This is a genomic window from Bacillus yapensis (assembly GCF_005280205.1).
GTDB classification, from domain to species: Bacteria; Bacillota; Bacilli; order Bacillales; family Cytobacillaceae; genus Robertmurraya; species Robertmurraya yapensis.
In genome coordinates this window covers 57,672-166,630 of sequence record NZ_SUND01000011.1, presented here as the reverse complement: position 1 = coordinate 166,630, position 108,959 = coordinate 57,672, and the positions used below count along the sequence as shown (strand labels likewise).

Genomic DNA, 108,959 nt, shown 5'->3' with positions numbered 1-108,959 from the left:
ACTGAAACTGAGTCATAATTAATTCCCTCCACAATGTTTTTCGTCGTTGATAACCATTGTGACCAAAAGGAATTAATTTGACTCTTTTTGTTTTTACACAATTATATGGACTTAATCCTAGATTGGGAGAATTGTGTCAATCAAACAGGTAATGAATGACAACTATTAGCTAGATTGAGTGAAATGTGTCAATCAAACAGGAGATGAATGACAGCTATTAGCTAGATTGGGAGAATTGTGTCAATCAAACAGGAAATGAATGACAACTATTAGCTAGATTGAGTGAATTGTGTCAATCAAACAGGAGATGAATGACAACTATCGGCTGGTTTGGGTGAATTCTGTCAATGAAATGGACTATGTTTACCGATTTTCTAAAAATGCATGAACAAATCATGACTATCCTCCTTAAAAATTCACTAGATTCAAAAAATGGGTCATAGCTTATGCCCGAATTTAACGATAAAATAATAACTAGATATATAGTTTCCTAACTTTGAAAATGAAGTCAGCAGGGGAAAAGGGGATAAAAGGAATGTTGTACCGAGTGTTAGTCGTGCTTGTTTTAATGGTTGGAACATATCCAGGGGCAAGCATCGTTTTTGCTAAAGAGCATGAATACAAAACATCAGGGGTCATGTCGGGGCGTGAGCATGAATCTCTTTTAAGAGAGTTACCGGAGCAGATGAAACGGTTCAAGTTTGAAAGTGGCTACTCCTTTCAATATCCTGATGCAGTACGAGGTGTCTATGTAACCGGACATTCAGCAGGTGGTGCAAAATTTGCTCAATTGGTCAAATTAATGGACGAGACTGACTTGAATGCGATGGTTATAGATTTGAAGGATGATTGGGGAAATTTAACCTATGTTCCAGAAGAGACATCACCATATAAACAAATAGGAAAACCCTATATAAAAAATCCCGCTGAAATGATAAAGACATTGGAGCAGAAACAAGTTTATCCGATAGCACGAGTTGTTGTGTTTAAGGATTCTATTCTTGCTAAAAGTAAGCCTGAATTATCCTTCAAAGAGGGCTCAAGTGTTTGGGAAAACGGGAGAGGCGAATCCTTTGTTAATCCATTTCTAAAGGAAGTCTGGGATTATAATATCGGAATCGCGATAGAAGCGGCAAAGCTAGGATTTCAAGAAATCCAATTTGATTATGTTCGCTTTCCAGAGGGCTTTGAAACAAGGGATAAGTCATTGAGCTATTCGATGGGTGACTACGAGCAATTAGACATGGAGAATGTGCAGAAACGTGTTCAAGCAGTAACTGATTTTGTTGCATATGCAAAAGAGCAGCTAAAACCTTACGATGTAAAGGTGTCAGTAGACATATTTGGCTATACCGCAACCCTTTCAGAAGCACCAGGGATTGGGCAAAACTTCTCAAAAATTAGTAATCAGATAGATGTTATTTCATCGATGATCTATCCAAGTCATTGGACGTCTTATTTTGGTATCGCCAAGCCAGACTTAGAGCCTTATAGACTAGTGAGTGAGTATACCAAGGTGGAAAAAAGTATTCTTTCTAAATTAGAAAATCCCCCAATCTCTAGGCCATGGCTGCAAGATTTTACAGCTTCATGGTTAGGGGAAGGAAATTATAAACAGTATGGAAAACAAGAAGTAGAAGAACAAATCAAAGCGTTAAATGATCAAGGCGTTAAGGAATTCTTGATTTGGAATGCCGGTAATAGTTATACGAAAAATGTGGATTATACTCCATAAAAAAACTGAGACAATTTCGTCTCAGTTTATTTTTTGAATCCGCCTACATTTTTCCAACCAGTTTGCATTCTCATAGATTTATCTACGAACTCTGAGCGGTTTTTCCCACCAAAAATCTTGGTGCCAATTCCATGTAACATAACACCCATTAAAGCTGTTATTCCGATAATTAGAATTGCGACAATAGCTAAATCAAATATGTACTCAGCCATGACAAACCCCCTGCTTTTATTTTACGAAAGCATTCTTCTAAAAATTTTGAATCCCCTACCTCCATTTTAAAAGAACTTCAACCGTATTTAAAGAGGAAAATTCGTTTAAAAAAGTTTTATTCAATGAATAATAGGGAAAGGTAACAATTGAATGAGCGAAGGACGTGATCGTCGATGCACTGGTATGAAAAATTAAATCAATATTTTCCTGTCGAAGAAATGAAATCACAGGACCATATGGAGACATTATTGAGGGAGCGATCTGATATATACTATAAGGATGAGAGTCCTTTGCATGTTCTTATGTATGCTGAATTTGACTATTTTGTGTTCATTGATTATTTGTTTGTCTCAAAGGATGCGCGTGGTCAAGGTCTGGGGCATAAGCTTATTGAAAAATTAAAAGACAAAGAGAAGCCCATCATTTTGGAAGTTGAGCCGGTTAATTATAAGGATAGTGATACAGAGAAACGTTTGAAATTTTATAAAAGAGAAGGATTTGAACATGCTAAATCCATTGGTTATAGAAGGCGTTCCCTTGCAACAAAAGAAGTAAATGAAATGGAAATTTTGTATTGGGCTCCTAATAATGAAAGTGAAGATGTCATTTATGATGCTATGAAGAAAACTTATGAGTCCATCCATACTTATAAAGACAAACAAATTTATGGGAAAAATTATCAACCGGTGGAAGAGGTTCTCACCTTTGAAGAGGACGGAAACAAGGCGGATGTATTAAAGGATGTATAACCAAAATTTTCTTACATTTTTTCATTTTCATTTTTCAATTGAGAATAATATCCCTTGAATTCGAGATTTATAGAGGGTTACGATACTTAAAAAATATTTTCATGGAAATAGTAAAAAAATGAAACTTTTTCGCGTATGATACGTCTTATATAGAGAGTGTAGAAATTTATGTACAAGCAAGTAAGACAATCGCGTGATTCCTCAAAAAACTATACCTTTTTAAATAGAAAAGGTGTATAATGTTTTATATAATTTCTACTTTAAAGTTATTTTAATTTAGAGTATAGATCTAATATAGATTTTCTATATATGTCGACATTAAAGGAGTGTGAGTAAAAATGGTTACATTATACACTTCACCTAGTTGCACATCTTGCCGTAAAGCAAAAGCTTGGCTTGAAGAGCATGAAATACCTTATAGTGAGCGGAATGTATTTTCTGAACCACTCTCCATTGAAGAAATTAAAGAAATTCTTCGTATGACAGAGGACGGTACAGATGAAATCATTTCAACTAGATCTAAAACATTTCAAAAGTTAAATGTGAATTTGGAAACAATGCCACTTCCGCATTTACTTGAGCTCATTAAGGACAATCCAGGATTGCTTCGTCGCCCAATTATCATTGATGAAAAGCGACTTCAAGTTGGCTACAACGAAGATGAAATTCGTCGTTTTCTTCCGAGAAAAGTACGTACATTTCAACTTCAAGAAGCTAGGCGTCTTGTTAACTAAATCTTAACCTTCGATCATTTGTATCGAGGGTTTTTTGTTTAATTCGAAATAATTGTAGGATAGAGTAATATCTGATAAGATACTACAAATAGGTTTCAACTTGGTTTATTTTATGAGGTCATAATTCAAGAAAAGCTGTGTATGCGGTAGAAACGTTCTATTTAAGACGACCTTGAAATTGATTAAGTTGTAGCTTATTTGACCACAATTAGGCATATAATGGTTTTTATAAATAGGTTACATTTTATTTCCCTTTATCTTCTTTTTATCATAAAATATAAGTACAAGGTAACAATACAATTTACTTGCACGTGTGCGATTGAGATTAGTGAGTAAAGGGTAACATGTATTCTGCATGGGGGTATTTATTCCCTTCCAATAATGCAAGAAGGGAGAGGTTACTGGATGGAAATCGAACGTATTAATGATAATACTGTTAAGTTTTACATTTCTTACGGTGATATAGAAGAACGCGGGTTTGATCGTGAAGAAATTTGGTACAATCGGGAACGCAGTGAAGAATTGTTTTGGGAAATGATGGATGAAGTTCATCAAGAGGAAGAATTCATGATTGAAGGCCCCCTTTGGATACAAGTCCAAGCTTTGGATAAAGGACTAGAAGTACTTGTAACAAAAGCGCAAGTTTCGAAGGATGGACAGAAGTTCGAGCTTCCGATTCCTGAGGATAAGCTGAAGGATTTCTCAGCAGAGGAACGAATTGAAGAGCTGCTTGATCAGCATTTTCAAACAAAGAATCCTGATCTTGAAGGTCCCTACGATGGTTCATTGGAATTCCTGCTTGCTTTCAATGATTTCGAGGATTTAATTGCTCTTTCAAATCGAAATATTTTAGATTCTTTAATAACTAAGTTATATTCTTTCGATGGAAAATACTATTTGTATGTTGAATTTCTTGAGGAAGACTTCGATGAAGATGATATAGATGATAGCTTAAGTATGCTTCTCGAGTATGGTGTGGAGACCCAGGTAACCTTTCATCGAGTAGAAGAGTACGGGAAGGTCATTATTTCTGAAGATGTTTTTGCAGAAGTAAGAAAATACTTCCAATAATAAATGCCGATTTCAGAGATGAAATCGGTTTTTTAGTGTAATGTGAGGTAGGTGAGGCTACTTGAAAAATACTGTCAGATTGATTATATATATTGGGGTTTTGACTGGACTTTATTTTCTTTTAAAAGGGTATATTGAAGGTGGTGTATTAGGCTACCTAAGCATCATTACAACGCTCTCTGTTATCTTTATCGGTTTTGTCATCTTCCTAGAAAATCGTCATCCGACTCAAACCCTGACATGGTTAATTGTCCTTGGCAGCTTTCCCCTTGTAGGATTTATCTTTTATTTGTTATTCGGTCGAAGTTTTCGAAAGGAAAAGATGTTCCGAAAAAAGTATTTATTTGATAAACAAACCTTTATGAAAGTTGAAGGGGACGTTGAATACCACAGCATTGAAAGAATTGAAGAAATGGATGCTGATCAACGGAAGCTTTTTGCCCTAGCCCATAAAGTCGGGAATAGCCCGATTACCTTCCGCACGGAAACAAAAGTATTACTCAATGGGGAAGAGACATTTAGAGAAGTCATTCATGCTTTGAAAGAGGCAAACGACCATATTCATCTGGAATATTATATTGTTCGCGATGATAGCCTTGGGGAAAAAATCAAGAATATTTTAATTACGAAAGCACTAGAAGGGGTAAAGGTTCGTTTTTTATATGATGCTGTAGGTTCTTGGAAGCTTTCGAGAAGATACATAAAGCAATTAAAGGCAGCAGGTGTGGAGGTTGTTCCTTTTGGCCCTGTTAAAATCCCAATTCTAAACAATAAGTTCAATTTCCGTAATCATCGTAAAATTATTGTTATCGACGGCAGTATCGGCTTTGTGGGAGGTATCAATATTGGCGATGAGTATTTGGGGAGAAATAAGTATTTCGGACATTGGCGCGATACTCATTTATGGCTAAGGGGAGAAGCTGTTCGTTCTCTTCAGCTGATATTCTTGCAGGATTGGTTCTATATGACGAATGAGAGTCTTTTAACCGTGGAATATCTATCACCAGTCTTGATCGAAAACAATCATGGAGGCGTTCAATTAATCGCAGGTGGGCCGGATAATGAGTGGAGTGTTATTAAGAATATTTTCTTCGCGATGATTACTTCTGCGAAAAAATCAGTCTGGATTGCTTCGCCATATTTTATTCCGGATGAGGATATTCTTAGTGCGATAAGGATAGCGAGCTTAAGCGGGATTGATGTAAAGCTACTTGTACCGAATAAACCAGACAAGCGGATTGTTTTTCATGCTTCCCGCTCGTATTTTCCTGATCTTCTTGAAGCTGGTGTGAACATTTATCAATACGAAAAAGGATTTATGCATAGTAAAATGATTATCGTAGATGACACGTTAGCTTCGATTGGAACTTCCAATATGGATATGCGGAGCTTTCACTTGAATTTTGAGGTCAATGCCTTTTTATATAATACAAAAAGCACGAAGAAACTTGTGGAAGGTTATTTGCAGGATATTGAGGATTCGACCTTACTTCAAGTGGAGGATTTCAATAAACGTCATTTAGGGTATCGATTGTTGGAATCGTTGTCGAGATTGCTATCGCCTTTTTTATAGAATCCTGGTCAGTGGCCCAGGGTTTTTTTTGCAAGAAAAAAGGAATTAGCCAATCCGAAGAGAATAGATCTCAGAGAAAGGAGAGGTTGCCTTGCTGACAGCAAAATTGAATTCTGGTGAAACGATCACATTGGCTGAAAAGTATAGTCGGAATCAGTTGGAGGCGATTCGAAAAAAGGAAGAGTTCTATTGTCGGAGTTGCTCGGAAAAATTGATCTTGAAAATAGGGACGCAGCGAATTCCTCACTTTGCTCATGAAAAAGGAAGTGAATGCACAGAATACGACCGGGAATCAGAATATCACATGTCTGGTAAGATTAAACTGTTTGAATGGTTGGAAACACAAGGATTGTCCCCGGAAATGGAATGTTATTATCCAGTGATTAAACAACGTGCAGATATTGCTTTTACTTATGAAGAAAAGACTTTTTGCATCGAATTTCAGTGCTCGACAATCTCAGCAGAGGTTTTTCGAAAGCGAACAGAAGGCTATCGGAAATTATCACTACACCCGATTTGGATTTTGGGTGGGAAAAATATTAACCGCAAACAAACTCACAAACTATCCTTAACCAGCTTCCACTATCTATTTTTAAAAGAAACGGCTAACCGCGAAGTGTATCTCCCAGCTTATTGTCCTCAAACGAATCAATTCATCCGCTTAGAAAATCTGATTTCCCTAACGACAAGAACGGCTTATGCTAGCATTTTTTGCAAGCCTCTAGAAAAATGGACTGTGCAAGACCTGATCGAACCAAAGATTACTTTTTCCCCATCACTAAAATATTGGAGCAGTGATCTGCTTCTGTATAAGAATACTCTCATTACCAATGGACAGGCCTTACAGGACCTATTCTTATTCGAACTTTATTCCCACACACTACATCCGTATACTCTTCCATCTTACGTTGGACTTCCATTGAAGCAAAATTACGCGATTGAAACAGCTCCCTTTATTTGGCAGACTTATCTATTTTTAGAGCATCTTTTTGGCCGAGAGCCTGGTACGATCGTCCGTTTTCAGGATGCGTACAAGACGATTCTAAAAAGGTTAAAGGAAAAGCAATTGGTAGTAAGAGATTTACCTTGTATGCATCGAAATCCACTTCCTTTTGTGATTCAAGATTATTTAGTAGCATTGACACAAATCGGTGTGCTAAAAAAGAAGGAAAACAACATATATTTGATTGATAAAGAAATCAAGATAGCAAACAATATGGAAGAGCGGCTAAAGGAGGAAGTGAAGTTCTATCAAGAATATTATGAAAATTGATAGGTCCACAATTGTTAAAACAACCCCCTTGAGCTAAAATAATGTAGAGATGATAATTTTTCGAATTTCGAAACAATTGAATGGAGGTAATGGAATGGGAACAGAAACTGCTGTAAAGAAACTCCCAACAAGAAGTGAAATTAAAGTAGAAGATACATGGAGATTAGAAGATATTTTTGCTACTGATGATGAATGGGAAAAGGAATTTAAAGCAGTCGCGGAATTAATTCCCGGCGTTGCTGCATATCAAGGTAAGTTGGCTGAAAGTGCCGATGTACTATACGAAGCGTTGCAAAAGCAGGATCAAATTTTAGAGCGCATTAGTAAGCTGTATACATATGCTCATATGCGTTATGACCAAGATACGACAAATTCCTTCTATCAAGGCATGGATGGCCGTATCAAGGGATTATATTCCCAAGTAGCAAGTGCTCTTGCGTACGTCGTTCCTGAAATCCTTTCAATTGATGAGGGGAAAATTAATGGTTTCTTAGAAGAAAAAGAAGAGCTGAAATTATATAAGCATGCTTTAGAAGAAATCAATTTGCAACGTCCACATGTTTTAACAGCTGAACAAGAGGCTCTATTAGCGGAAGCTTCTGAAGTAATGGATGCTTCAAGCAATACATTTGGAATGTTAAACAATGCTGATTTAGAATTCCCAAGTATCAAGGATGAAAATGGGGAAGAAGTAGAAGTTACGCACGGGCGTTATATTCGCTTCCTTGAAAGCACAGATGTCCGAGTTCGTAAGGATGCATTTAAAGCAGTGTATGACACGTATGGAAAGTTTAAAAATACATTCTCTAGTACTTTAAGCGGTCAGGTGAAGAAAGATAATTTTAACGCGAAGATTCGCAATTACAGTTCTGCGAGACATGCGGCATTATCAGCTAATAATATCCCTGAGACTGTTTATGAAAACTTAGTGAATACGGTTAACAAGTATTTGCCGTTATTACATCGCTATGTGAACCTAAGAAAGAAGGTCTTAGGAGTCGACGAGCTTCATATGTATGACTTATTTACTCCGCTCGTGAAGGATGTAAAAATGGAGATTCCTTATGACGAAGCGAAGGAAATGATTCTGAAGGGACTTGCTCCACTTGGAGAAGATTATTTGAATGTCCTGAAGGAAGGCTTTGAAAATCGTTGGGTCGATGTTCATGAAAACAAGGGAAAACGTTCAGGTGCGTATTCTTCTGGTACGTACGGAACAAATCCATACATTCTTATGAACTGGCAGGACAATGTGAATAACCTTTTCACCCTTGCTCATGAGTTTGGTCATTCTGTTCATAGCTATTACACAAGAAAGACACAGCCTTACGCATATGGAGATTATTCAATTTTTGTGGCAGAAGTAGCGTCTACTTGTAACGAAAATCTTCTGAATGATTACTTATTAAAGACAATAGATGATGAGCAAAAGAGATTATACTTGTTAAATCATTATTTAGAAGGCTTCAGAGGAACAGTCTTCCGTCAAACCATGTTTGCTGAATTTGAGCATCTCATTCACCAAAAAGCTCAAAATCATGAAGCTTTAACTGCGGAGTTGTTGACAAAAGAGTACTACGACTTAAATGTGAAATACTTCGGTGGAGAAAACATGGTGATCGATGAGGAAATTGGTCTTGAATGGTCTAGAATTCCTCACTTCTACTACAATTATTATGTGTACCAATATGCGACTGGTTTTAGTGCAGCAACTGCCTTAAGCCAGCAAATTATTGATGAGGGTCAGCCAGCAGTTGACCGCTATCTTGAATTCTTAAAATCAGGTAGCTCAGACTATCCGATTGAAGTATTGAAGAAGGCTGGGGTAGATATGACAAGCTCTGAGCCAATTGAAGCAGCATTAAAGGTGTTTGAAGAAAGACTCAACGAGATGGAAAGCTTGTTGTCATAAAAGGGAAGGTGGTCTTGTTTGCGGGACCGCCTTTTTATGTGTTGATTTGGGGTCTAGACTGATATAATTTTTTGAAGACCGAAATATTCAAATAAAGACCGATATCCGCCGACATACCAAAAAAATCCTCATCAAAACCCTTTAAATCGATTCCGATCATTCAAATAAACGATGAAAATCAATAAAGCGATAAATAATATGGGTGACGTGATAAAAATTGAAACTAAATGCATGAGTCCTAACAAGTTAAAGAGAAAAGCAAATATAATAAACAGCAGCATGAGAATCAACGGTATATTTTTCATGAAAACAGCCCCTTTGCCCAAAAGACTCCTTGTCTCGATTATATTCACAAAAGGGATAATCATGTATACTTTGCTTCATCTGTATGGCTCTAGTATATGTTTTTGACAATATTGTGAAAGAAAGCACAAATTTATTGTCGAATATTGAAATGCGTGTTATATTTATATCGTGAAGTTAATCACAAACAAACATACCCCTTTGTTTGACCGTGAAAAATTTCTCCCATCCCCTTTGTTCGTATTTAAATAGGAAAAGGCCGTGCAATCAGAATGGTTTGCACGGCCTTTTCATGTTTACAGGCAATTGGCAAACGTTCGCTTTCTTCGTTGCTTCGCCTTGTCCGGTGCTCATTACCTACAATGGTAACTCCGCTCCTCCCAAGGCTTCGCGCCTTGAAAGACAAACGTTTTCAATAAGCCTGTAAGTAACTGCATCTTCTTATATTTACATATTCAATTATGAATTCACATATCTCCAAAACACACCGTATTTCGCTGGCAGCTGTTCTACTATTTGTTTTAATTGGAGCTTCTTCATTTCTTTTTCGACTTCCCCTACAGACATGTTATACACGACTGCAATCTCCTTGGATGCGACCAATTGAAAGTGCTTCAAGAACGCTTCGATTGGAGGGGGATTGGAACGTTCAGGTGTGTTCGGTAGCATTTCGAATAAGATTTGCTCATACACTTGATATGGATACTCGCCGGTAATCTTGATCCCTTCATCTTCAATGTTTTCGTTAAAAAAGACGAGAGTAGGAATTTCCTGAACTTCCATTTCAGAGGTGATTTTTAAATCGCATTGGAATGCTTTTGCTGCACTATCCGAATGCAGATCAGATATGAACTCATCTACATCTAATCCAGCCGCCTGAGCACAACCTTTTAAAATTTCCTGATTGGAAATGTTTTGCTTCCCAAAGAAAAGCTCTTCTTGAAGCTTTCTCAAAAAGCGGTTTCCAGCTCTTCTTCCTTGTAGTTCCGCTGCCTTTATAGCAACCGATACAATATGAGGGGAAGAAACTGGGTTCTCAAACCATAGCGAACCATCACAGGACATACCTGTACGAGAGGCTGTTTTTTCCCAAAGATCGGCTATGTTCTCGAAATGCTGCTTTGTTGATATATTTAACATCGCCAATTTCCCGCTGATCACATGCTTGATGGAAAAATAACGACCATATTCAATCTGTAGTTTTTTCAACACAGGTTCTAGGGCCCAGCACTCTGGACATAACGGGTCTATGAACATATAAATTTCAAGTGGTTTTTTCTCTGAGCCGTGACAATGATGAGAAGAGGACGTTTTATAACTTTTTTCGCTCACAAGCCTTCACCTTTCATGTCTTCCTTTTCAGATGTGTTAATCATATGCTCGGCAGTCAATACGAGTCTTGAGTAAAAATACTCTCTAAGCATTCCGTCAAGTCCGACTTCATCCATGGCTTCTTCCATACAAGATAGCCATGCCTTTGCCCGGGTTTCTGTGATTTCAAAAGGCATGTGTCGTGCCCGTAGCATTGGGTGTCCATGCTCCTCCGTATATAAAGAAGGGCCACCTAAAAATTGTGTCATAAATTGCTTTTGTTTTCGTGCTGTTTCAGAAAGGTCATTTGGGAAAATAGGAACCAAATCTGGATGCTGGCCAACTTTGCTGTAAAAAGCATCGATTAACTGATGTAATTTTTCTTCACCAATTACTTCAAATGGTGTGGACATATTCTCCATAAATGAAAACTCCTTTGTGATGGCTCCTATCCATAAAAATTGGGACATTAGGTGCCAAATGTACTATCCGTCTTGCGAGTTTCCTTTATTTTATCAATGAGAAAGCAATATCTCAAACAATTGGCTCGTAGATAGAAGAATAGGAAAAATTATCTAAATTAAAACCCTGTCGATTTAGACAGGGTTTCTCATTATGCCATTAGATTACTAGTGATTTTCTTTACATAGTTTTGCGTTTCTTTGAAAGGAGGGATTCCTCCGAATTTGTCCACGTTTCCTGGACCTGCGTTATAAGCAGCTAATGCAAGCTCCACATTATTATCATATTTATCAAGCATTTGTCTTAAATATTTGCTTCCGCCAAAGATGTTTTCCTTCGGGTCAAATACATTGGAAACACCTAAATGCTTTGCTGTTCCTGGCATAAGCTGCATAAGCCCAGAGGCACCAGCAGAGCTAATAGCATTTGCATTAAAATTAGACTCTTGCTTAATAACGGATTTAATTAACGATACAGGCAGGTTGTATTTACTTGCTGCCTCTTCAATCAACGCATCAAAATTAGACTTCTCACCTGAAGAAGCTGATAGCTTTGTTAAGCTAAGTGGTGGAAGTGAAGTTGACATTGGGAACGAGGTAAGTGTTTCCGTGTTTTCTTCTGTTTCCGACCCTGTCAATAAAGACTCCTGACTGCTAACAAGGATTTCATTAATCATTTCTTGAAAAAGAGAACTTCCTGTACCAGTCGAAGAGCTATTAAAATTTTGTAAAGCTTGTAGCTGTAGCATTACTTTTAATTGTTCAACATTCATAATAAATTCTCCTTGATGAGCCTATTTCTGATTGAACTTTGCTTGATAAAACCTGCGAATTTTATTTTTAGTCGTTCTTATTGGTATATTTAATTGGCTTAATAGATTTTCAAATATCTCTTTGCCTTTTTGATAGTCATGTACTTCATATTCTAACTCATAATCAAAATGATTTAAATAGGTACTATAATCTAAAACGATTAAGCCACCTTGAAAGTCTTGTTCAGCCCGCTCTGTCGATAAGGTGCCAAATAGAACCAACTCTTCAAGAGGAATATGGTGCTCTACTAATCGTTCCTTAACAGGACCTTCGATGATTACATTGTTTTCTAGCATTTCGGTTGCTGCCTGTTCAGAAATTGTCTGGTTCGTTTCAAGAAGTCCTTCTGGATGAGGTTCTTTCAAAGTTAATTCATAGTGTCCATTTTTAAAACGGATTCTTAACGCACAACCAAGTTCCTTTAATGCAAAATTGGCTGTATCGAAATAATGGTTATCCTGTTTAATGAACTTGGAGTTGTCTATGTCTAAAAAGCTTTTTAATTGCATAAACTCTGATTCTGTTAAAAGGTTTTTAAATTCTATTTCGATATTCTGAGACATCTATTTCAATCCTCTCTATAACAATGGCTCTCTTCTCAAACTTAACAATAATCAAATTGTACCTTATTTATGAAGCTGGGGCTACTTCCTAGAAGTGTGAATAAATGAGTGGTTTATGGTAAAATGGTGAAGTATGGGAGTTGAAATTATGAGAGAAAAATTATTAGTCATAAAAACAAATACAACAGATAAAAATGAAATAGCACTTCTAGTCGAACCTGAAACAAATTTGAGTGAGGTTAAAGCAACTGGGCAAATGCTCGTTGATTCTGACGGTTTGTCCTTTGTTTATGTTCTAGAAATAAATGATGAATATACATATCTTGCGATCAAAGAGGACTTTTGGCCAGAATTAAAGCGAGGAATGGATTCACAGGCAAATGTTTACTTAAGTAATAGTACAGAACAGCTTGAACTTGAGAATTTTTTCGAAGAGCTGGAGTATCTCGTAGAAAACATAAAAGGAAATGGCAATTATGGCGAGGAAATGGTTGCAAAAGTAGAAGCTTGTTTTTAACTTCTGCTGATCATCCGTCAAAGAGAGAAAAGATCAGCTTGTTCTAGGAACATGCTAGAAAACTTCGGATGAGGTGAAACGAACGTTGAAAAATTGGGACCAGTTTTTAGCACCATATAAGCAAGCGGTTGATGAATTAAAGATTAAATTAAAAGGGATGAGGGGACAATTTGAGTTAGCCTCGAATCCATCACCAATAGAATTTGTCACAGGTCGCGTAAAGCCGATTGCAAGTATTCTCGACAAAGCAAAGCAAAAGGGAATCCCTTTAAATAAATTGGAAACAGAAATGCAGGACATTGCAGGACTTCGAATGATGTGTCAGTTTGTCGATGATATTGGCCCAGTAGTTGAGCTTCTCAGGAAACGAAACGACTTTGAAATCGTCGAAGAACGAAATTATATTTCTAATAAAAAGGAAAGCGGATATCGTTCTTACCATGTAGTCATTCGCTATCCTGTCCAAATGATATCAGGAGAAAAGAAAATCCTTGTGGAAATTCAGATTCGCACTTTAGCAATGAATTTTTGGGCAACGATTGAGCATTCTTTGAATTATAAATATAAAGGACAGTTTCCAGAGGCTATCCAACTTCGACTACAAAGGGCAGCTGAAGCAGCGTTCCGTCTAGATGAGGAAATGTCATTGATTAGGGGCGAAATACAAGAAGCGCAAGCCTTTTTTACAAGAAAAAAAGAACTACATCAAGATGAGAACAGCGAACTCACCAATTTAAATGGACAATCAGAATAAATAAAATAGCCGATTAAATAGAGGAGTCAGAATGATGAATTTTGCGATTACTTCAAAAGGGGATTCAAAATCAAATACACTAATGCATAAAATGAGGTCTTATTTACAGGATTTCAATCTTGTTTATGATGAGGATAAGCCTGACATTGTCATTTCTGTTGGAGGAGATGGAACGCTTCTTTACGCCTTTCATCGATATAAAAATAGACTAGATAAGACGGCTTTTGTCGGTGTTCATACGGGACATTTAGGGTTTTATGCCGATTGGACTCCTGAGGAGATTGAAAAGCTCGTAATTGCGATTGCTAAGACTCCGTTTCAGGTCGTGGAATACCCGCTTCTTGAAGTAATTGTGCGCTATTCTCATGGGGGAAAGGAAAGCCGTTATTTAGCATTAAATGAATCCACGGTAAAAAGTGTCGATGCGACCCTTGTAATGGATGTTGAAATAAGAGGACAGCTGTTCGAACGTTTTCGTGGGGATGGCTTATGCTTATCTACTCCATCAGGAAGTACGGCTTATAATAAAGCGTTGGGCGGAGCAATTCTGCACCCATCGATCCCAGCTATTCAGTTAGCTGAGATGGCTTCAATTAATAATCGTGTATTTCGTACAGTTGGTTCGCCATTGGTTTTACCAGCTCATCACACTTGTATGCTTAAGCCTGTAAACAATCCAGATTTTCAGATGACGGTTGACCATTTAACCTTACTTCATAAGGATGTAAAGTCGATTCAATTTCGCGTGGCAGACGAGAAAATTCGTTTTGCCCGTTTCAGACCATTTCCGTTTTGGAAAAGGGTTCGTGATTCATTTATTTCTGACTAACACTAGCAAGGGAGTATGTAGATTGTCTAAATATACATTAGAGTGGAAGATTCAAAGGGCTGATGAAGGTAAGCTCATTCGAGGATTTTTGAAGGAGCAGGAAATTTCGAAGACAGCCCTGACGGATATTAAATTTTCTGGTGGTAGTATTAAGCTTAATGGAGAAGAAGTTACGGTCCGAAAACCATTGAGTGAAGGGGACTTACTTCTCGTTGAGTTCCCACCAGAGTCCATAAGTGAATCGATGGAGGGGGAAAATATCCCCCTTCATATTTTGTATGAGGATGATTATGTTCTTGTTGTTAATAAGCCGGCTGGAATGAGCACAATTCCATCTCGTGAACATCCAAGCGGAAGCTTAGCGAATGCCATTATTGGGTACTACAAAAAAATAGAATTAGCAACTACCGTTCATATTGTCACGAGATTAGATCGAGACACATCAGGACTTGTACTGATCGCGAAGCATCGTCATATCCATCATTTAATGAGCAAACAGCAAAAAGAAGGTACTTTAAAACGGAATTATGAGGCCTTTGCTGAAGGGATTTTTTCCGAAACTAAAGGTACAATTGAAAAACCAATTGGGAGAAAAAGCGATAGCATCATTGAAAGAGAAGTCCAGGATGGAGGGCAATATGCTTGTACGCACTTTGAGGTCCTCAAGCAATACTCCACATTTGCCCATGTGAAGCTTCAATTAGAAACGGGTAGAACGCATCAAATACGTGTACACCTTTCTCATATTGGCCATCCATTATTAGGGGACGACCTTTATGGAGGGGAGACTTCACGTATAAAAAGGCAAGCTCTTCACTGCGCGAAGCTTACCTTTATCCATCCGATAGAAAAAAATGAGTTGCGTTTTGCGTGTGACTTGGCCGATGACATGAAAGAGTTACTATAAAATCTCTTTGAATTTTTCCGCCACAAAAGGCATGGTTGATGGAACAGAGACCAATGTCATTTCTGGATACTGTAGAGCTGTCAATTTGCCACCAAAGACAGCTCCAGTGTCGATATTGTATGTATTGTTAAGAATTCTTGGTTCTTTTACAGGCGTATGACCGTAAACGATGGTTCTATTCCCTTTGTAATGTTTCGCCCAGTCGCGTCGAATAGGAGAGCCATCAGGGTGTTTTTCTCCTGTAATGTCTCCATACAAGACAAATGTTTTTACCTTTGAATTTTCCTTTCCGATATAATCCTCACGAATCCCTGCATGAGCAATCACAAGCTGGCCATCATCGAGCACCTGGTGTAAAGGGTTTTGCTCGTATAGCTCGATAAACATTTTCTTTATTCTGGATTGATTTTTTGAATCGAGCGCTTCATACTCAGCCACAGTCGTTTCTAATCCGTGTGTTACCTGTACTTTGTTTCCTATGAAATAGCGATACAGCTTATTGCAATGGTTGCCAGGCGTATAAAAAGCCAGTTTTTCTTTAATCACGAGCTTCCAAACGACTTCAATTACCTTAAGTGACTGGGGACCGCGATCGGTTAAATCACCGACAAAAGCAAGCCGTCGACCTTGAGGATGAATCGGGAACCCACTTGTCCAATCATAATTTAGCTGTTTCGTTAATTCATGAAATTCATGAAAACAGCCATGAATATCTCCAATAATATCAAGTTTCATGAGAGACTCCTTTGTTTTTATTTGATATTATACCCAACCTTATTGTTTGCATCATGACTAGGAGCTTTAGTAGGATAAATAATTATAAACTGCCAAAAAAATATCATTTCAGTTTTGAAATCATACATAAAGGAGGAGTTGTAAATGGAAGAACATGGTGCCTCCGTTGCATCCTTGGTTATTGTGATCATCATCGCATTTTTAACACCCATCTTACTTCATCGTTTCAAACTTAATTTTATTCCCGTTGTCGTAGCAGAAATATTAATGGGTCTCATCATTGGAAAAAGTGGTTTCGATCTCGTTCATGAGGATATGTGGCTAGAGACACTTTCTACTTTAGGCTTTATCTTCTTGATGTTCTTGAGTGGTCTCGAGATCGATTTTTCAGCTTTTACGAGTAATAAGAATAAGAAAAAGGAAAAGTTACCAAATGGAAAAGATGAACCGAATGGCTTTTTTGTCGCATCTGTTGTCTTTATTGGCATTTTTATCGTTTCCTATGGTTTATCTTATTTATTTGTCCTTGCAGGCTTTATTGATAATGCATTTTTAATGACATTAATCATTTCTACCATTTCATTAGGAGTAGTCGTTCCAACTCTAAAAGAAGCACATTTAATGAAAACAAATATTGGACAAATCATCCTGCTTGTCGCAGTTATTGCCGATTTAGTAACGATGATCCTGCTCGCTGTTTTCGTATCGCTTTACGATGGTGGACAAGGAAATACTTGGCTTTTACTGATTCTTTTTGGAGCAGGACTGATTTTATACTTTGTAGGTCGTAGATTTAAAGGGAATAAGCTCATTCAAAACATGTCGACCGGAACCATTCAAATCGGAACACGTGCTGTATTTACCTTAATTATTTTGTTAGTAGGTATTTCCGAAACTGTTGGTGCAGAGAATATCCTCGGGGCATTTTTAGCAGGGGTATTGGTATCCCTCTTGGCACCTGATCAGGAGCTTGTTCATAAGCTTGATTCCTTTGGCTATGGCTTCTTAATTCCGATTTTCTTCGTCATGGTCGGTGTTGATTTAGATATTTGGCAATTATTTGGTGACCCGAAAATGTTAATGTTAATTCCGTTGCTTTTAATTGCCTTACTTGTTTCGAAGCTTATTCCAATTGCTGTTTTAAAAGCTTGGTATGATACAAAAACCGTGGTAGCTTCAGGTTTTCTTTTAACATCAACGTTATCACTTGTTATTGCCGCTGCCACAATTGGAGAGCGGATGGGAGTTCTCACTGCAGAAATGAGCGGGACTCTAATTCTTGTAGCAGTTATAACTTGTGTAATTACACCAATTGTCTTTAAAAATCTTTTACCACGAGAAAGAGTGGAATCAAAACAGCTAAAAGTGGCTTTTATAGGTGCAAACCAGCTAACTTTACCGATTTCACGTGAATTAAAATCTTCCTTGTATGAAACCACTTTGTATCATACAAAACAATCGAAGGAAGAGGGAGCACAAATCGCCGATTCCTTATTCGAGATTCAGGAGATAGATCAATTTTCGATAGAAGCGTTGGAAAATACGGATGTATTCTCCGCAGATGTGGTTGTTGTTACGACAGGTGATGATGAAATCAATGCGACACTTGCGATCGCGATCAAGGAAAAAGGTGTCGAGCGCGTTATTGTCCGGATTGAAAGTCCTGACTTAGAGGAAGGATTAAGAGAAGAAGGCGTCGAGGTGTATTCGGTCTACAATTCATCGAAAGCACTTCTACGGGCTCTAATCGAGTCTCCTCGCGTGATGAGTATTCTGACGAACCAAGAAACAGCACTTTATGAAATCCGTCTGTTGAATGACCAATTTGAGGGCATGACAATTAGAAGATTTCCTTTTACAGGGGATATCATCTTTGTTCGGATTTTCCGTGGCAAGGATTCGATCGTCCCACATGGTGACACAGAACTACAGCTGAATGACCGATTAATTGTGACCGGTACAAAAGAGTATGTGGATGAACTAAAACGTGAACTAGAGTTTTGTGAATGGTGCTAGAACAGTTCTAGTAAAAAGGCTCTTTTCGCATAGATTGTTACTTGTAGATAAAAATTCATTAAATGACAAAGCGATAGTACCTCTTAAAGACAATAAAAGTTTGCGAAAAGTGCCGTGCAAAAATAATCTGTAGCACTAATCCACATAGGAGGTGTAAATGTCGGCTTTAGATTTTTTTCGAAGAAAAAAATTAGGACTTTTACGAAAAAATAACAATCAATAAGAAAACAGCGTAAAAATGATAAAAGAGCGGCAGTACGTGAGTCATTTCATAATGTATCGACCATGCATTTTGAAATTTGATAGATTCAAACGTATTGCCGCTTTTCTTTTTGGAGAAAATAAGATAAAATTAGTAGTAGGTACTAATAACTTGTTATAAAGAGGCTCTTTTCGCGGACAATTTGTCTTTTGATAGTACATGGTCAAATGTATAGTAATATTTCCTCTTAAAAACCGTAAATGGTGGCGAAAAGTGCCGTGCAGAAAAAATTTGTAGCAATAAACCACATAGGTGGTGTAAATGTCGGGTTTAGGACATTTACGAAAAAAACAATATTCAATAAAAAAAATGTGTAAAAAGCGGAGGTAATTTTAAATGACTCTTTCTTTAGAAGGAAAAAATATAGTCGTAATGGGAGTTGCAAATAAACGTAGTATTGCATGGGGAATTGCTCGTTCTCTTCATAATGCAGGAGCTCGTTTGATTTTTACTTATGTAGGGGAAAGATTAGAAAAAAGCGTAAGAGAACTTGTTGATTCATTAGAAGACAATAACTGTCTTGTCTTACCATGTGATGTCACAGTGGACGAAGACATTGCGAAATGCTTTGCAACAATTAAGAATGAAGTAGGAACGATCCACGGAGTTGCACATTGTATCGCTTTTGCTAATAAAGAAGAGCTTCAAGGTGAGTATATGAACACTACTCGTGATGGGTTCTTGTTAGCACACAATATCAGCGCTTATTCTTTAACAGCTGTTGCCAAAGAAGCAAGAGGTTTAATGACAGAAGGTGGAAGCATCGTAACGCTTACGTACTTAGGTGGTGAGCGTGTCGTACAAAACTACAATGTTATGGGTGTAGCGAAGGCTTCTCTAGATGCAAGTGTAAGATACTTAGCAAATGATTTAGGACCACAAGCTATCCGTGTAAACTCTATTTCTGCTGGTCCAATTCGTACATTATCAGCAAAAGGAATTAGTGATTTCAATTCAATCCTGAAAGAGATCGAGGAGAAAGCTCCTTTAAGAAAAACAACAACACCTGAAGAGGTTGGAGATACAGCACTTTTCCTATTCAGCGACTTATCTCGCGGGATGACAGGAGAAAATCTTCACGTCGATTCTGGGTACCATATTCTTTAATGGCTCTTTTCTCGAACTTTATGCTATCTGACACATATTTAGTTAGTAGACAAGGTAATTGATGCAAGAAATGTATTGTATGTGAGAAAAGTGCCTTCACCATTAATATGGGTACCGCCATTTAGTATAAAAGAAGTAAAAACCGGTCCTTGGGTTTTTACGAAATCACATCTATACGAAACTAGACTTTATAATTTGAACAAGCTCACCTTTTTGCGGGGTGGGCTTTTTTGATCCGAAAAATAAGGCTCACTTGGAAACGAAATAAACCCTTCGGCATACATATAGAAAGAATCAATTGTATGGGGAGGTGCAAGCAATTTGAATAAGGAACAGAAGAAAAGGGAGCCCCTACTATATATTCATCAGCCAGGATTTAAATTTCCGGAAGGTATCATGCAGAAATCCTTTTCAGCTAAAAAAGTTGACAGTTTTAAAGAAGAAACCAAAATGGATGATGGAATTGATCGAAAAAGTAGAGGATCATTAGAACAAGAAGTTAAGAAGAGAGAAACGACCTTAACGTCTAAGGAGATTCAACAAACGATAGAAGATTATGAGCAGGCACAAACGGTGCAGGAGCCGAATCGAGGGGGATTTGGTCTTAGAAGACTCAAGTCATTTAAAGAAATGGACTTAGTGGAAAAGCTTGACTACTTAGAAAGGTTTCCTCCTCAATTACCTCCGATTCCATGTATATTCACAACAGAAAATGGGTCGCTACGAGGAACCTTGGTTGAGAAAAATTTGCATGATGTGGTCGTTCGACTTTTTGATAAAAAGGTAGTAACCATTGCAATCAAAGATCTCGCCGAAGTAAAAATGATCGGATTTCGTTGAAAAATGCTCGATCAGAAAGAGCCAGTCGAAACAGACTGGCTCTTTGACTAAAGAATGATTCTTTTCTTAGTCTTCACAAATGTCTAAATCTACATCGGCGATACATTGAATTGCACAGAAGCAGCTTAAGTCAACTGTTACACAATCGTCAGTTCTTTCGAAACGATCTACTTCGCATACAGCGCCTAAATCGATTTTGCCGCCTTTAGTTAAATCAACTGCTTCACCATCGTGTTTCACTGGCTTGATGACACGTAAAGTTGCGCAGCAATTATCAAAGACTTCTTCTACGCGGAAGAAGATAGACACGCACGCACATTTATCATCTCTAAAGAATGCATGGAAAGGAGAACCATCTGCAGTTTTTAATGTGAACACGCGAGTATCTACACGATTTCTTTTTGTTGGATTAACTAAAGAACCAAGTGGTTCCTGGAAGCAGTTAGTAGGACATTCACAAACATCTTCAGCTGCATCTTGGATGTCTTTGATAGCACGAACAACTTCACATACACAGTTGTCGCGACTAACGCCTAATACATCGTCTTTTTTTCCACAACCCATTTGTTTTTCCTCCTTATTCTTAGATGTAATATTACATTAATAACATATTGCTATAAGGGCGTTTGGGTAACGGACAAACGCCTTGTTTCCTAAAAATGGGCAAAATTATTAATTGATAAGGGATGACTAGAATGACAATTTCTTGGATGGAAATAGTGATTATCTCTTTAGCCAGTTTTCGATTAACGAGATTGATTGTTTTTGATAAAATTACTGAATTTTTAAGAGCACCATTTTTTGAGGAAGAAATTGAAGTGAACCTAGATGGACAAGAGGAAGTCTATTTTGTTCCGAAAAAGGGCTTATTCACGAACTTTATGGGTGAATTGCTGAGCTGTTATTGGTGTACTGGAATATGGTCTACACTTGCAATCTGTATATTTTATTTTTACTGGCCGGCCTACGCTACACCCATTTTGATCATTTTGGCCGTTGCGGGGATTGCCGCGATAATTGAGACGGTTGTGCAAAGATTACTTTAATGAATGTGGGTATTTAAAAAAAACTGGGTAAAGGACATATACATGCTTTAATCAAATTGCATAATGTATCATATCGGTACTGATTTCAACTGTGTTTAGGGAAAATTTAATTAGGATGGGAGAGAAGATTCGTGAGATTACAAAATGCAGCAAATAAAAACAGACCGCTTCAACCGCTTCCGGCAAATAAAACGCTTAATACAACTACTAAGAAAAAAGGTTGTGGATGTGGGAAGAAGAGCTCTCGTTAGTTAAAGAAGTTGTAAGGCTTGATTACTTAATATAGGGGAGGCTGTCTAAAAGGCGTTTACTTTTGGATGGCCTTTTTGTTTTTCCAGTTTGGTGACATCTGTGAAAGATATGAAGAAAATATTGGTAGTGGATATTTAATGGTAAAAGTTCATATTTTTTGAAAAGGACGAGGAAAATAATAAAGGAATATACAGATGTAGTAGAGGAAGGGAATCCTAAATGAGAAAGTGTTTAATTCTATTTATCGTGATGGGTACAGTCCTTGTAGGTGGATGTAACAATGACGGCCCAAAAGAGAGCGGAATTTCGCTAATCAAAACAACCAATCCAACTCCGGTTACCATTGGCAAAGACACAAAGAAAGACCAAGAGCTTGTTCGATCCGTTGAAAAGGATATTGAAGACTTTGATGAACTCTATGATGTGGCTGTTATAAAAGGTAAGGAGGATATTCTCGTTGCCTACAAGGTGAAGCATATGCAAAGGTTTCACATGAAGAGAATTGAAAAAGATATTAACAAGCGTTTAGAAGATAAATACCCGGAAGAGAATTTTATTGTATCAAGCGATTATAAAATTTTCCTTGAGGCAGTTGAGCTAGAAGAAAATATGAAGGATTCAAACTATTCTCAAAAGGAAGCAGAGAAAAAGCTGCAGGAAATTATCAAGCTGAAGAAAGAACTGACATGAAAGGAGCTTGGCGATGGGGAATAAGGATAGTAAATCAAAAAAACAACAGCAATATCAATCTCTGGAAAAAAAGTATGAAGCGAAAAGACCTGTTTTTAAGAACTGCATTAAGGCTTTCTTTGTAGGTGGCCTCTTCTGTTTGCTCGGACAAGCTGTGAGTTATTTCTACATATACTTTTTTAATTTTACCGAACAGACATCAGGGAATCCAACTGTTGCCACAATGGTCTTTTTCTCAATGCTTTTAACGGGATTTGGCGTCTACGATCATATTGGACAATTTGCTGGTGCAGGTAGTGCGGTACCTGTTACGGGTTTTGGGAATGCGGTCATTTCTGCAGCGATTGAACATCGGACGGAAGGCTTTGTTCTTGGTGTAGGTGGGAATATGTTTAAATTAGCAGGTTCTGTTATTTTATTTGGTGTATTTTCCGCGTTTATTGTAGCTTTAATTAAGACACTTCTCATTAAGTGGGGGGTTATATAATGCGTAAAGGACAGCAAACATGGGTCTTTGCGAATAAACCAGTGATTGTTTCGACCGGTGTGTCTGGTGGACCTTTTGAAGCCAATGGAAGGCTTGCAGCTGATTTTGATATTCTCCATGATGATTTATGGATGGGAGAGGACTCCTATGAGAAAGCACAGCGTGTGTTAATGGAGGAAGCATCCAAAACCGCTCTGGAAAAAGCCAACAAGAAAAAAGATGATGTACAATTTTTTATTGCAGGTGATTTAATCAATCAGATTACTCCTTCTAGCCTAGCCGCTCGAACTATTGAGGTGCCCTATTTAGGTATTTTCGGTGCCTGCTCGACTTCCATGGAGGGACTCGCACTTGCCTCGTTTCTGATCAATTATGAGGGAGCTGACTATATTTTAACAGGTGCTTCGAGTCATAATGCGGCAACGGAAAAGCAATTTCGCTATCCAACGGAGTATGGCGGACAAAAACCACCAACTGCCCAATGGACTGTGACGGGGGCTGGTGCTGCCCTTGTTAAAAAACATGAAAATGAAAAGGGGCTGCCAGTCGTCACCTCTGCAACAATTGGGAAAGTGGTCGACCTTGGGATGACTGATCCTTTTAACATGGGAGGTGCTATGGCACCAGCTGCTGCAGATACGATTACAGCTCACTTTAAGGATATGAATTTAGATCCGGACTATTACGATTTAATTTTGACAGGGGATTTGGCACGGATTGGTCAGAATGTCACATATGAACTCTTGCAAAAAAATGGGATTAAGTTTGAACGAGAGAAATTTCAGGATTGTGGGCTCCTGATCTATAAAGACGACCAGCCCGTTCAGGCTGGGGCAAGCGGGGCAGGGTGCTCAGCTGCAGTGTTGTACGGACATATCATGAAGGAAATGATGAAGGGGACGTACAAAAAAATTCTCGTTGTCGCGACAGGTGCTTTGTTATCGCCGCTTACTTACCAACAGAGTGAAAGTATTCCGTGTATTGCTCATGCCGTAGCGATTGAGATGGATATTTAAAAGGAGGAAGAAGCATGCTACCAATGTTTTTCTGGGCATTTGTGATTGGTGGGCTCATTTGCGTAATCGGGCAGATAATGTTTGATGTGGCCAAGTTAACTCCAGGACATACGTTGAGCCTGCTTGTTGTGATGGGCGCGATTCTCGATGGACTTGGTTTATATGAACCATTAGCTGACTTTGCTGGAGCAGGGGCGACGGTTCCGATTACGAATTTTGGTAATACCCTTGTACATGGTGCGTTACAGGAAGCGGAACAACATGGTTTGGTAGGAGTCTTGACAGGGATGTTTGAGGTAACAAGCTCCGGAATTTCTGCTGCGATCGTATTTGCTTTTCTCGGAGCGCTTTTGTTTAAGCCAAAAGGGTAATTACACTCCAAAGACAAGCCAATTCTAGTACAAAGCCTATACACTTTTTTCATGTCCCACATATGTTACTTGTGACACCATTAAAGCGAGGTGACATATATGGGCTTCGGATATGGAGGCTGTGGCTATGGTGGCTACGGTTATGGCGGCGGTGGCTATGGAGGTTCAACCTTCGTATTAATCGTTGTATTGTTTATTTTGTTAATTATTGTTGGAGCTAGCTTCTACAACTAATAATTAGCAAACAAGTCAGGAGGAATGCCGTTAAATAAGCGGCATTTCTTTTTTTGTTGACATGAATTGGTAAAGACGAGAGTAAATTTTAGTAAGGAAGTAAGGAGGACAACTAAAGGGGTGTGAGAGATGAGGTTTTCACAAACAATTGCGCTGATTACTGGGGCAGGAAGTGGAATTGGCAAGGAAGTAGCCATCCGTTTGGCTGGAGAAGGAGCTAGAGTTGTCCTTGTGGGAAGAACAAAATCCAAATTAGAGGCTGTGGCAAATGAGATTAATAGAACAAAGAGAATTCCTATGGCTGAAATTTTTCCAGCTGACGTAACGGATGAAGAGGACGTAAAAGAGCTGTCAGACTACATCAATGTTCATTTTGGAGACCTTCATATTTTAATCAATAATGCAGGAGGGGCCAAGAATTCAAAAATACTAGATACAACTGAGGAAGATTGGGATGACGTGCAGAAAACGAATTTACGAAGTGTCTTTCTAGTATCTAAAATGCTAGGAAATCTCATGGTAACGAAAGCGAAAGAAGAAAGTGGATTACAGGGAAGAGCGATCGTAAATGTCGCCTCATTATCTGGTCATCAAGCTGGTCAATTTCTTCCCCATTACAGTGCTGCCAAAGCTGGTGTCATTAATTTTACTCGAGCTCTTGCACTCGAACTAGCTCCATACGGGATTCGGGTCAATTCTGTTTCACCTGGATTCATCGAAACGCCATTGACAGAACAGGGACTCCAAAATGACAAATTTGTGAAAGCGATTGAACGAAATACAGCTTTAAAAAGAATTGGAAAGGCAACTGAAATTGCCAACGTGATCGCGTTTGTTGCCTCTGAAGAAGCATCGTATATGACGGGATCTGATGTACTTGTCGATGGAGGCTGGTTAATCAAATAAAGCTCTTTTCTCAAACTTAGTTACTTATCTAGAATAAGAAATACCTTATGGGATGAGAAAAGAGCATGCAAATTTAGTAAGTGAGCACAAAATAGCTATTTCTACGTTAAAATCGGTTTTAGGATTTTAACATCAGGTTTTTTTCGAAGAAAATAAACAATCTATACAAAACGATGTTGAATAAATTAAAACGCTTTCTTTTCTGTGGCGTTTTCCATATGTCGTAAGCCTTTCCTTTCAATACGATATCACCTTTTTAAGCTCTATTCATAAAATAGAATTAGCTTAAGAAGGAGGCGTAATTTAACAGAATGGATAATAATTTCTTTAAAAATATCGAGAAGAAAACTGGCGTCAACATGAAGGATGTTTTTGAACTGGCAAATTCACTACAAAACGCAAATTTCAAGGATGAAAAGACGGTTCGAAATGTGATTAGACGCGTATCGCAAATTGCTCATAAACCGGTCAATAAGGAAATGGAAGATAAGATTGTTAAATCCATTGTGAATGATGGCAAACAGCTCGATTTTAATACCATCTCTAAAATGCTTAATAAGAAATAAAGAAAAAGTCGCTCGAAATCAGAGCGACTTTTTCTTTATTTTATAGGAGCTAAAAACCTCGAAGGATGAGCTTTTTTTCCTCGCCTCTTATCGGGTACAGAAATATATAGCTGCTCCATCGCTCTTGTAATGGCTACATAGAGAAGACGTCTTTCTTCTTCTAGCGGTGCTAAATCACCGTTGCGATAAGAGTCGAGAGCATAGTCATGTGGAAGACTTCCGTCAACCGTACTGATGATATAGACAACCTTATACTCTAATCCTTTGGAACGATGAATCGTGCTTAGCGTAATAGCATTCACAAGATTCTTGCTTAGGTTTTTCATTTCTTTATTCATTGCCGTCATATGATGGACATGCTCTAAGAAATCAAAAAGTGTTTGAAAACCACGGGCAGCGACCTTTAGATCACGAACGTCATCCGAGCCTTTATCAAGCTTGTTTCCTTCATTTCCTCTTTTCTTAATAAAATCGCCGTAACCGAGCTCTTTTTCAACGGTTTCAATTGCGGTAAGAGGTGTCAGCCCTCGAATGGAACGAATGACGGACACAAGCTTCTTCAGTTTTCTCTCTTGAAAAGCAAACCCAGTCTTAACCTCGCTTAAACACTCCAACAAACTGCAGTCTTTTAGAATACTTTCCGCTTTTAAATCTTGAAGGACATTATTTTTCACAAACAAGACAGGGAGTACGTTACGAATAGCGTCCTGATCATCCTCGTTTAACGCAAGGCGAAGGAAGGAGACCATTCCTTTGACGATAAATCTCTCATAAAAAGGCTCTACATCTTGGTCAATTCGAAATGGAAGACTAGAATTAGCTAATCGTTCAAAGACGGCCCGGCTCCCAGTGTTTGTCCGAAAAAGAATGGCGAAATTCTGAGGCTCAAATCCTGCTGCAATCTTTTCCTGAATGTCTTGGATGATCATCGTCGCTTCTTCTTCCTCATCAAAAGGATAGAAGAGAGTTGGTACAGCTGGAGATGTAAATTGGGCCTTCATTTCCTTCGGTCTACGTTCCTTATTTTTCTTAATGACCGCATTGGCAGTCGCAACAATTTCATGGCTAGAACGATAATTTTCATTGAGTACAACGATCTTCGCATTTGGATAATCTTTTTCAAATTCTAGCAGGTAATGAGGGTCACTTCCTCGAAATGAATAAATAGATTGATCATCATCGCCGACGGCACAAATATTCTTGGACGTACAGAGCAAACGAATCAGCTCATATTGAACTTTATTAATGTCTTGGAACTCATCTATAAGAAAGTATTGAAAGCGATTTTGATAGGCTGCTAGAATACTAGGATTCTCTTGAAAGAGCTGATAGCAGCCAACAAGCATGTCATCAAAATCGAAGAGATCTTTTTCTTGCTTCGTTTTCTCATAATGGTTGTACAAAAATGCAACCTTTTCTTCCCATGGAGATTCTGGCCGCACCTGAGAAGGGAGGATTAAAGAATTTTTCCAAAAACCAATTTGTTGAATGGCTAAATCGTAGGCAAATTCCTTTTCATCTAGCTCTAATTCTCTTCCTCCATCCTTAATAATTTGTTCCTTTTGCCACTCTTTCTTTAAAAGCTTGTCCGAGCTCCATCGATTTCGATCATGGAATGATAAGATGCGATAAAAAATACTATGGAAGGTACCGGCTAGTAGCTTTCCGATATTGTAGTTCTCCATTTTTGGATATGTTTGTAGACGGTGTTTCATTTCCGCTGCTGCTTTCGCCGTAAACGTGACAAGCATAATCGATTGAGGATCGATTTTTTTCTCGTGAATCATATAGGCTGTTCGAGCAGTCAGTACTCGAGTTTTACCACTGCCTGCACCGGCGATGACGAGAAGAGGTCCTTCAGTATGAAGTAACGCTTCCGATTGATTGGCATCTAAAGCAAATTGGTGCTTTCGTAAATCTTCTATATATGGACTTGTGACCGCTGATTGGCTCTTAGTGGATTCAGTAAATACCGGAACCTTTTTAACGGGTTGGGGATTTTTAAATTCGGTGCGTTGCTCAACTGTAGTAATAGAGCGGGAGACAGGAATCTTAAAACCATTTCGCTCCACATATTCGGTCTTTTCACTAACCTGCTCTTCATTTGTTTGTATTGGGTCCTGACAAGAGGCACCCTTACTCAGATGAAAGAAGTGAGGCTCGTTTTCAATCCCTAAATAAAACCGAACAGGTTCTTCACAAACAGGACAAAACAGTTTTCCTTTTTTTCCTGCATCATGAATCATTTGATAATGCTCTCTATGTAATTGGTTTATGTAAATCATTTTTTTGTCAAACAGAGCTGTATTCATAAAATTCCCCTCAATTAAATCAAAATCACGCAAACTCTATCATATCAAATCATATAAATAATCTAAAGGTACTGTCTGAATTTGTTTTATATTTCCTAAAGGAGTAGGAGGGAGAAACATGGGTTACATCGCGCCAATCCCAAATTTTCAATACAGTCAGTATGCAGAACGAGAGCTTGATAATGGCTATGACCCTTTTCAAATTATTCCTGTTGGAAGAACGAAGCCGGCTACTAATGCTAAATTAAATCATGCAAGGGAACAGGATATGGTTCAGATGAAACAAATCAAGAAAAAGAGCTCCGATCTGCCTAAAACGAGCAGTCGGAGCAAAGTGGAAGAACTATATAGTGAATTAACTGGTAAGGGAAGATACATCAATGAATGTATTTAGAGAGATTCAATACCTTTGAACGTGTAAGGGCTCTCCTTCTTTCCATTCTGCATAGAGGACTTCCTTTTCCGAGTGAATTCCATGTTTTCTTATTTCGTCAAATAATTTATCCCGATCCCATTCAATCATTTGTAGATTATCGACTTCAACCTGTCCATCCATAATTAAGGTTACCGGAAGTGTAACACGGGAGGGGGGCATGTTCAGATCCTTTAGAGTAGGAGAGGAATAACTGGATTTTCTCAACACACTGATCGCTCCATCTGTTTCTAAAATAGCGTATTGACATTCACGGATCGAGAAGATGCCCTTTGCTCTCAGAAGATGTTGTAACTGATTAATATCAAGATGAGCTTTTTTAAGGACTTTGTAATCGATTTTTCCTTGGCGAATGACGATGGAAGGTTCACCCTCTAATAGTTTGCGAAGACCCTTTTTTTTCTGGGTGAGAATCTCAGTTACAAAAATGAGTAGTCCCCAAACGACGACTGCAAAGATAACTTTGGAAATTGTGATTTCTTTATCATAAACGGCATTTCCCACTAATTCACCTAAAATGAGTGCAGAAACGAAATCGAATGGTGTAATTTGAGTGATTTGCGTTTTCCCCATTACTTTCGTTAAAACAAATAGAGCAATATAGCCAAAAATAAGCTCCAAAAAAATCTGAACAAATTCCACAGTATTTTCCCTCGTTCTCTTAAATAGTTAGTCTCTAGTAGTATGAGGTAAATTAGTGAAATTATGAAAAGCTATTTCTTTGAAACAGTCGGATTAAGCATAAAAAATGAGAGCCTCTTTGTTCGAAAGCTCTCATTTTTTTATATTAAATTTCCTTTACCATCGTTTTATGGGGAATTCCAGCATCGAGAAATTCTTCAGAAACGACTTCATAACCTAATTTGCTATAAAAAGGAATGGCATGAGTTTGAGCGTTGAGTTTTAGCTTTTTGAGTCCTTGGCTCTTGGCGTATTCCTCGATTCCATCCATAATTACTTTTCCAGCGCCACCTTTGCGCTTCTCTTGTAAGACGCAAATTCTTTCCACTTTTCCATAGCCGTCGACCATACGAAAGCGACCTGCACCGATTGATTCATGATCATCCCATAAAACAAAGTGAGTTGATTCTGCTTCAAGGTGATCAATTTCTTCTTCCTCAGGAACCTTTTGTTCGTCGACGAAGACGATTTTTCGTACTCGATAAGCTTCCGTTAATTCTTGTTCATCAGTAACTAATTTAAGCTTCACTTTTCATTTATTCCTTTCCTAGACGAAATGTTTCATATACTGTCCATGAGCCATTTTCAAGCTGATAGAGAAGGTGGAAACGATCGACTGTATCTTCGTTATTAATCGTCTGTAATCTTAAGGAACTATACACATCAGAATGCTCGTCGTTTGATAGTTTCTGCCCAACCGTGATGTGAGGGACGAAGGCATATTCTTGTGGATGATTCGCTAAGAGAGAACTGAGGCCCTCATGTAGATCGACGATTTCATGAGAAGGCTCGACTTTCATGTAAATAACATTATTGACGGGCTGAAAAGAACTAAATTTTGTGACATTGATTTGAAAAGGTGAGAAACGTTTCGCTGCTTCTCTTAACTTTTCAGCTATTTCCTTGATTTGTTCATCACTTTCTTCAAATGTATGAATGAGCGTGATGTGTGGAGGAATAAGTGCGTAATGCGGGTCGTATCTTTTTCGATAAGAATTTGCTTTGTCTTGCAGACTTTTTGATGGAAAAATAACAATTCCGTATTTCATAGCAAAACCCCCAAGTTAATAGTATGTAAACGATTGTAACTATTATATCAAATTTTCAGAGTTTGTTCTCAAATAGAGAACATCCTTTTTAGAGCAAGTTTGATATCTGGCTGCCAGTAGGTCCAAGTATGGTTACCTTCAAATTCCTCATAGAAGTATGGGAATGCCTTACTTTCGATCACAATATTTAATTCGCGGTTCGGAGTCAAAAAGTCCTCAATTTTATTGGCGGTCGTTTTTACCTCCGTTTCTTCTTTCCCGATAATGTGGTACAGGGATAATAAATGTGGCTGAGAGAAATCCGCGACAGCTTCTATTATTTCCTCATTTACATAAGGTGACTGTAGGATTACTTTTCCAAATGTATGCGGAAATTGCAGGGCAGCCTTGAGGGAAACAGTTGCTCCTAAAGAATCCCCAATAAGTGCACGGCCCATGCCCATTTGATAACTTGGAAATTTCTCATCTAAAAATGGCACAAGCTCCTTCGCTAAAAATCGAATATAAGCAGCGTTTTGTTCGCCTTCTGGATGATATTTTTTTCGACGATCTTCTACGTCCTTGTACGGAATTCCGATAATGATAAGGTTTTCAATTTCGCCATTTTTCATAAGCTCATCGGCTACACGACCAATTCGTCCAAGCTGAAAATAGTCACGTCCATCTTGGGCAATCAATAAAGAATATTTGTATAATGGTGAAAATGATTCTGGTAAATAAAAGAGGAGTTGAATAGTCTCTCCTAGTTCCTTGCTTTCAAAAAAATGTTCAGTAATCTTTCCTTTGGTTCCAATCAATGTTCATTCCTCCTGCTCTCTCAGGATCGAGGTATTTCATAGGTTATTCAAGATTGTATCATAGGAATAGGGGAAATACATTCTCAGGTTGTAAAAAAATCACAATTAAATTTTTGTTGAAAAAGATTGGAGTAATAGTTTATTATATTCGAAATAGCTTTAAATCTGGAATGCTATCGAACCGTGTAAGGTTAGTTGACAAATATCCATAATATTGTGATAAAATAGAAAACGATGAACTTACAAAAGGGGGAAATTAAATGAAGAAAAAAAGTTTTCTTTTAATAACGATGCTAATGTTGGCGCTATCAATGGTATTAGCGGCTTGTGGCGGCGATACTAAAGAAGAAGGTGGAGAATCAGGTGAAAAATCTGCGGACCTACCAAAATTCATCAGCATTCTTACTGGAGGAACTGGTGGTACATACTACCCTTTAGGTGGATCATTTGCTGATATTGTTACAGATGAGACAGGTATTCAAGCAACTGCTCAAACTACTGGGGCTTCTGCTGAAAACATGACAACTTTAAAAGCTGGGGATGCAGAGGTTGCTTTCTCACAAACAGATATTGCTTCTTATGCAAAAGAAGGCACAGCAATGTTTGAAGGAAATGCAGTAGAAAATGTTCAAGCGATTGGAACTTTATATCCTGAGACAATTCAGATTGTAACTACTGCCAAGACTGGCATTAAATCTGTTGAAGATTTAAAAGGTAAAAAGGTTTCTATTGGTGCTCCAGGTTCTGGTACTGCTCTAAATGCAGAACAAATTTTAGAGGCATACGGAATAGCTTTAACTGATATTCAAAAGCAAGATTTAGACTTTGCTGAATCTACTGAAGGCATTCAAGATGGAACAATCGATGCAGCATTTATTACGGCTGGTACACCAGCAGGTGCAGTTGAAAGTTTATCAGCAACAGCAGACGTTGTAATTGTTCCACTAGATCAAGATAAGATTGATGCGTTAATGGAAAAATATCCGTACTATATCCAAGACGAAGTTACTGCTGGTACTTACGGTTTAGAAGAAGCTGTTCCAACTGTTGCAGTTTCTGCAATGCTAGTTGTAACGAGTGATCTATCAGAAGACGCTGTCTATGAAATCACAAAAGCGATTTTTGAAAATCTAGATAAAGTAACACATGCAAAAGCTAAGGTAATTGATCCAGCGAAAGCTAAAGAAGGTGCTGGGATTGACATTCATCCAGGCGCTCAAAAATACTTCGACGAAAAAGGATATTAATTTTTCGAGTAGAATTGCATAGCAATCCATAGGATTTAAAATGACCGGCAGTAAAACCTAAGTCATGGTTTTGACGCCGGTCAAATTATGTTTTATACAGAAGTAAAATTGAGACACCATTTTAGGTGGGGTTAATGTGAAACAATGGAGAAAAGGAATCATCTTTTTAGTACCCCTCATTCTATGTATGACTACTCTTGTATTCATTCCAATCAAGGAAGCGCTTGTGTTCGAGTTTCAGAATACGGAAAAAGTGCTAGCCTACCTCCCTTTAAAAAAGGAACAAGCTTTTAAAATTAAATATACACACTCTATCCATTTATCTGATGTCGTAGAAAGCTATCAAATTACATCAGATGGGCAAATTAAGCAATATGAGCTTATGTTTGAAGATTTTGCCGTAGGTATGCCATCTGAAGCAGCGGAGGGAGAACTTTTTGAAGAGAAGGATGGAGTTTATTACATAAGAAATATGAATCGAGTCTTTCCTCATTTTGATCTTCGCACTGGAAAGGTACGAGCTAATCATACGGTTATATTCAATGGTACTGAGTATCCTTTATCGAACGACATTGAACCTGGTACTTGGGTAAGAATCAAGTTCGAAAAAATAAATCTTTTACAACAACTGAAAGGAGCGAACATCCTTGACAAATAAAGAAGAGTTTTTAACGTTAGAAGAGCAGCAAGAATTAATGGAGAAGTATGATCCAGAAGCAGGCACTAGAAAGCTGACTGGGATCTTACGATGGGTTACAATCATCGGTCTCTTAGCGTTTTCTTCATTCCAGCTTTATACATCCATTTTTGGGGTATTTACAGCCCAAATACAGCGTACGATTCATCTTGGTTTTGCATTAGCACTTGTTTTTCTATTATTTCCTGCGAGAAGGAAGAGTAAGAAGGGGAAACATAAGGTTGCATGGTATGACATGATCCTTGCAGGGTTATCAGTCATTATTGGTGCCTATTGGCCGATAAAAATTGACGAACTCGTCATGAGAGTTGGCCAATTAACAGATATTGATTTTTATATAGGCTTACTTGCCATTCTCTTAGTATTAGAAGCTACTAGACGTGCTGTAGGTCTACCAATTACGATCATTGCCGTTGTATTCATGGCATACGCGTTATTTGGCCCATATATGCCGGGATTTTTCGCGCATCGTGGACTAGAACTAGATCGACTTGTACAAACGATGTTTTATACAACTGAGGGAATTCTGGGGACACCACTTGCGGTTTCTTCAACCTACATTTTTCTATTCTTGCTCTTTGGTTCCTTCCTGATTAAAACAGGAGTTGGAGAGTACTTTAATGACTTATCGATTGTTGTAGCAGGTAGAAGTGTCGGGGGACCAGCGAAGGTTGCTGTTTTCTCAAGTGCGCTTCAAGGGACAATTAGTGGAAGCTCTGTTGCGAACGTAGTAACATCTGGTGCATTCACCATCCCAATGATGAAAAATTTAGGCTACAAAAAAGAGTTTGCAGGCGCTGTTGAGGCTGCTTCTTCTACAGGTGGTCAATTAATGCCACCAATTATGGGTGCTGCGGCATTCTTAATGGTTGAATTTATCGGTGGCGGTATTACGTATTGGGATATTGCCAAAGCTGCTGCTATCCCAGCTGTTCTGTATTTTGCAGGAATCTGGATTATGACTCATTTTGAAGCAAAACGGATTGGGCTTCGCGGTTTAACAAAAGAGGAAATGCCTGATCGTAAGGAAGTATTGAAAAACTTGTACTTATTGATTCCTATTATTGCCGTCATTATTTTGATGATGTCTGGAATGAGTATTACTCGAGCGGCGTTATGGTCTATTGTCGTTTGTATCGCCGTTAGTGCTTTCAAAAAGGCAACGCGCATGGGTGTGAAAGACTTTATTGATGCCCTTGTGGATGGAGCTCGTTCTGCATTAGGCGTTGCTGTTGCCTGTGCTGCTGCAGGGATTATCGTTGGGGTTGTTACAAAAACCGGCCTAGGGTTAAAAATGGCTAATGGACTACTTGATCTTTCAGGTGGATACTTAATTCCTACCTTATTCTTAACAATGATTACATCATTGATTATTGGAATGGGCTCACCAACGACAGCAAACTATGTTATTACGTCAACGATTGCTGCACCAGCCATTATTCTATTAGGTGTACCTGATTTATCTGCACACTTATTTGTATTCTATTTCGGTATTATTGCCGACATTACGCCTCCTGTTGCTTTAGCAGCCTTTGCAGCAGCTGGTGTATCTGGTGGAGAACCAATAAAAACAGGAATAGAGTCATCGAAACTGGCTATAGCAGCATTTATTATTCCATACATTTTTGTCCTATCACCAGAGATTTTGATGATTGATACGACTTGGACATATGTCGTTTGGATTGTTTGTACGGCATTTGCAGGAATGATGTGTATTGGTGCCGGGGCCGTAGGATATTGGTTACGGAAATTAAATTGGATCGAAAGAATCATTGGATTTGTCGGTGGTATTTGCTTGATTTATCCAGAAACAATTTCAGATATCATTGGAATTGTAGCCTTTGTATTACTGATTGCTCTTCAGTATCTTTACAAGCGCGAGGAAATGGGTAAGCCGGTAATTGCAAGACTTAAATAAAAAGAAAGTCAGGATTTTCGAATCCTGACTTTCTTTTTTGCGTATTAAGAAGCTTTTTCAACTAATTCATCGTTTTTAGGATTAAATTGCCCTTCCCATTTTGAGATAACAATCGCTGCAAGTGAGTTTCCGATAACATTGACAACCGTACGTCCCATATCAAGGATACGGTCAATACCAGCGATAAACGCTAAACCTTCGATTGGCAATCCCACAGTACCTAATGTTGCAAGTAGCACGACAAAGGATACTCCTGGGACACCAGCAATTCCTTTAGAAGTAACCATTAGTACAAGCATTAAGGAAATTTGGTCTGCAATACTCATGTCAATTCCGTACATTTGCGCAATAAAAATGGCAGCTAAGGCCTGATACAAGGTCGAACCATCAAGGTTAAAGGAATAACCTGTTGGAATAACAAAGGAAGAAATATGCTTCGGACATCCAATTGTTTCAACTTTTTTCATGATTCTTGGAAGAACCGATTCAGAGCTTGCCGTTGAAAAGGCTAGGATTAATTCGTCTTTCAAAAGCTTAATTAACTTAAAGATGCTATATCCTGCCATTTTGGCAACAAGTCCTAAAATAACGATAATAAAGAAAATCATCGTCCCGTATACCGTAAGGACAAGCTTACCAAGTGGAACAAGGGAAGAGAGTCCAAATTTAGATACTGTAACACCAATTAAAGCAAAAACCCCGAAAGGAGCAAATCTCATGATTTGATTTGTAGCCCAAAACATCGCATCGGCTACGCCTTGGAAGAATGCAAGAACGGGCTTTCCTTTTTCTCCGATTGCAGAAATTCCTAAGCCAAGAATTACTGAGAAGAATATAACCGCTAACATATCACCTTCTGCAATAGCAGCGATAGGATTCGTCGGTACAATTTCTACAATTGTATGGATGAGTGATGAATGGCTATCTTCTTGGGTTTCAGCTGTTTCAACATAACTGTTAATATCTGTTTGTTGTAAGTGATTCATGTCGACGCCTGTACCCGGATGGAAGATATTTGCGGCTGCAATCCCAACGATAATGGCAATCGTCGTAATTATCTCAAAATAAAGGATTGATTTTCCACCTATTTTGCCTAATTGCTTAAAATCACCAACTCCAGCTACTGCAACAATAATACTTGATAAGACAATTGGAATAACAATCATTTTGATTAAGCGGAGAAAGATATCTCCAATAGGTTGTAGATAAGAGGCTGCTGTTGGGTTTCCAAAGAATATGGCCCCAACGATAATTCCGAGGACAAGACCAATAAAGATTTGTGTTGCTAAACTAATTCTTTTCATAAAACATCTCCTTACCTTATTTTTATATGAAAATAATAAAAATGTCTTGGTAAGGGAAACGAGCATCCCATTTTCTGTATGAAAAATAGACACATGAAGTGTCTGATGTACAGAAAAGATATTTTGTTCTGTTCCCTTAAAGCCGCTTACGGGGTTAGCTGACGGGTTAGGACTGGAAACTGAGCCCTTTCTGTTAAGAATTCACCCCAATAGATTTAAAGCCTATGGTTCGTTCGGGTCCCCCGCTCTTTTCGATAAAGATTAAGCGAAAAAAGACATAAAATGATATTATCTTAAAATAGTATAAAAGTAAATGAAAGTTATTGGAAGTCCCATACGGCGTATGAGAAAAGGCTCAGTTAGAAACATCGTTCATGTTTTTAACTGAGCCATCTAATTAACCTAAATTACGAAATTGTTTTAGTACCATAACTGACAATATATTTTCAATCTTAAACAACCTTGATTGTTTCCGTAAATAGCAATAAGCACGAATGGTTGTATCATTGATATGAGACACAACGATTTTTCTTTTCGTGAATTGATTGGTGGAGGAGAGATAAATCATCTCAACCGGAATTTGTTCGTTCAATGATCGTAAAAGCAGCCTATCCATGAAGTATCACCACTTTCATATTCATATCATTATTATATACAAACGTACGTTCTTTATACAATAAAATACGAACTTTTGTTCTTGGTTGATTGTAGAAAATCTATTGACAAATTCACCTGTCCAAGTATAATAATATCTATACTTCACAAAACGATCTGTTAGCTCAGCTGGGAGAGCATCACCTTGACAGGGTGGGGGTCGGGGGTTCAAGTCCCTCACAGGTCATCAAATTAAAAAGGCTCAAATCCTTGTGTATAAAGGGTTTGTGCCTTTTTGTGTATTGTATATTTGATAAGGTCGATCGACTTGATAACATTTCTTGAATTACACAATCAATATTTCAGCCACTACACTTAGAACATTGCGCGTTTATCAAAAGAAAACGCTATTTTATGTTTGGCGATATAATCGAATATGTCTTATCCACAATTAATTATCATCTTTCATTTTTCGGAAAACCAACCAATTGACTATTCCAAAGAGTGCTAGGGGCAAAATAATAGCCAGAACAAGAAAGGTTGGATTTTTACCTCCTTGGAACAATTCATTCGTTTGTGGAATCCTTAATAATAAACCAAAGAAACCTAAAATGACAATATAAACGAGGGCTCCATAGAATTCTCGTTTCTTCTTGAATAAAACATAAACAGTTGCCAAGATGAGAATAATTACAATGGCTATCCAATCAAATGGAGGATCTATTTTCACAATGCCTCGTTTTGGTGCATACAAATTAATCAGGACAAATAATCCAATTGGAATCATGGTTAAGATCCATACAAATAAAAATTTAATTATCTTTGGAATTTGTTTTTTTATATAAATACTCCAATGTAATAACTTAAAGGCTCCATAAACCAATGCAATGGATAATAGCCCATTCATTAATAGAACAAGAACATTAATTTGTAAGGTTGGTGCAATAAAGACCCCGCAAATAGTGTAGAATGAGCTAATCAAAAAAATTAAACCACCTATTTTAAAAATAGATTTCCATGAGGGTTTTTCAAATTGCTTTGTTAGTTGATCGATAATTTCTTTTGGATTTTTACCAAAATACTCTTCTGCCGATTCCCCATGTTTCTGAGCTTCTAAAATATCTTGTAAGATCGTCATTAAATGTCGTTCTGTATCCAATTCTTCGTGGAATATCCCGAATGTTCTCATATATACAAGAACATCCTCGTAGTACTTTTTATTTTCAGGGGTTAGTTGTTCTCGAGCCTTATTATTTTGTTCTACTAATTGTTGGGCCGTATTATTTTTCAAATCCACTCACTCTCCGTTCTTTTCTAAAATTCGATTCACTTTTACAATCAACGAACCCCATTGTTCTTTAAAATTTTCTAATTGTTGTTCTCCTTCAGGAGTAATGAAGAAGTATTTTCGATTGGGTCCATCGGGTGAAGCTAGCTCCGTGCTTTTAATTAGCCCTTGTTTTTCCAACTTTTGCATGAGAGGATAAATCGTTCCACCTACGATTGTTGTAAACCCATAATTACGCATCATTTGAACTAGCTCATAACCGTAAATACGTTGTTCTTTAATGATAGATAGCACACAACCTTCAAGTACGCCTTTTAATAATTGCGTTTCTTTCATTTACTCACCTCACTAGTTTGCAAAACATAATAGTTAAGAATATTTTATCGTGTATCAACTAGTTTGTAAAGCATACTAGTTGAATAATAGGTTTTTGGAATAAAACAAATAATATATTTTTAGCTAATGGGAGCTTTATCAATATGCGGAGAGGTCTTGTTATTACTTTTTTACATCATTCACATTCAATAATTGGGGGCTTATTAAACGAAATAGACTTTTTGTAGATGCTTCATTCTTTTTGAGGTGATCAGAATATTACAGTCAATTCTTTTTAAAGAGTAAAGCAAAAGGCACAACTAGATATCAATCTCACTAGTAGTGCCTTCTTGCGCACGTCCTATGCTTTTAATGAATGTCTTGAATAACCTTTTCTAGGAAATCACCCATGCGTTTAACGGCTGGCTCCGAAAAATCAAAACTGACTCCAGTTTCTTCATAAATAGCTGCGATGGATTGATTGTAGTCCGCACTTGCACCTTTTTTAAAGGATTCGACCGCTTGCTTTGGATTGTTCTGATAATTTTCAAGTAATTGTAGCGCCCCAAGCATCGAGATGGAGTATTCAATATTGTAGAAAGGCACTTGGAAATAATGAAGGGTGCCTGCCCAGCTCATGCCAATTTCGGCCTCAAGCCCTGAAGTATCGACCGGGTTTAACCCATAGCGTTTTGAGATTTCAAAGTATTTTTCATCACGCTCTTTGGCAGTGTGCTGAGGATTCGTATACATCCAATGCTGGAAGAGATCCCCTGACAATGGACCGATTAACATGGTAAATGCTCTTCTTAGCTCTTCACGCTGTGCGCTCTTAAAATCTTCCTCATCTGGATAAAAACGATCCAGCTTATCCAATAAGAGCAACTCCATCCCATGTGAATACAGTTCAGCAACTTCCATTCGGTGTTGGTATTCTTCTATAGGACCGTGTTCGGAAAACTCGAGGTATCCATTCACTGCATGGCCCATTTCATGAATCAATGCGATTAGAGAGAAAAAGGATGGACTAAAGTTCGCAAAAACAAAGGTATCTCCTGAAACAGGTAGGGAGGTACAGAAACCACCTGGGCTTTTTCCTTTCCGATCTCCAAGATCTAGTAAACCGTGCTCTCTCATATAATCGAAACGGTCTGCAAAGTATGGGTCGGTTTTCCCTAACATCTCAGAAACTCCATCCATAAGAGTGGACACCTCGGAATATGGTGGGTTTTTCATCAATTTAGCCGTGTTATCCCAAGGGCGATATGTATCTACACCAAGCTTTGATTTAAAAACATCTGCGAGTCGATTCCAAGCTGGGATAATATGTTTCTCTACATTTTCATGAAAGTCATAACAATCTTGGACACTATACTCACGATTTTTGACCACAAACATATAATCACGATAATTTTCAAAGCCTGCATTTAAAGCAATTTGATGGCGTAGTTGAACGAGTTCGTCCATGATGGCATCCATTTCGGGTTTAATTTTGCGATGGGCAGAGATCATCGCGTGATAAGCTTTTTCCCGAACGCTTCTATCTAGATGATCGAGTTGAGATTGGATAAATGGAAAAGGTTTTTCCTCTCCGTCCCAATCAACTGTTAACCCACCCATAATTTCACTATACTTAGTATTGAGCTCTTGTTCTTTTACCATTAATGGAATGTTTTCTTCTCTAAACAGTTTAACTTTGGACTCGCGAACGCGTCGCATTAGGCCGTACCGTTTTTCATCTAATTGATGAAAATAAGGAGATTGACAGCATTTCTCATCCAGTTTTGCTTCATATTTCATTAAAAGTGGCTGGATGACCTGCTGATCGTGAAGATAAGTCGACTTGACGAGAGCATCCTCTGTGTTCCGGTAGAAGTCTACTTGGTGACCGGTCATCGCCTCCGCGATTTTAATCATTAAATTCTTTTCATCTTTTAACCACTTTTCTAGGTCAGAAACAGATTCAATCGGAACATCAAGTAAGCTTTGAATATGAGTTTCTACCCCTTCTACATCTTGTAAATCAATTAATTCTTGATAATAATTATGACTTACATTTTGTGTCATGAATGACTCCCCTTCCTTTTTTAAAAATTTTCCCAATATTTATAATATCATATTTCGAATCGATTCAGAGGCAGATGGAAGAAGATACTTTTGAAAAAGAAAAAACACCTCAATTGTAGGTGCTTTATACTTAAAAGCTTAGGATTGATTTAATTCTGCTACTCCAAGGGCAAGTTTGTTCCAGAGAATTCTTTCTACTTGTTGCTTTTGTTGTTCTCCACATTCAACAATGAGAACAACCTCTGAATTTTTGCCCCTTAATAACTTTTGTTTTCTTTTACTAATCTTTTTTATAAACAAATCAATGATAAAACCTAGTATGAATCCGCTCCCTGCTCCGATTAATCCCCAAATTATGGGTCCCCATTCCATTACAAACCCTCTGCTAGCTCCGATTGTTGAAAAAAGAAAAGCTAGTATCATTCCTTTAGAAATGAGGGAAACTCCATCAGATTGATGAAGGTTATCGAAAAGTTTTCTTTCCTCTGTTCTATTGTTTAAAGGAACGGCTAAAATATTCTGAATGCCATGTTCCTCTAATTCCGTTATAGCTAATTCTAAATAGGTTGAATGCTCGAAGGTAGCAAAAATATGCATGGTATCCACCTTGTTTAATTTCATTAAATTAAAAATATAACTTTGATAATGATTTTTTAAATATTTTCCTTGCTCATCTTCAAATAATTTATTGTTCTCAACAGCACTTACGTAAGAATCAAAAATCGTAAAAAAGTAAAAGGATGGTACGTATAAAAGCCATTGTGCATCTAATACCGCAATTGATTTATTAAGATTCCCATTTATTAAGTAGATGAATGCTTCAAGAAAATGTGAATTGTACATAAAAACAGCAGTCCATATGAGTGTAAACCCAGCAAGGATAATCCTATGAACATAAAGCTGACCTACGCTCGGAATAGTCATAGCCCAAAGGACAGCCATTATGGGATTTCTCTTATCCAGATAATTGATTTCAAAAGCTCCTAATGAAAATGAATTAAATTGAGCATCCTCCCTTTTGGCAAGGGTATAAATGTTGTTCAAATCCACCGTAGTACGATAACTATCCCATATTGCAAAAAGATAAACAGGTATATACATTATCACCATTCTTAAATCTAATACTTCCTTTGCAGCTTCAAAGTTACCTGTAAATGAATAAACCATAGCTAGATTAAGCTTTGTTACTTGATTAATAATAACTTCCCATAGAAATAAAGAAAAAGCTCTAAAATATTTATTTAAGAGGAAGTGGCCAAATCCTGGAAATGCAACAGACCACATTGCGACAGTCCATGGGTTTCTTAAATGAATCTGAGTTGTTCCAAAAATACTTACATGAGCCTTGTAGCGTCTTGCCTTGTTTGTATTTTGGAAATTATCCATGGTGCTCCTCCAATAAACATTATATATCGGTATTATTTGCCTATTATCTGTAGTTATTCTAAAAGAGTAGTATTTCTTATTCGGACTAAGGGGTAACTTTAGTTCAATAAGCTCGATGATTACATACATACTTATTTTCCAGAGCTTAGCTTATCTAACTGCAATATTTTTAACTCATATAATTGCATACAACTACAGTCAATAGTCAGATTATACTCTGCTAAACCATCTTTTTATATCTGATTAAGATTTACAGGGCGGGGGTTAAAGGCATTCAGAGATATCAATTAAAAAAGCTCAAATTCTTGTGTTTCAAGAATTTGAGCTTTTTCTACGAGTATTATTGTTAAACTATTTTAATTTAGCCATGTTTTGTTGATGTTTCTCATAAATTGAAAGAATAGGATTTTATGATAATTAATAGTTACATCTATCATGATGTTCAATAAAAAATTACATTTTTTCCAAAAAGATTTAACAAAATTTCATTTTGTATGCCTTTTTTGATAGAATATAGTAAAAGTCACTTCTAACACGAAGATTTTTTCGATTTATCCAAATGGACAAGGTACGATTAATAAAAGATTATAGGGGATCACTATGGAACACGAAAAACTTAACAAGGTTATCGAAGTAGCAAAACTTTATTATCTTCTTGATTACACTCAAAATGATATTGCTAAAAAACTAGGCATTTCAAGACCTACTGTGTCACGTTTGCTGCAGTTGGCAAAAAGTGAAGGAATTGTTCAAATAAAAGTTAAGGATCAGTCTGAAAATATAGAAATATTGTCAAGTAAGATTGAACAAAAATTCAATCTAAAAAAAGCCATTGTTGTCCCAATACCTCAATATGAAGACCATGTCATCAAGAGCCATTTAGGTGAAAAAACAGCACGATATCTAGAAGAAATAGTCAAGGATGGCGATGTTATAGGGGTAACTTGGGGAACTACGATTTATAACGTAGCCGTTGAATTAAGGGAAAAGTCTTTGAAAGATGTAAAAGTAGTGCAATTAAAGGGTGGCGTCAGTCATTCTGCAAAACATACATATGCATCTGAAATTCTTTATTTATTTGGAAGGGCATTCAACACAGCACCAATAAATCTCCCGCTTCCAGCCATAGTAGATCATGTTGTTGTGAAACAAGCTATGGAGGCTGATCGGCATATTAAAAAAGTGCTAGAGGTTGGCAAAAAATCAAGTATTGCGGTGTTTACTTGTGGACCTGTAGAACAAAATTCATTGCTCTTCCAATTAGGTTATTTTACGGATGAGGAGTTACAGATGATCTATTCAAAGGCTGTCGGAGACATATGTTCACGTTTCTTTGATGAAAACGGAGACGTGTGTATCGATAGTTTAAATGAACGAACATTGGGGCTTCCTTTATCTAATTTTAAGGAGAAAGAATTCTCTATTTTGGTCGCTGGGGGGCCGAAAAAAATAAATGCCATCCATGGAGCTTTAACAGGAAAGTACGCTAATGTTTTGGTGACGGACGAATATACAGCACAGTTCCTGTTGGATTTAGAAAAATAGCACTATCAATATAGATACAAAAAGGGCTAACTTACAATTTAAGAAATAGAGTTAGCCCTTTTTGTGTATAAAATTTGGAAAAGGTAAGGACTATTAGACTCAAAAAATCGAATTTTTTTAAAAGAGAGAATTATAGAACTTTACATTTGTTCAAATCTTTTTTTACATTTGTAAAAAATATATGGTATAGTTGTCTTGTGAAGAAAACGCTTTAATGAATGTCTTAAATATTTAATATAATCTTTCCACATATAGGGGGAAATCACATGAGAATGGTAGATGTTATCGCAAAAAAAAGGGATGGACAAGAACTGACTAAAGAGGAAATCCAATTTGTGATTGATGGATATACGAAAGAGGATATTCCTGACTACCAAATGTCTGCATTTTCCATGGCAGTCTTCTTTCAAGGAATGACAAAGGAAGAAAGAGTTTATTTGACAGAAGCAATGGTCAAATCTGGAGAACAAATTGACTTAAGTGCAATTGAGGGAATCAAAGTAGATAAGCATAGTACTGGCGGAGTAGGTGATACAACCACTCTCGTTTTAGGCCCATTAGTTGCATCAGTCGGGGCTCCTGTTGCAAAAATGTCTGGTAGAGGCCTTGGTCATACTGGAGGTACCATTGATAAATTAGAATCTGTAAAGGGATTTCACGTTGAAATTACGAACGACGAATTTATTCATTTAATGAATACGAATAAGATAGCTGTTATCGGTCAAAGTGATAATCTGACTCCTGCAGATAAAAAATTATATGCACTTCGTGATGTAACCTCAACGGTTGACTCTATACCGTTAATTGCGAGCTCTATTATGAGTAAAAAAATAGCAGCAGGTGCTGATGCAATTGTCCTGGATGTTAAAACAGGCAGTGGTGCATTTATGAAAAGCCTTGAAGATGCGAAAGAATTAGCTCAAGCGATGGTTGAAATCGGAAATGGCGTGGGACGTAAAACAAAGGCTATTATTTCTGATATGAGCCAGCCACTAGGGTTTGCAGTTGGTAATGCTCTAGAGGTAAAAGAGGCAATCGATACATTGAGTGGACAAGGACCAAAGGATTTACACGAATTATGCCTAACACTTGGTAGTCACATGGTTGTTCTTGCAAATAAAGCTTCTAATTTGGAACAAGCTCGTGAAATGTTAGAAGAAGCCATTCAAAGTGGTAAAGCTCTTGAAAGCTTTAAAACATTTTTACAAGCTCAAGGTGGAGACGCTTCAGTTGTGGATGACCCTACTAAATTACCAACTGCACAGTACAAGATTGAAGTTCCTGCAAATGAATCTGGTTATGTAGCTGAGATTACAGCAGAAATGATTGGGGTTGCCGCAATGATGTTAGGTGCCGGAAGAATTACAAAAGATTCCGAAATTGATTTGGCAGTCGGCATCGTTCTTCATAAAAAAGTTGGCGATTTTGTAAATGAAGGAGAATCTATTGTCACAATCCACAGCAATAAAGAGAATGTTTCTGATGTAACTGAGAAAATCCGTGCAGCTTATAAATTTTCAAGTGAAAACATTTCTGCACCAACTCTTATTTACACTGAAATTCAATAGTTTGAAAGGGAGAATGAAAAAATGACTCAAAACCTAGCAAAATTTATCGATCATACCTTGTTAAAGGCAGACGCAACGAAGGAACAAATTTTAACCTTAGTAAAAGAAGCAAAAGAATATAACTTCGCTTCAGTTTGTGTTAATCCTACATGGGTTAAACTAGCCGCGGCAGAATTAAAAGATACTTCTGTAGACGTTTGTACAGTAATTGGTTTTCCACTCGGTGCAACGACGTCAGAAGTCAAAGCTTTTGAAACGAAAAATGCGATTGAAAATGGAGCAACTGAGGTTGATATGGTTATTAACATCGGTGCTTTAAAAGATAAAAACTTTGCTCTAGTAGAAGAAGACATCAAAGCAGTTGTCAATGAAGCAAAAGGAAAAGCTCTTACAAAAGTTATTATTGAAACATCATTATTAACAAATGAAGAGAAAGAAAAAGCTTGTGAATTAGCAGTTTCTGCAGGCGCAGATTTCGTTAAGACATCAACTGGGTTCTCAACAGGTGGAGCAACTGTAGAAGACATCGCATTAATGAGAAAGACTGTTGGACCAGATCTTGGTGTTAAAGCTTCAGGTGGTGTTAGAAGTCTGGCAGATACAGAAGCCATGATCAATGCTGGAGCAACGAGAATTGGTGCAAGTTCAGGTAAAGAAATCATTAATGGTCAGGTATCTAATTCTTCTTACTAATTTTTAAACATCTTCTCTTGAGGTTGACTCAAAGAGCATCTCAAGAGAAGTTTTTAAACAAAAGGAAATCCAGAAGAACGGAGATTGGAAAAATGGATATTAAACAGTTAATTGATCAAGCGGTGGAAGCAAGGAATAAAGCTTATACACCTTATTCCAAATTTAATGTCGGTGCATCTGTTCTAACAAAAAATAATAATGTGTTTCAAGGATGTAATATCGAAAATGCCTCATATGGACTAACGAATTGCGCAGAAAGAACAGCTATTTTTAAAGCGGTTTCTGAAGGTGAAAATGCGTTTGAAGCAATTGCAATCGTAGGAGATACAGAGGGTCCTATTTCACCTTGTGGTGCTTGCCGCCAAGTCATGGCAGAGTTCTGTGATGAAAACACGAAAATTATCTTAGCAAATCTAAAAGGGGAATATGTCGAAACCTCTATTACAGAATTGTTACCAGGATTTTTTTCATCCAAAGACCTAAATAAATGATTATTTATGCTTTTGTTGAAAGCGAATACAGCTGAGAGAAATTAATAACATGTTGGAGGAAATTATGAATTACGTTATTTCAATTATAGGATTGTTAGTCGTATTTGGTCTAGCTTTTATTGCGAGCAGTAACCGTAAAAATATAAAATATAAGCCAATATTAATCATGATCATTGTTCAAATCGCTTTTGCTGCTTTACTATTGAACACAAAATTTGGCTTAATTGTTATTACAGGTATTTCAAACGTCTTTACGAAATTACTAGAATATGCTGCAAGTGGAATTGATTTTGTTTTTGGTGGTATGGCAAACGAAGGACAGGCACCATTCTTTTTAACGGTTCTTCTCCCAATCGTATTTATCTCAGTGTTAATTGGGATTTTTCAACATTTCAAAATACTTCCGTTTTTTATGAAAGCAATTGGTCTTCTATTAAGTAAAATAAACGGGATGGGCAAATTAGAATCATATAATGCAGTGGCATCTGCCATGATCGGACAATCAGAAGTCTTTATTACTGTTAAAAAACAAATGGGTCAGTTACCTCCTCATCGTTTGTATACACTATGTGCTTCTGCTATGTCGACAGTTTCTATGTCCATCGTCGGTGCATATATGACCATGATCGAACCTAAATATGTTGTCGCAGCACTTGTTATTAACTTATTTGGTGGATTTATAATTGCTTCGATTATCAATCCATATACAGTAGATGAAAAAGAAGATATTCTCGACGTTCAAGAAGAGGAAAAACAATCTTTCTTTGAAATGCTCGGGGAATATATTATGGATGGATTCAAAGTTGCTATTATTGTTGGTGCTATGTTAATTGGTTTCGTTGCGTTAATGGCAGGAATCAATAGTTTATTTGAAATTGTCTTCCATATTTCATTCCAGGAATTACTAGGATACATTTTTGCACCATTTGCGTTTATCATGGGTGTTCCATTATCGGAGGCTGTACAAGCCGGAGGAATTATGGCAACAAAGCTTGTAACGAATGAGTTTGTGGCGATGTTGGATTTAGTGGAAATCCAAGATAACTTTAGCGAAAGAACTTTAGGAATTATCTCCGTATTTTTAGTATCCTTTGCAAACTTTTCATCGATTGGAATTATTGCTGGAGCAGTGAAAGGACTAGCTGAAAAACAAGGAAATGTAGTGGCAAAGTTTGGCTTAAAACTACTATATGGAGCAACATTAGTTAGTGTATTATCATCAGTAATCGTAAGTTTTGTATTATAATTTATACCGAAAAAGCACTTTCCCGTTTTGAATTGAGGGAAAATGCTTTTTCGCATTTTTACTCGGGAGGTGTGACTGTTGTGGGAATTTTTTCACAACAAGTTATATGAATTACGTAGGTATGTTTCTATCAGGCGCGGTACTTTTTTTGAACAGTCTAACCCTATTAGGCAAAGCCAGTCAAAAAAGTGTTGCATTTCTAAATATCATCGTTGGAACGTTACAGATAATATTTCCAATCTATTTAATTGTTACTTCCAATCAGACCAATTGGGATTTTTATAATAATGCAGCAATATTCCTTTTTGGATTAACCTTCTTATATGTAGGAGCAACAACATTAATGAGACTTGAAGGGAATGGGCTTGGTTGGTTCTCATTATGGGTTGCCATAATTGCTATCGTGTATACCGCAACATCCTTTATTCACTTTCACGATATCGTCTCCGGATTAAACTGGGCAATGTGGGCGTTTTTATGGTTTCTATATTTCATCATAAACACGACCAACAAGAAAATTCACTACTATGTAGGAATCGTAGCATGTATACAATCATGGGTTACACTGACAATTCCAGCCCTGCTCTTTTTCCTTGGCATTTCGAATAATCCATCTGTGAATCAAGGGATGATTTATGTACTCATCCTTTCTATCTTATATTTTGTCTTCAGCATTGTGAAACAGAGGATTTCATCAAAAAGCGAAGTGTCTCTAACGAACAATAGTAGAGTTGCTTCGTAACAGGGTTATGCATTGTGTGAAGAGAATTTATGAATAATATTTTTGAGTCCCTATTAAAATGGGGACTTTTTTAATACTCTAGGATGCAAAAACGATGGATTGGTCCAATTAGAACAGTGGGCGAAAAAACATATATAAAAACAGCCTTAATGAAAAACAGAAATTACTTTTTAAACACTTAAAGAACATAAAGGATTATGGGACAATTACTGCGGTTGAAAATTCAAGACATTATTGAATATGAATTGGGGGAAGAGAAAATACTTAAATTGAAAGGACTAACTTAAAAGGAGGGAGTGGTTCATGATACATGCTAATGGAACATTGGATAATGATAGCCATGTGGCTGTTTGGATTTGCTGGATTCATTCTATTTATTCCACGTAAAGATCAGCGAAAAGGCATCCTTGCATTTTTGGTGTTACAAGCAATAATTTGGCTTTGTGATATGATTACCTTTGCATTTGGTTGGCAATCTGCACCTGTTCGTTTGCTCCCCAAAGCGACTGATATGCCTCTTACTCTAGATTATTTTTTTTATCCCGTATTATTTGCTATATATTACGTCAATAAGAAATCCAAAGGCAGTTTATGGCCTAGATTCATATACTTTTTTGTTTGGATTTCTGTACTCAGTTTGTTTGATATTGTGATCGAGAAATATACTGATTTATTAGAGTATGAATTATTGAAGCGGAATCTGATGTGGATTTACTTTGGATTTCTCTTTTATGTGAGTCATTTCTGCTGTAATTGGTTTTTTAAGGACAAAACCTTGTTTCAAACTGAGCGGCGGTGGGGGACCTAATGAGAATGGAATGGTGGATAATCATATCCGTGTACGTAGTGGCGACAGGAATTCTGTTCTTCATTCCGAAAAATAAAATTCGCCTATCCATAGTTGCATTTTTGTTCAAACAGTTAATTACTTTTCTAATTGGTTTAGTGGTGGTAGAGTTGGGATTGATCGAATATCCTGTTCGGTGCTTTGCATCTGTCAGTCGGACGAGCTTTTCATATGAATACTATGCTTTTCCAGTGGTTTGTGCAGCATTTAATGTATGGTATCCTACGAATCGAAGTCTTCTTTATCGAATGGGTTATTATGTAGGCTACTGTTCAGTGTTAACGGTCATTGAAGTGATTATAGAAAAACACACCCAACTCATTAAATATATACACTGGGAATGGTATATTACTTGGATTTCATTATGTATTTCGTTTTTTATAGTACATGTATTTTGTCTTTGGTTTTTTGCAAAAGAGAGAGTTTCATACATGTGAACGCAGAATCACCTCTATTACAATGGATCTTCTTTTCCTACACTCCAACTACACTTGAATTATGATTTCGAATCAGATTTAATTTATACATTTTTAAAGAAGGCGATTCTTAAATGGTCTATTTTGACACTCTAGAAATTGATTACTACTGAGAAACTAGAGGAAATGCAACAAGTATTTACAGAGTGAGATGAATCAAAAAAGGGAGTGTTGTCGATGTTATCGTCACTCCCTTTATCGACAAATGCAGATTTGAGTTCCTAAAAACGCCATTGACAGTGGTTCTTTCACCAATAAATCAGTTCAATGAAAAATCTAATCCTTAGTAGGATGTTAAGAAACTTTCCTTTGGATTTACCACTAAACCAAATTTTGATATTGGACATATTTAAACTTTCTACAAAATCTCCTCATTTGTAATTCTCTTTTTGTACCAATTTTTTTTATAAAGGTACAAAGAAATACACGAAGTTTGCTAGTTTCATTTTTTTGAAAACATCCGTCGCCATTTTTTGAAGATAGTGGCGCAATTCTTTGAGCAGGGACTTTCGAAAATGAGTTTTAACACATTACTATGATTTTATTAGGTGTTGTTTGAGCGGGGATACTTTGTGTAGATAGGCCATAAATTACGATTAAGTTTCGATTAGCAGGATTACTTGAGAACGATAGATAGTCCATTGGTCAATACGATCTGTGTGTACGGAGATATATTTAATCGCAACTCTCCATCTTTACTCACTAGCTGACTATTAAAATAGGAGACCTTTACAGTTTGTTGGGAAGGACTGTCTTTTACTATGACAAGTGCTTGATATTGTGGAGGAAATATAAGTGGAGCAGGTGCATTCGCATCATAATATCCAGTGATGCGGTCTCCGACTGCTAACATTACATGATCTACAATATAAGTCGTGGGTGAAACTACGAAATTTACGACAGTTCCTAATTCATTTTTAGCAGAAATTACTTTATAGCAACCTTCTCCATTTTGCCCTGTGATTAAATCATGAATCATCGTTATGGTCCCATGAAAAGAATTAAAATTTGTCATTATTCATACCTCCATTCAGACGGTGTACCAATAATCCTCAAAAATCAGAGGTGATATCTTGTGTACAGTATGTAGGTAAAAACCTATATGACTATGTAAATGCCTATAAAATTAGAAAAATGTTTGCACAAATTGTTCCTACTATATTGTACAGCTCTACAAGGTCATTATTAAGAAATATCTTTATCTCATCTTTACATCGTTATGATATTCTTTCATAGGCATGAACATTAAAAATAATGTGAGGGAAATAATGCAAAAAACAATATTAATTGTAGAAGATGAAGACATTTTACGTGAAATCGTGAAAGATTATTTATGGAACGAAGGCTATGAAGTATTGGAATCAGTAGATGGAAATGAAGCTTTAGCTGTATTTGAAGAACATGAAGTACATTTAATTATTCTAGATATCATGTTGCCAGAGTTAGATGGATGGTCTGTTTGTAGAAGAATTCGCAAATCATCCAATGTGCCTATTATTATGTTGACTGCCCGAGCTGATGAAGATGATACGCTCCTTGGATTTGAATTAGGGGCTGATGATTATGTGACAAAACCATACAGTCCAGCCATCTTATTGGCGAGAGTAAAACGATTAATTGATAGTCGATATTCTAATACGAGTAATGTATCTAGTGAAGATACCTTGATTAGTAGTGGGATCCATGTCCATTTCCCTTCACGTACAGTGACAATAGAGGGAGAAATGACGAGTTTGACACACACAGAATTTGAAATATTAACTTACTTAATGCAAAATCAAGGGATTATTATTACAAGAGAACAACTGATCAATAAAATTTGGGGTTATGAATTTGCTGGTGATGATCGCACGATTAATAGTCATATCCGTAATTTACGTCACAAATTGGGTCATAAAGCGAATCTCATTGTAACTGTTATTCGCGTTGGTTACAAATTTGAGGGCGAAGCATGAAAATAGGGATTGTATCAAAACTATTTCTTCTCACGACGTTATTATGTATGCTCATTTTGGCCACTATTTTTGTTGGACAAACGATATTTTTCAAGCAATATTATGCAAACCAAAAGGTAAATGAGATAAATAAGAGTATTCAATCCTTTACGAAAGAGTATCTTAAGGCTGGAAAAGATGTATCCACCATTCAAAAGTTACAGCATGATTTCTATCAAGAAAATACGACGTGGATTACAACATTAGATAGTCTAGGGAATATTAAATACGCAAATGACTTTTCTGTAACAATTCAATTAGTTCCTTCTCGAAATAAGGAGCTCTCTGACCGTGAAATGAACATCCCGTTGTATAGCTTTATTGATTTAGAAGATCTGCAAAGGGTAGGATTTGATTTAGAACAGGGAAGGCATATATTTATCGATGGAGTAATAAAAGATGATACAGTAATTCCTGCTATTTTAACAGTAGAAGATAAGAATGTTGTACTAGAGAATAGGCAACTATCAGAAAAATTGTATGGAAAAAGAGATGCAACAGAGCCTTTTCCAAGAGGGAGCTCGCAGATATATTTAAATGGAGTCATTCAGAAATTACAATTACCAGTAGGTTCAAACATTTATACAAATCGTGTATTTATAGAAAGAATAAAACAATTTCAAGTCAACCTCTTATTAAATGATAATTATTATAGCTCTGTTGAGACAATCGATTATGAGGAAAATAATATTAAATACAAAATATTCATTAGACCTGTGAAAGATGCGAAGGGTAAAACAACTTATATTTTGGCTATGACATCATTACAACCCGTTGATGAAGCTGTCCAAATGATAGAAGGTTATTATGCATATTTAATTTTATTTGTACTCCTTCTTAGTGTAATGGCATCCTCTTATTATTCTAAAAAGATCGCCAAACCATTGTTACAAATAAACGATACTACAACCAAATTGGCAAACTTGGATTTTTCGGAGACAATATCCGTTACATCAAAAGATGAAATAGGTGATTTATCACACGATATTAATACACTCTCAAGTACATTGCATGCGTATATTCATCAATTGCAAAAGGATATAGAGAAAGAAAAACAATTAGAAAATACACGAAAAGAATTTATTTCCGGTGTTTCACATGAATTAAAGACGCCCTTAAGTATTATGAAAAGCTGCATCTCTATTTTAGAAGATGGTGTTGCTAGTAATAAAAAAGAATATTATTTTAAAGCAATGGCAAAAGAAGTAGATAAAATGGATATGCTTATTGTAGATATGCTCGAATTAGCAAAGTTTGAATCTGGTACGTATAAAATGGAGATGGATGTCTTTTATATTGATCAGGTCATGGAGTATATATGTGAACAATTAGCATTAGACATAACGAACAAGCAATTACATGTTCAAAAACAACTCTCTAGAATTCAAGTAGTTGCCAATCAACTTCGAATAGAACAAGTAATCACGAACTTTATTACAAATGCGATTCGATACACGCCTGAAAATGAAAGGATTATTTTATCCACGATAGATGAAAATAAGCGTGTAAAAATCACTGTGGAAAATAAAGGTGCCCATATCGAGCACGAACATTTAGAGAAAATATGGGATCGTTTTTATCGTGCTGATGCGTCTCGCAGGCGTGCTGAGGGGGGGACAGGACTAGGGCTAGCTATTTCAATGAAAATTTTAGAGTTGCATGATGTGGAGTATGGTGTATCGAATACAGAAGATGGAGTGCTGCTTTACTTCTACTTAAACAAAAAAGGCCAGAATCCATATTAAGAAACTTTTCAATAATTATAAAATATATTTGAGCCATCCGTTCAATGGGCCATAACCAATGGTACTTGAACGGATGTTTTTTTTTGTATGACATGTCCAAAACACAATTCATTTTAGATCACCGGTAAAACATTCTTTAAAAGATATTGATGTCATCTTTACCTAATCTTTATCTCTCTCTATTAATCTTTCAATAGGACAAAGATGATTTGAGGGAGTGGGATTATAGATGAAGAAGCTAGATTCTTCGGTCTAACCGGTGCAATTCAAATACCATGTCCGTTGTCAGCGTCTTGACAAATTATATATAGAAAGAAGGATAAGACATGATAAAAAATATTTTGTGCATAACATTGGTCATTTTAACAATTTTGCTGTTATCGGCATGCAATTCTACCTCTGATAATAGTAACGATAAGAAAAATCATTCTAATGATGTAAAAAATCATACACCATTCAAAGTTGTAATCGATCCTGGACATGGCGGTACGGATGTTGGGGCAACAGGTGCTAGCGGGAAACATGAAAAGGATTTTACTTTGAGTCTGTCGAAAAAAGTGAAGAAGCTATTAGAGCAGGAACCTAGAATACAGGTTTATATGACAAGAGCGGATGATCGCTTTATTTCTCAAGAGAGCCGATACAGGCCCAAATATGCCAATAATATAGATGCGGATTTATTCATTTCAATTCACGGAAACACCTTTTCTGATCCCGAAGTTTCAGGTGCGGAAACATTTTATTATCACAAGAATTCCCGCCATTTTGCTGAGATCATACAGCAACATATAGTTGAGGCAACTGGATTTAAGGATAGAGGAATAATGAAGAAAGATCTATTTGTTGTAAAGGATACAAAAATGCCGGCAGCTTTGTTGGAGATAGGGTATCTGACGAATCCTCAAGATGAGTCCAAAATGTGGACTGACGATTTTCAGAATCGTGTTGCCGCTTCAATAGTTGAAGGCATAAAGGAATACCAAGAGAGTGTGGAGTAAAACATTTGGTTGAATAAATGGTAGCTGCAACCCGATTAATTGAAGGTAAAGGAGACATTCAAAAGGCTCTAATCCTCGTGTTTCCAGGATTCGGGCCTTTTTTGGTCCTTATTTATTTGATTCGATGTATTTCACGATTCTTTCGCAAATCTCATGCGTAATTAAAGAATCGTTTATGGATGGATCAGGGATGCGATTATTTTGAACGCAATCGATAAAATGATCTAATAATTGATAAAATCCACGTTTATATAGGGTTGGCTCCCAGTCACCAAATTTTGAAATATGGATTTCTTTATTATGATAGTGAGTCGTTTCGACAAGGCTATTCACGACGAATTTATCATGTCCAGTCATGTATTCGATGATTTCTTCGGTGACCCCGCCGTTTCTGTTCATGATCCCAATAGCGGTACATCCGTCTCCAATAAGTGTGAGGACTAAATGATCAAGCAGTTCACCATTTTTAAGGTAGTCTACTTTGACATCTTTGACTTCAGTATCCATTAAAAATCTCAGTGTATCGACGACATGGATAAAATCCTCAACTACAAATCTTCGCACAAAGTCTGGAGCTGAAAATCGATTTTTCTGTATGAGAATTAAGCTAGCTTTTCCTTTATCTTTCAGCTCCCTCACTTTCGGGATAAATCTTCTATTAAAACCGACCATCGCGATCTTGTTATTCTCTTTTGCGAGATTGACAATTCTTTCGGTTTCATGAAAATTCATCGATATTGGTTTGTCTATGTATGTGTGGATGCCATTTCTAAGTAATGTTTCCGCTATTTCAAAATGTGCTTCTGTAGCAGTGCTCACGATGGCAGCATCGATTCCAATTTCTATTAGTTTTTCAACAGACTGAACCTTTTCTTGAATTCTGTATTTTTTTGACAAGCTGTTTAAGGTGTCAGAATTTCTTGTACAAAGTACAAGTTCAATCCCTTCTTTTTCTGAAAGTACTGGTAGATAGGCTTTTTTAGCAATATCCCCTAATCCGATAATTCCGATTTTCATGTTTATCACTCCGATATGAAGTCAAATTATTAAGCTTTCTAGCAGATTACTACAGAATAACTATAACATATTGCTTTATTAAGATTGAAAGGGAGATCAGCGTTTTAACTCTCTCATAGGTCGACTAGATAAAAGGTCAAATCCCTTCACACAAAGGGCTTAAGCAAAAATTACTTCATTGTTCGAATTTCACCAAACTGACGGCATAAGACTTCTTGAAGTACTTTTGCTGCAGAAGGATCCGGTTCATCCGGCACAATATTATTAATTAAATCCTCTTTAGAAAAATACATAACTGACCTCCTTCTTTTTAGACAAGTTATTTTATATCAGTTTTATTCTCTTGTTCACTAACAAAAATATTCTCCATTGAAGTGTTTTAAGAAGATAGAAATTCATTTTTATAAATGCTGTTCAATTTAATGAGGTCATTTAGGAAGGAATTTATTTTTTTCTGTCGAAAGACTTTGTTAATAAAAATGGAGGATACACATCAGATAAGAATGCTTATTAGTTTTCACATGTATTCAATGATGTACTTAAGAAAGTTACTTAGGTTTTTCAAAATTTTACAGAGGGAGGGAATAGACATGTCAAGATCTACTATTTTCTTTTTGTTAGTTTGTTTAATATTACTTACCTTAACGAGTTGTTCTCTGAACTTTGATGATAATACGAGGCAACGAATTGGGTCACAGGAAATAGAAATCATAAAGAATGAAACTAATGACGAAACGGAATTACCGCAAGATAATGTTCAATTTTATGTTCCGAGCGAGAAAGAAAATAGTATATCAGTTATTGATATACCGTCAAATAAAGTAATTCAAGAAATAAAAACTGGTGAAAGACCTGCAAATGTGGTTTTCGCCAATGAGAAAGCTTTTGTTACACATAGACAGGGGAATAGTGTAGGAGTAATCAACTTAAAAGAAATGAAAATGATAAAGGAAATTGAGGTGGGAATAGATCCTCATGGAATAGCATTGTCAAACGACCAAAAACAACTCTATGTTACGACAGTTGGTGACCAATATGTATATGTAATCGATACGGTAAGATTAGAGGTAAATAGAAAAATTGATTTAGGAGAAGGAGCTAGAACAAATTATCCTTATTTACATGAAGATATATTGTATATTTCTGATCACAAAAACCTATTAGTATATGCTGTTTCAAATGACAAAATCATTCATACTTATAAAGTCAATGGCTCACCAATGGTCATTAGAACAATTTCCAATGGTAACCTACTCTATGTAGCTTCTAGTAATTATAATGCAATAGAGGTTTTCAATACAAAAAGCGGTAAGAAGGAAAAAGATATAGAATCAGGTATAGATGTGACTGATTTTGTTATCAATGAGGAGAAGGCCATTATGGTTGTAACAAATAAGAATGATAATAGCGTAAGTATAATCGACTTACAAACAGATAAAGTTATAAAAAAAATACAAGACATATCTGCCCCTAAACACATTTCCTTTAATAAGGATATGTCGATGGTATATGTTACTCTGAGCGGTTCAAATAAAGTAGCAGTCATTAACTTAGAGACCAATGAATATATAGAAGAAATAGAGGTAGGATATAACCCACATGGTATCCATCTAAGAGTTGATAATAAGAATTGATAGACAAGGAAATCCTTGTCTTATTTAGTTTTAGTTATTTTGACTACTCCCATATATTGGTCTAGGCTTTATGTAAATAATTTTCCAAAACTGTTCTGTATAAGGAATTGATAAATAACATATATACTAAAGGTGTTATATTGCATAATTGCTGAAAATTACTACATCTAACATGAAAATTTCAGATAAAAAACCTTGACACGTTCTTTATTAAGAACTAAAATGATGATAAGTTAAAACTCCCATATAATATTGCAAATACAAGAGAAATTTTTAGAGTGACATGGCTATTATGTTCCATAACCAGAACAAAACTACTTTAAAGAAATGGTGGAAATGATTATGGAAAAAGAAATTAATATAAAAAAAATATGGGGTACGATTCGAAAAAGAATATGGGTTGTTTTTGTATTTTCATTCATTTTTTCTATAGCAGCAGGTGTGTATAGCTATTATTTTACGACCCCAGAATATTCATCCTCCATAAAAATTGTTTTAAATGTAGCAGAAGGGGAAATAGGAACACTTAATCAGCTGCTTAAGGAACCTATTGTTTTAAGACATGTAATAGATGAATTAGATTTAAAAGCGTCACCTGAAAATTTAAGTGGCCAAATTACGATTACCCCAGTAAATGATTCAAAGATCTATGAAATAACAGTTGTTGCGAATGATCCTAAGCTTGCTGCTCGAATAGCAGATAGTGTTGCAAGGGTTTATCAACGGGAATTTGCCAATCTTATCGAACTAACCTCAGGGAATGATGTTTCCATTGATGAAACTGAAACTGATACTACTTTATCACCGGGTAATATTAATATTTTGTCGGAAGCAAAAGAGAACCCTGGGCCAAATAATCAAAATCATAAACGATTTATCATGATTGGTTTTATTTTCGGAGTCATTGTGGGATTAGGGTTAGTCTTTTTATTGGATTCATTAGATGATACAGTGAAGTCTCACCGTGAGATTGAGCACCTATTAGGAATTCCAGTTCTAGGTAGCATTTCAAGAATCTCTAATAAAAGTACTCAATTAAGAAGGAGAAAACAACAAGGTACAAATTTGAGAGGTGAAACACTTGAATCTTCAACAAGCAAACAATAAATTATGGAGTAAAAAAAAGACAAGAAATAATCGGTTACTTGTAACATATAGAGACCCTAGCTCTAAAATATCAGAGGAGTATAGGACGATTCGTACAAACTTAAAATTTACTCCTACTAATAAAAAATACCAATCACTTGTTGTGACATCTCCATCTCAGGGGGAAGGAAAGTCTTCTATCGTAGCCAATCTAGGTGTGTCATTATCTCAACAAGGAGAGAAGGTTTTAATTGTTGATGCCAATTTAAGGAGGCCGGCGTTACATTCCATTTTTAAAGTGGATAATTCAATAGGATTGACTAACTTTTTAAATAGAATTTCAACGCTTGAAATGGCTATACAAAGAACAGGGATTGGGAGGTTAGACGTATTAACAAGTGGCCCCATTCCAAAAAATCCTGCAGAACTACTTGATTCAATTAAAATGAATGAACTAATGGATACTGTCATTGAAAATTATGACGTTATTTTATACGACACCGCACCTGTTCTGGAAGTGACAGATACCAATATTTTTGCAAGTAGGTCTGATGGTGTCATTCTAGTTCTAGTTTATGGCAGAACAGAGAATGAACTTGCAATAGAGTCAAAAAGAGTCTTGGAGCAATCGAAAGCCCGAATAATAGGAACTATATTAAACGAAAAAACATGATTATTTTTTTTGGTTTTAATGTTCGTTATTAAGAAAATTTAAGATTTTATAAGGAATATCGGTGATGTCTCCTAGCCTATATCAAAGGAGGCACTCGATCATGCTGTGGGTTGAAAAACCTTAGACGCGAGTCGTCGAGAGTGTGGTGTGAGGTGGGGTTAGATGCCCCAATAAATTAAAGTATTTAAATAAAAGTTTTTAGATACAAGAACGATTATTTAAATACTTTAATTTTAAAATGAGGAGAGAGTAAAGTGGACAAAATTGATAAGTTTCCTAAATCAATTAAAAAGGCAGTTAGGTATATTAAACAGGACGCCAATAAAGAACAACTAGAGGAGATCAGAAATATAATCAATAAAGCAATAGATAGAAGAGTTCGTGCAAATTAATTAAGGAGGAGGGAAGATGACATATCGGCAAAGATTATCAATATTTATTTTAGTGGATACGTGTATCGTATTAACGTCCATCTTTTTTGGTCAATTTTTAGTGAATGCGACCTTTTATGTGTTTACATTTCCAATCATCATGTCATCCTTAACCATTCTCATTAGCCATCATATTTTTTCGGTTAAATTTCATCTTTATAAAAAAGCATGGGAATATGCGAGTATTGGTGAATTAATCATTATCTTAAAAACGGTTACTTTTTCTACAATTGTGGCAGCACTCATCCAGCAAATTTTTGTGGATGAGGTATTTTATCGACTTCTGGCAGTGACATGGATATTACATATGCTCCTAATTGGAGGGTCACGTTTTTGTTGGAGAATAGTAAGAGACTCCTTGTTAAATAAAGAGAATAATAAAAAACGCACTCTGATTGTCGGTGCTGGTTCGGCTGGTACGATGGTAGCTAGACAATTACTAAGGAGTAATGATGCAGAGCTATCGCCTATTGCCTTCATTGATGATGATGTTAGAAAACACTATCTAGATATTTTAGGTATTCCAGTAAAAGGTGGGATTAATAAGCTAGAAAAAACGGTAAAAGAGTTAAAAATAGATAATATTGTGATTGCGATTCCCTCGCTTAGTAAGAAAGAATTGAGTGTTATTTTTAAGGAATGTGCAAAAACAGCAGCTAAAACACAAATTCTCCCTATGCTTGAAGATATTGTTACAGGGAAAGTATCTGTTAGTCAATTTCGCGATGTGCATGTTGAAGATTTGTTAGGACGTGAGCCTATAGAATTAGATATTGATAGTATCTCAGAGTACATCACAAATAATGTAGTACTTGTAACAGGTGCTGGAGGATCTATTGGTTCTGAGATATGTCGACAAATATGTAAATTCAATCCCGGTAAATTAATCTTATTGGGACACGGTGAAAATAGTATTTATTCTATTGAAATGGAATTAAAGGAAAGCTTTAGAAACTCATCTATTGATTTAGTGACAGAAATAGCCGATCTCCAAGATGCAAAGAAGATATTTTCTGTCATGAATGAACATAGACCTGATGTCGTTTATCATGCTGCTGCTCATAAACATGTACCTTTAATGGAACGCAATCCTGAAGAAGCGGTGAAAAATAACATTATTGGAACAATGAATGCGGCCAGAGCAGCAAGTTTTAACGATGTGAAGACATTTGTCATGATTAGTACGGATAAGGCGGTAAATCCGACGAGTGTTATGGGAGCAACAAAAAGGCTAGCTGAAATGGTTGTTCAAAGTATGGATAGTGAGAGCAAGACTAAATTTGTTGCCGTCCGATTTGGGAACGTTTTAGGAAGTAGAGGAAGTGTCATTCCTCTCTTCAAGAAACAAATAGAAAAAGGTGGGCCAGTTACGGTTACACATCCTGATATGGTTCGCTATTTTATGACGATACCAGAAGCATCAAGATTAGTCATTCAGGCAGGAGCTCTTGCGCAAGGTGGAGAGATATTCGTATTGGACATGGGGGAACCTGTAAAAATCGTGGATTTGGCCAAAAATCTAATCAAACTATCTGGAAACTTGATTGAAGATATTGGTATTGAGTTTACAGGAATGAGACCTGGAGAGAAACTTTTTGAGGAGTTGTTGAATGCGAATGAGGTTCACGAACAGCAAGTATATCCAAAAATTTATATTGGAAAAAGTTCAGATATATATTTAAAAGAAATTGAGGAGATTATTTCAATCTATTCAAGTTTAAATAAAGAAACATTACGAGAAAAACTTTTAGAACTTGCGAATTCTAATACTTTGAATAAACCACAAAAAATGATTTCAATATCCGTTTAGAGGAGTGTTTTAGCAATGAAAGTTCGTAAGGCCATCATCCCAGCAGCAGGTTTAGGAACGAGGTTTTTGCCTGCAACCAAGGCTATGCCGAAAGAGATGCTCCCAATTGTAGATAAACCAACTATTCAATATATTATTGAAGAAGCGATTGAGTCCGGCATAGAAGATATTATTATTGTGACTGGTAAAGGAAAAAGAGCCATAGAGGATCATTTTGATCATTCATTTGAATTAGAGCAAAATTTATTAGAAAAAGGGAAGTTTGACCTTCTAGATGAAGTGCAAAAATCATCAAAAATGGTAGACATTCATTATATAAGACAAAAAGAACCAAAAGGACTAGGCCATGCGATTTGGTGTGCTCGAAAATTTATTGGAGATGAACCATTTGCTGTGCTTCTTGGAGACGATATTGTTCAAGGTGAAAAGCCGTGCCTAAAGCAAATGCTCGAACAATATGAGAGATATAATGCCTCCATACTGGGAGTTCAAACGGTAGAGCCAAGTGAGGTTTCTAGATATGGGATTGTCGACGGGAACTGTATTGGTGATCGTTTTTACAATGTCAATCACTTAGTGGAGAAACCAAAACAAGAAGAGGCACCGTCAAACCTAGCGATAATGGGTAGATATATTTTAAACCCTAAAATATTCGGAATATTAAGAGAACAAAAACCAGGTGCAGGTGGAGAAATACAGCTTACGGATGCAATAGCTGAACTAAATAAGTATGAGGCAGTTTATGCATATGATTTTGAGGGGATACGTTACGATGTGGGTGAGAAAATCGGGTTCATTAAAACAACGATTGATTTTGCTTTACAACGTGAGGAGATTAGAAAAGAATTATTAGATTATCTATCATCTGTTATTGAAAAACAGATGATTCTTTAGTTGGAGAAAGAAATATGAAAAAAAAAGTGTTGTTTTGTGCGACTGTCGATTATCACTTTAAAGCTTTCCATCTTCCTTATTTAAAATGGTTTAAGGAACAGGGATGGGAAGTTCACATTGCGGCCTTTGGAAACTTAAAATTACCCTTTGTGGATAAAAAATTTGATGTTTCCATACAACGATCTCCTTTCAAAAAAGAGAATTTGACTGCATATAAAGAACTTAAAAAGATCATTGAGGAGAATGATTATAAGATCATTCATTGTCATACACCAATGGGTGGCGTTTTATCAAGATTAGCTGCAATTCGGGCCAGAAAAAATGGAACCAAAGTTATTTATACAGCACATGGTTTTCATTTTTGTAATGGTGCACCTGTCTTGAACTGGCTTCTTTATTATCCGATCGAACGCCTTTTAGCTAGCCAAACGGATTGCCTGATAACGATTAATAACGAAGACTATTCCCGCGCAACAGCCCATAAATTTAAAGCGAAGAAAATTAAACTTGTTCATGGTGTGGGAGTAGATACAGAACTATTTGCACCTGTTCATAAATTTCATAAGTCGGTTTTAAGGGCAGAAAGAGGGTACAGTGATGACGATTTCTTAATGTTGTATGCTGCTGAGTTTAATAAGAATAAAAATCAAAAATTACTTATTGAATCACTCGCCTTAATAAAGGATAAGATTCCATCTGCAAGGTTACTGCTTGCTGGGGATGGACCAATGTTAGTTAGCTGTAAACATCTAGCCATTAATCTTGGGATTAACGATAAAGTGGATTTTCTGGGATTGAGATCTGATATTGGTGATTTATTAAAAATGTCGGATCTGGCCGTAGCATCAAGCTTGAGGGAAGGTCTTCCAGTAAATATTATGGAAGCCATGGCCTGTGCACTCCCGGTAGTAGCGACTGAAAATCGAGGGCATAGGGAATTGATACAAGACGGAAAGAATGGTTGGTTAATAACTCATGACAATCCCGTTGAATTCACTAACAGGATAATGGTTCTTGCAGAGAATGAGACATTAAGAAGAAGCATGGGCTTACTTGGAAGAAAACAAGTGATGGAGAAGAATAGCGTTCAAAAAGTTCTTGAACAAAAAGCGGTTATTTATGAAACATATATGGAGGAATTGGAGGATGCTATGTGGGCAGTCCATTAAGGGTATTGCATGCCGTTGTTAATATGAACCGTGGTGGTGCAGAGACTTTAATTATGAACTTATACCGAAACATTGACAGGACAAAAGTACAATTCGATTTTCTAACATGCAAAGAAGGGGAGTTTGATGATGAAATCAAGAAATTAGGTGGAAGAATTCATCGAATTCCTTATGTATCAGAAGTGGGACACTTTAAATATGTAAAAGCGTTGAAACAATTTTTTGAGAAGAATAACCAATATCGAATTATTCATTCACATATGGATAAGATGAGTGGACTCATTTTGCGTACAGCAAAAAAAAGTAGAATTCCAATACGTATCTCCCATAGTCACAACACAGAGAGTGAAGGAGGAGTTGCTACAAAATTTTATAAATGGCTTGCTGGAAGAGCGATTCATTCGAGTGCAACGAATTTCTTTGCATGCTCTGAGGATGCTGCCAAATGGCTATTTGCCAATAATTATGGTTCAACAACGATTTTGAAGAATGGAATTGATGTGGAAAAATTTCTGTTCTCTCTAGATGTAAGAAAACAAGTTCGAGATGAGTTCAAGATCGATGAGTATGCGTCTGTTTTTGGGCATGTTGGTCGATTTGCTCATCAAAAGAATCATTCATTCTTGATAGATGTTTTTAAAGAAGTTAGTGATGAGTTAAAGAATTCAAAACTTATTTTAGTAGGAGATGGCCCGCTACGTATCGAAATGGAGAATAAAGTAAAAACATTAAAATTAGATAACAATGTTATCTTTACTGGAGTTCGTAAGGATATTAACAGGATATTACAAGCTTTTGATTATTTTGTTTTTCCATCAATGCATGAAGGATTGCCTGTGTCGCTTATAGAAGCACAGGGAGCGGGACTGCCTTGTTTAATCTCTGACAATATTTCTTCGGAAGTTGACATTGGAATAGGTTTAGTTCATCCTTTGCCTCTGAAAGATAAATACAGTTGGGTAAGAAAAGTGAAAGAACTTAACGAAAATAAGAAAAGCAGATTGATAGAAGTTGATAAAATTGCTGAAAGTGGCTATGAGATAAAGAGTACAGCAGATTATATAGAGGACTATTATCTAGACACATTGGAGTGGATCGGATGAAGACGTTAACGGTATTTACGCCGACCTTTAACAGAGCTTATTGTCTAGAGAAATGTTATCTAAGTCTTCTCAGTCAAACAAGTCAAGACTTTGTATGGTTAATCATTGATGATGGTTCAACGGATCAAACAAATGAGCTTGTACAACGTTGGATAGAAGAGAATAAAATTGAAATTGTGTATCACAGGCAAGAGAATTTGGGCATGCATGGTGCACACAATACAGCTTATGAGCAGATTGAGACAGAACTAAATGTTTGTATCGATTCAGACGACTACATGCCAGATGATGCAGTAGAAAAGATTATAACATTTTGGGAAAAGTATGGAAGTAATGATGTTAGTGGAATGATTGGGTTGGATGCATATACTGATCATCGTATTATTGGCACTAAGTTGCCTGAAAATCTGAAAACTTCAACCCTATTCAATTTATATAACAAATATGGTGTTACAGGAGACAAAAAGTTAGTTTATCGGACAGATTTAACAAAGAGATACCCTTATCCAATCTTCCAGAACGAAAAGTACGTAGGCTTAGCTTACAAGTATTATATGTTAGATCAACAGTATGAGTTGCTACTAATGAATGAAGTACTATGTTGTGTGGAATATTTACCAGATGGTTCATCATTAAACATGTTTAGTCAATATAGAAAAAATCCTAAAGGATTTTCTTTTTACCGAAAAGAGTTAATGAAACTTCCCTTTGCAAGTACAACTTATAAGTTTCGGCAGGCAGTTCACTATGTATCAAGTAGTCTACTAATGAGAAACTGGAGGTTTATGCAAGATAGCCCAAGGAAAGGCATAACATTATTGGCCATTCCGTTTGGAATGATATTGTACTTCTTAATTTCTACTAAAACGAGGACGGTCCAGACTTAGATTCAACCTATCGGGAAGTCCTTTTTTATTTGAAAGGAACAGTGAAATGACCATACTCTGGATTAATCTTGCCCTTGTTTTTGTTTTCGCACTCTCTGCAAGATATTTCGCTACTCCCGTAACGACAATGATAACACCGGCAACCATAAGACCGAATAAGGTCGCAGTTTTTTTCTGTTTGGTTTCGTTGGTGTTAGTTTCAGGGCTTCGGCAGAATATTGGAGATACATACTTTTATAAATACGCATATGACAACAATGTGATTAATTGGGAGTATGTAACTTCACAAAAGGATATTGGATTTGGTATTTTACAAATGCTTTTGCAGCAATATGTTTCCAAGGATTCTCTAGTGCTGATTTTTACCACTGCGCTGATTACAAACATCCTTATTATTACTGTCTTATATAAATATTCCAGAATGATTGAAATAAGTTTATACGTTTATATAACTGGTGGATTCTTTTTAGTTTCAATGAATGGAATTAGGCAAGTACTCGCATCGGCAATTCTTTTTACGGGAATAAAATTTATTATTGAGGGAAAATGGTTTTACTACATTCTAGTTGTTCTTTTTGCATCTACCTTCCATCAGAGTGCATTAGTCTTAATTCCTATTTATTTTTTAGTAAGATATAAGGCTTGGTCAAGGACGACTTTTATTCTTTTAGTATGCTCAATCGTAATTGTGTTTGGTTTCGACCAGTTTTCTTCATTATTATTTTCAGCCATCGAAGATACTCAATATGGAGGGTATAAGGAATTTGCTGAAGGTGGAGCCAGCATTATTAGGGTAGCAGTAGATGCAGTTCCTCTTGTTTTAGCCTATCTAGGACGAGATAAATTGAGAAAAATATTCCCAGAGAGTGATTATATTGTAAACATGGCCCTAATTGGCTTTGTATTTATGATCATTTCTACGCAGAATTGGATATTCGCTCGTTTTTCTATTTACTTTAGTTTATACCACCTAGTATTAATCTCCTGGGTTCTTAAGGTATTTAGAGAAAAAGACCAGAAGTTGATTTATTTTGGATTAATACTTTGCTACTTGATTTATTACTTTTATGAAAATGTTATTAATCTAAACGTGATATATAGAAGTAAATATTTGGATTTTTTCTCTTAGTTTTTGAAAAAGTTGGTGGAACTGATGAGTCAATTCATTTATCCAATGAAAGTACTACATATTGTCAGCACCATGGATCGCGGTGGTGCTGAATCTCTCATTATGAGTATTTATAGAAATATAGACCACTCAAAATTGCAGTTTGATTTTATAACACATAGTTCTAACAAGGGAGGCTATGATGATGAGATTTTATCACTAGGTGGCAGAATCTTTAATGTTCCTAGCTTAGGTAGTTGTGGACCTGTTAGCTATGTAAAAAAATTGACTAGCATTATGTCGCAAAACTCCTATGCCGCTGTTCACTCGCACACGGATTTTCAAAGTGGTTTTCCAACTCTTTCTGCTAAATTATCCGGAGTCCCAAAAAGGATAAGCCATTCGCATAGTAATAACTGGCCGAATGGTAACGGAATGAAAGCTCGAGCAACTCTAAAACTCCTGCGATTATTAATTAAATGGACTGCTACAGATTATTGCTGTTGTAGTGACGAAGCCGGTGAGTTCTTGTTCGGAAAGAAAAGCAAGGTAGAGGTTCTGAATAATGGGATTAACGTAAGGGAGTTCACTAGTGTAACTGTTCAAAGCAGAAATAGTGTTCTAAAAGAGCTTGCTCTTCCTAAAGATGTAAGGTTAATCGGGCATGTAGGTCGGTTCTCTGAATCAAAAAATCACCTTTTTATCTTAAAGGTAATGAAAAGGCTGATAGAGGAAGATGAAAAATATATGCTCCTTTTGGTGGGAGATGGTCCCTTAATAGAAAAAATCAAAGCGGAAGCAGAGAAACTAGGAATCTTAAAGAGTGTTCGGTTTCTAGGTGTAAGAGACGATATACCAAGACTCATGAATGCCTTTGACATGTTTTTATTTCCATCTCTATTTGAAGGATTTGGCATCGTAACTATAGAGGCCCAAAGTGCTGGAACTCCTTGTGTCGTATCAGATAGGGTGCCAAAAACGACTGATATGGGTCTTAACTTAATGACATACCTAAGCCTCGATGAAGGGATAGATTCATGGGCAGAGAAAATTAAGCTATCCATCCAAGCAAATAAACCCAGTGTTGATATTATCCACTCCAACTTTGAAAGAAAGGGGTTTGATATTAAAAAGAATATTCCGACCTGGCTATCATTGTACGGAGTGACTTAAGGGGAGAAATATGTGAAGAAAAAAATACTATTTGTTACTCAATATCTCCATACTGGTGGTATTGAAAAAAGTCTTTTAACTCTGCTTTCTGAAATAGATTACAAACAATATGAGGTAGATTTATTATTGTTTGATTATAGTGGGGCATTATTTAGAATGATTCCACCTGAAGTAAAAGTCTTGCCACCATTATTTCAAGAATTCTCTACACCACTATTACATGCAGTGCCAGAATTAATCAAAAAAAGGCATTATCAGATTCTTGTAGGAAAAATACTTGCAGCGTTCTTAGCAAAATTCTCACCGGGAATAGGAACGGGTTTAAGGTGGTCTATCTATCGTCTTATACTAAAAAAGCCTAAAAAGCATTATGACGTAGCCATAAGTTTTATTGATTTCTTTTGCAATTATTACGTTACAGAAAAAGTAAGTGCAGACAAAAAAATAGTATATAACCATATGGACTATGCATATAGCCAGGAACAAGGATGGCCATGTCCCAAGCTTGAAAGAAAAAGCTTCTTTAAAAGTGATTATGTTGTTACAGTTGCAGAAACTTCCTTGGATTCCTTAATGAGATTTTTTCCGGAGTTTTCAAATAAAATGCATGTGATTCATAATCGGGTTTCTCCACATACAGTTCGTAGCTTAGCTAAAGAGCAAGGTGTTTTTGAAGATAGTCGAAATCACTTTAAGATTGTTACGGTTGCAAGGCTCGTAGAGGAAAAAGGAGTTTTAATGGCATTACGTGCCTGTAAAATACTTGTTGATCAAGGATTGAACATTAAGTGGTTTTTGATTGGAAATGGTCCTCTATACTCCAAGCTTATATCATTGACAAAAGAGCTGAAGATTGAAGAGCATTTTATTCTACTTGGAGAAAAGGATAATCCATATCCATTTATGCAAGCAAGTGATGTGTACGTTCAACCTTCTAAAACCGAGGCACATTGTGTGGCTGTTGAAGAAGCGATGGCCCTTTGGCGACCAATAGTTGTTACCAATATTCCAGCGTTTCAACATCAAGTAATACATGAAGAAACAGGGATTTTGGTAGATGCAGATCATGAAGGAATTGCTCGGGGAATAAAGCAGTTGATGCAATCGGAAACACTGCGAGAAAGGTTAACTCATAATCTACTTCACTCAAGAGAAAGAAATAAAGAAGAGTTGGCAAAGTTTTACCAGCTGGTAGGAGGATAAAAGTTCTTTCCTAAATGGAAAAGGGCAATGAAAAATCAATGAAGATTGTTAAGGGATGGGATTCAAATGAGTAGATTGACAATTTATCGACCGGAAATAATTGAAACAGAGACAGGAGCAAGACTACAAGCAGTATTTACAAGTAACGGGCGTGAAGAAACTATGTGGTATGAAGTTGAAAAGAAGTATCAGGGGTATCTGACCGTTGAAAGGGCAGATGCTTTTTTAGTTGGCTTGTTTTTATTTGCTTTTAAAAATGGTGAGGATATTGAAGTCTTAGCTCCTATATCAAAAAGGCTGTATTACACTTTAAATAAATATCTACTCCCATTAATAGCAGATATAAGAGGTATAAAAGAAATTAAGATCCATTGTGATCAAATCGTGGAAGAAGTATTACCAAGTGCGAATGCTGTTGGAACTGGATTATCCTGTGGAATTGATTCCTTTAGTACAATCTATCATCATTTAGTAGAAGATTGCCCTGAAGATTATAAAATAACCCATTTTACTTTTTTTAATGTAGGCTCAAACGGTGGTTTAGGTGGAGAAAAGGCAAGACAGCTTTTTAAAAAGCGTTCAGATTTAGTTAGGCCCTGTGCAAATGAATTGGGAAAAGAGCTTGTCACACTTGATAGTAATATTAGTGAAATTCTTCAATTAGGTTTCTATGAGACACATACATATAGAAATATGTCTGCTTGTTTAGCGCTACAGAAGCTCTTTAAAGTGTACTATTATTCTTCTTCTTATTCCCTTAAGTATTTTGATTTAAAACCAAATAGCTGTGGACACTACGATATCTTCAATATGAGTATGTTATCCACTGAAAACATAAGCCTTTATTCCTCTTGTCCACATCATACAAGAGTGGAAAAAACGAGAATGGTTTCAAATTTTGAGCCCGCCTATAAATATCTAAACGTATGTTTAGTGGATGGGGAAAACTGTGGTGGGTGTGAAAAATGTGTAAGAACCTTATTCACATTAGAGGTAATGGGAAAGCTAAATGAGTTTTCAACCGTCTTCAATCTCGAAAATTACTATCAAAAAAGACAAAACTATATTGCTAAAGTTATAGCAAACCATAAATCAAACGAATACATGAAGGAAATTTATGACGAATTGGTAAAAAATGATTTTAAGGTTCCGATGTATTCAAAGTTAGCAGCGAATTATTTAAAAATTAAAAACTTAGTCCTAAACTAAGCTCTTGAAAAGGTGGTAAAACATGGAGAATAAAGGATTGGTTCATGAAGTTTTTTGGTTAAGGTGTATTGCTTGCATTGCAGTAACCTTTGGTCATGGACTTCAGATTGGATACGAACAATATACGGATGCGACTCAATATCATATTGTTTCTTATTTATTGTATATGGCTGTTCTATTTGGAGTACCAGTATTTGTATTTATCTCAGAATTTTTATTATCTAATAAATACTCGTTGAAAGTGCCTTCAGGCTTTATCAAAAAGAGAATTAAGATTTTGGTTATCCCATATATTTTTATGAGTATTGTTTATGCATTTTTGGATGCAGACACTTTAAATGCAGAAAATGTCTTTGTTGAAGCAACAAAGAACATTTTCTTAGGACATTCTACAGTCTATTTTGTGATTATCATTTTTCAATTTTATGTATTACATATTCTTTCAAGGCGGTATCTAAATCAATGGTCACCTAAGAAAGTAATACCGATTGCACTTCTTGTTAATATAGCTTATTTAAGTGCTTTTAACTTTAGTGAGGCACCAAATCATCCATTTGCAGTTTATTTTTGGGATATTGGTTATTACTTGTTTTTTGTTAGTTGGATTTTTTATTTTGTGCTTGGGTATTATTGTGGAAAATATTATCAAAGTACACTCAATTTCTTGAGAAGGTACAATAAAATCATTTATCTCATGCCAGTAATCACTTTTGGAATGATATTAGTGATGAACAAAGTATTTTTGTTAACACAGAGCTCGAAAAGGGTGGATATGCTATTATTTGCAACATCTATGATCTTCCTCATCATGTATGTTTCATCAAACTTCAGGAACACTCCAAAGATAATCATGCTCATAAGTAATTACTCGTTTAGCATCTTCTTATTAAATGAGTTTTTCTTCTTGATTATGTTACCGATTCAACCTCCAGCATTTCTAAATATACTTACCTATTCTATCGTAGCTTTCTTTTTGAGTTTGGTATGTTCTATCATAGTTGCTTATCTATTAAATAGATTTACCTTTGGAAAATATCTAGTTGGTCAAACGATGAAATTTAAGGTCAGAAAAGTTCCTAAGATTAAACAAAGTGCATAATCAAATTTTAATTGGGAGTCACTGAAAAGGAGGAATTAAACTTGTGGCGATATTAGTGACAGGTGGAGCAGGTTATATTGGTAGTCATACATGTCTAGAACTTTTAAATCAAGGATTTGATATCGTGGTCGTTGATAATCTCATTAATAGCAAGGCCGAGTCATTGCGTAGGGTTTCAGATATAACGGGTAAAGAATTTAAATTTTATAAGTTAGATTTGTTAGATGAGGAGCTTTTAGAAACTGTCTTTATCGAATATGATATAGAATCGGTTATCCATTTTGCTGGACTGAAAGCAGTTGGTGAATCTGTAAATGTTCCTCTTAGATACTATTACAATAATATAATAAGTACAATCAATCTCTGTAAAGTGATGAATAAATTTAACGTAAAAAATCTAGTCTTTAGCTCGTCAGCGACAGTATATGGTACTCCCGATCATGTGCCCATCTCAGAAAAATTTCCTCTTTCGGCAATGAATCCTTATGGTAGAACGAAATTAGTGATTGAAGATATTCTAAGAGATCTATATGTATCTGATAATAGCTGGAGTATTTCTCTTTTAAGGTATTTTAATCCTATTGGTGCACATGAAAGTGGCACTATAGGTGAGGATCCAAATGGAATTCCAAATAATCTTATGCCATATATTACCCAGGTTGCAATTGGAAAACTTAAGGAGCTCAACGTGTTTGGAAATAATTATCCGACAGTGGACGGGACTGGTGTCCGAGATTACATCCATGTAGTAGATCTTGCATTGGGTCATATCAAAGCTTTGGATAAAATGTCAAACCATTCAGGTGTGGAAACTTTTAATCTAGGAACTGGTAAGGGGTACAGTGTTCTCGAAATAATTGCAGCTTTTGAAGAGGTTTCGATGAAAGAGATTCCTTACAAGATTGTCGCTCCAAGACAAGGAGATGTCCCCATTTGTTATGCGGATGCTAGCAAAGCACAAAACGAATTAGGTTGGGTTGCTGAAAGAGAGATCAAACTAATGTGTATGGATGCATGGAGATGGCAATCTCAAAATCCAAATGGGTATGGAAAAGACACTTTAATTACAGAAAGTGAAAAAAATCCTGGCTTAATAATAAAGAGTAAGGATTTTTTTGTTTCATAAGAATGTGAAAGAATATGTGAGGTCTTAATCAATGCCAATATCCGATACTTTAATTCTTGACAAATTCAAAGAAATTCTAAGCGAAATTTATTTAAAAAGTATTACCAATGAACATCTGAACACAAGAGATTTTGTTGAAGAAATCAAAAGATTGATTATCTTAGAGGTTAATAAAGAAATGAGGTGTGAAGATGTCTCATTTCGAGATTATTAATGATTCAAGTAGATGGAATGCCATTACGAAGAGTTTTAAAAAACTAGATAGCTACTTTTCGTATGAGTATGGATCCCTTTTTGCCAAACAGGAAAAGGGAATACTACTTGCTGCCTATTACGAAAACGATTCATCTAGTATATTTTATCCTTTTATAAAAAGGGAAGTTCCTTACGGAAAAGAAAAATACTACGATATTGTCACCCCTTATGGATATGGTGGGCCAATTTTGGTAGGAACAAAAACTAATATAGTCGATTTTTATATGCATTTCAAAAAATATTGTATATCCAACCAGATTATTACAGAAACAATCAGATTTCATCCATTTTATGAGAACCATAAATACTGTGAGCAGGTGATGGACGTACAGTATATTAGGCAAACGACATCAGTCGATTTATCTGTATCTTTAGATACCATCAGGAAAAATTATACATTAATGAATAAGCGTAATATCAAGAAGGCGCAAAAAATAGGTCTTTCCTGCTTTATAGCAGATAAAAGTTCGGAGAATATTGATCTGTTCATGGAAATGTATAAAGAAACAATGGATAGAAACAAGGCATCTGAATATTACTACTTTGATAAATCATTCTTTCTTGAACAGGTAAAGGATAATGATTTAAGCAAGAGCTTTATTCTTTTCACGAAACACGAAAGTGAAATCATTGCTGGGACGATTGTCATAATTGGTCAGGATTATGGACATTATCATCTGGGTGCTTCTCGCACAGAATACTTAGACTTGAAGCCGAATAATTTACTTTTTGATTTTATGATTGAGTTCTGTCATTCGCTAGGCATAAAAGCACTTCACCTCGGTGGAGGTTACAGCGAAGATGACGGGCTTTTTAAGTTTAAGTCATCTTTCACTAACAATCATAACCATCCTTACTACATAGGGAAAAAAGTGCATAGCCCAGATGAGTATGAAAAAATATCGAATGAAATCAACGAGTTCTATGAGGTGAATAACACCTATTTTCCTGTATATAGAGGGATTATTGGTAAAAAGAAGGTGTCAACAACAAATTCTTCTGGAGGTGATTAAAATGAGTAAGGAAGCAAAAATTTATTTATCTCCCCCACACATGAGTGGAAATGAACAAAAATATATTACTGAAGCATTTGAATCCAATTGGATAGCTCCTCTTGGGCCAAATGTAGATGCTTTTGAAGAAGAAATAGCAAAATATGTAGGAGTCAAAGGAGCTGTCGCAGTAAGTTCAGGTACTGCAGCAATTCATTTGGCTCTTTCTTTATTAGGAATTAAAAAGGGAGACCGTGTTTTCTGTTCAACACTTACCTTTGTTGCGAGTGCAAATCCTATTTTGTACCAGGATGCAACCCCAGTTTTTATTGATTCAGAGCCTGATACATGGAATATGTCTCCACAAGCTCTGAGGAGAGCATTAGAAGTTTCAGCAATAGATGGGAAATTGCCCAAAGCTGTCGTTGTTGTAAATCTTTACGGCCAAAGTGCAAAGATGCATGAAATTGCGTCGATTTGTCATGACTATAACGTGCCAATCATTGAGGATGCTGCAGAATCTCTTGGCTCCACCTACAAAGGTAAATACAGTGGGACCTTCGGGAAATTTGGAATCTACTCCTTTAATGGTAACAAGATTATCACTACATCAGGTGGCGGGATGCTTGTTTCGGATGATGTTGAAGCTCTAATACGAGCTCGGTTTTTAGCAACACAAGCAAGAGATCAAGCAAGGTATTATCAGCATAGTGAATTAGGATTTAATTATCGACTCAGTAACATATTAGCTGGAATTGGAAGAGCTCAATTTGAAGTTTTAGAGGAACGGGTAGAAGTTAGAAGAGCTATATTTGACTATTACTACAAGGAATTAATGAATCTGCCTGGTTTTCAATTTATGGAAGAATTGCAAGACACTCGTTCTAATCGCTGGCTAACTGCATTAACTGTTAATCAACACGAGTCTGGTACTACTGTTAATTTTTTATTAGATCTTTTAGAAAAGGAAAATATTGAAGCTCGACCAGTATGGAAACCGCTGCATATGCAACCACTTTTTAGGGATTGTGAATATTATCCACACAGTAGTGATGAGAATGTCTCAGAATATTTATTTGAAAATGGAATATGCCTACCTTCCGGTTCGAGCTTAAAAGAAATTGATCAAAAGAGGGTTATTCAATGCATCAAACAAGCAATTGGAACGAATTCAGATGCTCAACATCGATCTGATACACAAATTTTACTCTCGTAATATTGTAGTTTTTTGAAATACTTTTCCTTCAATATCATATCTAGACAATCTTTATATAGAAAATAGTTAATGGAATACATGAGTTTGTAAAAGATCCTCGATAGTTTTATTAACAAGATGATTACCTCCTTACAAAGGGGCGAATAAACCTCTAAATATGTCATTACCCATATGTTTTTAGTGTTAAACCAGTGCAAAGAAATAATCATTGATAACAAAAAATAAGTATCCCACTAAGGAAAAGATGAGGTATATATGAATGATTGGAAAAAAAATATATCAATATCGTATAAAGAGGGGATTAACTTTATCAGAGCTTGCAGAACGTGCAGGAATTGCGAAGTCTTACCTAAGTAATATCGAGAGAAGCTTGAATCGGAACCCCTCTATACAAGTTGTTGAAAAAATCGCCCTAGTTCTAGATGTAGACATTGGCACACTCCTAGATATTCATAAAAGCAAAGAGAATCAGTTAGAGACTGAATGGGTTGAATTTGTAAACGAACTAAAGGAATCTGGAATCGAAAAAAAGCAAATTCAAGAATATAAAACCTTAATTGAATTTATTAAATGGAAAAAGGAGAACGAAGAACGGTGAATAAACAGTTGAATATTAGAGGATTCTATTCTCCTTTTTAGAGTAGTGATAGAGGTAGGTGACAGATATGGCTCCGAAAGTAAGTGTGATTGTGCCGATTTATAAGGTAGAGAAGTATATTCATCAATGTGTTAAGAGCATTGTGAACCAGACCTATCCAAATTTAGAAATTATATTAGTAAATGATGGTTCCCCTGATCACTGTGGAAAAATTGCTGAACAATATGCGGAACAAGATAATCGGGTAACGGTTATTCATAAAGAAAATGGTGGTCTATCCGATGCAAGAAATGCAGGAACAAAATATGTGACAGGGGAGTATACCCTATTCGTTGATAGTGATGACTGGTTGGCACTCGATATGATTGAGAAATTGGTGAATATTAGTCTTACGTATCAAGCTGATGTTGTGCAATCGGCTTTTTATTATGCCTTTGAGCAATACTTGCTTTTTGATCATAGATACTTTTCAAAAACGGCTCCTCCCCTAATATTAGATAATCAATCCTTAATGTTTGAGTTAGTCACTAATGAAAAAGTGAAAAACTTTGCCTGGGGAAAGCTATATAAATCGCGTCTTATTCAGGATATTCCCTTTAAAAAGGGTGTTCTATTTGAGGATGTATTTTGGGCTCACCAGGTAATGCAGAGAGTAAATACATACGTACTTTTACATGAACCATATGTTTACTATCGACAAAGAAGTGACAGTATTGTTGCCACATATACGCCAAGAAACCTAGACATTCTAAAAGGCCTAATAGAGAGACATTTTTTTATAGAAAAACACTATAAAGATCTCACAAATGACTCCTATAAAATGATTTTCAAAACAAGCTTACAGCACTATTATCTTCTATTAGCCAATTGGAATAAAGACAGAGGTGGAATATATAGAAAAGAAATTCAATCCTATATTCGTAAGAACTATACCAATATAAAAAGAGCAGTGGAGAGTGATAAGCAATTAAGTAAGCAACTGTTTTTGTTTTCATTTCATCCCTGTCTCAATATGATTTTTATCTTATTACGTAAAGTCTTAAGGAAGTTAAGGGTTATTCCACAGCCAGTTGTGTTAGAGAAAATAAGCTTCTAATAGGAGAAAAATATATGAAAGTAGTTTTAAAGGTTAAGAGTATTATCTTGCTAGCTATTGTGTATGTTTTTAATTTCTTTCCAATAAAACATAATAAAATCTTTCTATTAAGTTATTATGGGGACCATTTTGGTTGTAATCCAAAATACATTACTAAATATATTCTCGAAAATTATCCAAAAGAAACCTTTGATATCGTGTGGGCATTTAATAACCCAGATAAAAATCAAAGTCTTCATGAATTTCGTGTTGTTAAAACAATGTCTTTACAGTATTTCTACGAATTATGTACATCAAGAGTTGTCATAACGAATTTTAGAACGACAGATTTATATAGAAAGAGAAAAGATCAATACTACATCCAAACTTGGCATAGTTCGCTCCGACTAAAACAAATTGAAAAAGATGCGCAAGACTCTCTCCCTATACATTATGTAGATATGGCTAAGAAAGATTCTATAAAATGTGATTTATTGCTATCTGGCTGCGAGTATAGCACCAAAATCTTTAAAAATGCATTCTGGTATGATGGAGAGATTTTTGAGTATGGGACACCTAGGAATGATTTTCTCTTTCAACAAGACGCTGCTATAAAAAAGAACATTTTACATAAACTTCAACTACCTCAAGACAAGAAAATCATCTTATATGCCCCTACATTCAGAAAGAAGAATAGTTTAGATGTTTATGATCTAAATTACCGAAAGGTTTTACAGAAGCTAGAAGAGCACTTTGGTGGAGAATGGATACTGTTAATTAAGTTACACCCTCACTTAGTAGCAGAATCAGAACAGTTAGATTATGGAGAAAAGGTTATTAATGTTTCTAATTATGATGATATACAGGAACTCTTATATGTTTCGGATATTTTGTGTACGGATTATTCTTCTTTAATGTTTGATTTTTCAATTACCGGTCGTCCTTGTTTTCTTTATGTTCCAGATTTAAAAGAGTATTTGAGTAATGATCGGAAGTTGTATTTTGAGTTATCAGAGCTTCCCTTTGTTGCTGCACAAAGCAATGAGGAATTGATTGATAAAATAGTTAATTTTAATCATCAACAATATTTAATGGAACTAAATCAATTTTTGCTTTTTGTAGGAAGCTTTGAACAAGGCAACGCTTGTGAACAACTAGTTAAACGGATAAGTAAAGTTTGTTATGGGCGGGAGGAGAAAAAAGTATATGAAACCGCATAAAATCGGGTATACGACGGGTGTCTTTGATTTATTTCATGTGGGTCATCTAAATATTTTGAGAAAAGCAAAGGAGCAGTGCGATTACTTAATTGTGGGGGTTAGCACTGACGAGTTGGTGATGGAATACAAAAATAAACAACCAGTCATTGCTTTTAATGATCGAAAGTCCATAGTAGAAGGGATTAAATATGTCGATGAGGTTGTGCCACAGACGAATCGGGATAAATTTTCAGCTTGGGAAACTCTAAAATTTAATCTAATGTTTGTAGGGGATGATTGGAAAGGAAGTCCTCTTTTTAATGAGATGGAAGAAAAGTTTAAAAAAGTAGGAGTCGACATTGTTTATTTTCCTTATACAAAAGGCGTTTCATCTTCATTGGTAAAACAAAAAATAAAATTATAGGGAATGGAACGAAGAGTATGAACCCAATCATTAGTATTATTGTACCTGTTTATAATGTAGAGCCCTATTTAAAAGGTTGTATAGATAGTATCCTTGCTCAATCGTTCTCAAGTTTTGAAGTTATTTTGGTAAACGATGGGTCTGATGATAAAAGTGGAGTTATTTGTGATGAGTACCAACGTAAGGATGCTCGCGTAAGAGTTATTCATAAAGAGTATGGAGGGGTAAGCTCAGCTAGAAATGTGGGTGTCAGTTCGGCAAGAGGACAATATATAGGCTTTGTTGATGGTGATGATCGAATTGAAAGAGACATGTACACAATCCTTTATGAATTATGCGTTGAAACGAACAGTGATATATCTATCTGCAAATTAGGGAGAGAAATTGATGGTAAGTTAATTAATAATAATTCGGAAAGGATTTTTATAAAAGAGATGGAGCATATTGAAGGACTTAAAGAATTGTTTAAAGGTGAACTGTTTAGGTTTTCTCTATGTAATAAGCTATTTAAAAAAAGTTGTTTCCATCAAATTCAATTTCCAATGGGTAGAATACATGAAGACTTGGCTACGACATATAAACTTTTTGCAAATGCCGATAAAACAATTTTTGCAAATTATATAGGATATATTTATATCAAACGAGAGAATAGTATCTTAACTTCTAAATTTAGCAGCGAGAGGTTGGATGCTTTTTTAGCTTGGGACGAAATATTAACTTTCATGAAAGAAAAATACAAACAGCTATACAGAGGTGTAATGTTTTGTTTTGTTTACTGGAGTGTGGATAATGTTTACTATATCTTAGGTCAAGTAAAAACGAAGGAGGATAGAATGGAATATTTATATACGGTAAAAGCCTATATATCAAAATATTTTAATGACATAATTAACAATAAAAAGCTCTCCTTTAAGTATAAATATACCATCACCTTACTAAGATATAACACCAGGTTACTACTTCTATCAAATAAAATTAAGAGTATAGTTTCTTTTGGGAAAATCTAATGCACGGAGGTTTTGAGTTTGTATAAGAGGGTTCTAGTTTATGCATATTTTGCAAAAAATACAGGAGATGATTTGTTTTTAAAAATATTGTTTGATCGGTATCCTGATGTTCACTGGGACCTTTTAACAGCAAATAGAAATTATAATACGATTTTTAAAGACTATGAGCATGTTCATATTATTTATTCCTATAGAGAAATCAAAGTTTGGAATCAAAAGTTCAATCTCTTCTTTAAACTGAATGACTTAATCTTAAACTATAACAAATATGATGCACTCGTAATTATAGGGGGCTCCATTTTCATGGAAAGCCCAGCATGGAAAATAAAATATAAAGAGAGGGCCTATTTGGTGGACAAATTTCAACAGTTGAATAAAAAAACCTTTATAATCGGAGCAAATTTCGGGCCTTATAAAGATCAGGATTTTATGAGAGTGCATCGAGATTTATTTTCCAGGGTTGACGATGTATGTTTCAGGGATATTTATTCATTTAAGCTATTTAATGATTTAGACAACGTTAGGATCGCCCCTGACGTTGTTTTTAATTTACAGGTTAATAAACAGAAGAAAAAAATGAAGAGCATAGGATTTTCATTAATTAATTTAAATAATCGTGAAGGATTAAAGGACTATCAAGAACACTATCAAAATAAAATGATTGAGCTAGCAAAGCAATACTTAAAAAAAGGTTATAGGATTAAAATCTTCTCTTTTTGTGAAAATGAAGGAGATTTAGATATAAGTAATTATATAAAAGAACAGTTACGAACGACAGATGTTGAAGTGAAGAATTATGAAGGAGATTTAAATGGATTTTTAGATGATTTTAAGGCTTGTGAAATTATTATTGGTACCAGATTTCATTCGATTATACTAGCTCTTTTATATGAACAGAGTGTATTTCCCATTATTTATAACGAAAAAACATTTAACGTATTGAAGGACTTAAATTTAGAAAAGAACAGCTGGCACTTACACAACATTCAAGATCTCCAAGTGAAAAATGCAATGGATAAAGCAATTTATAAAGCAGGTATAAATAATAAATTATTTATAGAGGCCAATAAACAATTCGAAAAGCTCGATCTATACATTGGTTAGAAATAAAGGTGGTGACATGAAGTGAACAAACAGCAACTATTATTTGTTATCGATTCTCTAGATTGCGCAGGAGCAGAAAAAAGTTTAGTAACCTTGCTATCTTTATTAAACTATAGTAAGTATTCTGTAGACTTGGTGTTATTTGCCCACGGGAAGGTACTAGAAGAATTAGTACCGAAAGAGGTCAATATTATTAAGCCGTTAGAATATACGAGATTTGCAAATTTAAAAATAAATGATGCCATTGTTTATTCTTTTAAAAATAGGAATATTAAGAACTTAATAGCTAGAGCCAAATATTCATACAGGATTAGAAGGGGAAAATACAGTAATGCACAAAAAGCAAGGATTTTTTGGGAAAGCGTAGCCAATGTATTTGAAGAAAACCCAAAACATTATGATGTTGCTATAAGCTATGCACAAGGTATTCCGACTTTTTATGTCGCAGATAAAGTTATTGCGAAAAAAAAATATGCTTGGGTAAATGTAAGCTATCGTTTAAATAGAATGGATAAAGAATTTCAAAAGAGATTTTATGATCAATTTGATAAAATTGTTGCTGTTTCTGATTCCACAAAGGAAATTTTCCTTGAGACATTTCCTGAATTTTTGAATCGAATGGAAGTCATCTTTGACATCAATAATCCTGATCTAATTTTGAATATGGCACAAATGGGGAGCAACTATGAGGATGAATTTAAGGGAATAAGAATTTTGACTATCGGAAGATTAGCTCATCAAAAAGGCTATGATGTAGCCCTTGATGCTTGTAAGAAACTTAAAGAGAGAGGGATTAATTTTCGATGGTATGCACTAGGAAAGGGACCGTTACAGCAAGAATTGGAGAAATATATAAGGGAAAATGAGCTAACTGAACATTTCATCTTACTTGGAGTTAAAGCGAACCCATATCCTTATATTAAAAACGCAGATATATATGTACAGACTTCAAGATTTGAAGGATTTGGTCTAGCGATAGCAGAAGCGCGTATGTTGAATGTTCCTATTGTTAGTACAAGGTTTGATGCAGTATACACGCAAATGATTCATGAAAAAAATGGACTTGTTGTCAATATGAATGGTGAAGAAGTATCAAATGCCATCCTAACACTAATAACTGATAACACTCTCAGAAGTAGTATTATTCAATATTTGGAAAAAGAAAAAAAAGGAAATATAGAAGAAATACAGAGGTTCTATCAATTAATAGGGTGATAGAAAGGATAAGAGTGATTATTCGTGAAAAGAAAAATATTATTTATGCTCATAAACATGAATATTGGTGGCACGGAGAAAGCACTATTAAATATGATTTCTGAACTACCAAAAGATAAATTTGATATTTCTATACTTCTACTAGAAAAATATGGGGGATTCATGAACTTAATTCCTAGCGAGGTAAAAGTCAGTTTTCTAGACGGATACAAAGAAATGAAGACTTTGATGGAGAACCCAGCTCATAAAAATGCAATAAACTTTCTAAAAAAAGGAAAAGTAATAAAGGCATTTCGCTTAATTCTCATACACCTACTGTCAAAATTGAGAAAAGATAGAACTTTATTCTACAAATATATTTTAAAAGATTATCCATCCTTGAAAGATGAATACGATATAGCCATAGCTTATGCAGGGCCAATGGACCTTATAAGCTATTTTGTTATTCACAAGACAAAAGCAAAAAAGAAGTTTCAATGGATTCATTTTGATATTACGAAGATAGGTTTTAATAAAGAGTTTGCAACAAAAATATATAGTGAATTTGATAAGGTGTTTATTGTTTCAAATGAAGGTAAAGAAAAATTACTGAAGCTTATCCCCAGTTTAAGGCAAAAGGCGGAGGTATTCTCGAATATTGTCTCCTCAAAATTAATCTCTGAACAGGCAGTAGTAGGAGAAAGTTATAGGGATAACTATAATGGCGTACGCATCCTAACCGTAGGAAGGTTATCGGGTGAAAAAGGCCAAGATATTGCTATAAAAATTTTGGCTAGACTGATAGGAGATGGCTATAACGTAAAGTGGTACTGTCTAGGGGAGGGGCATCTTCGAAATAAATACGAGACTATCATAAAAGGTTACGGTTTAGAAGATCATTTCATTTTATTAGGTGCCACATCCAATCCATATCCCTTTATAAACGATTGTGACATATATGTTCAACCATCAAGACATGAAGGGTATTGTATCACTCTTGCAGAGGCTAAAAGTTTGAATAGGCCGATAGTATCTACTAACTTTACTGGAGCAAAGGAGCAACTAAAGGATGGAGAAACAGGTTTAATCGTCAGCATGGATGAAATTGAGATTTATAAAGCGGTTATTAGACTTATTGAAAATAAGGAATTACGAAAAATGTTATCCTTAAATTTAGCAAATTTAAAAAACAAATCAACTTATGAGATGGAGAAATTTTATAATGCAATATCGTAAACATTTGGGATTCATAGGGAAGGGAAGTAAATGAGAAATCAACTTAAAGCTGGTGCAGTACTTTCGTATGTATCGTTATTTCTAAATAGTGTTATTTCGATCATATATACACCGATTATGTTAAATTTACTTGGGCAATCAGAATATGGTCTATATAGCTTAGCTGCATCAACTGCAGGTTATGTAGGAATATTAAATTTTGGTCTAGGAAATGCAGTTATCCGATATATAGCAAAATGCCGAGCTTTAAATGATGAGGACGGTTGTTCTCGCTTATATGGAATGTTTTTTATCATGTATGGTGTGCTTGGAGTCCTTGCTCTAATTGGAGGAACAATATTAACCCTTAAATCCCACCTATTCTTTGGAAACTCATTAAGTATAGAGGAATTAACTAAAATAAAGATATTAATGGGAATTATGACTATCAATCTTTCTGTTGGAATAGGTTTAGGTATGTTTAGTGTTGTCGTGTTAGCCCATGATAGGTTTATCGTTCAAAAATTAATCGTGATCGCAACTTCCATATTCAATCCGTTCATCATGCTACCACTTTTATTGATGGGGTATGGTTCCATTGCTATGGCTGTCGTGACAACCGTTCTTAATTTCGTTTCAATTATTGTCAATTTGTATTATTGTTTCAGGGTTTTAAGAATCAAAATTGTTTTTAAGAAGTTCGAATCAAGTTTACTAAAAGAGATTCTCATTTTTTCTTTTTATATATTCATAAATCTCATTATTGGTAAGTTATATGGAACAACGGATCAGTTAATTCTTGGGATCTACAGCGGGACAGTAGCAGTTTCTATCTATACAATTGGCAATACTTTTACTGGTTACTTTTCAGGCTTTTCATCGGCTATTTCAAATGTTTTCTTAGGAAAGGTTTCTGGAATGGTGTCTAAAGAAGTAACGGAAGGGGAATTATCCAACCTATTTATCCGTATAGGAAGAGTCCAGTATATCATCCTTTCCTTTACATTAAGTGGATTTATCGTTTTTGGTCAGGAATTTATTAATCTTTGGGTTGGAAAAGATTATCGTGATTCTTTTATTATTGCCCTATTGATTCTCATTCCATTGATTTTTTCGCTGGTACAAGAGATGGGTGGGGTGATTCTACAGGCGAAAAATAGGCAAAAATTTAAAACATTGATTAGCTTTGGGATTGCAGTCATGAATGTGATTTTAAGTGTTATTTTTGTACAATGGTGGGGAGCTATAGGTTGTGCGATTGCTACTGCCATTTCTATGATAATAGGAAAAATCATTATTATAAATATTTATTATTGGAAAAAGATCAAAATTGATATTCCTAGATTTTGGAAAAATATCATTCTCATGAGTTTCCCGTTAGCGTTGTGTGTTGTTTTTGGAACAACATTAAATAAACTCATATTTGCCGAATCCTGGTGGTTTTTGGGCTTTAAAATGGTGGTCTTTTCAACAGTGTTTCTATTGCTCATGTGGTTTACAGGAATGAATGCCTATGAAAAAGATTTATTGATTCAGCCATTTAAAAAAATGGCCAGAAGACTCCCTGTAAAAAGGGTCATGTGGCATAAGAATGGATGATAGGGGAGATTTGCAATTACCATGAGAACTCATCTTAACATGTTAAAAAGAAATTACTATGATTGGAGATATTGGAACCATTTATATAGAACGATGCAGCACTCTATTAACAACATAACTGTTTCAAATGAAACTTTGGTACCCTATATTAGTAAACCAGGGATTGCATTCTCTTTTGATGATAGTGCAAGAATATTAGACTGGTGCAAATATGGTATAGAGTTGTTTGGATATTATGATGTAAAAGCTACGTTCAATGTGAATGGTGTACATACGATAGAAGGAAGGAGAGATCACACACAAGAAGAAATTGATATGTTATTAGAATTGCAATCGAATGGTCACGAAATTGCTCACCATGGTTATAAACATCGAAATGCTAATAAATACTGTGCTGAATTCGGAATGGTCAAATGGATTGAGGATGAAATAAAGAAATTGTTTAGTTGGATGGATCTGCAATCCCATTCTAAAAATAAGGAAAAATTTAGAAAAACGGTGTCGTTTGCATATCCCTATTTTTCTTACAGTGAGAAAATGAATAAAGAAATCATTCCGAAATACTATAAAGTGGCCCGTGGCCATTTAATTGGAGGAAATCTTATTGATTTTAATTCTACGGGAGTCGTTCCTTCTTTATGTATAGATAGTCATCTATTGAGAGAACCGAGTAATGTCAATAAAATTTTGAAATTTGCAAAAATGGCTTGTAAAAATATTATTTTTACAAGCCATTCGATTTTACCTGAAGAGGCTAAATGGGAGGAGTTTGGTTGGGAATTGACAGAAAATGAAGGGAGATGGAGAACTTCTCCAAGGGTCATTCAGTACATCATTGATGAGGCGAGAAAATTAGATATGGAGTTTTACACAACCGCAGAGATCGGTGGGGTGGCCACTTTTATTGACCCTCATTTTGAAAGTTGTGTAAGAAAAAAACTTCATATCAGTGAGGATAAATGGATATTAATCCATGAATTAATGTCAGTAAAAGAACTGGATTTAAGAAATCAGAATATAAAGAGCCTAGATGGTATTCAGTACTTTATAAATTTGGAAAAACTCAACATAAGTCAAAATCAAATAACAGATTTAAGGTTGTTAGAGAAATTGCCTAAGCTAAAGCACGTAAAGAAAGATGAGTATCTTTTTGATCAAGCAGTGAAGAACTAGAATTATAGAACAAAGGAGAACCGTATGATTGTAGATATCCATAACCATATTCTACCTGGTCTTGATGACGGTCCTAAAGATTGGGGAGAGGTAAAATTATTGGCTCAACAAGCTATCGAAGCGGGTATAAGTCATGTCATTGCAACTCCACATCATAAGCATCAGCATAAGGAACATTTCTACGAAAACAGTCCGAGTCGAATAATCGATCTTGTGGAGGAAGCAAATAGGCTCTTTAAAGAAAACAGAATGCCTATATCAGTATATCCTGGAATAGAATTTCACCTGCATGAAGGTATTGATTTGGATATCGAGCATAAACTTCATGACTTTCTTACTTTAAATGATACAGGTAAGTATATTTTGATGGAGCCTCCATGTAGCTATTATCCGTGTTATACAGAAGACGTTTTAATAAGGCTACTAGAAAAAGGATTTGTCCCCATTTTGGCTCATCCTGAACGTAACAGAGTACTACGAAAACATCCAGAAAAGATCTATAACCTTGTTCAAATGGGCGTACTTGTACAAGTAACCGCTGGAAGTATTACAGGAGTACATGGAAGGAGATTGAAAAATTTTTCCATGCACCTCCTCGATCATAATCTTGTTCATTTTGTCGCTTCTGATGCCCATCACTTTTCTAGACGGAAATTTGAGTTAATGAATGCCTATGAATATATTAAAGCTCACTATTCAGATGATCTATGTATGTACTTAAAAAGAAATTCTATCAAGGCTCTAAATGGATTGGATTTTAGCATCGAAACTCCGCAACTAATAGATAAAAAAATACAATATTTCTTTTTCTATAATCATCCGTTGAACCAAGTAAGATAATTTAAGGAGTGTAATTGTATGAAAAGAATGGTTGATCTATTGGGTGCAACCACTTTATTATTTCTACTATCACCTATAGTAATCTCCACAGCAATCGCCATTATTTTTAATATGGGATCTCCCGTTATTTTTAAGCAAATTAGACCTGGACTTAGAGGAAAGCCTTTTTATATTTATAAGTTTCGTACAATGATTGATAAAAGAGATGAGAATGGAAATATGCTTCCTGGTAGATTTAGGTTGACGAAAATTGGAAAAATAATCAGGAGATACAGTATCGATGAACTACCACAACTCATTAATGTGATTAAAGGCGATTTAAGCTTGGTTGGACCTAGACCGTTGTTAATGGAATATCTTGATATATACACTCCCACACAATTCAGAAGACATGAAGTAAGGCCAGGAATTACTGGCTGGGCTCAAATAAATGGACGGAATGCGATAAGCTGGGATGAAAAATTCAAATTAGATGTTTGGTATGTAGATCATCATACTTTTTGGCTAGATATAAAAATATTAATCTTAACTTTGGTAAAGGTTTTCAAGAAAGAAGGAGTTAGTGCAGAAGGGCATTACAGTATGGTGAAATTTAAAGGGGAAAAACAGCAAAAAGCCAATAATGGCTGATTAAAATGAGGTGGATGATGGATGGGGAAAATATTCATTACTGAGGTAGGTGCAGCTCCTTCAGAAAATTTAATTAAATCTTGGGATCGTGCACAAGTAAAAGAAGAGATTTTGGGTGTGTCGAGAAATCCATTTAATTTATTTAGTTCAAAGGCTAAAACGAAACGTCAGATCCCCTATGAATATGCCTTTGGAGATAATTATAAAAAGGCATTATTGGAGCTTCTCTGTCAAGAAAAGCCAGACTTATCTGTTTTTATGAGTGATAGAGAAATCCTTGAAGTTTCAAAGTTTCGAGATGAAATTTTGGAAACTGGAACGAAACTCTTTATGCCGAATCATGAGGTGATTGAGGCTTGTACCGATAAATATCAATCCTACAGAATTTGGGAGTCAGAGGGAATTAAAGTACCGAAGACGATAATTATTAACAATCGGGAAGATTTGAAAAAATCCTTTTTATATCTTGGGGATAATGAAGGACGAATTTGGTTGAGATCTACCATTGGGGCAGGTGGAAAAGGAGCTCTCCCAACCAACGATTTTGAATTTGCTCAAAACTGGATTGAAATGTATAAAGGCTGGGGAAGTTTTACTGCATCCGTATTACTTCAATCAGAGAAAACAGTTACTTGGCTCTCTATTTGGTACGAAGGTGAATTAGTGGTGGCGCAAACAAGAAGAAGAAAATCTTGGGGATTCGGTAACCGTACATTGTCCGGAGTTACTGGTATTACAGGTGTAGGAGAAACGTACTCAGATGAAATAGTAAATAGAGTAGCTCTAGACACAATTTTTGCGATAGATGATAAACCACATGGTGTATACGGTGTTGACATGACCTATGATCAGAATAATTTTCCTAATCCTACAGAGATAAACATGAGATTCTTCACAACCTGTTATTTCTTTACACAAGCGGGCTTAAACATGCCAGAAATATATAAAGATATAATTCTATATAATAAGTTTCCGTCACTCGAAAAGAAAATAAATCCACTCGAAGATGGACTTCTTTGGATTAGGGATATGGATCGAGAACCAATATTAACTACAGAAGCAGACGTGTTCAAAATGAATTCCAAAAGTTTGGTTTGACATCATTTGCGGACAGTAAAACTTTGTATTTAGGGGATGGATCATGAGAGAGAAGTGCTTAGGGGATATTTATGAGGAGTTGGAACAGAACTATAATACAACATTTGTAATGTACCGTTTTAAAGAAGAACTCCATGGTGAAAAAATAGTAGAGTTCATAACAGAAATTAGAAAAGTATTATTGCCAGAGTATTTTAGTTGTAAAAAAATCTCATTAAATAAAGTCAATCAGATACAAGAAAAAATTGAACTGTTAATGAGGCTAACTTCTAATGAGGATTCTTTTGTACAAAATAATGCTTTGGATTTCATAAAAAAACTCCCAAAGCTAAGAGAACTTATTTTACAAGATATTGAATCTGCTTTTGTAAAAGACCCAGCAGCAAGGAGTACCGAAGAAATCGCAATTGCCTACCCAGGGATATTTGCTGTAATGGTCCAGCGTATTGCTCATGAGCTTAATAAATTAGGTTATTATCTGTTAGCTAGATTACTTTCTGAACATGCACATAGTAAAACGGGTATTGATATCCATCCTGGTGCAAGTATTGGTCACAGTTTTTTTATGGACCATGGAACTGGAATTGTAATAGGAGAAACAACAGAAATAGGAAACCATGTAACCATCTATCAAGGGGTAACGCTAGGTGCTTTTTCCTTCCAACAAGATGAGAGTGGGAATGTCATAAAAGGTTTAAAGAGACATCCAACGATTGAAGATGATGTAACGATTTATGCAGGCGCCACTATTTTAGGAGGAGAGACGATTGTCGGAAGAAAATCAATTATTGGTGGTAATGTATGGCTAACCGAAAGTGTTCCAGAAAATAGTAAAGTAATCTCTAAGTTTCAAACAAAAATTCTCTACTAATATATGGGGCTCTTCAAGTGAGGAATTAACTATTAAAATTAAATCGAATGGAAATAAAAATTAATATTAGTGGAGCTTTTCTAAGAGGTGATCAAATGAAGGTAGCCTTTATTTCGGATATTCATGGGAATGCCGTAGCTTTAGACGCCGTTTTAAAGGACATAGAAACTCGAGAAGTAGATAAAATTTTTGTTCTGGGGGATCTATGTTTTAGGGGTCCAGAACCGTCCCGTTCGCTTGAGATAATCAGGTTTCTAGACTGTGACGTTATCAAGGGGAATGCAGATGAGTGGTTAGTAAGAGGAATTAACAAAGGTGAAGTGCCAGACACCGCACTTGAAATCATGAATCTAGAACGCGAATGGTCGCTGCGACAACTAGATTCACAAGCCTTAGAATATCTAAGTGGGTTACCAACTGAGTTAAAATTCGAATATGGGAAGGTAAAAATCTTTGCTTTTCATGCTACCCCAGATAGCCTCTTTGAAATTGTTCAGCCAACAGAAAATGAGGATATATTAGAAGAAAAGTTTATGGAAAATGAGGCGGACATTTACATTTATGCTCATATTCATAAACCCTATATCAGGTATATTAAAGGAAAATCGGTCATTAATACAGGAAGTGTCGGATTACCATTTGATGGTCTAACCAAAGCATCATATGCACTTGTTGACATTGGTGATAAAGGATTTCAATTATCCAATGTAAGGGTAGAATATGACCTTAACAAGGTTATCAAACAGTTTCAAGAAAGTGATTATCCTAACAAGGAATTATTAATGAATATTTTATCTAGTGGAAAAGTTTAATAGAATGCCCCTCTACTTAAAATAGGGAATTTTGTCGAAAAGATGTTCTTTAATGAGAACGACTTGTGTTATATAATGTATTTATTATAGTAAGAAAAAAAGCATGTCTTGGATCATCGGAGTTTGATAAAATGTTGAGATTTATGAAGTACTTATTCGTTCTACTATTCCTATTGTTTTTAGTGTTAGCAATATATACATTCATTGATAACAATCGAACGATAATCGTTGAACAACAGATTGTCGTTGATGATTTGGCGGAAGAATTAGAGGGGTTTACGATACTCCAAATAACCGATTTACATGAAAAAGAATTTGGTAATAATCAAAAAAGGCTCATAAATAAAATCAATTCACTTACTTATGACGCGATTATTTTTACTGGAGATATGCTAGATGATATTAACAGTGAAAACTATAAGCCTTTTTACGATTTGATAGAAGGAATTGAAGATAGAGAAAATGCCTGGTTTGTACCTGGGAACGCTGATCCACTTAGCTACATTGCTGGAAAAAAGTCAGAATTTATTTCTGGGATGGAGAAAAGAGGAGTTAAATTACTAGAAAAAATCGAAACGGTAACAAAGGGAGATTCAGAAGTTCACTTTGTTGATTTTGAAATGTCTATAAGAAAATTCAATTTTGCAGAAGAGCTTACTATCCTCCATCCTCATCAAATGAATGGATTGCCTAAGCTCAATGACTTAAAGGATTCCGATGTTTTAATTGCATTAAGCCATTACCCTGTTGTTGATTATCGAATTGATAGTATAACTTCAGATCCAAAGTATGTTATGAGGAACTTCGATTTAATCATTGCAGGACATTACCATGGTGGACAAATCCGATTGCCACTAATTGGTGCATTATTCGTGCCAGAAGCTTGGGATGAAAAAAGTGGATTATTTCCTCCACAGAATAGAGTCAAGGGTTTATGGGAGTATAAGGGATTTAAACAATATGTCAGTGCTGGTTTGGGGAGCAGTGATGCAATATCGTTTTTGAAATTTCGTTTATTTAATACACCCGAAATCAATCTACTGACTTTGAAAAAGAACTAATTTTTTTGGATTAATTGTTCGTTATAATGTACATCATTTGTTCATAATCAATAAATTTTCTGGGGGAACTATGATAAACATTGCTAGTAAATTCATGTATAAAGCTTTTGGTTTTACATTATTAAGTGAGTTACCATTACCTGAATTAACTAAAATGGAACCTGATAGAAATCAAATAGATATCTTTATTCGTTTAGGTGATTTAACGAAAGAGTGGTCTGAACTTTCAGAGCCAGAAAGCTTTTTTGTAGTGAAAGATCAGCTTATTATGTTTCAAATTTCTAATGTAGCCATTTTCTCTATTGAAGATGGGAAAAAGATTATTGTGTCTCCAATAGGAAACACCAAAGAGGACAAATTAAGACTTTATATTCTCGGAACCTGTATGGGTGCCATATTACTGCAGCGCCAAATTCTTCCTTTACATGGTAGTGCCATAGCGATCAATGGAAAAGCGTATGCGATAGTAGGAGATTCAGGTGCAGGGAAATCAACACTTGCTTCGGCTTTCTTACAAAAAGGATATCAACTTATAAGTGATGATGTGATCCCTGTGACATTTTCAAAAGAAAACATTCCCTTGGTTACTCCAGCGTATCCGCAGCAAAAGCTCTGGCAGGAAAGTTTGCACGCTTTTGGTTTAAGTCCGGAGAATCTGCGCCCTATAGTTGACAGAGAAACTAAATTTGCGATTCCTATCTCAGAACAATTTAGTGATTGTCAGCTGCCCCTTTCAGGGATCATTGAATTAGTCAAAACAAAGAGTGAACGGATTAGTATCACCCCAATAGAAAATATAAAACGTTTGTATACTCTCTCTTATCATACTTATCGCAATTTCCTAATAGCACCTTCTGGGAAATTGGAGTGGCACTTTGCCCTCACTGCTAAGGTGGCAGAAAAAATTGAAATGTTTCAAATTTGCCGTCCGAATTCTCAATTTACGGCCCATGAGTTAACGAGTTTGATTTTATCTACAATCAAAAGGGGGGAGTAATCGTGATTACAAATCAAAGACTTTCAATAAATCATATAGTCAGTCAAGGCAAGGGAAATATTGTGAGTGATATGGGCGGGGAAAAAGTAATGCTTAGTGTCTCAAATGGGAAGTATTATAACCTTGGTGAAATGGGTGGCGAGATTTGGGAAATGATCGAGAAGCCAACTGTGATAAATGAGTTAATCTCAAAACTTTTGGATCAATACAAGGTTGGAAAATCACAATGTGAAGAAGAAGTTTTGTCTTTTTTAGAGTTATTGCAAAATGAAAAGTTAATTCAAGTACAAGAATCGTAAAGTGAAAGGATTCTGCTAGGTGAATAAAGTTAGATTGTTTATATCACTAAGTTGGAATGCGAAAAGGATTTTTCTTGAGTCATTTCTATACCTTGCTTGGGGGAGATTTCTAAAAAGCATTCCTTTTTCAAAGGTTGCACCCTACTTAGGGGAACATATGGAAGAAACTCCATTTACTTTAGAGTCCTCCCATAAAAAGATACTCTCAGAGATTTCGCAGGCGATAAACATAACAAGTAAATATACATTTTGGGAAAGTCAGTGCCTTGTTAAGGCGATTGCAGCGATGAAGATGTTAGAACGGCGAGATATTGAAAGTACGTTGTATTTAGGCACAGCAAAAGATGAAAATGGAAAGCTTGTTGCCCACGCTTGGGTACGTAGTGGTCCATTTTATGTGACGGGTTTTGAGATTATGGATAAATTTATCGTTGTCGGTAAGTTTGCAAAACGATTAGGAGGTTAAGGGATGCAACAAAATTGGAACCTGAATTTAAATAACATTCCAGAAGAATTACATTTAATCCTTAATCTTCTAAGCGTGAAAAATACGAGCGAGTCCCCAAAAATAGATTGGGATCAGTTTATAGATTTAGCAAAGCACCATAGAGCGTACCCAGGTCTTGCTTCGAAATGGGTATTAATGGAAGAGTCGATTCCATCTAAAGTCAAGCAAACGATTAAACAACTATATCAAAGAAACACGTTATACATGCTGTACTTAAGCGCAGAAATGGAGAATATTAACAAGCTTTTTCAAACTGAAAATATAAATCTCTTATTCTTAAAAGGTCCACTACTAGGTACTGATTTATATGGCGATGTCTCCCTGAGAACGTCCAATGACCTAGATATTCTCGTCCCTATTGAACAGCTTGAACAAGCAGAAGACCTTCTTTTACACCAAGGCTATGTAAAAGATGAATACTTTGACACACAATTCAATGATTGGAAGTGGAGGCACCACCACCTATCTTTTTTCCATCAGGAGAAGGGGATTAAAATCGAAGTCCATTGGAGATTAAATCCTGGACCAGGACGGGAGCCTCGTTTCTCAGAATTATGGGCGCGGAGAAGGGGAATTAAGGAAACTTACACTCTTGCAAAAGAAGACCTATTTTATTTCTTGGTTTTACATGGAGCACGACATGGATGGTCACGTTTGCGTTGGTTAATGGATATTTTCCAAATGCTAAAACTAGAAATGAATTGGGAAGAAGTTTATCTAGTATTTAAGAAGTATCATCAAATACATATTGCTGGGCAGGCACTGATTCTCGTTTCTGTTCTTTTTAACTCTCCACTACCTAAGGGGACAGAGAGATTTCTTCAAAATAAGCGATCTCATCTATTAGCACAGAAGGCGATCTTTTATTTTGAAAGGAGAGTGAGCTTGCATTCGTCCTCTGTTCCAAAGGATATAGCAGACTATCATTCGCGTCACTTGTTTTCCTTAATGTCAATACAACAAAAATGCCTGTTTATCCTGTCTCTATATTATCCATTGCCGGAGGATGTACAGGTACTGCCTTTACCTAAATTGTTGCGCTTTTTGTATTTTCCATTACGTCCAGTTACGTGGCTGCTGAAAAAAACTAGAAAACATGTACTAACATAGGAGGATCGGCTAGTGAAACAAGCTTTGTACTTTTTAAAGCAAATACATGAACATACAGGTAGGACTTTATATCTTAACCTTTTTGCTACGACTCTGATTAGTTTGCTTGATGGAGTCGGGATCTTACTATTGCTTCCGATGATTAGTATGAGTGGGTTTGTGAACATAGAAACAGAAGGAACCCCATTATCTAGTGCCTTTTTGTTCTTTGAAGACTTGTCTAGTACAGCTGGGCTTTCAATTATACTAGGTATATTTGTATTCATTACGATTATCCAAAGCTTGTTAAGCAGGCATATTACGATAAAAAATACAACCATACAAAACAGCTTTTTAAGACATTTGAGAGTGGAAACTTATGAAGCTATCCTTCATGCCAAATGGCCATTTTTTATAAAAAAAAGAAAATCAGATCTTATTAATCTCATCACAGCCGAGATAGCTCGTGCCAGTATAGGTACCTATTCACTTTTACAGTTTCTATCTTCTTTTGTATTTACCTTGATACAAATCATCATTGCTTTTTGGATATCAACTAGTATTACCGTATTTGTTCTATTAAGTGGAGTCATCTTAATCTTGTTTTCTCGCCATTTTTTAAAAAGGTCACTTGCTTTAGGAACCCAAAGTTTTGAATTAGGAAAAAATGTTTTAGCAGGTATCACGGATCAAATTAACGGAATTAAGGATGTAAAAAGTAATATGTTGGAAAAGTCTAGGATGAATTGGTTTCGCTCGATTACCTTAGATATGCAAAAGCAACAGGTTAATTATGCAAATCTAAAAACCAAATCTCAATTTTATTATAAAGTTGCATCATCCGTATTAATCGCAGTATTTATCTTGACTGCCGTAAATGTATACAACGCACAAGCTGGTCAGTTGGTACTTATAATCGTTATTTTTTCAAGGCTATGGCCACGAGTGACGGGAATCCAGTCATCCTTGGAACAAATCGCAACTACATTGCCATCTTTTAGGGCTGTAATCGCTTTGCAAGAGGAGTGTAAACAAGTAAGGGAGTTTCATGAGGAGGAAGTTCGAGGTGTAAAAGCACTTCAATTAAGTCAGGGAATTGAATGCCATAATGTTCATTTTCGGTACTTACTGGATCAACCGAAATTTGCTTTAGAAAATGTCAATATAAGAATACCAGCGAAAAGAATGACAGCTATCGTTGGAAAATCTGGGGCTGGAAAGAGCACGTTAATTGATTTATTAATGGGGCTTAACCAACCGGAACAAGGCGACATACTTCTTGATGGAAAGCCACTTAATAAAGAGAACTTATTGTCACTTAGGAAGGCTATTAGCTATGTTCCACAGGAGCCTTTCTTATTTAATGGGAGCGTTAGAGACAATCTCATGCTAGTCGCACCAAATGCTACGGACGAGGAACTGTGGGAGGCTATTACGTTTTCTTCGGCCGATGAGTTTGTTCAGCAGCTTCCGAATGGCTTAGAAACCATTGTAGGTGACCGAGGTATCAGGCTTTCTGGTGGTGAAAGACAGCGGCTTGTTTTAGCTAGGTCAATTCTTAGGAAACCTTCAATTCTTGTATTAGATGAAGCGACAAGCGCTTTAGATATTGAAAACGAAGAAAGGATTCAAGAGGCTCTTAGAAGATTAAGAGGCACAATGACGATTATTGTTATCGCTCATCGGATATCGACTGTTCGTAATGCAGACCAAGTTATTGTTTTAGATGAAGGAAAGGTTATTCAAAAAGGCGGTTTCGTCGAATTGTCAAAAGAAAAGAGTGGAATGTTTAGCAGTTTGATAGGGAAACAAGTTAGGGTTCTATCGTAAAATTTTTCTAAAAGTATAATCCCTTTGAATTGGAGAAGATGTGATGAGTGCGATTGCTGGAATCTATTACACAGAAGAAAAAATTCCTTTGAATCTTGGGCAACGAATGATGCAAGCACTAGGAAAATTTCCAGCAGATGACGTAAAAATGTGGAACAAGGAAAATGTGTTTTTGGGGTGCCATGCCCAGTGGATCACACCAGAATCGATTGGTGAGCCATTGCCTTATTATGATTATGATAGACAATTGGTCATTACGTCAGATGCCATGATTGATAATCGTGAGGAATTATTTGATAGATTAGGAGTTCAACGACGAGAAGATAGGCTAATGCCCGATAGTCAGCTACTCATTCTTGCCTATTCGAAATGGGGCGAGGAATTTCCTAAACAATTGGTTGGTGACTTTGCTTTTATGATTTGGGATGAGCGAAAACAAAAGCTATTTGGAGCGAGAGATTTTTCGGGTGCAAGAACCCTTTATTATTACAATGATGTGCAGCGATTTGCTTTTTGCACTGTCATTGAGCCACTACTTAAGCTACCGTATATCAAAAAGCAATTAAATGAAGAGTGGTTGGCTGAGTATTTGTCGATACCAAACATGATCGATTCAGTCGATGTAAGAAAAACGGTTCTTAAAGATATCCTACAAGTTCCACCTTCCCATACAATTACAGTTACGAATGGAAAAGTTAAGCTCTCCAAATTTAATATACTATCTTTTGATAGAGAAATTAGATTTAAGAATGATGAGGAATATATTGAGGCTTTCCGAGATATTTTTCAAAAATCGGTTGATTCAAAACTACGTACATTTAAATCGGTCGGTTCACAATTAAGCGGTGGACTTGATTCAGGATCGGTCGTTAGCTTTGCTTCTAGAACATTACAAAAACAAAATAAGACTTTACATACCTATAGTTCGATTCCTGTAGAAAGTTTTAATGACTATACACCAAGGCATCAAGTGCCGGATGAACGTCCATTTATAGGTGCAACGGTAGAGTATGTCGGGAATATAGAAGATCAATATTTAAGTCTAGAGGGAAAAAACCCATATAGCAATATTGACGATTGGTTAGAAATTATGGAAATGCCCTATAAATTTTTTGAAAATTCTCATTGGATTAAGGGGATTTTTGAGCAAGCCAGTAAAGATGGTATGGGGATTCTATTAAGCGGGGCTAGAGGGAATTTTACGATTTCTTGGGGACCTGGATTAGACTATTACAGCTATTTGCTAAAGAACATGAAGTGGATTCGGTTCGTGAGGGAATTTCAGTCTTATAGTAGAACAATGGGCGTGGGTAGATCAAAGCTACTATCAGTTATAAGTAAAAGGGCCATTCCTTCTTTAAGCAAAAGTGGTGACTATCAATTCCCTATGCTTATCAATCCTGATTTTGCTAAAGAGACGAGTATTTATAATAAGCTACAAGACTATGGTATGGCGGAAGATGGAAGATTTCCTGATCTTTCACTTTCTAGAGAACAGAAGTACTTCTTAGATAATGAATTTGTTTGGAATGCGAATGGTACATCTTTTTCAAAGTTTTCCTTGCAGTATGGAGTGTTGATGCGCGATCCAACGAATGATATTCGAGTGATTAATTATTGTTTGTCCCTTCCTTTAGAGCAATTTTTTAATAATGGGATGGATCGTGCCCTGATTAGAAATGCAACAGAAGGGTATCTACCAGATAAAGTGAGATTAAATCAGTACTTCCGTGGCGTACAAGGAGCGGATTGGGTTCATCGTATGGGAGGTAATTGGTTAGATTTGATTGACGAGGCAAAACAAATGCTCTCAGATAAAGACATAAATTCATTTTTGAATATTGAAACATTAAGAAAGGCAATTTCTAAAGAAATGGAAGGTCCAGAAGGAAATGTTGTTCCTAGTCCGGAAATTCGAATTTTGATGCGTAGTATAATCGTCTATCGATTTCTTAAATCAATTTCCCTTAAAGGAGGTGATACATATGAAAAAGGAATGGAAAGCGCCAACACTACAATTATTGGATATTAGAGAGACCATGGCAGGGAGTTGGGAAGGTGGCCATGATTTAATTTTTGATTTCGATGATAAAGGTTGGGTTCCGGATCCGCTACCTGGCCCAATTTTTGGTGGCGGTGGTGGTGGTGGAAATCACGACAGTTAATTAAACTAATTTGAGGTTTTACCTAAGTATTATCATTTTTTTAAAACATAGCTATTCTATTAACCCCCATACAATTCAATTTGTATGGGGGTTATTTTTTTTGAATACTGATACATAGAATCTGGGTTGTGAGTGCGGAAATCTTTGGTGTGCTGATGGCAACTATCCAATGCTTGTCTAAAATAGGCTTCATTTCTAGAGGAATAGCCGTTTCTTAACAGTAAAAATTGAATAAATTATGATAGATGAATTAGAAGGAGGTGTTATTATGAGTTCTAATAATTGCGGAAGAGATCAATCTCCTCAAACAGTTAATGTATACAAAATCTATCAAACAAGTCCAAGAAAAGAAAGTAATGCTAATGACGTTCTTGCAGCAAACCAACAACTACTTACCGCTATGTTAAATAGACGTCAACAGAGCTCGTTCAATCCTGGCCAAATCCTTAATGACGTTGCAAATTCAACATTAGCTTCATTACGTGCTAAAAGTTGTATTGTAGATAGCCTTGCCAGGTCGTTCAATTTATAAATAATGATCAAAAACGGTATTGTATACAATGGTAGATGATGATGTATCTATAGCTCTATAAGTATTTTCGTTTGGGAGATAGCTATCTTATAATAGCACCGATTTAGTAAGTTGATAGCCACACTAACTACGGCTGGTGTGGCTATCATGTATTTTAATGTTATTAGAAGGCTCAATACGCAAAGACGAATATTTACTAAAAAAACAATATAATTTGATAATTTAGAAATTTTATCATTGACACCGCAATAAACTACTTATATATTATTAGAATGAACTAATACTTTCTTGCTCCAAATTAATGTAAAAAGTGAGGTGTTCAGATGTATAGATTCTATTGTCGTCTCTATCAATGGGTTTTGAAGCTAGGTACGTTTCTTCTCCCGTGGAGAAAACCGGAATTGCTGTCTGGTGAAGAAAGTCTAAAGAAGTTGCCAAAATTGATTAACAACCTTAAAATTGAAAGCGTTTTAATTGTGACTGATAAAGGAATTACTTCAATAAAATTGATGGATGCTTTTTTACAAGGGTTACAAGACGAGAATATAAATTTCTTTATCTATGATAAAACTGTACCCAATCCCACAATTGATAACATAGAAGAAGCTCTTCAAATGTACAAGGCGAATCAATGCCAAGGTATCGTTGCATTTGGCGGAGGTTCACCAATGGATTGTGCAAAAGGTGTTGGGGCTAGGGTAGCAAAGCCTAGAAAAACTATTCCACAGATGAAGGGTCTATTCAAAGTAATGAAAAAACTGCCTCCGTTATTTATGGTTCCTACTACAGCTGGAACTGGAAGTGAAGCAACTCTTGCGGCTGTGGTTTCTAATAGTGAGACACATGAGAAGTATGCGCTTATGGATATATCGCTGATTCCTCATTATGCAGTGCTTGATCCTTTGCTTACTGTGAACCTTCCACCACACATTACAGCGGCTACAGGAATTGATGCTCTGACACATGCAGTTGAAGCTTATATCGGTAAAAGTAATACAAGGGAAACGAGAGAATGTAGTAAAGAGGCTGTTAAATTGATATTTGAAAATCTTTTTGAAGCGTATTCGAATGGTTCGAACCTAACTGCTCGAAAAAATATGCAAACCGCTGCCTATTTAGCAGGAATTGCTTTTACCCGGGCTTACGTTGGCAACGTTCATGCAATTGCCCACACATTAGGAGGATTTTATTCTGTTCCCCAGTGATTGGCCAATGCCATCGTTTTACCGTATGTACTTGACTATTATGGAGATTCTATACATAAGCCTCTCGCTGAGCTTGCTGATTTAATAGGAATTAGCGAATTTGGTCATACTGAAGAAAAGAAGGCAAAAAAATTTATCGAAGCCATTAAACAGTTGAACCAAGATATGAAAATACCTACAAAAGTGAATGGGATTGAGGACAGGGATATTCCAGTGATGGTTGATCGTGCCCTCGATGAAGCAAATCCACTTTATCCAGTACCGAAAATTCTAACAAAACGTGAAATGTATGAACTTTATCAACTAATTAAGGAGTAATTATTGAATTACATATTATAAATTGATATATTATAATTCATAAATACGTATTCAATGATGTGATCAAGTAAATAAGAATTGTGAACCAGAAAATATAGCCTTGGCTGAAAGCTATATCACCCCTTCTTATTGAACCCTACCACGGAGATGTTAGCAAAACTAACCGAGTCGTTTCGTTACAAACGTTAGAGGACTTTAATCTTTTTATTAAAGTCGAACTAAGGTGGTACCACGTCTATTAAGCATAAAGACGTCCTTTATTAGGACTCTTTATGCTTTTTTATTTTATTTTTTCAGGAGGAAAAAGACAATGTCTCAAAACACAAACGATTTTTCAAAATGGTATATTGATACCATTCAAAAGGCGGATTTAATGGATTACACGCCTGTACGTGGATGTATTGCATTTAAGCCAGATGGTTACGAACTATGGGAGCATATTCAAACAGAAATGGATAAACGCTTTAAAGAAACGGGCCATCGTAATGCCTATTTCCCAATGTTAATTCCAGAATCATTTTTCCAAAAGGAAAAGGACCATATCGAAGGATTCTCACCAGAACTTCCTTGGGTAACAGAAGCGGCAGGAGAACAGTTAGAAGAACGTTTAGCATTACGTCCGACTTCAGAAACAATGATTGGACACTTGTATTCTAACTGGATTAAAAGCTATCGCGACCTTCCAGTCTTAATTAATCAATGGGCTAATGTATTCCGTTGGGAAAAGAAAACTCTTCCATTCATCCGTACTTCTGAGTTCCTATGGCAGGAAGGTCATACGGCTCATGTCGATGAAGAAGATGCTCGTAAAGAAACGATGCAAATGTTGAATATTTATAAGGAAGTTGTAGAAGGATTGTTGGCGATTCCAGTTTATGATGGAGAAAAGACACCATCAGAACGTTTTGCTGGTGCCGTAGATACTTTTTCTATTGAAGCAATGATGAAGGATGGAAAAGCTGTCCAAGCTGGTACTTCACATTACTTAGGTACAAAATTTGCAGAAGCATTTGATATTAAATACTTAACTAAAGAAAATAAACATACTCATGTCCACACAACTTCATGGGGAACTTCTACACGCTTAATCGGTTCAGTGATCATGGTGCATGGTGATGAGCAAGGTCTAGTTTTACCACCAAAGATCGCCCCAACTCAAGTTGTGTTGATCCCAGTTGGACCATGGAAAAAGAACCCTGCCATTATTGAGAAATTAGACGAGATCTTTGCAGCGTTAAAGGCAAAAGGAATTCGCGTTCGTCTTGATGATTCCGATCAATCACCTGGTTTCAAATTCAACGAATGGGAGCTAAAAGGGGTACCTGTACGTGTTGAACTTGGACCTCGTGATTTAGAAAATAATCAGGCTTTAATGAAAGCGCGTGATGAAGGTGAGAAAGTTTCCGTGTCTCTAGAATCCGTTGTGGAAAGCATTGAAAAAGAACTTGAAACAATGCAAACTCGACTGTTAGAAAAAGCAAAAGCGTTCCGTGCAGAGCATTCACACACACATATCGATTCACTGGAACAATTAAACCAACATCTAGCGGAATCTGAACAAAATGACAAAATTCCTGGTTGGATTTTAGCTGGTTGGTGTGGAGACGATGTTTGTGAAGAAAATGTAAAAGAACAAACCAAGTTCACAACTCGTAACATTCCATTTAACCCACCAACAACGAAGCATACTTGCATCAACTGTGGCAAGGAAGCAAAACATACAGTTTGGTTTGCTCGTGCTTATTAATAGGAATAGTTAATTAGGGAAATCCCAAATAAAAAGTAAAACTCGCCAGTTTCATCAATGGCGAGTTTCTTTATTTAGAAACGGATTACTTGCGATACGGTTCACCGTAACGTATCTAATTGGGTTGATTGAGGAATAGCATCCCTTAATTAAGTAACAAAAACAGGAAAGGAAAATAGGAGGAAATTTTTCCGTTATACGTAAACTGGAACTCGCTTCTGCATATATAAACGGAGTTTTTCCGATTATGCAAAGAAAAAGCCCTCAAAATTGCATTTTAAGAGTCCATAGACGGACTTTCTCCGTTTATTTACGTCTCAATTAATAAAAATTACTTATTAAGCGGAATTTTTCCTTTTAATATTAGAATTGGGTACTTAACCTTATCCCAAAACTGAGAAGTGTGGAGGCTCTCGATCCTTGATTTTTCTTTGATACATACAGTATGAAAATAGTAGTCGACACTACATGTGAACATTAATTGAACATGCGAAAACATCGCATGAGAAAACAATCGAATTTGTCTTGCATTTTATTTTAAGGTCAAGTAATATCAAATTATATTTTTATGTGAAGTACTTCACAATTATATGTGAAAATATTCACATTACCCAGATGGTATACAAAAGAGAGGGGCATACAACATGGATAAGCCAAAAGTAGTTATACTCGGTGCAGGTTATGGTGGACTTATTGCGAGCAGAGAATTAGAAAAGATATTAAGTGAAGGAGAAGCGGATGTTACATTAATCAACAAACATGATTATCACTATATTTCTACACAATTACACAAAATCGGAGCTGGTACAGCTTCTGATCATAAAGTTGCTTTGCACATTCCAGATTTATTAAAGACAAATCTTGTGAAATTCAAAAAAGCAGTTGTGTCAAATGTGGATTTTAACGACAAGAATATCGTTTTAGATAATGGTGAAACATTGGAATATGATTATCTATTAATTGCTTTAGGATTTGATGTAGATACTTTTGGAATTCCTGGAGTTGAAGAGAACTCTTTTAAGATTCGTAGTTTTAGAAGCTCAAAAGCAATTCAGAATCATATTACAAAGGAGTTTACCGCATACAAAGAGGATCAGGATCCGTCTCACTTAACATTTGTTGTTGCAGGAGCCGGTTTTACAGGAATCGAGATGGTCGGAGAACTCGTAGATAAACTTCCAAAGCTTTGTAAGCAATACGATATTCCGGTAAAAGAAACAAGAATCATCAATGTGGAAGCATCCGATTCGATACTACCGTTCTTTGATCGTAAAGCGATTGATTTTACCACTGCTTATTTGAAAAATAGTGGTGTGGAATTGATGACTTCTACAAAAATTGTTGAATGTAAAAAGGAATCCATCGCTTTGGATAATGGCTTCCAAATACCTGCAAGAACCTTGATTTGGTCTGGTGGAGTTAGAGCGAATAAACTATTAGAAAAATGGAATTTACAATTGGTTAAAGGGCGAATTCCGGTGGATGAATACCTTAGAGTAAAAGGGCTTGATGGAGTATTCTGTGTTGGGGATGCATCACTGTTCGCGAAGGAAGATCAAACTGCTTTGCCAGCTACAGCACAGGTTGCTATTCAACAAGCTCAAACATGCGGACCGAATATTGCTGCAACAATACGAGGAGAGGCTTTAAAGCCATTTACTTATAGTCATAAAGGAACCGTTGCATCAATCGGATTGAAGGTTGCGGTAGGGAATGTATTCGGAGTGAAGATGACCGGATTATTCGCAGCCTTAATGAAACAAGTAGTGGAAGCAAGATATTTATTCGTTTTAGGAGGACCTGTGTTTATGGTGAAGGAAATATTAAATCTGAATCCCAAAAAAGGTTCTACCCAGACGGTTTCTTCTAGATAGAGAGAAGAGCGGATGACTTAGAATTCGGTTTTTTCTTAAGGCACAATCCCTTGATTAAAAAGGGGATGTGCCTATTTTTGTTAGTAGGCGATCACGAAAAAGTTGGTCTAGATAAAGAAGTTAAAAAATATAGTGTTTTTTAGGAACTCATAATGAAATTGGATCGAGTTAAAGGAAATATGAAATTTGTAACGAATAATACTTTTGAGTTATTTGCCAGGAGAAGAATAGAAAATGGGGCCGTACAGAAAAGTGCTCCTTCTTCTTTTTTTTAAATGTGTAAACGTTTACTTTTTATGATTATGTAAACGTTTACACCAAAACGAAAGGAGGTGATATCGAGACTGCTATTAATCAGTTTTTAGATAAGAAATATCTTTGCTTCTTGCATCGGGTCAAGACTACAAATGGCTATCTCATTTTATTGACGAGGAGTGTATAGGTTGAAAAAGAAAATATTCTCGATGTTTGTTGGTACTCTTGTCTTGGTAGGCACGTTGTTAATTAGTAGCGCAAGTGCAATTACTCCCTCAAATGTAACCATGATCTCCAGGGTGACTGGTGCAACACCTTCTGGGGAAACGATGCCAAACCCTAATCAAACTCATGCGAATTATGATGTAGGTGGTACAGACCTAGGCATCGTATGGGACAAAGGTGGAGGAGAATACTTCATTGCTTTTGGCGATACGAATAATACGGCAGGAAATTGGAATAGAAGTAATATTCTAGCCATTTCTTCGGATAAGAATTTGGAAGATGGACTCTCATTTTCAACGATGATTCAAAGCTCACCAGGATATGCAAAAGAAATTATTCCTTCCAAAAAAATAAATAATGACGAACAGACCGTTATCCCTACAGCTGGAATAACCGTTGGCAATCGGCATTATATTCACTATATGTCTGTCAATCATTGGGGAGATGCGGGAAGATGGTATACAAACTACTCGGGGATTGCCTATTCTGATGATAACGGTCAAAACTGGGTAAAGCATCCTACGGCAAGATGGTACAATAATACATCTACTTGGGATAGCAAGTTCCAGATGGCCGCTTTTGTGAAGGATGGCGGATTTGTTTATATGTATGCTACGCCAAATGGCCGTTTTGGAAATGTGTATCTTGCTAGAGTTCCAGAAAATAATCTGCTGAATATTGGTGATTACAGGTATTGGGATGGAAATGGTTGGGTAACAGATCAAGCGAAGGCTAAAGAGGTAGCAATCGGAGTCGCTGGCGAAATGTCTGTTGCGTACAATACTCATTTTAAACGGTTTATCATGACGTACTTAAACGAGGATCGTCAAGCCATCGTTATGCGTGACGCGCCAACTCCAGTTGGTCCTTGGAGTGGTGAGAAAATTTTGGTTCCAGGTAATTTCACTGGATTAGGACAATATAATGCTTTCATGCACCCATTATCCAGTAATAGTTCAACATTGTATTTTATCATGTCGACTTGGTATCCAGACTATAATACCCATTTAATGAAAGTAACATTGAACGACGACATGATAAGTGACAATATGATCTCCGATCCAAGCTTTGAAACACAAACGGCAACACCGATCATGGCCCCGTGGTATGTTGAGGGCGAAGGTGGACTTGATCGGAATCTTGGAAATGCTCGTACAGGACAAAATAATGGATATATTCGAAACGGCAGTGGTTGGAATGCTATTAAACAGCGGGTTGTGGTACAACCGAATACGAATTATACTCTGAAAGGCTGGGTACGTTCTTCCTCCAATAATTCAGAAGGATATTTTGGAGTAAGAGTTCCGAACGATGGGGCTGTCATAAAAGAGAATAAGTTTGGGTCACTTTCGAATTATACGGAACAAACCGTCACTTTTAACTCTGGGCCGAATAGTGTTGTTGAACTGTATACGGGCATTTGGGCTAATGGTGATACTTGGGCTCAGGTAGACGATGTTAGCTTGATTAGAGAAAATAACCTTGTCGGGGATGCTGGATTCGAGACTCAATCATCGTCACTACTTTCGTCACCTTGGTATACAAATGGTAATGCTGGAGTTGACAGGAATCTTGGTTTCGCACATTCTGGTGTGAACAATGCTTTCGCTAGGTACAATAGTGGTTGGAACGCAGTAAAACAGGAAATTTTCGTTGAGCCGAACCAAACGTACACATTAACAGGATGGATTAAGACGTCTTCGAACAATAGTGAGGGCTATTTTGGTGCAAGATTACTGAATGGTGGAGCGATACTAAATGAAACTCAGTTTTCTAGTCTCGCCAATTATACAAAACAAACTATAACATTCAACTCGGGGAATAATCACAGCATTGAAATATATGCTGGGACATGGGCCAATAACGGTGATACATGGATTCAAGTGGATGATTTTAGTGTGACTAAAAATTAACCCAGATTAATAGTTTAGTCTCGCAAACTATAATTTTATCTATAGATAGAAAGGTGGAAACATTTTGAGTGGTTTCTGCCTTTTTTTCTTTTTCGAAGTAGCAGACTCATGCTATTTACAGAATGTATCGTTCGTATAAATATAGAAAACCAGAAATTTTTCTTGATGTTCCAATTAAAATTCATAAAAACACGAACGTTTTAATCTGTTGACAAATAAATATTCGTATTATATACTCGTTATTGTGCTTGGAAGAAGGCATTAAAAATTCATTTCTCTCACATAAGTCATCATTGCTAAATGTTTGGCAGTTTGAGGATTCCTGCTACTTGGAATGAAAATGAAATGAATTATCACATAATAATCGGTTTTTAGTTAGTCTGACTCATTTTTAGGAGAGTGTAAATATGGATACTGTATTTGATTATGAAGATATTCAACTTATTCCCGCGAAATCAATTGTAAATAGTCGTTCTGAGTGTGATACAACTGTTAAATTCGGAAATTATACATTTAAATTACCTGTCGTTCCTGCAAATATGCAGACCATTATTGATGAAAAGCTTGCTATTTATTTAGCTGAAAATAACTATTTCTACATTATGCACCGCTTTAATCCAGAGAAACGTGCAGACTTTGTGAAAGACATGAAAGCACGTGGATTATATGCTTCTATCAGTGTTGGAGTGAAGGAAGAAGAGTATAGCTTTATTACACAATTAGCTGAAGAACAGCTTTCTCCTGAATTTATCACCATTGATATTGCACACGGTCATTCAGATGCAGTTATTAAGATGATTAAGCATATCAAAGCTAATTTGCCAGAAAGCTTTGTCATTGCAGGAAATGTTGGAACTCCGGAAGCGGTTCGTGAATTAGAGCATGCTGGAGCTGACGCTACAAAGGTTGGTATCGGACCAGGTAAAGTTTGTATTACAAAAATCAAGACGGGCTTCGGTACTGGTGGCTGGCAATTGGCTGCACTTCGCTGGTGTGCAAAGGCTGCAAGTAAGCCAATTATCGCCGATGGTGGTATTCGAACTCATGGTGATATCGCAAAATCCGTTCGTTTTGGAGCTTCTATGGTAATGATTGGTTCTTTATTTGCTGGTCATGAAGAATCACCAGGAGAAACGGTTGAAAAAGATGGTAAAATGTTTAAAGAATACTTTGGCTCAGCATCTGAATTCCAAAAAGGCGAAAGAAAAAATGTCGAAGGTAAAAAGATGTATGTTGAGTACAAAGGTTCAATTGAGGATACTTTAATTGAAATGGAACAGGATCTTCAATCTTCTATTTCATATGCAGGTGGAAACAAGCTGTCAGCTATCCGAAACGTGGACTATGTTGTTGTTAAGAATTCTATCTTTAATGGTGACAGAATTTATTAAGTAGTAAATAGCTCAAATCCTTTTATAAAAAGGGTTTGGGCTTTTTTTGTTTCTAATATTTACCTTTTCTAAATACAGTAACTTAAACATATTTATGTTTAGAGTGAACATCCTGTCCCAACCACTCTAAGCAAAATGGATAGTTAACCCTATCTTCATATTGGAAAAAGAATAAGCTTTACGTTATAATTATTTCAATAGTCGAAATTATCTGATTTATTTTTAAAGTAATCAAGAGTTGAAGCTAAGATGTAATTATGGTTGCAAAACAGTTTGGTAAAGGGGGAATGCTTTCTAGCTTGATTTCATAGCAAGTTGTAAGTCTATTAACTTAAATAAAAAGGAGGATGGGCTGTATGGCAGAAACGAAGAAAAATCGATGGCTTATAGCAGCGGCTGCTGTCGGGATCCACATTTCAATTGGCTCCGTTTACGCATGGAGTAATTTTACGAATCCGTTAAAAGACTTGTTTGGTTGGTCAGATTCGGAAGTAGCATTAACATTTAGTATTGCAATATTGTTCTTAGGTCTATCAGCTGCCTTTTTAGGGCATTTTGTTGAGAAGCATGGGCCAAGAAAAGCAGGTCTGCTGGCAGCAGCCTTTTTTGGAATTGGAATAGCTGGCTCGGGGCTTGCAGTATTAGCAGGTTCGAAATTATTGCTTTATATCTTTTACGGAGTGTTAGGAGGAATCGGCCTTGGTGTTGGTTATATCGCCCCCGTTTCTACATTAGTGAAATGGTTCCCTGACCGTCGTGGACTTGCTACAGGACTTGCGATCATGGGATTTGGCTTTGCGGCAGCAATCTCTAGCCCGATTATGAATAGCTTAATTGAAAATGTAGGCGTTGCAAACACCTTCCTTATTTTAGGAAGCGCTTACTTCATTTTGATGACTGCATCTTCTCTATATCTTGAAAAACCACCTGAGGGATGGATGCCAAAAGGGTTTCAGGAAAAAGTCGAATCGGGTGCAGCAAAACCTAGATTGGATTTATCTCAGTTAACGGCGAATGAAGCAGTAAAAACAAGTCGCTTTTGGTATTTGTGGTTGATGCTCTTTATCAATGTCACATGCGGTATTGCAATTTTAGCTGTTGCAAAGCCACTTGCCCAAGAATCGATTGGTATTGATGCTACTGCAGCAGCAGCTCTTGTCGGTGCTATTGGAGTATTTAATGGGTTAGGGCGTATTGGCTGGGCTTCTATTTCTGATTATATTGGTCGTCCAAATACGTACACGACATTTTTTGTTCTGCAGATTGGACTGTTTTTCATGTTGCCACATACGACAAATTCCCTTTTATTCCAAGTGATGTTAGCCATTATTTATACATGTTACGGTGGCGGTTTCGCGTCAATTCCAGCATATATTGGGGATCTTTTTGGAACGAAACAACTTGGTGCAATCCACGGCTATATTTTAACAGCATGGGCTGCAGCTGGACTCGTAGGTCCAATGTTTGCTGCATATATTAAAGATACAACGGGAACTTACGCTGGAAGCTTAACCTTCTTTGCAGGATTATTTGTTGCTGCTCTTATTCTTTCATTATTAATAAGAGTTGACATTTTGAAGCTTCGAAAGCAAAAAGAAACAGGAGTGACAGCCTAAATGAACATGGCATGTCGAATGAAAGTGCATCGGGAGGAGGGGATAGATTTCTTGAAGAACACGGTTAAACGAACCGTCACCCGTTATGCGCAAGGAAACATTACTGAACAGGAGGATTCCGTTGTTACCGAGCATCCGATTACGATCAAATTGAATCAAAATGAATTTGCCACACTTGTATGTACACCAGAATATATTGAGGATATGGTGATTGGTTTTTTGGCTTCTGAAGGTGTCATTAGAGGGTATGCCGATATCGATAATATTTGGATTCAAGAAAAAGAAGGCTTTGCTCATGTTAAGACAAATTACGTGAACCATTTTTACGAGA

105 protein-coding genes, 1 tRNA gene, 3 pseudogenes, 1 riboswitch and 1 other annotated feature (1 of these 111 only partly in view) are annotated in these 108,959 nt (G+C 36.2%); of the genes and pseudogenes, 87 read left to right on the top strand and 22 right to left on the bottom strand.

Going from position 1 to position 108,959, the window contains the following annotated elements:
- The first annotated feature begins 535 nt into the window (after positions 1-535).
- The gene (locus FAR12_RS14390; RefSeq protein ID WP_126409428.1) at positions 536-1,735 is read left to right on the top strand and encodes a putative glycoside hydrolase; all 1,200 of its coding nucleotides are present in this window, start codon (positions 536-538) and stop codon (positions 1,733-1,735) included.
- A gap of 26 nt (positions 1,736-1,761) precedes the next feature.
- On the opposite strand, the gene FAR12_RS14385 is transcribed toward FAR12_RS14390, so the two are convergent.
- Complete coding sequence (locus tag FAR12_RS14385) at positions 1,762-1,947, bottom strand: hypothetical protein (protein WP_126409426.1); 186 nt, start codon at positions 1,945-1,947, stop codon at positions 1,762-1,764.
- A gap of 174 nt (positions 1,948-2,121) precedes the next feature.
- Here FAR12_RS14385 and FAR12_RS14380 point away from each other — a divergent pair, with 174 nt between their 5' ends.
- From FAR12_RS14380 to pepF, 6 genes are all read left to right on the top strand, one after another.
- A complete protein-coding gene (locus FAR12_RS14380; protein WP_126409425.1) occupies positions 2,122-2,697 on the top strand; it encodes a GNAT family N-acetyltransferase in 576 nt (191 codons plus the stop codon).
- 338 nt (positions 2,698-3,035) lie between these two features.
- On the top strand, positions 3,036-3,431 hold the full coding sequence (gene spxA / locus FAR12_RS14375; protein ID WP_126409423.1) for a transcriptional regulator SpxA: 396 nt from the start codon (positions 3,036-3,038) through the stop codon (positions 3,429-3,431).
- Positions 3,432-3,836: 405 nt separating this feature from the next.
- Positions 3,837-4,502, top strand: a complete 666-nt coding sequence (gene mecA / locus FAR12_RS14370; protein WP_126409421.1) for an adaptor protein MecA — start codon at positions 3,837-3,839, stop codon at positions 4,500-4,502.
- 61 nt (positions 4,503-4,563) lie between these two features.
- A complete protein-coding gene (gene cls, locus FAR12_RS14365; RefSeq protein WP_126409419.1) occupies positions 4,564-6,075 on the top strand; it encodes a cardiolipin synthase in 1,512 nt (503 codons plus the stop codon).
- A 91-nt stretch (positions 6,076-6,166) separates the two neighbouring features.
- The gene (locus FAR12_RS14360) at positions 6,167-7,348 is read left to right on the top strand and encodes a competence protein CoiA (RefSeq protein WP_170972211.1); all 1,182 of its coding nucleotides are present in this window, start codon (positions 6,167-6,169) and stop codon (positions 7,346-7,348) included.
- 94 nt (positions 7,349-7,442) lie between these two features.
- The gene (pepF, locus tag FAR12_RS14355; RefSeq protein WP_126409415.1) at positions 7,443-9,260 is read left to right on the top strand and encodes an oligoendopeptidase F; all 1,818 of its coding nucleotides are present in this window, start codon (positions 7,443-7,445) and stop codon (positions 9,258-9,260) included.
- Between the two features lie 131 nt (positions 9,261-9,391).
- On the opposite strand, the gene FAR12_RS24245 is transcribed toward pepF, so the two are convergent.
- The 5 genes from FAR12_RS24245 to FAR12_RS14335 form a co-directional block, all read right to left on the bottom strand.
- The gene (locus tag FAR12_RS24245) at positions 9,392-9,541 is read right to left on the bottom strand and encodes a hypothetical protein (protein WP_488154034.1); all 150 of its coding nucleotides are present in this window, start codon (positions 9,539-9,541) and stop codon (positions 9,392-9,394) included.
- 481 nt (positions 9,542-10,022) lie between these two features.
- Entirely contained in the window at positions 10,023-10,895 is an 873-nt protein-coding gene (locus FAR12_RS14350) for a ClpXP adapter SpxH family protein (RefSeq protein WP_246010400.1), read from the bottom strand.
- Positions 10,892-11,296 carry a globin domain-containing protein gene (locus FAR12_RS14345; RefSeq protein WP_126409413.1) on the bottom strand — a complete coding sequence of 135 codons (405 nt, stop codon included), beginning with the start codon at positions 11,294-11,296 and terminating at the stop codon, positions 10,892-10,894. The genes FAR12_RS14350 and FAR12_RS14345 overlap by 4 nt, the downstream gene beginning before the upstream one ends.
- Positions 11,297-11,487: 191 nt before the next feature.
- Positions 11,488-12,108: a lytic transglycosylase domain-containing protein gene (locus FAR12_RS14340; RefSeq protein WP_126409411.1), complete on the bottom strand. Its 621-nt coding sequence runs from the start codon at positions 12,106-12,108 to the stop codon at positions 11,488-11,490.
- 21 nt (positions 12,109-12,129) lie between these two features.
- A complete protein-coding gene (locus FAR12_RS14335; protein ID WP_126409409.1) occupies positions 12,130-12,711 on the bottom strand; it encodes a CYTH domain-containing protein in 582 nt (193 codons plus the stop codon).
- Positions 12,712-12,859: 148 nt separating this feature from the next.
- Here FAR12_RS14335 and FAR12_RS14330 point away from each other — a divergent pair, with 148 nt between their 5' ends.
- The 4 genes from FAR12_RS14330 (at position 12,860) to FAR12_RS14315 (ending at position 15,718) form a co-directional block, all read left to right on the top strand.
- Positions 12,860-13,228 carry a UPF0738 family protein gene (locus FAR12_RS14330; protein WP_126409407.1) on the top strand — a complete coding sequence of 123 codons (369 nt, stop codon included), beginning with the start codon at positions 12,860-12,862 and terminating at the stop codon, positions 13,226-13,228.
- A gap of 85 nt (positions 13,229-13,313) precedes the next feature.
- Complete coding sequence (gene yjbM / locus FAR12_RS14325; RefSeq protein ID WP_126409405.1) at positions 13,314-13,982, top strand: GTP diphosphokinase; 669 nt, start codon at positions 13,314-13,316, stop codon at positions 13,980-13,982.
- 34 nt (positions 13,983-14,016) lie between these two features.
- Positions 14,017-14,811, top strand: a complete 795-nt coding sequence (locus tag FAR12_RS14320; protein WP_126409403.1) for an NAD kinase — start codon at positions 14,017-14,019, stop codon at positions 14,809-14,811.
- Between the two features lie 22 nt (positions 14,812-14,833).
- Complete coding sequence (locus FAR12_RS14315) at positions 14,834-15,718, top strand: RluA family pseudouridine synthase (RefSeq protein WP_126409401.1); 885 nt, start codon at positions 14,834-14,836, stop codon at positions 15,716-15,718.
- On the opposite strand, the gene prpE is transcribed toward FAR12_RS14315, so the two are convergent.
- Positions 15,713-16,453, bottom strand: coding sequence for a bis(5'-nucleosyl)-tetraphosphatase PrpE (prpE, locus tag FAR12_RS14310; RefSeq protein ID WP_126409399.1), 741 nt, complete (start codon positions 16,451-16,453; stop codon positions 15,713-15,715). The genes FAR12_RS14315 and prpE overlap by 6 nt on opposite strands.
- Before the next feature lie 144 nt (positions 16,454-16,597).
- Between prpE and FAR12_RS14305 the strand changes: the two genes are divergently transcribed.
- The 3 genes from FAR12_RS14305 to FAR12_RS14295 all read left to right on the top strand — a co-directional run bounded on the left by FAR12_RS14305 (position 16,598) and on the right by FAR12_RS14295 (position 20,678).
- The gene (locus FAR12_RS14305) at positions 16,598-18,469 is read left to right on the top strand and encodes a monovalent cation:proton antiporter family protein (RefSeq protein ID WP_126409398.1); all 1,872 of its coding nucleotides are present in this window, start codon (positions 16,598-16,600) and stop codon (positions 18,467-18,469) included.
- 598 nt (positions 18,470-19,067) lie between these two features.
- Positions 19,068-19,838, top strand: a complete 771-nt coding sequence (gene fabI, locus FAR12_RS14300; RefSeq protein WP_126409396.1) for an enoyl-ACP reductase FabI — start codon at positions 19,068-19,070, stop codon at positions 19,836-19,838.
- A gap of 321 nt (positions 19,839-20,159) precedes the next feature.
- Entirely contained in the window at positions 20,160-20,678 is a 519-nt protein-coding gene (locus FAR12_RS14295) for a CotO family spore coat protein (RefSeq protein ID WP_170972210.1), read from the top strand.
- Between the two features lie 66 nt (positions 20,679-20,744).
- Here FAR12_RS14295 and FAR12_RS14290 read toward each other — a convergent pair whose 3' ends face one another.
- Positions 20,745-21,242 carry a CotY/CotZ family spore coat protein gene (locus FAR12_RS14290; RefSeq protein ID WP_126409392.1) on the bottom strand — a complete coding sequence of 166 codons (498 nt, stop codon included), beginning with the start codon at positions 21,240-21,242 and terminating at the stop codon, positions 20,745-20,747.
- A 131-nt stretch (positions 21,243-21,373) separates the two neighbouring features.
- Here FAR12_RS14290 and FAR12_RS14285 point away from each other — a divergent pair, with 131 nt between their 5' ends.
- The 8 genes from FAR12_RS14285 to spoVIF all read left to right on the top strand — a co-directional run bounded on the left by FAR12_RS14285 (position 21,374) and on the right by spoVIF (position 26,246).
- A complete protein-coding gene (locus FAR12_RS14285) occupies positions 21,374-21,724 on the top strand; it encodes a DUF1360 domain-containing protein (RefSeq protein ID WP_126409390.1) in 351 nt (116 codons plus the stop codon).
- Between the two features lie 471 nt (positions 21,725-22,195).
- Positions 22,196-22,666, top strand: coding sequence for a YhcN/YlaJ family sporulation lipoprotein (locus tag FAR12_RS14280; RefSeq protein ID WP_126409388.1), 471 nt, complete (start codon positions 22,196-22,198; stop codon positions 22,664-22,666).
- 13 nt (positions 22,667-22,679) lie between these two features.
- On the top strand, positions 22,680-23,153 hold the full coding sequence (gene spoVAC, locus FAR12_RS14275) for a stage V sporulation protein AC (protein WP_126409386.1): 474 nt from the start codon (positions 22,680-22,682) through the stop codon (positions 23,151-23,153).
- Positions 23,153-24,169, top strand: coding sequence for a stage V sporulation protein AD (gene spoVAD, locus FAR12_RS14270; RefSeq protein ID WP_126409384.1), 1,017 nt, complete (start codon positions 23,153-23,155; stop codon positions 24,167-24,169). Before spoVAC ends, spoVAD begins: the two co-directional genes overlap by 1 nt.
- Before the next feature lie 14 nt (positions 24,170-24,183).
- Complete coding sequence (gene spoVAE, locus FAR12_RS14265; protein WP_126409382.1) at positions 24,184-24,540, top strand: stage V sporulation protein AE; 357 nt, start codon at positions 24,184-24,186, stop codon at positions 24,538-24,540.
- 99 nt (positions 24,541-24,639) lie between these two features.
- On the top strand, positions 24,640-24,774 hold the full coding sequence (locus tag FAR12_RS14260; RefSeq protein WP_126409380.1) for a YjcZ family sporulation protein: 135 nt from the start codon (positions 24,640-24,642) through the stop codon (positions 24,772-24,774).
- A 129-nt stretch (positions 24,775-24,903) separates the two neighbouring features.
- Positions 24,904-25,680 (top strand): SDR family NAD(P)-dependent oxidoreductase, encoded by a 777-nt coding sequence (locus tag FAR12_RS14255; RefSeq protein ID WP_126409379.1) that lies wholly within the window; start codon positions 24,904-24,906, stop codon positions 25,678-25,680.
- 311 nt (positions 25,681-25,991) lie between these two features.
- Positions 25,992-26,246 (top strand): sporulation-specific transcription regulator SpoVIF, encoded by a 255-nt coding sequence (gene spoVIF, locus FAR12_RS14250; RefSeq protein ID WP_126409377.1) that lies wholly within the window; start codon positions 25,992-25,994, stop codon positions 26,244-26,246.
- Between the two features lie 35 nt (positions 26,247-26,281).
- Here spoVIF and FAR12_RS14245 read toward each other — a convergent pair whose 3' ends face one another.
- On the bottom strand, positions 26,282-28,558 hold the full coding sequence (locus FAR12_RS14245) for a UvrD-helicase domain-containing protein (RefSeq protein ID WP_126409375.1): 2,277 nt from the start codon (positions 28,556-28,558) through the stop codon (positions 26,282-26,284).
- A gap of 118 nt (positions 28,559-28,676) precedes the next feature.
- Between FAR12_RS14245 and FAR12_RS14240 the strand changes: the two genes are divergently transcribed.
- On the top strand, positions 28,677-28,952 hold the full coding sequence (locus FAR12_RS14240) for a hypothetical protein (RefSeq protein ID WP_126409373.1): 276 nt from the start codon (positions 28,677-28,679) through the stop codon (positions 28,950-28,952).
- Positions 28,953-28,958: 6 nt separating this feature from the next.
- Here FAR12_RS14240 and FAR12_RS14235 read toward each other — a convergent pair whose 3' ends face one another.
- From FAR12_RS14235 to FAR12_RS14220, 4 genes are all read right to left on the bottom strand, one after another.
- Positions 28,959-29,633: a DUF421 domain-containing protein gene (locus tag FAR12_RS14235; protein ID WP_246010399.1), complete on the bottom strand. Its 675-nt coding sequence runs from the start codon at positions 29,631-29,633 to the stop codon at positions 28,959-28,961.
- Positions 29,634-29,778: 145 nt separating this feature from the next.
- A complete protein-coding gene (locus tag FAR12_RS14230) occupies positions 29,779-30,201 on the bottom strand; it encodes a GNAT family N-acetyltransferase (RefSeq protein ID WP_126409371.1) in 423 nt (140 codons plus the stop codon).
- 7 nt (positions 30,202-30,208) lie between these two features.
- Complete coding sequence (locus tag FAR12_RS14225; protein ID WP_126409369.1) at positions 30,209-30,721, bottom strand: YjcG family protein; 513 nt, start codon at positions 30,719-30,721, stop codon at positions 30,209-30,211.
- Positions 30,722-30,789: 68 nt separating this feature from the next.
- On the bottom strand, positions 30,790-31,518 hold the full coding sequence (locus FAR12_RS14220; RefSeq protein WP_126409367.1) for an alpha/beta hydrolase: 729 nt from the start codon (positions 31,516-31,518) through the stop codon (positions 30,790-30,792).
- 260 nt (positions 31,519-31,778) lie between these two features.
- Here FAR12_RS14220 and FAR12_RS14215 point away from each other — a divergent pair, with 260 nt between their 5' ends.
- The 3 genes from FAR12_RS14215 (at position 31,779) to FAR12_RS14205 (ending at position 35,380) form a co-directional block, all read left to right on the top strand.
- Complete coding sequence (locus tag FAR12_RS14215; RefSeq protein WP_126409365.1) at positions 31,779-32,765, top strand: TAXI family TRAP transporter solute-binding subunit; 987 nt, start codon at positions 31,779-31,781, stop codon at positions 32,763-32,765.
- Between the two features lie 136 nt (positions 32,766-32,901).
- The gene (locus tag FAR12_RS14210; RefSeq protein ID WP_246010398.1) at positions 32,902-33,423 is read left to right on the top strand and encodes a DUF1850 domain-containing protein; all 522 of its coding nucleotides are present in this window, start codon (positions 32,902-32,904) and stop codon (positions 33,421-33,423) included.
- Positions 33,413-35,380 carry a TRAP transporter permease gene (locus tag FAR12_RS14205; protein ID WP_126409364.1) on the top strand — a complete coding sequence of 656 codons (1,968 nt, stop codon included), beginning with the start codon at positions 33,413-33,415 and terminating at the stop codon, positions 35,378-35,380. The genes FAR12_RS14210 and FAR12_RS14205 overlap by 11 nt, the downstream gene beginning before the upstream one ends.
- A 44-nt stretch (positions 35,381-35,424) precedes the next feature.
- On the opposite strand, the gene FAR12_RS14200 is transcribed toward FAR12_RS14205, so the two are convergent.
- Both FAR12_RS14200 and FAR12_RS14195 read right to left on the bottom strand, forming a co-directional pair.
- Positions 35,425-36,684, bottom strand: a complete 1,260-nt coding sequence (locus tag FAR12_RS14200) for a cation:dicarboxylate symporter family transporter (RefSeq protein WP_126409362.1) — start codon at positions 36,682-36,684, stop codon at positions 35,425-35,427.
- 128 nt (positions 36,685-36,812) lie between these two features.
- Positions 36,813-36,962, bottom strand: a riboswitch (cyclic di-AMP (ydaO/yuaA leader).
- A 119-nt stretch (positions 36,963-37,081) separates the two neighbouring features.
- A complete protein-coding gene (locus FAR12_RS14195; RefSeq protein ID WP_342772327.1) occupies positions 37,082-37,276 on the bottom strand; it encodes a WYL domain-containing protein in 195 nt (64 codons plus the stop codon).
- Positions 37,277-37,452: 176 nt separating this feature from the next.
- On the opposite strand from FAR12_RS14195, the gene FAR12_RS14190 reads away from it, so the two are divergent.
- Positions 37,453-37,525, top strand: a tRNA-Val gene (locus FAR12_RS14190).
- 204 nt (positions 37,526-37,729) lie between these two features.
- Here FAR12_RS14190 and FAR12_RS14185 read toward each other — a convergent pair.
- The 4 genes from FAR12_RS14185 to FAR12_RS24095 all read right to left on the bottom strand — a co-directional run bounded on the left by FAR12_RS14185 (position 37,730) and on the right by FAR12_RS24095 (position 42,334).
- Entirely contained in the window at positions 37,730-38,575 is an 846-nt protein-coding gene (locus FAR12_RS14185) for a DUF1129 family protein (RefSeq protein WP_246010397.1), read from the bottom strand.
- Positions 38,576-38,902 carry a PadR family transcriptional regulator gene (locus FAR12_RS14180; RefSeq protein WP_126409356.1) on the bottom strand — a complete coding sequence of 109 codons (327 nt, stop codon included), beginning with the start codon at positions 38,900-38,902 and terminating at the stop codon, positions 38,576-38,578.
- A 348-nt stretch (positions 38,903-39,250) separates the two neighbouring features.
- Positions 39,251-40,948, bottom strand: coding sequence for a M3 family oligoendopeptidase (locus FAR12_RS14175; protein WP_126409354.1), 1,698 nt, complete (start codon positions 40,946-40,948; stop codon positions 39,251-39,253).
- Positions 40,949-41,086: 138 nt separating this feature from the next.
- Positions 41,087-42,334, bottom strand: a complete 1,248-nt coding sequence (locus FAR12_RS24095; RefSeq protein ID WP_126409352.1) for a hypothetical protein — start codon at positions 42,332-42,334, stop codon at positions 41,087-41,089.
- Positions 42,335-42,934: 600 nt separating this feature from the next.
- Between FAR12_RS24095 and deoR the strand changes: the two genes are divergently transcribed.
- The 8 genes from deoR (at position 42,935) to FAR12_RS14130 (ending at position 49,903) form a co-directional block, all read left to right on the top strand.
- Complete coding sequence (gene deoR / locus FAR12_RS14165; protein ID WP_126409350.1) at positions 42,935-43,879, top strand: DNA-binding transcriptional repressor DeoR; 945 nt, start codon at positions 42,935-42,937, stop codon at positions 43,877-43,879.
- A gap of 266 nt (positions 43,880-44,145) precedes the next feature.
- Positions 44,146-45,447, top strand: coding sequence for a pyrimidine-nucleoside phosphorylase (locus tag FAR12_RS14160; RefSeq protein WP_126409348.1), 1,302 nt, complete (start codon positions 44,146-44,148; stop codon positions 45,445-45,447).
- A gap of 21 nt (positions 45,448-45,468) precedes the next feature.
- Positions 45,469-46,140 carry a deoxyribose-phosphate aldolase gene (deoC, locus tag FAR12_RS14155; protein WP_126409347.1) on the top strand — a complete coding sequence of 224 codons (672 nt, stop codon included), beginning with the start codon at positions 45,469-45,471 and terminating at the stop codon, positions 46,138-46,140.
- Between the two features lie 17 nt (positions 46,141-46,157).
- Positions 46,158-46,631 (top strand): cytidine deaminase, encoded by a 474-nt coding sequence (locus tag FAR12_RS14150; protein ID WP_281275676.1) that lies wholly within the window; start codon positions 46,158-46,160, stop codon positions 46,629-46,631.
- A 64-nt stretch (positions 46,632-46,695) separates the two neighbouring features.
- Complete coding sequence (locus tag FAR12_RS14145) at positions 46,696-47,877, top strand: NupC/NupG family nucleoside CNT transporter (protein ID WP_126409343.1); 1,182 nt, start codon at positions 46,696-46,698, stop codon at positions 47,875-47,877.
- 106 nt (positions 47,878-47,983) lie between these two features.
- On the top strand, positions 47,984-48,619 hold the full coding sequence (locus FAR12_RS14140; RefSeq protein ID WP_126409341.1) for an AmiS/UreI family transporter: 636 nt from the start codon (positions 47,984-47,986) through the stop codon (positions 48,617-48,619).
- A gap of 310 nt (positions 48,620-48,929) precedes the next feature.
- The gene (locus FAR12_RS14135) at positions 48,930-49,427 is read left to right on the top strand and encodes a CBO0543 family protein (RefSeq protein ID WP_126409339.1); all 498 of its coding nucleotides are present in this window, start codon (positions 48,930-48,932) and stop codon (positions 49,425-49,427) included.
- The gene (locus FAR12_RS14130; RefSeq protein WP_126409337.1) at positions 49,427-49,903 is read left to right on the top strand and encodes a CBO0543 family protein; all 477 of its coding nucleotides are present in this window, start codon (positions 49,427-49,429) and stop codon (positions 49,901-49,903) included. Before FAR12_RS14135 ends, FAR12_RS14130 begins: the two co-directional genes overlap by 1 nt.
- A gap of 561 nt (positions 49,904-50,464) precedes the next feature.
- Here the strand turns inward: FAR12_RS14130 and FAR12_RS14125 are convergent.
- A pseudogene (locus tag FAR12_RS14125) lies at positions 50,465-50,957 on the bottom strand (hypothetical protein).
- Positions 50,958-51,210: 253 nt separating this feature from the next.
- Here FAR12_RS14125 and FAR12_RS14120 point away from each other — a divergent pair.
- From FAR12_RS14120 to FAR12_RS14110, 3 genes are all read left to right on the top strand, one after another.
- On the top strand, positions 51,211-51,897 hold the full coding sequence (locus FAR12_RS14120; protein ID WP_126409335.1) for a response regulator transcription factor: 687 nt from the start codon (positions 51,211-51,213) through the stop codon (positions 51,895-51,897).
- Positions 51,894-53,681, top strand: coding sequence for a sensor histidine kinase (locus FAR12_RS14115; protein ID WP_126409333.1), 1,788 nt, complete (start codon positions 51,894-51,896; stop codon positions 53,679-53,681). Before FAR12_RS14120 ends, FAR12_RS14115 begins: the two co-directional genes overlap by 4 nt.
- A gap of 326 nt (positions 53,682-54,007) precedes the next feature.
- Positions 54,008-54,679, top strand: coding sequence for an N-acetylmuramoyl-L-alanine amidase family protein (locus tag FAR12_RS14110; RefSeq protein ID WP_126409331.1), 672 nt, complete (start codon positions 54,008-54,010; stop codon positions 54,677-54,679).
- Positions 54,680-54,787: 108 nt separating this feature from the next.
- On the opposite strand, the gene FAR12_RS14105 is transcribed toward FAR12_RS14110, so the two are convergent.
- Complete coding sequence (locus FAR12_RS14105) at positions 54,788-55,696, bottom strand: Gfo/Idh/MocA family protein (protein WP_126409329.1); 909 nt, start codon at positions 55,694-55,696, stop codon at positions 54,788-54,790.
- A gap of 176 nt (positions 55,697-55,872) precedes the next feature.
- Positions 55,873-55,989: pseudogene (locus FAR12_RS14100) on the bottom strand (manganese catalase family protein); the annotation flags it as partial.
- Positions 55,990-56,286: 297 nt separating this feature from the next.
- On the opposite strand from FAR12_RS14100, the gene FAR12_RS14095 reads away from it, so the two are divergent.
- The 49 genes and pseudogenes from FAR12_RS14095 to fdhD form a co-directional block, all read left to right on the top strand.
- The gene (locus FAR12_RS14095) at positions 56,287-57,330 is read left to right on the top strand and encodes a YVTN family beta-propeller repeat protein (RefSeq protein WP_170972209.1); all 1,044 of its coding nucleotides are present in this window, start codon (positions 56,287-56,289) and stop codon (positions 57,328-57,330) included.
- 336 nt (positions 57,331-57,666) lie between these two features.
- A complete protein-coding gene (locus FAR12_RS14090; RefSeq protein WP_170972208.1) occupies positions 57,667-58,437 on the top strand; it encodes a YveK family protein in 771 nt (256 codons plus the stop codon).
- Positions 58,412-59,089, top strand: coding sequence for a CpsD/CapB family tyrosine-protein kinase (locus FAR12_RS14085; RefSeq protein ID WP_126409321.1), 678 nt, complete (start codon positions 58,412-58,414; stop codon positions 59,087-59,089). Before FAR12_RS14090 ends, FAR12_RS14085 begins: the two co-directional genes overlap by 26 nt.
- A gap of 254 nt (positions 59,090-59,343) precedes the next feature.
- A complete protein-coding gene (locus tag FAR12_RS23465) occupies positions 59,344-59,481 on the top strand; it encodes a hypothetical protein (RefSeq protein ID WP_170972207.1) in 138 nt (45 codons plus the stop codon).
- Between the two features lie 16 nt (positions 59,482-59,497).
- Positions 59,498-61,330: a polysaccharide biosynthesis protein gene (locus FAR12_RS14080; protein WP_126409319.1), complete on the top strand. Its 1,833-nt coding sequence runs from the start codon at positions 59,498-59,500 to the stop codon at positions 61,328-61,330.
- Positions 61,331-61,345: 15 nt separating this feature from the next.
- Positions 61,346-62,224, top strand: a complete 879-nt coding sequence (galU, locus tag FAR12_RS14075; RefSeq protein ID WP_126409317.1) for a UTP--glucose-1-phosphate uridylyltransferase GalU — start codon at positions 61,346-61,348, stop codon at positions 62,222-62,224.
- A gap of 14 nt (positions 62,225-62,238) precedes the next feature.
- A complete protein-coding gene (locus tag FAR12_RS14070; protein ID WP_126409315.1) occupies positions 62,239-63,393 on the top strand; it encodes a glycosyltransferase family 4 protein in 1,155 nt (384 codons plus the stop codon).
- Positions 63,378-64,496 (top strand): glycosyltransferase family 1 protein, encoded by a 1,119-nt coding sequence (locus tag FAR12_RS14065; protein ID WP_126409313.1) that lies wholly within the window; start codon positions 63,378-63,380, stop codon positions 64,494-64,496. Before FAR12_RS14070 ends, FAR12_RS14065 begins: the two co-directional genes overlap by 16 nt.
- Positions 64,493-65,383, top strand: coding sequence for a glycosyltransferase family 2 protein (locus tag FAR12_RS14060; RefSeq protein WP_126409311.1), 891 nt, complete (start codon positions 64,493-64,495; stop codon positions 65,381-65,383). The genes FAR12_RS14065 and FAR12_RS14060 overlap by 4 nt, the downstream gene beginning before the upstream one ends.
- Before the next feature lie 46 nt (positions 65,384-65,429).
- Positions 65,430-66,512, top strand: a complete 1,083-nt coding sequence (locus tag FAR12_RS14055) for an EpsG family protein (RefSeq protein ID WP_126409309.1) — start codon at positions 65,430-65,432, stop codon at positions 66,510-66,512.
- A 24-nt stretch (positions 66,513-66,536) separates the two neighbouring features.
- Entirely contained in the window at positions 66,537-67,664 is a 1,128-nt protein-coding gene (locus tag FAR12_RS14050) for a glycosyltransferase family 1 protein (protein ID WP_126409307.1), read from the top strand.
- Positions 67,665-67,676: 12 nt separating this feature from the next.
- Positions 67,677-68,867: a glycosyltransferase gene (locus FAR12_RS14045; RefSeq protein WP_126409305.1), complete on the top strand. Its 1,191-nt coding sequence runs from the start codon at positions 67,677-67,679 to the stop codon at positions 68,865-68,867.
- A gap of 66 nt (positions 68,868-68,933) precedes the next feature.
- Positions 68,934-70,076, top strand: coding sequence for a hypothetical protein (locus FAR12_RS14040; protein WP_126409303.1), 1,143 nt, complete (start codon positions 68,934-68,936; stop codon positions 70,074-70,076).
- A 22-nt stretch (positions 70,077-70,098) separates the two neighbouring features.
- On the top strand, positions 70,099-71,175 hold the full coding sequence (locus FAR12_RS14035; protein WP_126409302.1) for an acyltransferase family protein: 1,077 nt from the start codon (positions 70,099-70,101) through the stop codon (positions 71,173-71,175).
- A 43-nt stretch (positions 71,176-71,218) separates the two neighbouring features.
- Entirely contained in the window at positions 71,219-72,301 is a 1,083-nt protein-coding gene (galE, locus tag FAR12_RS14030; protein ID WP_126409299.1) for a UDP-glucose 4-epimerase GalE, read from the top strand.
- Positions 72,302-72,332: 31 nt separating this feature from the next.
- Positions 72,333-72,515 (top strand): YwzD family small protein, encoded by a 183-nt coding sequence (locus FAR12_RS24240; RefSeq protein ID WP_483964232.1) that lies wholly within the window; start codon positions 72,333-72,335, stop codon positions 72,513-72,515.
- Positions 72,493-73,569: a lipid II:glycine glycyltransferase FemX gene (locus FAR12_RS14025; protein ID WP_126409297.1), complete on the top strand. Its 1,077-nt coding sequence runs from the start codon at positions 72,493-72,495 to the stop codon at positions 73,567-73,569. The genes FAR12_RS24240 and FAR12_RS14025 overlap by 23 nt, the downstream gene beginning before the upstream one ends.
- 1 nt (position 73,570) lies before the next feature.
- Entirely contained in the window at positions 73,571-74,764 is a 1,194-nt protein-coding gene (locus FAR12_RS14020; RefSeq protein WP_126409296.1) for an aminotransferase class I/II-fold pyridoxal phosphate-dependent enzyme, read from the top strand.
- A 259-nt stretch (positions 74,765-75,023) separates the two neighbouring features.
- Positions 75,024-75,362: a helix-turn-helix domain-containing protein gene (locus FAR12_RS14015; RefSeq protein WP_126409294.1), complete on the top strand. Its 339-nt coding sequence runs from the start codon at positions 75,024-75,026 to the stop codon at positions 75,360-75,362.
- 67 nt (positions 75,363-75,429) lie between these two features.
- Positions 75,430-76,458, top strand: coding sequence for a glycosyltransferase family 2 protein (locus FAR12_RS14010; RefSeq protein WP_126409293.1), 1,029 nt, complete (start codon positions 75,430-75,432; stop codon positions 76,456-76,458).
- A 14-nt stretch (positions 76,459-76,472) separates the two neighbouring features.
- Complete coding sequence (locus FAR12_RS14005) at positions 76,473-77,657, top strand: CDP-glycerol glycerophosphotransferase family protein (RefSeq protein ID WP_126409291.1); 1,185 nt, start codon at positions 76,473-76,475, stop codon at positions 77,655-77,657.
- The gene (locus FAR12_RS14000) at positions 77,644-78,060 is read left to right on the top strand and encodes an FAD synthase family protein (protein WP_126409289.1); all 417 of its coding nucleotides are present in this window, start codon (positions 77,644-77,646) and stop codon (positions 78,058-78,060) included. Before FAR12_RS14005 ends, FAR12_RS14000 begins: the two co-directional genes overlap by 14 nt.
- A gap of 17 nt (positions 78,061-78,077) precedes the next feature.
- Positions 78,078-79,067 (top strand): glycosyltransferase, encoded by a 990-nt coding sequence (locus FAR12_RS13995; RefSeq protein ID WP_126409287.1) that lies wholly within the window; start codon positions 78,078-78,080, stop codon positions 79,065-79,067.
- An 18-nt stretch (positions 79,068-79,085) separates the two neighbouring features.
- Positions 79,086-80,171: a polysaccharide pyruvyl transferase family protein gene (locus FAR12_RS13990; protein ID WP_170972206.1), complete on the top strand. Its 1,086-nt coding sequence runs from the start codon at positions 79,086-79,088 to the stop codon at positions 80,169-80,171.
- A gap of 21 nt (positions 80,172-80,192) precedes the next feature.
- Positions 80,193-81,386, top strand: a complete 1,194-nt coding sequence (locus FAR12_RS13985) for a glycosyltransferase (protein WP_126409283.1) — start codon at positions 80,193-80,195, stop codon at positions 81,384-81,386.
- 24 nt (positions 81,387-81,410) lie between these two features.
- The gene (locus tag FAR12_RS13980; protein ID WP_126409281.1) at positions 81,411-82,601 is read left to right on the top strand and encodes a glycosyltransferase; all 1,191 of its coding nucleotides are present in this window, start codon (positions 81,411-81,413) and stop codon (positions 82,599-82,601) included.
- Positions 82,602-82,631: 30 nt separating this feature from the next.
- Entirely contained in the window at positions 82,632-84,179 is a 1,548-nt protein-coding gene (locus FAR12_RS13975; protein WP_126409279.1) for an oligosaccharide flippase family protein, read from the top strand.
- 21 nt (positions 84,180-84,200) lie between these two features.
- Complete coding sequence (locus tag FAR12_RS13970) at positions 84,201-85,352, top strand: polysaccharide deacetylase family protein (protein WP_126409277.1); 1,152 nt, start codon at positions 84,201-84,203, stop codon at positions 85,350-85,352.
- 24 nt (positions 85,353-85,376) lie between these two features.
- Positions 85,377-86,192: a tyrosine-protein phosphatase gene (locus FAR12_RS13965; RefSeq protein WP_126409276.1), complete on the top strand. Its 816-nt coding sequence runs from the start codon at positions 85,377-85,379 to the stop codon at positions 86,190-86,192.
- 18 nt (positions 86,193-86,210) lie between these two features.
- Positions 86,211-86,822 (top strand): sugar transferase, encoded by a 612-nt coding sequence (locus tag FAR12_RS13960; protein ID WP_126409275.1) that lies wholly within the window; start codon positions 86,211-86,213, stop codon positions 86,820-86,822.
- Between the two features lie 21 nt (positions 86,823-86,843).
- On the top strand, positions 86,844-87,920 hold the full coding sequence (locus FAR12_RS13955) for an ATP-grasp domain-containing protein (protein ID WP_126409274.1): 1,077 nt from the start codon (positions 86,844-86,846) through the stop codon (positions 87,918-87,920).
- Positions 87,921-87,963: 43 nt separating this feature from the next.
- On the top strand, positions 87,964-88,791 hold the full coding sequence (gene epsC / locus FAR12_RS13950) for a serine O-acetyltransferase EpsC (protein WP_126409273.1): 828 nt from the start codon (positions 87,964-87,966) through the stop codon (positions 88,789-88,791).
- Positions 88,792-88,886: 95 nt separating this feature from the next.
- On the top strand, positions 88,887-89,603 hold the full coding sequence (locus FAR12_RS13945; RefSeq protein ID WP_126409272.1) for a metallophosphoesterase family protein: 717 nt from the start codon (positions 88,887-88,889) through the stop codon (positions 89,601-89,603).
- Between the two features lie 131 nt (positions 89,604-89,734).
- On the top strand, positions 89,735-90,664 hold the full coding sequence (locus FAR12_RS13940) for a metallophosphoesterase (protein ID WP_126409271.1): 930 nt from the start codon (positions 89,735-89,737) through the stop codon (positions 90,662-90,664).
- A gap of 70 nt (positions 90,665-90,734) precedes the next feature.
- Positions 90,735-91,661, top strand: coding sequence for an aldolase (locus FAR12_RS13935; RefSeq protein ID WP_126409270.1), 927 nt, complete (start codon positions 90,735-90,737; stop codon positions 91,659-91,661).
- Complete coding sequence (locus FAR12_RS13930; protein WP_126409269.1) at positions 91,661-91,960, top strand: lasso peptide biosynthesis PqqD family chaperone; 300 nt, start codon at positions 91,661-91,663, stop codon at positions 91,958-91,960. The genes FAR12_RS13935 and FAR12_RS13930 overlap by 1 nt, the downstream gene beginning before the upstream one ends.
- 19 nt (positions 91,961-91,979) lie before the next feature.
- Positions 91,980-92,426 carry a lasso peptide biosynthesis B2 protein gene (locus FAR12_RS13925; RefSeq protein ID WP_126409268.1) on the top strand — a complete coding sequence of 149 codons (447 nt, stop codon included), beginning with the start codon at positions 91,980-91,982 and terminating at the stop codon, positions 92,424-92,426.
- A 3-nt stretch (positions 92,427-92,429) separates the two neighbouring features.
- Positions 92,430-93,578, top strand: a complete 1,149-nt coding sequence (locus FAR12_RS13920) for a nucleotidyltransferase domain-containing protein (RefSeq protein WP_126409267.1) — start codon at positions 92,430-92,432, stop codon at positions 93,576-93,578.
- 12 nt (positions 93,579-93,590) lie between these two features.
- Positions 93,591-95,387: an ABC transporter ATP-binding protein gene (locus FAR12_RS13915; protein WP_126409266.1), complete on the top strand. Its 1,797-nt coding sequence runs from the start codon at positions 93,591-93,593 to the stop codon at positions 95,385-95,387.
- A gap of 43 nt (positions 95,388-95,430) precedes the next feature.
- Positions 95,431-97,419 carry an asparagine synthase-related protein gene (locus FAR12_RS13910; protein ID WP_126409265.1) on the top strand — a complete coding sequence of 663 codons (1,989 nt, stop codon included), beginning with the start codon at positions 95,431-95,433 and terminating at the stop codon, positions 97,417-97,419.
- Positions 97,373-97,552 (top strand): paeninodin family lasso peptide, encoded by a 180-nt coding sequence (locus tag FAR12_RS23990; protein WP_126409264.1) that lies wholly within the window; start codon positions 97,373-97,375, stop codon positions 97,550-97,552. Before FAR12_RS13910 ends, FAR12_RS23990 begins: the two co-directional genes overlap by 47 nt.
- Positions 97,553-97,790: 238 nt before the next feature.
- On the top strand, positions 97,791-98,084 hold the full coding sequence (locus FAR12_RS13900; RefSeq protein WP_170972205.1) for a hypothetical protein: 294 nt from the start codon (positions 97,791-97,793) through the stop codon (positions 98,082-98,084).
- Positions 98,085-98,407: 323 nt separating this feature from the next.
- Positions 98,408-99,607: pseudogene (locus tag FAR12_RS13895) on the top strand (iron-containing alcohol dehydrogenase).
- A gap of 45 nt (positions 99,608-99,652) precedes the next feature.
- Positions 99,653-99,868 (top strand) — a binding site (T-box leader).
- A gap of 49 nt (positions 99,869-99,917) precedes the next feature.
- Positions 99,918-101,354 (top strand): proline--tRNA ligase, encoded by a 1,437-nt coding sequence (proS, locus tag FAR12_RS13890; protein ID WP_126409262.1) that lies wholly within the window; start codon positions 99,918-99,920, stop codon positions 101,352-101,354.
- 644 nt (positions 101,355-101,998) lie between these two features.
- Complete coding sequence (locus FAR12_RS13885; protein ID WP_126409261.1) at positions 101,999-103,228, top strand: NAD(P)/FAD-dependent oxidoreductase; 1,230 nt, start codon at positions 101,999-102,001, stop codon at positions 103,226-103,228.
- 443 nt (positions 103,229-103,671) lie between these two features.
- Positions 103,672-105,621 (top strand): glycoside hydrolase family 183 protein, encoded by a 1,950-nt coding sequence (locus FAR12_RS13880; protein WP_212734394.1) that lies wholly within the window; start codon positions 103,672-103,674, stop codon positions 105,619-105,621.
- A 407-nt stretch (positions 105,622-106,028) separates the two neighbouring features.
- On the top strand, positions 106,029-107,012 hold the full coding sequence (gene guaC / locus FAR12_RS13875) for a GMP reductase (protein WP_126409260.1): 984 nt from the start codon (positions 106,029-106,031) through the stop codon (positions 107,010-107,012).
- Positions 107,013-107,368: 356 nt separating this feature from the next.
- Positions 107,369-108,628 carry an L-lactate MFS transporter gene (locus FAR12_RS13870; RefSeq protein WP_126409259.1) on the top strand — a complete coding sequence of 420 codons (1,260 nt, stop codon included), beginning with the start codon at positions 107,369-107,371 and terminating at the stop codon, positions 108,626-108,628.
- A gap of 51 nt (positions 108,629-108,679) precedes the next feature.
- Positions 108,680-108,959, top strand: partial view of a formate dehydrogenase accessory sulfurtransferase FdhD gene (fdhD, locus tag FAR12_RS13865; protein WP_170972204.1) — the start only. The gene runs 512 nt beyond the window's last position; only the first 280 of its 792 coding nucleotides appear in the window; its start codon is at positions 108,680-108,682; its stop codon lies off the right edge, out of view.

What these genes read in the sequence shown, in the direction of transcription:
- FAR12_RS14390 (WP_126409428.1), top strand. Translation starts at nt 536, where the DNA reads ATGTTGTACCGAGTGTTAGTCGTGCTTGTTTTAATGGTTGGAACATAT.
- FAR12_RS14385 (WP_126409426.1), bottom strand. Translation starts at nt 1,947, where the DNA reads ATGGCTGAGTACATATTTGATTTAGCTATTGTCGCAATTCTAATTATC.
- FAR12_RS14380 (WP_126409425.1), top strand. Translation starts at nt 2,122, where the DNA reads ATGCACTGGTATGAAAAATTAAATCAATATTTTCCTGTCGAAGAAATG.
- spxA (WP_126409423.1), top strand. Translation starts at nt 3,036, where the DNA reads ATGGTTACATTATACACTTCACCTAGTTGCACATCTTGCCGTAAAGCA.
- mecA (WP_126409421.1), top strand. Translation starts at nt 3,837, where the DNA reads ATGGAAATCGAACGTATTAATGATAATACTGTTAAGTTTTACATTTCT.
- pepF (WP_126409415.1), top strand. Translation starts at nt 7,443, where the DNA reads ATGGGAACAGAAACTGCTGTAAAGAAACTCCCAACAAGAAGTGAAATT.
- FAR12_RS24245 (WP_488154034.1), bottom strand. Translation starts at nt 9,541, where the DNA reads ATGCTGCTGTTTATTATATTTGCTTTTCTCTTTAACTTGTTAGGACTC.
- FAR12_RS14345 (WP_126409413.1), bottom strand. Translation starts at nt 11,296, where the DNA reads ATGGAGAATATGTCCACACCATTTGAAGTAATTGGTGAAGAAAAATTA.
- FAR12_RS14340 (WP_126409411.1), bottom strand. Translation starts at nt 12,108, where the DNA reads ATGAATGTTGAACAATTAAAAGTAATGCTACAGCTACAAGCTTTACAA.
- FAR12_RS14335 (WP_126409409.1), bottom strand. Translation starts at nt 12,711, where the DNA reads ATGTCTCAGAATATCGAAATAGAATTTAAAAACCTTTTAACAGAATCA.
- FAR12_RS14330 (WP_126409407.1), top strand. Translation starts at nt 12,860, where the DNA reads ATGAGAGAAAAATTATTAGTCATAAAAACAAATACAACAGATAAAAAT.
- FAR12_RS14320 (WP_126409403.1), top strand. Translation starts at nt 14,017, where the DNA reads ATGAATTTTGCGATTACTTCAAAAGGGGATTCAAAATCAAATACACTA.
- prpE (WP_126409399.1), bottom strand. Translation starts at nt 16,453, where the DNA reads ATGAAACTTGATATTATTGGAGATATTCATGGCTGTTTTCATGAATTT.
- FAR12_RS14305 (WP_126409398.1), top strand. Translation starts at nt 16,598, where the DNA reads ATGGAAGAACATGGTGCCTCCGTTGCATCCTTGGTTATTGTGATCATC.
- fabI (WP_126409396.1), top strand. Translation starts at nt 19,068, where the DNA reads ATGACTCTTTCTTTAGAAGGAAAAAATATAGTCGTAATGGGAGTTGCA.
- FAR12_RS14290 (WP_126409392.1), bottom strand. Translation starts at nt 21,242, where the DNA reads ATGGGTTGTGGAAAAAAAGACGATGTATTAGGCGTTAGTCGCGACAAC.
- FAR12_RS14285 (WP_126409390.1), top strand. Translation starts at nt 21,374, where the DNA reads ATGACAATTTCTTGGATGGAAATAGTGATTATCTCTTTAGCCAGTTTT.
- FAR12_RS14280 (WP_126409388.1), top strand. Translation starts at nt 22,196, where the DNA reads ATGAGAAAGTGTTTAATTCTATTTATCGTGATGGGTACAGTCCTTGTA.
- spoVAC (WP_126409386.1), top strand. Translation starts at nt 22,680, where the DNA reads ATGGGGAATAAGGATAGTAAATCAAAAAAACAACAGCAATATCAATCT.
- spoVAD (WP_126409384.1), top strand. Translation starts at nt 23,153, where the DNA reads ATGCGTAAAGGACAGCAAACATGGGTCTTTGCGAATAAACCAGTGATT.
- spoVAE (WP_126409382.1), top strand. Translation starts at nt 24,184, where the DNA reads ATGCTACCAATGTTTTTCTGGGCATTTGTGATTGGTGGGCTCATTTGC.
- FAR12_RS14260 (WP_126409380.1), top strand. Translation starts at nt 24,640, where the DNA reads ATGGGCTTCGGATATGGAGGCTGTGGCTATGGTGGCTACGGTTATGGC.
- FAR12_RS14255 (WP_126409379.1), top strand. Translation starts at nt 24,904, where the DNA reads ATGAGGTTTTCACAAACAATTGCGCTGATTACTGGGGCAGGAAGTGGA.
- spoVIF (WP_126409377.1), top strand. Translation starts at nt 25,992, where the DNA reads ATGGATAATAATTTCTTTAAAAATATCGAGAAGAAAACTGGCGTCAAC.
- FAR12_RS14245 (WP_126409375.1), bottom strand. Translation starts at nt 28,558, where the DNA reads ATGAATACAGCTCTGTTTGACAAAAAAATGATTTACATAAACCAATTA.
- FAR12_RS14240 (WP_126409373.1), top strand. Translation starts at nt 28,677, where the DNA reads ATGGGTTACATCGCGCCAATCCCAAATTTTCAATACAGTCAGTATGCA.
- FAR12_RS14225 (WP_126409369.1), bottom strand. Translation starts at nt 30,721, where the DNA reads ATGAAATACGGAATTGTTATTTTTCCATCAAAAAGTCTGCAAGACAAA.
- FAR12_RS14215 (WP_126409365.1), top strand. Translation starts at nt 31,779, where the DNA reads ATGAAGAAAAAAAGTTTTCTTTTAATAACGATGCTAATGTTGGCGCTA.
- FAR12_RS14200 (WP_126409362.1), bottom strand. Translation starts at nt 36,684, where the DNA reads ATGAAAAGAATTAGTTTAGCAACACAAATCTTTATTGGTCTTGTCCTC.
- FAR12_RS14180 (WP_126409356.1), bottom strand. Translation starts at nt 38,902, where the DNA reads ATGAAAGAAACGCAATTATTAAAAGGCGTACTTGAAGGTTGTGTGCTA.
- FAR12_RS14175 (WP_126409354.1), bottom strand. Translation starts at nt 40,948, where the DNA reads ATGACACAAAATGTAAGTCATAATTATTATCAAGAATTAATTGATTTA.
- FAR12_RS24095 (WP_126409352.1), bottom strand. Translation starts at nt 42,334, where the DNA reads ATGGATAATTTCCAAAATACAAACAAGGCAAGACGCTACAAGGCTCAT.
- deoR (WP_126409350.1), top strand. Translation starts at nt 42,935, where the DNA reads ATGGAACACGAAAAACTTAACAAGGTTATCGAAGTAGCAAAACTTTAT.
- FAR12_RS14160 (WP_126409348.1), top strand. Translation starts at nt 44,146, where the DNA reads ATGAGAATGGTAGATGTTATCGCAAAAAAAAGGGATGGACAAGAACTG.
- deoC (WP_126409347.1), top strand. Translation starts at nt 45,469, where the DNA reads ATGACTCAAAACCTAGCAAAATTTATCGATCATACCTTGTTAAAGGCA.
- FAR12_RS14145 (WP_126409343.1), top strand. Translation starts at nt 46,696, where the DNA reads ATGAATTACGTTATTTCAATTATAGGATTGTTAGTCGTATTTGGTCTA.
- FAR12_RS14140 (WP_126409341.1), top strand. Translation starts at nt 47,984, where the DNA reads ATGAATTACGTAGGTATGTTTCTATCAGGCGCGGTACTTTTTTTGAAC.
- FAR12_RS14135 (WP_126409339.1), top strand. Translation starts at nt 48,930, where the DNA reads ATGCTAATGGAACATTGGATAATGATAGCCATGTGGCTGTTTGGATTT.
- FAR12_RS14130 (WP_126409337.1), top strand. Translation starts at nt 49,427, where the DNA reads ATGAGAATGGAATGGTGGATAATCATATCCGTGTACGTAGTGGCGACA.
- FAR12_RS14120 (WP_126409335.1), top strand. Translation starts at nt 51,211, where the DNA reads ATGCAAAAAACAATATTAATTGTAGAAGATGAAGACATTTTACGTGAA.
- FAR12_RS14115 (WP_126409333.1), top strand. Translation starts at nt 51,894, where the DNA reads ATGAAAATAGGGATTGTATCAAAACTATTTCTTCTCACGACGTTATTA.
- FAR12_RS14110 (WP_126409331.1), top strand. Translation starts at nt 54,008, where the DNA reads ATGATAAAAAATATTTTGTGCATAACATTGGTCATTTTAACAATTTTG.
- FAR12_RS14105 (WP_126409329.1), bottom strand. Translation starts at nt 55,696, where the DNA reads ATGAAAATCGGAATTATCGGATTAGGGGATATTGCTAAAAAAGCCTAT.
- FAR12_RS14095 (WP_170972209.1), top strand. Translation starts at nt 56,287, where the DNA reads ATGTCAAGATCTACTATTTTCTTTTTGTTAGTTTGTTTAATATTACTT.
- FAR12_RS14090 (WP_170972208.1), top strand. Translation starts at nt 57,667, where the DNA reads ATGATTATGGAAAAAGAAATTAATATAAAAAAAATATGGGGTACGATT.
- FAR12_RS14080 (WP_126409319.1), top strand. Translation starts at nt 59,498, where the DNA reads ATGACATATCGGCAAAGATTATCAATATTTATTTTAGTGGATACGTGT.
- galU (WP_126409317.1), top strand. Translation starts at nt 61,346, where the DNA reads ATGAAAGTTCGTAAGGCCATCATCCCAGCAGCAGGTTTAGGAACGAGG.
- FAR12_RS14070 (WP_126409315.1), top strand. Translation starts at nt 62,239, where the DNA reads ATGAAAAAAAAAGTGTTGTTTTGTGCGACTGTCGATTATCACTTTAAA.
- FAR12_RS14060 (WP_126409311.1), top strand. Translation starts at nt 64,493, where the DNA reads ATGAAGACGTTAACGGTATTTACGCCGACCTTTAACAGAGCTTATTGT.
- FAR12_RS14055 (WP_126409309.1), top strand. Translation starts at nt 65,430, where the DNA reads ATGACCATACTCTGGATTAATCTTGCCCTTGTTTTTGTTTTCGCACTC.
- FAR12_RS14050 (WP_126409307.1), top strand. Translation starts at nt 66,537, where the DNA reads ATGAGTCAATTCATTTATCCAATGAAAGTACTACATATTGTCAGCACC.
- FAR12_RS14040 (WP_126409303.1), top strand. Translation starts at nt 68,934, where the DNA reads ATGAGTAGATTGACAATTTATCGACCGGAAATAATTGAAACAGAGACA.
- FAR12_RS14035 (WP_126409302.1), top strand. Translation starts at nt 70,099, where the DNA reads ATGGAGAATAAAGGATTGGTTCATGAAGTTTTTTGGTTAAGGTGTATT.
- FAR12_RS24240 (WP_483964232.1), top strand. Translation starts at nt 72,333, where the DNA reads ATGCCAATATCCGATACTTTAATTCTTGACAAATTCAAAGAAATTCTA.
- FAR12_RS14025 (WP_126409297.1), top strand. Translation starts at nt 72,493, where the DNA reads ATGTCTCATTTCGAGATTATTAATGATTCAAGTAGATGGAATGCCATT.
- FAR12_RS14020 (WP_126409296.1), top strand. Translation starts at nt 73,571, where the DNA reads ATGAGTAAGGAAGCAAAAATTTATTTATCTCCCCCACACATGAGTGGA.
- FAR12_RS14015 (WP_126409294.1), top strand. Translation starts at nt 75,024, where the DNA reads ATGATTGGAAAAAAAATATATCAATATCGTATAAAGAGGGGATTAACT.
- FAR12_RS14010 (WP_126409293.1), top strand. Translation starts at nt 75,430, where the DNA reads ATGGCTCCGAAAGTAAGTGTGATTGTGCCGATTTATAAGGTAGAGAAG.
- FAR12_RS14005 (WP_126409291.1), top strand. Translation starts at nt 76,473, where the DNA reads ATGAAAGTAGTTTTAAAGGTTAAGAGTATTATCTTGCTAGCTATTGTG.
- FAR12_RS14000 (WP_126409289.1), top strand. Translation starts at nt 77,644, where the DNA reads ATGAAACCGCATAAAATCGGGTATACGACGGGTGTCTTTGATTTATTT.
- FAR12_RS13995 (WP_126409287.1), top strand. Translation starts at nt 78,078, where the DNA reads ATGAACCCAATCATTAGTATTATTGTACCTGTTTATAATGTAGAGCCC.
- FAR12_RS13975 (WP_126409279.1), top strand. Translation starts at nt 82,632, where the DNA reads ATGAGAAATCAACTTAAAGCTGGTGCAGTACTTTCGTATGTATCGTTA.
- FAR12_RS13970 (WP_126409277.1), top strand. Translation starts at nt 84,201, where the DNA reads ATGAGAACTCATCTTAACATGTTAAAAAGAAATTACTATGATTGGAGA.
- FAR12_RS13965 (WP_126409276.1), top strand. Translation starts at nt 85,377, where the DNA reads ATGATTGTAGATATCCATAACCATATTCTACCTGGTCTTGATGACGGT.
- FAR12_RS13960 (WP_126409275.1), top strand. Translation starts at nt 86,211, where the DNA reads ATGAAAAGAATGGTTGATCTATTGGGTGCAACCACTTTATTATTTCTA.
- FAR12_RS13955 (WP_126409274.1), top strand. Translation starts at nt 86,844, where the DNA reads ATGGGGAAAATATTCATTACTGAGGTAGGTGCAGCTCCTTCAGAAAAT.
- epsC (WP_126409273.1), top strand. Translation starts at nt 87,964, where the DNA reads ATGAGAGAGAAGTGCTTAGGGGATATTTATGAGGAGTTGGAACAGAAC.
- FAR12_RS13945 (WP_126409272.1), top strand. Translation starts at nt 88,887, where the DNA reads ATGAAGGTAGCCTTTATTTCGGATATTCATGGGAATGCCGTAGCTTTA.
- FAR12_RS13940 (WP_126409271.1), top strand. Translation starts at nt 89,735, where the DNA reads ATGTTGAGATTTATGAAGTACTTATTCGTTCTACTATTCCTATTGTTT.
- FAR12_RS13935 (WP_126409270.1), top strand. Translation starts at nt 90,735, where the DNA reads ATGATAAACATTGCTAGTAAATTCATGTATAAAGCTTTTGGTTTTACA.
- FAR12_RS13920 (WP_126409267.1), top strand. Translation starts at nt 92,430, where the DNA reads ATGCAACAAAATTGGAACCTGAATTTAAATAACATTCCAGAAGAATTA.
- FAR12_RS13910 (WP_126409265.1), top strand. Translation starts at nt 95,431, where the DNA reads ATGAGTGCGATTGCTGGAATCTATTACACAGAAGAAAAAATTCCTTTG.
- FAR12_RS23990 (WP_126409264.1), top strand. Translation starts at nt 97,373, where the DNA reads ATGAAAAAGGAATGGAAAGCGCCAACACTACAATTATTGGATATTAGA.
- FAR12_RS13900 (WP_170972205.1), top strand. Translation starts at nt 97,791, where the DNA reads ATGATAGATGAATTAGAAGGAGGTGTTATTATGAGTTCTAATAATTGC.
- proS (WP_126409262.1), top strand. Translation starts at nt 99,918, where the DNA reads ATGTCTCAAAACACAAACGATTTTTCAAAATGGTATATTGATACCATT.
- FAR12_RS13885 (WP_126409261.1), top strand. Translation starts at nt 101,999, where the DNA reads ATGGATAAGCCAAAAGTAGTTATACTCGGTGCAGGTTATGGTGGACTT.
- guaC (WP_126409260.1), top strand. Translation starts at nt 106,029, where the DNA reads ATGGATACTGTATTTGATTATGAAGATATTCAACTTATTCCCGCGAAA.
- FAR12_RS13870 (WP_126409259.1), top strand. Translation starts at nt 107,369, where the DNA reads ATGGCAGAAACGAAGAAAAATCGATGGCTTATAGCAGCGGCTGCTGTC.